Genomic DNA, 114,464 nt, shown 5'->3' on the forward strand with positions numbered 1-114,464 from the left:
GACAAGTCACCCAAGGCCACCGCGGTGGCCACATGCGCGATGTCGCGCACCTGGGTCGTGAGATTGCCCGCCATCGCGTTCACCGAGTCGGTCAGATCCGCCCACGTGCCCGATACGCCGGGAACCTCCGCCTGCCCGCCGAGGGTCCCTTCGGTGCCGACCTCGCGCGCGACCCGGGTCACCTCCGAGGTGAACAGCGACAGCTGATCGACCATGCCGTTGAACACGGTGGCGATCTCACCGAGCAGACCGTCCGCCTCGTCGGGCAGGCGCGTGCCGAAGTCCCCGTCGCGCACCGCGGTCAGCCCGTCCAGCAGCTGCCGCAGCTCGGGCTCCCCCACCTTGCCGGTTCCGCGCGACCGCGCCCGCTGCACTGGACGCGAGTTCCCGACTGTCGTCTCAGCCATGACCAATCCTCGTTGCGCTACGGGCACCCAGCGGACAAAAAAAACAGGACACCGTCACGGCCCGTCGGTGGGCCGTTCCCTCCGTGTCCCACAATTGTGATCACGGACCATTGTTGTGCGACAAAGCACGAGGAAGACTATCCCGGCACCTGGGGAAGCGGTACTGAATCCCATGCCGCCCGCCGCTCAAGAGGGCTCCCCCGATGCCGCCCTTCCCTCGCTGCGCAAGAGGCCGTCGCGGAGCGGTGCTACGAGACCGTGAGAGCGCTCGAACCGGTGGTGTCGGGATCCGGGCGAAGGGCGGTCAGGCAGAGTACGGAGCCGCCGGCTGTACGCGTTCTCCGATGGTTGTCCAGACCCTCAGTAGTTCTGCCATTCGTGGCGGGCGTATTCGAGCACCGCGGGATCCATCAGGGTGCTCGCGCGTACGTCCTGGGGGCGGCGGTCCAGGGGGAAGACGGTGGCGGCCTCAAGGACGGCATCGTCCAGGAATCGCAGAGGCGGGGCGTCCTCGGCCAGACGCAGGGGCGGCGGTGGGCCGTCGGCCCCCGGAGTGGCCAGGATGTAGCCCCAGTTGCCGAAACTGGGGACATCCACCTGGTACTCGGTGGTCGAGTAGTCGGCCCCGTCGATCGTGGCGGCGATGGACCAGTACGACTTCGGGGCGAAGAACGGAGAGCCGCCCTGCACGACGACCCGGCTTCCGGGGGTCAGGACATGGCCCAGCAAGTGGTAGAACTCGACGGAGTAGAGCTTGGCCAGCGCGGCGGTGTCCGGATCCGGGAAGTCGATGATGACCGCGTCATAACGCTGCGCGGCGTCCCGCAGCCAGTTGAACGCGTCGGCGTTGACGGCGTTGACACGCGGGTCACCGAGCGCGTGATCGTTGAGTTCGAGCAGGGGCTCGAAGGTGCGGGCGAGCCGCGTCATCGCCGGATCGAGGTCGACGAGCGTCACCTCTTCGACGTCGTCGTAGCGCAGGACCTCCCGCAGGGCCAGCGCGTCACCGCCGCCCAGGATCAGCACGGCTGAGCGCTTCCCCGACAGGGCGGGGTGGACGAGGGCCTCGTGGTAGCGGTACTCGTCGACGGAGGAGAACTGCAGGTCGCCGTCGAGGAAGAGCCGCGTGTCGGGCTTCCCGGTGAACGCGGTGGACTGGGTGACGACGACGTCCTGGTACGGCGTGGTCTCGGCGTGGATGATCGGGTCGCGGTAGAGCTGCTGCCGGGCGGTGACCTCGATGTCGTCGGCGAGCACGTACACCGTCCCGAGCAGCGCGAGGACTGCTGCCATCCCCGCCAGCAGCATGATCCGCACGCTGCGGCGGGTCTCGCGGCGGAAGATCCAAAGGACGACGACGACACCGGCCACGGCATTGACCGCGCCGACCACCAGCGCGCCCTTGAGCTGACCGAAGGAGGGCAGGAGCAGCAGAGGGAAGCACAGGCCGCCGACCAGCGCACCGACGTAGTCCACCGCGAACATGTCGGCGACCGCGCTGCCGGCCTCCTGCCGCCTGATCCGCTGAAGCAGTGTCATGAGCAACGGGATCTCGGCGCCGATGAGGAGGCCGACGGTGAACGTGACCACCACCATGGACGGCATGTAGATCCGCAGCCAGGCGAACGACACGTACAGGATGAGCACCGACAGGCCGCCGACGAGCGCGAGCAGTGTCTCCACGAGTGCGAAGGCTCCGACCGCGCGCCGTTGCAGCGGCTTGGCGGCCAGGGAACCGATTCCCATGGCGAAGACCATGACGGAGATGACCACGGAGGTCTGCATCACGGAGTTGCCGATGAGGTAACTGCCCAGCGCGGTCAGCGCCAGCTCGTAGACCAGGCCGCAGGCCGCGCAGGTGAACACAGCGAGCAGCAGCAGGAAACGCGCCCCTCGCGCGTAGGTCGTCGGCGGGCGTGCGGGAGTCAGTGCACTGTGGTGCAGGGTGCTGGTGGTCATGGTGCTTTCAGGAAATGGCGGCACCGACCATGAAGGCCGTGCCGATGTACATGGCTGCCTGGACCCAGGCGGCAGGATGGGGGCGGTCCCCCTGGTCCTCGAGCACGGCGGCACCCATGCGGCCGGGGGTCAGCAGACCCACGATGCAGGAGATGACGGTCATCAGTGCGACGCCGGCGAGGCCGTACAACAACGTGCTGAACAGACCGTAGTCGAGGCCCTGTTCCGACTCGCTGGCCCTGATGGACTGGTCGATGACGTAGCCGATGGCGATCGTCTGGCCGGCGAGGAGGACCGCGGCGCCGCGGTTGCGCTCCGTCCACACCACATGGACGAGTTTGCCGGGGGTGGTGAGGTCGAGTGCTATGAAGCCGACTGCCATCACGACGAAGCCGGCCAGGCCATAGAGCAGTGCGCCGCCTGCCGACTCGAAGATCTCTGCCACGGGGCTGCCTTTCGGGGAATGTCATCCATGAGTTCGGGTGGGCGTACTGCGGGTGTGGTCACTTGCCGGAGCCGGGGCCCCCGCCGCGGAACGCGTCGCTGTCCGGGTCCGGCCACACGGATCCGATGTGGGTCCTCCAGCGGTGGTAGCCGGTGCGGTAGTCGTCGATCTCGATCCTGCTGCCCCGCCGGTAGGGGGTGATCGCGACGATGTCGTCCCGGTAGCGGAGGAAGACCATGCCGGAGTCGCTGGCGCGATCCGTGGCCGCAGTGTGGCCGTCGATCTCCTTCGCGACCGTGGACGTCGCGTCGCTGCTGTCGACGTAGCCGGCGCTGGCGCCGCGATACTCCGAGCGGATCCAGCTGGACGGTACGTCGTTGCCGTCGTCCGAACCGCCGGAACAGGCGGCCAGCGCCGCCGTGACGAGGGATATCAGGCCGATGCGTCGGGCAGCCTTCATCGGGCCTCCAGTCGGGTGTGCGTGGACACGATCTGGCCGCTCTGCGGATAGGTGTGCCAGGTGTGCCAGGTCAGTCCGGAGCTCTGCGACTCGACGGTCAGTGCGGTGACCGCTTCCGGTGAGCCGGGAAAGATCCCGTACAGCGCCTGGGGGTGTTCGTCCGACCGGCCGCGGATCTGCGCGACCTGTCTGCCGAACTCCGCTGCGGCGAAGTGCCGCACAGTGGCGCTGAAGTGGTAGGCCCAGTTCCCGAAGTCCTGCGCCGCCGTGTCCGGGAGGCCCCCCTGGAAGCCGGGCAGGCACGCCACGGTTTCCCGGACGGGCCCCGCGAAGACCTGGTGGGAGGCGCCCAGGAGCCTGAGCTGCACATCGAGGCCGCCGACCGTCAGGTCGCGTACGGCGAGTGCCTCGCGAGCGGGATGGCCAAGCGTGAACGACAGCTGGTCGGCGTCGGTGTCCAGATACGGGATCGTGAGTGCTATGCCGCTCATGCGGCGCTGCCTGGGCAGCTGATGGACACAACCGGAACCGTGCGTACTGTCGGCGAATCCGTCCGGTCGCGGACGTCGTCGACGGCGGGGGGTGCGGAGCCGACGGCGGCTTCCTCCAGCTTGAACAATGGTCCCCCGACTCCGGAACGTGCAAAGCGCGCTGAGTATGGCACAGGGCAGGCACGCCGTTGCGAGGGGGCGCCTCCACAGACGCACGGCGCTCCCCGCCCGGCGAACCGCCACACTCGCCGGAGCTCGACGGCCGGTCACCGCCGCAGGCGGTGGGAAGCCTGTCGTGAGCCGGAAGCAGCCGACCTCTCCGGTAGATGGTTCATCGGGCAGGGACGGCCGCTGGACTCGTGATCATCGTTTGAGGCGTTGAGCGGCGACGTCGCCTCCCTGCGCTGAGCGGCAACGCCGCCTTCCTGCCTGGTGCCGCGACGCGTCAGCGCGGTTACTGCCCGCGACTGCCCGCACCTCGCGGAGCGCGACCCGTCGCACGTCGGCCGCGGGTCATCCGGTCGACTCGTCCGGGGTGGGGTGCTCCGGATGGACGCCTGCATTGCGGGCGCTGTTGCGGCCGGCCCCTGCCTCGTCCGGGTCGGAACTGTCGTCGTCGGACTCGGCGTCCGCTCGCGCGTCGACGCGTTCGGCACTCGGCGGGAGGACCACGTCGAGGTCGTCCTCACCGTCCTGGACCTGCTGGTCGGGCATGTCGGCGGGCACGGGCGGCGGGCTGCCCTTCGCCCCGGTGTAGGCGGGTCCCTCGGGCCTGCGGTCAGTCATGTCGCTTCTCCCTTCGGCGCGCCATTACGGGCTCCGGTTCCGCACCTCGCGTACCCGCTGCGTCCCGGATCACGCAAGCACATCCAATCCCCTGTGCCCCGTTCACATGATCGGCCGGTCCATGGCCCAAGGGTTGGACCGGCTGGTGCGCATCCCGCGCCGGCCGGCACCCGCGCACAAGATGTGCTGCACGGTTCACCGGCCCCGCATGACCACTCTGCTGGCGACCAGTCGGTCGTGCAGGCCCTGCCTCTTCGAGCTGAGACCGGCCGCCGTCGCGTTCGCGACCACGAATACCGGGACCGCGACCATCACGAGGTTGCTCAGGTGGCGAACCAGTGCGGCACCGTAGGAGAGCCGCCCGCCGTCGGCGTCCCGGACCACCTCCATGTGCAGGAGCCGCTTGCCCACCGTGCCACCCCACCGCGACACGCTCAGCGGGGAGTACAGCAGCAGGAATGCCGGCGCCCACATCGCTGCCGCGACCAGCCAGACGCCGTCCGCCGAGCTGTCCGGGAGGAGCCGGTCAAGGGCGATCAGCGGGCCGAGCACCACAGAGACGGCGATCACGAGATCGATGGACACAGCCACGCAGCGCCGCATGACGTCACCCGGGGAGCCGGGCAGGGATCGGGACGAGGCAACCATCCACGGCAGCGAGGAGGAGCCGAGGTCGGCAGCGAGGTCGTCGCCCGATGACAAGCGTCCGATCATGTGCAATCACTTTCGATCTTGTAGCGCCTGCGGCCAGGGACGGACGAGCAGGGTGAGCAGCGCGGAGTGTATATCGGCCCGATCCGCGCTGCTCTCCCTGGCAGGTCTCACGCACACACCGCCTGCCAGGCGGTGTGTGCGTGCGGTGCTGCGGATATGCGCTCGCACAGTCCGCTCTCACGAATCGGCCGACCGGTGTTGTGGTGCGCCGGTCAGGAACGCAGCTCGGGCACCAGCGACCGGACGGTCTCCGCCATGGCCGGCCAGGCCGCCGTGACCTGTTGTTCCGGCAGGGGGGTCAAGCTCTGCACCTGGACCTCGCACTCCAGGTTGCTGTCCCGGACCACCAGCCGGAGGTCGCTGGCGAACGCGGTGGCCTCCTTGACGTTCTCGTAGCGGAAGGCCCCGCCTCCGAGCCCCGGTACCTGCACCACCGGGCCTCCGGCCTCCTCCGGCGCCGAGGACAGCGCGTACTTGTAGTGCTTGATCGCGGTGGCCACGTCCTTCCACGCGGTGCAGTAGAGGACAGAACGGCCGTCCGCCTTCGTCCCGGCCGACCTGAAGCCCTGCAGGCAGGCGGCACCGCTGCCCGTCGCCGGATCGGATCCGGTCCGCTGCCCCTTCGGCTGACCGTCCGCCGGCGCGACGGCGGCGGTGAGGGGGCCGAAGTCGACCTTCGGGCAGAGGTCCGTCGGCGGACGGTAGTCGCCCGGCCCGTTCGTCGGTGCGGCGGCCGCCGTCGTCGTGCCTCCGCCGTCGTCGGACGCCTTTCCGTCCCCGCTGCCGCACCCGGCCAGCGAGCCAAGGACGAGCACCACTCCCGTAGCCCATCTCGCTGCGCGAATGCCTCTGCCTGTCTGGGACAACTCCACGTTCGCTCCCCTCAGTGCCGGCCCGTTCACGGCCAACGGCGTCGCCACCATCGCAGAGCGCAGCCTCGATCCCATCCGGGAAAGTACGTAATCCTCTGCGTAAGAAGTGGCGCCCCTGCGGCAGTGGTTGATGCCGGAACAGCACCGAAGCTGGTCCAAGCAGTCCTCCTCGGCCACGAGCTCGCCGAAGAGGGCTGTTCACGGGGAGGGTCGCAGGACCGTAGTCCCCGCCCTGACGCCGAAGCGCACTGCTCCGTGCCGAAACCGAGCCTGAGCGACGGCGGCCCGGGCTGCGTAGCCTTCGTTACAGGGAGAAGGAGAGGAGCCCGTCATGAAGCCGAGGCAGCCCACGACCGAGCTGGACGCCCGCTACAGCTCCGCGCTCAATCCGCGCCCGGGCGCGGAGGACGTCACCGCCACCGACTGGGCCGAGGCCGAGCGCCGCCTGCAGGCCGCCGAGGTCTTCTGGATCACCACGGTCCGGCCGGACGGCCGGCTGCACGTCACGCCGCTGATCGCCGCATGGCACGACGGGGCACTGCACTTCAGTACCGGGCGGGGCGAGCAGAAGGCGAAGAACCTGGCCGGCAACGCCCACTGCGCGCTCACCACAGGGCACAACTCGCTCTCCGAGGGCCTCGACATCGTGATCGAGGGCTCGGCGGAGCAGGTGACCGATTCAGCGCGGCAGGACGAGGTCATCGCAGCGTTCGAGGCACAGTACGGGGACCACATCGCCTCCCCGGAGGGGGTCTTTCACGGCTTCGGCGACGGCATTCGCCAGGGCGACGACCTGCTGTTCGCGGTGGCGCCCTGCACGGCGTACGGCTTCGGGCACGACGGCCAGGTGTTCAGCCACACCCGCTACACCTTCTAGGAGATTCCCTCCCACCGTGCCCCCTGTCCAGCTTCGCGAATCTTCGGGGCGCAGGCCGGCCGAGGGCGGGCCGCGAACCCCAGCGTCAAAGCTGGTTCACGTGACCTTGACGCGCAGGACGTAGCGTCGGCCGGCGCTGATCGCCTCCGCCTGCTCATGCAGATCTCTGGCTGTGAACCCGAGCAGTGCCCGGTCCGCCGCCCGCCGCAGCAACGGCACGATTTCCCCGACCGGCCGGCCGCCGTGCGTCTGTGCGAGCTCGGAGAATGCCGCTTGGTACGAGGCACCATGGGTGCGCCTGCTGTCGGCGAGCAGCCGGTCCAGGTGTTCGCCGCTCACACTGATCTCACCCATAGCTGCTCCCGGAGTCCCGAGACCTGGCTTGTCCAGGCCCATACCGACGACAGTACGAGCCGGGTCTGACAGTGAGGGCTCCGCAGATTTCATCAACCGCAGCCCGTAGCCGCGCAGGGTGTGACTGTGCCGGCGTCCGGGGGCGCACTCAGAGCCGCGGCGCCCGCGCAGACTCCAGAGCCTCGCGGGCGGCGAGGTAACCCGCGATCTTGAACGCCCGTTCATGGGAGCCGAACGGGTCGGCGCGGGCGCGCCTCAGCACCACCCGAGCGGCGATCAGGATGCCGTACTCGGGCAGGCGCAACTGTTCTTCGATCCCTGCGGCAGCCGCCGCGAAGAAGCGGGGCAGGTCCTCGGCAGGTTCGTACGCAACCGTCAGTCCCCGGGCCACCTCGAAGGCGAAGCCTTCGGCTGCCGGCTCGAAATCCACCTCTATCCCCGCGAAGTGCGGCGCGCAGTTCTGCTTCTTGTGCAGCACGCACACACCACGGATCGGATACTGCGGAAACAGGGGCGGCGTCGGCGTCATGCCGGCACGCTACCCCTGCCAGGCAACCGCGACATCAGTCGGATCAGAGTCCTGCCGACGGGTGGATCCTGCTGTCCGCAGACGGCCGGGACGGCCCTCCGCTCCCAGTACGTTCGGCCGGGGCGATGCGCGGGGAGCCCGCCCGTGGACGGCTGCCGGGCGAAGCCTGTCATCATGCTCCTGACATATCCTCGACTCTCCAGGAGCGCGACCCATCATGCGCATGACCCGTCTCACCACCACCGTCCTGGCCACCGCGCTCGGCCTCACCGGCGCGCTCGTGACCGCCCCGATCGCAGGCGCCGCAGCCACGGCCGGATGCCAGTACAAGGTCGTGTGGCCGACCGCCGGGGTGTACGAGAACCCGAATCCGTACAGTGCCGTCGTCAAGACCAAGTACGCAGGTGACATCGTCGGCGCATCGACCTGCGAGGGTGCGGGGTACAACGAGTACAGCTACGCCCTGGTCACCACCGACGCGGCCGCTGACCGTCGGGGCTGGATGCGCGTCGAGGCACTCGTCGCCCTCTGACCCGCCCTTCGCGGACTCCTCGGTAGTCCGGGCGAGGTCCTGCTCGGTCCGTGCGGCGCTCAGCGCTCGGCGCTCGGCAGGACCTCATGGCCGACGGCTCGGGGCCCCCGCAGACGCAGCCGGGCCGTCTTGCCGCGGCCGAGCGAGGAACCGGCGGGTCCGAGGCTCATCGGGACCGCCGCTCCTCCCGCACCGGGGCGAGGTGGTCAGCCCGTCGGTGACACCGACGGAATCCGGCCGCCTCGTCCGCCCTGCGCACCGGTACAGCGCCGGCCCGCCCACCTCGCGCGCCCCCGCACGGTTTCATGGACGACGCATACTGGCCCTATGGGTTCGTCCGCACACAGCGCGACCCGCCTGCGCGAGCGGCTCGGCAGCGCCGTGTTCACCAGGGTCGCCGGTCCCGCAGGCGCCGAGAACCGCGCCCGCATCCATGGAACGCCCGGTCCGCGATGGTTCGGTCCCGAGCGGCCGATCCGTACCGTCCACGGCGATGCGTCCATGTTCATCGGCGGGCTTCGAGCGCTCCTCCTCCAGTCCCTGCACCCGCTGGCCATGGCTGCCGTGGACGCCCACTCCGGCTTCCGCGGGGATCCCTGGGGGCGGCTGCAGCGCACCAGTACCTTCCTCGCCGTAACGACGTACGGAACGGCGGAGCACGCACAGGAGGCGGTCGACCGAGTGCGAGCCGTACACCATCGGGTGCGCGGAACAACCTCGTCCGGAGAGCCCTACCATGCCGCAGACCCGCACCTTCTCGGCTGGGTGCATGTGGCCGAGGTCGAGAGCTTCCTGCTCGCCCACCAGCGATTCGGAGCCGAGCCGCTCGACGCCGCCGGGTACGACGGCTACGTCCGGGACATGGCGCGAGTCGCGGAAGCACTGGGCGTCGCCGATCCTCCTCGCGACACGAAGGAGCTCAGCGCCCGGCTCGCGGCGTACCGGTGCGAACTTCGACCGACAGAAGAGGCACGCGCGGCGGCTCGGTTCATACTGCTGCACCCGCCCCTGCCCTGGGCCGCGCGCGCTCCCTACGCGGTGCTCGCCGCGAACTCCGTTGCCACACTCCCCCGGTGGGCCCGGACCTCGCTGCGACTGCCCCAGCTGCCGCGCTTCGGCGAAGCATGCGTGGCCCCCACGGGACGCGCACTGACCACCGCGATCCGCTGGGCCATGACACCGCCGCCGCGCCCCCCGGCATGATCAGGCCACGCGGGCACCCGCCCGACGAGGCAACAGGTGGGACCACCTCTACCGGTCCCCCGGCGCGCACCGGCGGCGCTTGTCGGGGAGCAGGTGGGTGATGCCCTGAGCGTCGCAGTGCTCCAGCAGGGGAACGGTGACACGTCGGGAGGTTTCCAGGGCGCGGCTCGCCGTTCCTACGGTGAACGGCTGGTCGAGTTCGCTCAGCCGGCCGGCCGCCAGCAAGAGGGCGTCCGGCAGCAGGACCACGTGCTCCGCGAGCCGCAGTACCGCTCCGAAGCGGACCGCCGCAGCGAGTTCGCGCCGCCCGAATCCGAGTTCCGCGAGCCGTTGGGCCTGGGGCGCGGCGAAGGGCCGCCCGGCGAGTTCGGCGGTGAGCCGGCGCACCGCGTCCACCACGGCGGCGGGCTGCGCCGCGGGCCCGCTGGTCACGCGTCCGCGACTCATCCGCAGGGGCGGTGTGACCAGTGCCTCCACGAGGGAGACGGCAGGCAGTCCCAGACGGTGCCGGGCGGCCTCCACCGGTATGCCCTCCTCCGTGGGCCGTTCGGAACGGTAGGCCACGACCATTTCGGCCAGGGAAGCGCGCAGGCCGTCCCAGTGGGCGGGGTCCGCAAGCCAGTCGCCCGCGACCGGGGTGGTGTGGACAGTCACCCCCATCGCGGTCAGCTCCCCGCGTCTGACCAGCAGTCGGCGCCGTAGCTCGGCCGCCTCTCCCGGGGTGCCGCCGGTGTCGGCGAGCTCGGCCGCCCGCCGTGCCGCGGCGCCGCGACGCCGCAGCTCCGGTGGCTGGGGGTCGAGCACCGTCACGCCGGCCAGTACACGCCGCAGACCGGGGTCGCGCAGCACCGCGCGGTCACCGATGCGGAGTGGCAGCGGCTCCGGCAACGTCAGCCGTACGAGGTCGGCGCCGAGCGGCCGCACGCGTACGGGCACGGCCGCCGAGCCGATGTGGGCGACGGCGGTGCGGGGCAGTTCCGCGGCCGGTGTTCCGCCCTGTACGCGCACGTCGCAGCGCAGGCTCGGGAGGAAACTTGCGGGGGTGAGCAGGGCGTCGCCGCGACCGGTCTCCTCCTTGTCGAGCCCTCGGAGGTTGACGGCGACCCGGGCGGTGGCCGTCACCTCGCCGGTTTCCTCGCCGAGGGCCTGCAGCGCCCGGACGCGCACCGGACGGCCGGAGCGGGCGGTCACGAGTGCGTCGCCCGTGCGGATCCGCCCCGCACCCAGGGTGCCGGTGACCACGAGGCCGCTGCCGCGCACGGTGAAGGACCGGTCGATCCACAACCGCACGGGTGAGTCGGCGTCCCCGTCCGGCAGGCGCGCGGCCAGTCGGCCGAGTGCGGTGCGCAGGTGCGCCATGCCCGCGCCGGTGCGGGCGCTGACGGCCACGGCCTCGACGTCGCCGAGCGTGCTGGTCCGGATGAGGTCCCGTGCCTGCGCCGTGGCGGTGCCGGGGTCGGCCAGATCGCAGCGGGTGACGGCGAGCAGTCCGTGCCGTACGCCGAGGGCGTCCACGGCGGCGAGATGCTCGGACGACTGCGGTTTCCAGCCCTCGTCTGCGGCGACGACGAACAGTACGGCGGGTACGGGCCCCACCCCTGCCAGCATGGTGGGGACGAACTTCTCGTGTCCCGGGACGTCGACGAACGCGAGGCGTTCGCCCGACGGAAGATTCGTCCACGCGAAGCCCAGGTCGATCGTCAGGCCGCGCCGCCGCTCCTCCGCCAGCCGGTCGGGGTGGGTGCCCGTCAGCGCGTGGATGAGTGTGCTCTTGCCGTGGTCGACATGTCCGGCCGTCGCGATGACCCGCATGGTCACAGCCCCGACGCGCGGAGCACCGCGGCGAGGATGTCCGCGTCGCAGGTCTGCGGTACACACCGCAGGTCCAGCAGCAGCCGGCCTCCCACCACCCGGCCGAGCACGGCCGGTTCACCGGTGCGCAACGGCGTCGCCAGGTCGTCGGGGAGGCTGAGCGCACAGGACGCCAGGGTGGTCCCAGGAGCGCCGCCTCCTCCGACCACCGCCTCACTCGGTACGACGCGCGCGTCAAGACCTCGGCCGGCGACGCCCTCGGCCAGGCGCAGCGTGCGTGCACGCAGCTGCGGCAGCGGCATGTGTACGGCTGCGTACACAGGTGGCTCCGGACCGCGCAGTGTCGCTTCCAGCGCGGCCAGGGTGAACTTGTCGACGCGCAGGGCGCGGGCCAGCGGATGGCGACGCATCCGCTCGACGACGTCGGCCCTGCCGAGGACCAGTCCCGCCTGCGGACCGCCGAGCAGCTTGTCCCCGCTGGCGGTGACGAGTGTGGCCCCGGCGCGCAGGGCCGTGGCCGCGTCCGGCTCGTCGGGCAGTACCAGATCGGGGGCGAGGAGGCCGGAGCCGATGTCGACCACCACGGGCAGGCCCAGGGAGGCCAGTTCACCGGCGTCCACTCCCTGGGTGAAGCCGCTCACGGTGAAGTTGGAGGGGTGGACCTTGAGGATGAAGCCGGTGTCCGGGCCGGCGGCGTCCGCGTAGTCGCCGAGCCGGGTCCGGTTGGTGGTGCCGACCTCGCGTATCCGGGCGCCGCAGGACGCGAGCAGTTCGGGTATGCGGAAGCCGTCTCCGATCTCCACGAACTCGCCCCGGCTGAGCAGGATGTCGCGCCCGGGGGCCAGAGTCACCGCTGCCAGGGCCAGGGCGGCTGCTCCGTTGTTGACCACGTGCACGGCCTCCGCGGCCGGCACGGCCTCCCGCAGGGCCGCCATGGCGCTGCGGCCCCTGGGCGCCCGTCTGCCAGTGCTCAGGTCGAGCTCGACGTCCGTGTATCCGCCTGCCGCCGCCATGGCGTCCAGTGCGGCCCCCGACAGCGGGGCCCGTCCCAGATTGGTGTGGAGCACCACACCGGTGGCGTTGTGTACGGGGATCAGCCCGGCCGCGTGTACGGGGAGCGCGGTGAGAGCGGCGTGGACCGCGTCGCCGGGGCCGATCCGCCCGTCGCGTACGGCTTGTTGGGCCGTGGCGATCGCGGCCTTGACGATGGCCCTGCCCAGCCGGGCGGTCGCATCGCCGAGCCGGGGATCGCCGAGCAGCACGGTGGTGCTCGGTACGTGCCGCCGGGGGTCTGCCGGCGGCTGCCGCATCTCGTCCGCCACCCGTGCCACCCCGATCGAAGTCAGCGGAGGCGGACGGGAATCGAACCCGCCTGGCCCGGATTCCGGACCACACCGATTTTGAAGATCGGGAGGGGCACCAGCCCGCCCAACGCCTCCGGACAAGATTGTGATCCCCGCACGCTACCGGGGCAAGAGTGAAATGATCGTCACATGAAGCCAGTTGGCCCCTCAGCCGGACCGACCGCGCGGGTGCGGCTGACCCAGTACGCCCGTGGCGGCGGCTGCGCCTGCAAGATCCCTCCGGGAGAGCTGGAGGCGATGGTCTCGGGGCTGCTGCCGCCCCGGAACCCCGGACACGAGCCGGGCGGCGATGAGGAACGGCTCCTGGTCGGACTCGATGACGGCGACGACGCGGCGGTGGTGCGCACCGGTGAGGGCACCGCCCTGGTGTCGACGGCCGACTTCTTCACGCCGGTCGTCGACGACGCCCGCGACTGGGGGCGGATCGCCGCGGCCAACGCACTGTCCGATGTGTACGCGATGGGCGGCCGGCCCGTCGTCGGGCTCAACCTGCTCGGATGGCCCCGTGACGTACTCCCCGCCGAGCTGGCCCGGGAGGTGCTGGCGGGAGCCCTCGACGTGGCCCGCGCAGCCGGTTGCCTCGTCGGCGGCGGCCACAGCATCGACAGCCCGGAGCCGCTCTACGGCATGGCCGTGACCGGTCTGGTGGACCCGGACCGGCTGCTGCGCAACGACGCCGGCCGGCCGGGTGTGCCGCTGACCCTCACCAAGCCGCTCGGCGTCGGGATACTCAACAACCGCCACAAGCAGACCGGCGAGGTCTTCGCGCACGCCGTCGCCTGCATGGTGGAACTCAACGACAGGTCCAGTGCCGCCGCCGTGGAGACCGGTGCGGTGTGCGCGACCGATGTGACCGGATTCGGGCTGCTCGGCCACCTGCACAAGCTGGCGCGGGCCAGCGGAGTCACGGCGGTGGTGGACGCCGCCGCCGTCCCCCTGCTCGACGGTGCCTGGGAGTCGCTGCGGGCCGGGTACGTCAGCGGCGGCACCCGGCGCAATCTCGACTGGGTGCGCCCGCACCTGGACGCGGGACGGGCGAGGGAGGACATGCTGTGCCTGCTCGCCGACGCGCAGACCTCCGGCGGGCTGCTGGTCGCCGGGGAGATACCCGGGCATCCCGTCATCGGGGAGCTGCTGCCCGCCGTGGCCGGCACCACCCTGGTGATCCGCTGAGCACTGCTGAACGGCCGTGAGGTCACCCCCCGTCCGCCGTGCCCGGCAGCCCTCGGTGGTCCGCCGAGCCGCGAACGGCCGCGGGTCCGTGGGCGAAGCCCCGTGCCCGCGGCCGGTCCCCCTACTTGTAGCGGATGTGCAGGTGGTTGTCGTGGTTCGGGTAGCTCGTGGTCAGCCCTTCCGCGATCAGCTGCGGATCGTTGAAGAAGATCAGCTGGACGTGACCGGGGGCCTTCGCCCTGATCTCCTGCACGAGCCTGCGGGTGGCCGCGCGGTCGTAGGTACTCGACTGCCACGTGATCCGGCCCGCCGTGCACTGCGCGGAGTCGGTGCGGGCCGGCCACACGTCGATATCCATCCCGACCTCGTGGCTGCCGTGGCCGGCTATGTCCCCGCCGTGCTCGAACCCCGCGTCGCCGACGGGCAGTCGGCCGTTCCCGGTGGCGGCGAAGGCCACTGCGGCAGCCTCCAACTGGGCGACCGCGCCGGCTGTGGCCCAGTGGGCCCCGGCGTTGCCGTCGGGGCTCTGGGCGCACATCGTGCCGGCGCCGAAGCCGATGTTCTCGTAGTGCCACAGCAAGTTCTGCCAGGTGGCCGGGCCGACGACGCCGTCCGCGCCGATTCCCGCGTGGGACTGGAAGGTCCGGACGGCGGAGTTGGTGGCCGGACCGAAGGCGCCGTCGGCCGTGAGGCCCGCTCCCCGCTTGGCGTTGAGCAGTGACTGCACGGCCGCCACCGCCGGCCCGTTGTCGCCCTGTCGTACGGTGATGGCGAGCGCGCCCCAGGTGGCCGGCCCGACGACGCCGTCCGCGGACAGGCCCTTGGACTGCTGGAAGCCCACCACCGCGCTGCGCGTGCCCGCGCCGAAGACGCCGTCCGCCGCCACGGAACGGCCGTGCGCGGTGAGCAGGTGTTGCAGCGCGACGACGTCGGAGCCCCGGTTGCCGTTGCTCGTCAGCGGGAACGCCGCCTGGGGGAATGCGTTCGCGGGGACGCCCAGTCCCAGGAGCAGGCCCGCCAGCGCGGTGAACAGCGTGATGATGCGTGCGAGTCGTCTCACGTTCTCTGCCTCACTTCTCTGTTCATTTCTCTGTTCACCTCTCCGCTCGCCTTCCTGCCGTCGTTCCTGCTCACCCTCACCTTGTGCACGCCCTCCCGCTCACGAGCTCACCTTCCTGCCTCACCTTCCCGACTGGAGCGCGCCCCAGGTGGCCGGGCCGACGATGCCGTCGGCGCCCAGTCCGCGCGCGGACTGGTAGTCGCGTACGGCCTGGGCGGTGCCCGAGCCGAAGTCGCCGTCGATGGAAACCGTCCGGCCGAGCGCTGCGGTCAGGGAGCGCTGCAGCCGGGTGACGGCCTCACCGGTCGAACCGTTCTGGATCGTCGGGGTGGACCCGCGGGACAGCAGCGCCGTCCAGGTCTTCGCGCCGACCGCACCGTCAGCCGAAAGCCCCCTGCTGGACTGGAAGTTCCGGGCGGCGGTGGTGGTGGCGGGCCCGAAGATCCCGTCCGGAGTGCCCGGATCGAAACCGGCTGCCTTGAGCAGGCACTGGGCAGCCTTGACCTGGTCTCCGGTCGAGCCGCTCTGGACGGTGGCGTACGCGGTGAAGTTGAGGTTCACCCCGGTGCAGGTGGGCGTGGGCGGGGTGCCGTTCCCCACGTCCAGGTAGTCGCGGTCGATGTTGATCGAGTAGCCGCCGTAGGACTCGGTGACCTCGCCCACGTACTGGTGGATCCGCTGGTGGTTGGACCAGTAGGTGGACGGCACATAGGTACCGGTGTTGGTGTCGGCGGCGCCGTTCCACCACGCGTAGAAGAGGTGGTCGACCCGTGTGTAGGCACCGTTGTTGTACTCGGCGGCTGCGTCCTTGATCCCCGAGGCGGCACTGGAGTAGAAGCCGGACAGGTAGCCGCTGCTGTGCAGCCGCTCGGTCCATCCGGAGAGGTACGACAGGACGGCCGCCTTGCAGGAGGCCGTGGAGGTGTAGGCCTCGATGTCGCTGTAGATGGCGCTGCCCGCCGGGATACCGAGGTTCGACGCGGCGGTGATGGCTCCGGCCGCCGCTGTCACGCCCTGGGACTTGGCCGTGGCCGGATCGGCGGACATCTTCAGCGAGTAGTTGGTGCACGGTGCCTGGCGGCCGACGTCGATGGGGAACAGACGCCATCCGTTGTTGGTCTGGCTGGTCACCCAGCTCGCCGTCAGATTCGGCTGGGCGCAGCCGCGGAAGGAACCACTGATGTAGACGCCTACAGCGCTGTACGGCGAGCTCGCCTGCCACGCGTTCATGGCCGCTTGCGAGGGTGCGGTGCAGGCGTCGAAGCCCTTGCCCAGGTAGCTGCCCGGTTGCGGCCCCGCCGCGGCCAGGGGGGCGGCGTCGTACCGCTGCTGGGCCGGGCGGGACAGCTCGGTGCGCTCGGCGCCCTTCGTGAGGTCGGCCGAGGCGAGAACACCACGCACCAGGCTCTCGGTCGCCGGGGTGTGGGCGGCGGTCACGAGCACGCCGGCGTCCTCGACGGCGACCTGGATGGTGCCGTTGCTGGACAGCGCGGACGGGGCGACGGCCTTGCCGCTCCGGGCCCGCGCGGTCGCCGCGGTCGCCTGGCCGGAGGAGCGTGCGGTGATGGGCTCCACGACGATCCCCGCCGTACGGCCGACGACTCCGGCGGGGCAGTCGTTCTGGTCGCCGGGCACACCCAGGTACACGGCGGGTCTGTCGAACCGGAGGCAGGCGCGGGGGTTCTCGGCCAGGTCGACCACCCGCCAGTCGGCGGGCACATCGATGCTGTAACCCTCGTAGGTGACGGTCTGCCGGCTCTCGGGCGACGAAGCCGCCACGGCGGGGCCGGGGACGGCGAGCGCGCCGATGCCGGCGAGCACCGCCAGCAGGGCCGTTCCGGCGCGGACGCGCCAGGGGGTGCGGGACGACATCAGGGCACTCCTACTCGATGCGGGGGATGGAGAGGGCACGCGACGGATCTGCTCGGTTTGTGGGGGTGCGGTGGTGTCCGCCCGGGGTTGCGGCCTGACCGGCAGTGCGCCCGTCACCGAGAACAGGCACCGCCGCCCCCCATGGCCGGAGGCCCGCCCGGGGAGGGGCGGGCCGCTGTGCACGTACGGACTCGTCCGTCAGACGCCGCAGTTGGGCGCGGACCAGGCGCGGCTCGTGCGTCCGTCCACGTGGGTGTGGTCGTCGTGTGCGGGGTAGCCGGGGCCGAAGATGCCGCCGAAGCCGTGGGAGCGGGCGCGCTGGGCGAGCTGGCAGAACGACGGGCTGCCGACCAGATCGGCGGCGTCACCGTACAGGTGCCGGCTGTTCGAAGCCCCTCCCACCGCGTTGTTGCAGGACACGGAGCGGAATCCGCTGCTCACGGAGATCGGGACATCCCCCATGACGCGCCGCATGGCCTCCAGCTTCCACATCGTGCGCAGGCCGTTGGACTTGGCCGTCGCGGCACTGACCGCACCACCGGACCAGTCGGAGTTGCACTTGTTCAGTTCGGCGTAGGTGAAGTGGATGGGAGTGCAGTCCGGGTCCTGCAGCGCGTAGATCTTGCTGAACGTCTGGGGACCCGCGACGCCGTCCGCTCCCAGCCCGTACGCCTGCTGGAACTTGGCGACCGCGGCCTTGGTCCGCGCCCCGAAGCTGCCGTCGACGGTGAGGATCTCTCCGTAGTCGACATGCCCGGCCACGCGGATCTGCAGCTGGGTCACGTCGGCGCCCGACATACCCTCGGACAGGGTGCGGCCCCAGGTGTAGCACTCGTCGGCCTGTGCCGGGGCTGCCGTGGCCAGCATTCCACCCAGAGCTACCGCCATGGTCATGACAAATGCCAGAGCGAGTCGGATCGTACGTCTCAACATCACGCCTCCGTGGTGAGTCCTTGCCAGTTCCCCACTGGGGGGCTGAGGCGAGTTTGGCCTCCACGACGGTTGCGTGTCCACACCGTCAGCATCTGCCACAGGACCAGACCTCCGGCACAACTGGCTTATGCGCAGGGGCTGTTGTGCTACCAGGCGCGTCATTCGCGGCCCGGGGCGGGAGGCCGGCGTTCGTACGGCTTCCACACCCCGTCCCGGCGTCGGGTGCCGGCGCTACCGGAAGACCGCGCAGGCGGCGACGGCGATCAGTGAGGAGCACAGGACGGTCATGCCGGTCAGCCGCCGTGCGAGCGCGTCGTCCCAGCGCTCCCCGTGCCCGGACAGCCTGCGCAGAGCCGGCGTGAGCGCCCGGCCCGCACCGAAACCGAGTCCGGCGGCCAGCGCGGGCACGTAGGAGCCCCCGGACAGCAGCACCGCGACCGCCATCGCGTACGGAGCACTCGCCGAGACGTAGGTGCGCACCCCGGTGCCGAGCTCGAAGCCGAACTGCAGGGCGCCGCGTGCCAGATGGCGCCGCAGTACGTCCTGCGGAATCTGCCGGGCGTTCTGCGGCAACCGTAGCGGCAGCCTGCCGGCGTCGCGCAGCGCGGCGAGGAGTGCGACGGCCACGATCAGCCCTTGCCGTATGCCTGCCGGGAGCGGTGTGAAGAGACCGGACAGGAGCCAGAGCACCCCGGCCGTCATCACCCCTCCGGCCAGCAGCCCGCCGGTGAACACGCCGAGGATCAGCGCCTGTCTGTACGTCGCCCGCCAACCTGGCGAGGCCAGCGCGAAAGCGCTGTTGCGCGTTCAAACGGAGCCGGAGAGCGAGTAGCCGGCCAGGCCACCGGTGATCGCCCACGTCAGCATGGGGGCGTAGAGGGCGGCGGCGATCGCCGCGATGCCCAGGGCCGCCGCGTGCAGGGCGGGGTCGGTGAGCAGCGCCCGTGAGGCGCGTATGCCGCTCCCCCGCGCCCCCGGACGGCCGGACCCGCTCATCTAGACGGTCCCGGTCAGCTTGAGCCAGGTGTTCTGGCCGACGACACCGTCGGCGGTCAGGCCGTACAGGGACTGGAACGAGAGCACGGCCTGCCTCGTGAGCGAACCGAAGTTGCCGTCCACGGTCAGCGCGGAGCCGTGCTTGTTGAGCTGCCTCTGCGCGCCGCGTACGGCGTCGTTCGCGTCGCCTTGGCGCACGGTGGCGACGAGTACCGGCCAGGTGGCCGGACCGACGCTGCCCGTGGGGCTGAGCCCGTTAGCCGACTGGAACTCCTCGACCTGTGTCTCGGTGTCGGGCCCGAAGATCCCGTCGGCGTCCGTCGGATGGCCGCGGAAGGAGAGCAGGTGCTGGACGGTGTGTACGTCGGGGCCGGTGGCGCCGCGGCCGACGGTCGGCCAGGTGACGGAGCCCGGGCAGTCGCAGTCGGTGGTCCAGCGGCAGATGGACTTCACCCAGCCGGAGCCGGTGTTGCGGTACCCGTCGTGGCAGCGCCGCTCGATACCGCAGCCGCAGCTTCCGCAGGCCGCGCTGTAACGCCACAGCCAACCGTCGTAGGTACCGGCGTAGCACTGGTTGGGCCGCAGCGTCCAGGTGACACCGTCCGTGCGGTGGAAGCCCGTGTTCGTCCCTGACGTCACGCACGCGTCGGCGTAGATGGTGCTGGGCCCGCAGCCCGGGGAGCAGTTGTGGTCCGCGGCGTAACTCGGGCACGCGCCGGTCCAGATGTCGTAGCCGTCGGCATACGCCTGCCTGGCGGCGGAGAACACGCCCAGCGCGGCGAAACCGGCTGCGGTCGCCGCCTGCAGCACGGTGCGCCTCGACGGCGCGAAGGAGGGCGGAGCCCCGCGCCCGGACCGGGACCGGCGGCCACCCCTCCCGGTACTGCGCAGCATCGGTATCTCATCCAGTGAGCTCACGACCGGCTCCTCGGCGTCGCGGGCTGGAGGTCGTCGAGCAACCGCAGCAGCGCGGTGGGTGAACCGAGCGGCTCGGAGCGCGCGATCCGGCCCTGCGGGTCGATGACCACCGCGTAGGGGGTGGCGGGGATGTCGTAGGCCGTGAACAGCTCCGGACGGTGATCCCTCACCGGGACGGCGCCTTCGTCGGACTGTGGCCCGGCGCCCGCGTAGAGCCCGAGCACCTGCGGGGCGGTGGCGTCGTCCTGGCGGACCGTCCAGGCGGCGGCCTCGTCGAGCACCTGGCCGCAGGTCCGGCATTCGGCGTCGAGGAAGAGCAGCAGCGCGGCGCGGCCCGGTGCCAGGAGGCTGCCGGGCACGGCCGGTTCGCGCCCACCGGCATCGAGCCCCGGGGCGGGGGCTCCGGGGGCGATACCCACCCGTCCGGGTCGGTGCGGCTGCGTCCGTGACAGTTGGTGCACCTGCCTGATCAGTCCCGAGACGACGAGCGCGAGCAGCGCGATCGCCGCCCACGAGGCGATCACAGCGCTGGTGGTGAAGTCCATCGCGTCGACACTCCTTCGGCAGTCCTGTGCACGGTGGTCCCGGTCGATCGGTGCGCCGTGGTTCCGGCCGGCTGGTGAGCGGACGCCGCGGGCGGCTCGCGCATCGCGGCGGGCAGGGACCACAGCAGGACGGAGCAGGCGAGAGACGCGAGCGTCAGTGTGGTCAGCTCCGCAGCGGAGAGCGGTACGGGGGCGGCCTCCGCGATGACCGCGGCTGCCGATGCGAGCACGGCGAGGGCAGCGGCCCGCCGTGTCACCCAGCGGCTCAGGGGCACGTCCTGGCCCGAGCAGCCGCACGGCCCACCGCGTCCGAGGACGAGGGCGCGCCGCGTGTAGCCGGCGTAGAGCCCGAAGAGGGCGGCACTCGCGGCGAGTACGGCCTGCAGCCCTCTCTGGTGACCCGTCAGCAGTGCGATGGCGCCGACCAGCCCCAGGGCGCACTCCAGGAGGGGCACGGCGACGGCCGCGAAGCGGCGGACCGGCGCGCCAAGCACTCCGTGGGCCCGCAGCGCCTCACCCAGAGCGGAAGGGCGGACGGCGTGGGAGCCTGCGCCCATGAGGAGGCTCAGTACGACGATGGAGGCGGTCAGCCCGCCGTAGAAGCCGATCATCGCCGGATCACCGGGTGTGCCGCAGCGTGAGCCGCCCGACGAGTTCGGGCACACGCTCGACGGCCGTGGACCCCAGCGGCACCAGGGTGGCCCAGATATCGGTGGAGGAGAGCACGAAGAACGGGCTGCCGTCGGAGAGTGTGTCGCGGAACAACTCACCGGACGCGACCGTCACTCCCTTCCAGGGCGGCAGCTGGGCAGTGTGTTCCTTCGTGCGCCGGGACAGCTCCAGCAGCCCCAGGCCGGGCACCTCCTTGATCACCGTCGCGGGCCGTGCGAAGGCGCTTCCGGCCGACGGATCCGGCTGCAGTGTGAGCCCGTACTCGCTCTCCGCGATGCGCATCGACCGGAGCAGCCCGAGCACCTCGGTCACGCTCAGGCCGTACAGCCGGGTCACCAGCGCGTGGCTCTCGCCCTGCCACACGACGAGTAACGGGCGCTCCACAAGTCCTGAGCGCGGCTCGCGCTCGGTCGACCTGAAGATGCGCAGCGTGCCTTTCCGGAAGGTGAGTTCGGAGTCGGGTGACCCGATACCGAGGGAAGCGGCGACATCGTCCCCCAGGGAGGCCGGTCCGGCGGTGAACTCGACCAGTCGGCCACCGGCCACCACCTCGACGGCCGAGGTGCACGGCTCCTGGAGGTCGACGTCGCCCTCCAGGTGATACGTCCCGCCGTCGAGGGCGCGATGCGTGACGAACGATGCGACCATGTGCATCCTCCCGGGGCGGGGGTCCAGGTGACACCGCAGCCGCAGAGCAAACTAGACAGTAGTCATGCCCCTGTCAATGAATGGCTCCGCTGCCGGACCGGCCGGCCAGGTGCCCGGCTCGCAGGCCGCGCTCCGCCGGGCGACCATGGAAGGCGGGATCTGTCCGGGACCAACGCAGTGGGAGGCACCCGTGGCGCACACCCGAACAACCGACGTGCTGATCGTGGGCGCCGGACCGGTCGGACTGAGCGCGGCCGCGGAACTCCGCCGCCACTCGGTACGCTGCCGTCTCGTCGACCGGCTGCCGGCCCGGCTCCCGTACGCCAAGGCGGTCGGCATCCAGCCACGCACCCTGGAGATCTGGGACCGCATGGGCCTGGCCCGCACCGTACTGGAAGCAGCCGTTCAGATGCGCGGCCAGCTGATCTACGTCAACGGCCGGGAGCAGGCGCGGATCGACCTCGCGCTGCCTGCCGAGGTGCCCTACGGATTCGCCGCGCTGCCCCAGTACGAGACCGAGCGCCTCCTGGAGGAGTACGTCGCGGGCCTGGGCACCGCCATCGAGCGCGAGACCGAACTGCTGTCGTTCAGCCAGGACGCGGACGGGGTCACCGCCCTGCTGAGCACCGCGTCCGGCACCGACGAGGAGGTCCGTGCCCGTTACCTGATCGGCTGCGACGGTGCGCACAGCGTCGTCCGCAAGGGGCTCGGCCTCACCTTCGAGGGCGGCGCATTCCCCGAGGAGTACATGCTGGCCGACGTCGAGGCCGACTGGGACCTGCCGCACGGATACGGCGTACGCTCCACCCACCGCACCGAGGACGGCTCCACCGACGACCTGCTGGTCGGCATTCCGCTGCCCGGATCCGGCCGCTACCGCATGTCGATGCTGGTCCCGCCCGAACTCTCCACCGTGACGTCGGGCCGGGCGCCGGGCGAGGGCGTCGCGCACGGCCTGGAGGGTGGCCGCGCCCCGGAGCTGTCCCACATCCAGGCAGTCGTCGACCGCCTGGCACCCAGGCCCGCAACCCTCTCCCGTATGCGCTGGTCCTCCGTCTTCCGCATCAGCCACCGGATGGTGGACCGCTACTCCGACGGCCGGGTCTTCGTCGCCGGGGACGCCGCCCACATCCACCCGCCCACCGGCGCACAGGGCATGAACACGGGCATCCAGGACGCCTGCAACCTGGCCTGGAAGCTCGCCCTCGTCCTCCGCGGGGAGGCAGGTCCCGCCCTGCTCGCCAGCTACGACGCCGAACGCCGCCCGGTCGGCGAGGAGGTCGTGGGCCGGACCGTCCGGCACGCCTCCCACGGCATGGAGGCCGACCCCGGCGACCCACGGTCCCTGATGCTCCGCGAGGCCCAACTGCTCGTCGGCTACCGGGGCGGACCGCTCGCAGGCAGCCCGTACGGGCCGCCCGACGCTCCCCAGCCCGGCGACCGGGCCCCGGACTGCTCCGGCCTGACCATCCCCGTCGCCCACTACCCGATGCGCCTGCTCGACATCCTGCGCGGGCGCACGGGGCACGTGCTGATCCTGTACGCCTCCGGCGCCGCCGACCTGGCCCCGGCCATCGGAGCGGCCGAAGACGCCGGGGTGGGGAACCCGTCCGGCGACAGCCGGGGTGCCGCCGGCGGCCCGGGCTCCGGGGCCGCTCCGCAGACCATCGCCGTCCTCGCCCGCGAAGCGGCGGCGGTCGCATCCGGAGCCTTGGCCGTGCCGCAATACCACGACGCTTCCGGGGAGTTCGCCCGGCTGTACCGACCCGAAGGCCCGACCGGCTTCGTCGTCCGCCCCGACGGGCAACTCGGCGCCCGCTTTCCACTCACCGGCACCGCGGCGGCGCTGTCCGGCTATCTCGCCGCCTTGTCCACACCCGGGTGAGCACAGCGAACACATGCGAAGGAGGAGATACCCGCCCGGGCCCTGAGCGGCCCTGCTCAGGGTGCCTTGGGGGCGGGCCTCTTCGTGCTCTTGGCCTTGCCTGCGCCCGTACCGCTCCGAGCGGGCCTGGCGGGCACGGTCTTTTTCTTCTCGGCTTCCTCCGGACCCGCCGCCGTTCGCGAGGGCGCTGACCGGGTCGGCGCGATGGGCCACTTGAACTCGATCTCCAGTTCGATCTCGCCGTCGCCGACCTCGACCTCCATCTCGCAGTGAAGATCTTCGGGAACCCGCAGACTCAGGCTGACGGCGCCGAGTTCCAGTTCGACATCCCCGCCTTCCCTCAGGGCATCGGCGAGAGCGGTGAGCTGGTCAGCCGCTTCCTGGCGCGACAGGGAGCGCTTCTGCTCAAGCTTGAGGTCAGACATGGAATGTCTCCAATCACCGGAACGCTGACACCGCGGATAGCGCCAATCCTGCGTCCACGCGCGGGACAGGACATCCGGAGACCAGGCGCACAAGTGCGTGTACGTCAGGACAACCCCCTGGCAGAGGCCCGTCGGCCGACCCGCACCGCGCATGTCCGGGTTCGGCCGGCCGGGCTACTTCCCGTACCGTCCCCGCCCCTCCCGCGACTCCCGCCGACAGTGGCCTGCGCACCACCGACGACGCACCTCATGCGCGAAGCCCGGATGCGCTCTAAGGTGGGGAAAATCAGTACGCTTGCGGACATTTCCTCCCCCTGTCTCAGGCGCGAGGAAGCACCCGGAGGGGGTCGCTGCGCCCCGTGGTGAGGGGCCAGGGGCCGCTGGGCCAGGCAGGAGATGCACCGATGACCCGGAACGCGACCACCGCGATGCGCGCAGCACCGTACGCCACGCCTGAGCAACGCGCGGCCCTCGGCAGGGAGGCCCGGCGGCGCTCTCCGCGATCGGGCCACGCCGCGTACACACAGTCTCCTGACAGGCCGGACCCACTGGCCATCCTCGAAGCGCAGTCTGCGGCGCGGGTGCCCGAACTCGTCCCGATCCGCTACAGCCGGATGTCGGAGTCCCCGTTCCGCTTCTACCGCGGTGCCGCCGCGATCATGGCGTCCGACCTGGCCGGCACTCCTCGATCGGGGATCACGGCCCAGCTGTGCGGAGACGCGCACATGCTGAACTTCCGTCTGCTCGCCTCCCCGGAGCGGCAGTTGCTCTTCGACATCAACGACTTCGACGAGACCCTGCCGGGCCCCTGGGAGTGGGACGTCAAGCGGCTGTCGGCGAGTTTCGTCATCGCGGGCCGGGCGAACGGCTTCGACGACGCCGTACGGGCCGGGATCGTGAGGGCGACGGTCCGCTCCTACCGCGAGGCGATGCTCGGGTTCGCAGGCATGAGCAACCTGAACGTCTGGTACGCGAAGATCGACGAGGACCGTCTGGAGGCCCTGGCAGCGGCCGGCTCCACGAAGCGGGGGCGGAAGAACCTGGCCCGCGCCCTGAACAAGGCGCGCTCCCGCGACAGCGTGCAGGCCTTCGGCAGGCTGACCACGACGGTCGACGGCCGGCCCAGGATCGCGGCGGATCCTCCGCTGGTCGTGCCGGCCGGCGACCTGATGCCGGAGGTCGAGCGCAGCGCGCTCGAGGACCAGTTCCGCGATCTGATCAAGCGCTACGGTCGCACCCTGCCTCACAACCGGCGCTTCCTGCTGGAGGACTACCGGCTGGCGGACGTCGCCCGGAAGGTGGTGGGTGTGGGAAGCGTCGGTACGCGATGCTGGATCTTCCTGCTCCTCGGCCGGGACGGCAGCGACCCGCTCTTCCTCCAGGCGAAGGAGGCCGACACCTCCGTGCTCGCCGCACACGTCGGCGCGAGCCGCTATCCCAACCAGGGCGAGCGAGTGGTCTCGGGCCAGCGGTTGATGCAGGCCACGAGCGACATCTTCCTCGGCTATGAGCGCGTGGACGGGTTCGACGGCAGGCAGCGCGACTTCTACGTGCGCCAGCTGCGCGACTGGAAGGGCATCGCCGTGCCGGAGCGGATGCGGCCGAAGGACATGACGGCGTTCGGCGAAGTGTGCGGGGCCACGCTCGCCCGGGCGCACGCACGGTCCGGGGACCGCATCGCGATGGCCGCGTACCTGGGCAGGGGCGACTCGTTCGACCGCGCGCTCACGACCTTCGCGGAGGCGTACGCGGACCAGAACGAGCGTGACTACCGGGCCCTCCTCGACGCGGTGCGCGCGGGCCGTCTGCAAGCGGAGGAGCCGCCGGCGGCCTGAGCCGTGACCGAGACCGTCCCCGGCTCAGCGGCCGGGGCCGTCCCCGGCAATCGGCATCCGACTGCCGGCCCGACGGCAACTCCCCCGCCGGGCGTCGTCATTGACCGCCGGGGCCGGGATCCGGGTGGACCGGCTCGGCCATACCGGCCCTCGCCGCCTCCAGTTGGGCCGCGAAAGCGATCCCCAGGAACAGTGCGATGCCGGTCATGTTGGCCCACAGCAGCAGTGCGACGAAGGCGGTCAACGGGCCGTAGACGGCGCCGAACGATCCGCTCTGGCCGACGTAGAAGGCGAGCAGCCAGGTGGCCGCTACCCACAGGCCGAGGTGTACGGCACTTCCCAGGACAAGCCACGTGTAGCCGGGCTGTTTACGCCGTGGTGACCAGCGGAAGATGACCGCGGACGCCAGTCCGGCGCAGACCGTTCCGACCGGTATTTCGAGGACGTCCCACCAGTCGCGCCAGGACCGGGACCAGCCGAGCGCTTCCACCACCGAGTCCCCGACGGCCTCACCGGCAACCAGCACGAGGAACCCGAGCATCAACGGCAGTCCTGCGGCGACTGCCAGCACCAGCCCGCGAGCGTACTTGGCGACGAAGGGGCGATCGCGCTCGATGCCGTAGATGCGGTTGCAGCCCCGTTCGATCTGGCCCATCGCCGAGGCGAGGTTCAGGACGGCGAAGCCGAGGCCCAGCCACATCGCGAGAGCTCCCGCCGTCGTGGAACCCGCCTCGCGGCGGGTGTCCCGCAACGCCCCCTGCACGAGCTCCGCGCTGGCTCCGGGAACGATCCTGCCCAGCGTCAGCTCGATCACGCGGGCGATGCTCTCGGTGTGGACCGTCGTGACGACGCCCACCAGCGCGATCACGAAGGGCACCATGCCCACGACCACCTGGAAACCGAGGGACCTCGCGGCACTGAAGCCGTCGGCGTATCGGAAGCGTGCGAAAGCGTCGAGGAACAGCTTGCGCCCGCCGTAGTGGTGCAACGCCCTGAGAGCTTCGTCTCCTGACAGTTCCGCTCCGATCATGTCCCGCGTCTGCGGAACACGGACGACTGTCCCCATGAGACCTCTCCACTCCATCGGCTCTGCTTCTCCGGCCCGCCCGCACAGTAGTTCGTGGGCAGGGAGCGGAGCCAGGTGGAGCAGTGCCTGGGACGCGCGCCGACGCCGGGGCGGACGCCGGAGCCGACCGGCGATCCGACGCCCGCGGCCGACGCGCCACCTGGCGCGCGTCCGGGTGCGTACGGCGCAGGGGCGCATATCAGGGGCATCGTGGGGCAGACGGCATGGCATACCGACCTGAGGAGCACCTGATGATGATTGTTGGCATCGTGACCGTCTGTGTCGTTCTTGCCGTCCTCGCGTTCCTCGTCCCGCGCCTGTCCCACCACCCCGAACGTGGAACCCAGCGCGTACTCGGGGCAGGCTCACGCACCGGAGGCAAGGCTCCCGGCGTCCTGGGCCGTCTGTTCAGCAAGCCCTTCCGCGGGAGCTCCAGGGCCGTGGGCAGGAGTGGCTCCGCCGGCCGACGGGCCCGCGGGCGTCTGCCGTTCTGACCGCGCGCTTCGGTCCGCACCCGCGGCGGGCACCGCACCGGCATGTGCCGGCCGGGACACGCATCCCGGCCGGCACTGCCCGCGTCAGAACAGGGAGACCTTGTACTTGGCGAGCGCTTCGGGCACGGGCTGGTAGAACGTCGTCCCTCCGGCGCTGCAGTTTCCGCTGCCGCCGGAGGTGATACCGAGGGCCTTCGTGCCGTCGTACAGCGCGCCGCCCGAGTCGCCCGGCTCGGCGCACACGTTGGTCTGGATCATTCCGCGGACCGTGCCGCCGCCGCTGTAGTGGACGGTGGCGTCGAGGGCGGTGACCGTGCCGCTCCTGGTGCCCGTGGTGGAGCCGCTGCGCTTGACCGGTTCGCCCACGTAGGCGTTCGCCGCCGTGTAGCCGCCCGGGTGGCTGAGCGAGGCATTGTCGTAGCGCACCAGCGCGTAGTCGTTGCCGGGGAAGCTGGAGCCGATCGTGGGGCCGATCAGCGTGGTCTGGGCGGAGTTGGTGTACCACGTCTTGGCCACGTTGCCGCAGTGGCCGGCGGTGAGGAAGTAGTACGTGCCGCCGCTGACGACGTTGAAGCCGAGCGAGCAGCGGTACCCACTGCCGTAGATGGCGTCGCCCGGGCCCAGGAGCGGGGTGAACTTCCCGGCGGTGCGCTCGATGCGCAGCGCGCCCGCGTCGGCGCCCGCCGCCTTCCTGATCTTCGCGAGGCCGGCCTCCGACACGGTGCTGTCAGCCGTCACGACGACCCTGCCGGTGGCCTCGTCCACGTGCCATGCGGTGCCACCGACATCGGCCTTGAGTACGGCCCGGTCGACCTCGGCCAGCTCGGTGGCGCCGAAGGTCCGCGGTGCGGCCGCCTCCGCGGTCGGCAGAGCGAGCGCGGTGGCCGCCAGCAGACCGGCGGCGACTGCGGCGAACCCGGAGCGTCTCGCGATGGCGGTGCGCGTGCGCGGACTGGAGTGCAGGATCCTCACGTGATCTCCTTCTGGGAGCGTCGGGCCCCGATGGGTGAGGGGCCCTGGCGTGTTCCTGACAATGCGCTGGCAGTGAGTATGGGCACGTGAAGAGGCGCGCACAAGACAGCGTCGGGAGCGGAAGCGGCACCATGGACGGCGGAGCGGCTCACGGCAGCCTTCCGTACCCTGGGGGTCATGCGTATGCGCCCCACTCTGAGCTGGGCCCCTACGGGGGACCTGCCGCCGGGCACCACGGACCTGTCGCCCGTCGCCGACGCCCTGAGCACCGGCCGTGTGGTGGTGCTCAGCGGGGCGGGCATCTCCACGGAGTCGGGTATCCCCGACTACCGGGGCGAGGGCGGGAGCCTGAGCCGGCACACCCCGATGACCTTCCAGGAGTTCACGGCCGACGCCCGGGCCAGGCGCCGGTACTGGGCGCGCAGCCACCTCGGCTGGCGCACCTTCGGCCGCGCCCGCCCCAACGACGGGCACCGGGCCGTGGCCGCGTTCGGGCGGCACGGGCTGCTCTCGGGTGTGATCACCCAGAACGTGGACGGCCTGCACCAGGCCGCCGGCAGCACGGACGTCGTGGAACTCCACGGAAGTCTTGACCGTGCCGTCTGCCTTTCCTGCGGCACCTTCACCCCGCGGCGCGAACTCGCCCGCCGGCTCGAGGAGGCCAACGCGGGCTTCGGCCCGGTGGCGGCCGCGATCAACCCGGACGGTGACGCCGACCTCACCGACGAGCAGGTCGGGGACTTCCACGTGGTGCCCTGCGGTGTCTGCGGCGGCATCCTCAAACCGGACGTGGTCTTCTTCGGCGAGACCGTGCCCCCGCAGCGCGTGGAGCACTGCCGCGAACTGGTCCGCGAGGCGGCCTCGCTGCTGGTCCTGGGATCCTCACTGACGGTGATGTCCGGTCTCCGGTTCGTCCGCCAGGCGGCGCAGGCCGGAAAGCCGGTGTTCATCGTCAACCGCGACCCGACGCGTGGCGACCGGCACTCCGTCACCCGTATCGCGCTCCCGCTGGGAACGGCCCTCACCACCCTGGCGGGCCGGCTGGGTGTCCCCCTCGACGGCGGGACGGCAGGGCCCGCGTGACACGCAGGCCCTGCTCCACCCGGCCGAGCCGCAGTTCCCGGTGGTGGGCTCCGGTCAGGACAGGCGGCGGCTCTCCGGTGGTCCGAGAAGGGTGTCCGGAAGACCCCCGGTATCGATGACGAGCCGCTGGACGACGACCGTCGGGTCGACCATCCAGAACGTCAGCCGGTGCACACCCGCGGTCAGGGTGTGCCGGGTCGAGGTACGGCTGATGTTGTCGGAGGTGTTGCGCGCCCACTGGACGTTCATACCGCCGTCGTCCGCTCCGGTGGCGGCGACGATGTCGACGGTCTGCGGGGCGTCGTCGTCGAAGGAGACCGCGTAGCGCAGTCCTGCGCCCGCGAGGGCCGGGTTGCGGGGCGACAGGTAGGCCCACAGGGTCACGGCACCACCGGTGAGCAGGCTCACCTCGTACTCCAGGCGCGGTGCGTCGCGTCCCGGAGTCCGGCTCGGCGCCGTGACGGGCACCGGCGTGAGGCCGGCGCAGTCGCGCCCGACACCCTCGACGCGCTGCCACTCGATACCGTCGACCCCCACGGCGCGGTCGGCGTGATCGGCGTCGATGGCTATGTGGCCGCCCGCCTCGACGAAGCCGCGCAGGCCACGGACGTCCGGGTTCTCGGCAACGGCGGTGACCTCGACGCGTGATCCGTCCGGACCGTGCACCGTGAGCGTCGCCCGCGTGGTGCCGCGCGGCGCCCTGTCCCAGTCGGCGCCCACCGTCAGCCGGAGCTGCTCGGTCACACGCCCGGCCGGAGCGTCCACCCGGAGCCAGGGAACGGAGCTCTCGACGCGGTACGCGAAGGGCTCCGTGCCCCGGTTGAACACCTCGACGTACAGGGCCGGGGCCGTTCCGTAACGGCTCAGCGCGGGCAGCTCGGCCGGTGCGGTCTCCTGCGGCCACCAGCGGTCCGACCCGGCGATCGCCACTCCCAGTGCGGCCGCCTCGGGGACATCGATGCGGCGCACCGCCGGGAAGATCTCGTCGGGCAGAGCCACGTTGTTCCGCTCGGGCTGCTGCCAGGGCGCGTTGGGCCCGTAGCGGGCGACGTCTCCGTAGCCGATGTGCGGCTGCGTCTGGAAGCCGTTCCATTTCCCTTGTGCCGTACGGGAGTTGAAACGCTCGGACAGCGCGAAGTCGCGGTCGAGGGCAGCTTCGGCCCGCGCGGCGCGGGCGTTGGTGGCGGCCCGTCCCTGTGCGGCGTAACGGAGGTTCGTGAACTCCGCCTCGCGAAGGGCGTACACGTTCGCGGTGGCGGCGACCTCGTAGCCGACGAGTTCGAACCAGGCGTCCTGGTCGGCGGCGGGCAGCCGGCGTCCGATCCGTTCGGCGCGGCCGGCCAGCTCCTGCCACCGGGCGGTGATCCGTTCCAGTTCGCGGAAGTGGTCGAGGGAGAACGGCGTCGCCCTGTCGTCGTAGACGACAGCGGAGGGATCGGTGACCGGGTCCTTGCCCGGGGCCAGGGTGATACGGCGGTTGAGCAGCTCCGGCTTGCGCAGCGCCTGGAGGCGTGCGTAGTCGGCCAGGACGTCGGCGATCGCCTTGTCCTGCGCCTCCCCGAAGTTCTGCCGCGCGTAGCGGCGCTCCCACGACGAGAGGTCGTCGATCCCCCAACGGCCCGGGTTCCAGGCGTAGTCGAGGAAGAACTGCGTGGGAAGTTCGTTGCCCTTCAGATCGCCCACGTTGGTCACCCAGAGACCGTGGTTGCCGTATTCGACGGCCTGCCGCAACTGGTCCCACATGTTGGGGAGCGAAGTGGTGTCCACCCACTTGTAGTTGCGTCCCACGCCCACGTAGTCGAAGTGGTAGTAGAGGCCGTATCCGCCGGAGCGCGCGGGTTCCGCGGGGTCCGGATGTTTGCGGATGTTGCCCCAGTTGTCGTCGCACAGCACCACCGTGACGTCCTCGGGCGCACGCAGGCCTCGTGCCCAGTAGCGCTGGACCTCCTTGTAGAGCGTCCACACCTGGGGGATGTCGGTGACGTCCCGGTCAGGGAAGACCTCGGCGAGGATCTCCCGCTGCGCGGCGATGATCTCCGTCATCAGTTCCACGCCGTCGCCGTCCGGAAGGCTCACGTCACCGTTGCCGCGCATCCCGAGGGTGACGACCCCCTCGAAGCCCTGGTCCTTCATCCGCCGCACGCCGTCGCGCCAGTACGCCTTCACCGCGTCGGCGTTGCGGCGGAAGGACCACTCCCCCGTGCCGCCGTAGGGGTCGTGGCCCGGTGTGACGATGTCGCCCGCGCTGTCGCGCACGGCGGCCACCGCATGCCGGTTCCACTCCTCGATGCCGCGCATCATGGGCGCCTCGTGCGAGGTGCCCATCACGATGCCGTACTCCTTGGCGCGGGCGTGGTTGGCGGGATCGTCCTCGGCGAACGCCCGCCCCCAGACCGCGGGCCAGAGGTAGTTGGCCTTGAGCCTGAGCAGGACCTCGAAGACCTTGGCGTAGAAGTCGGCGTTGAATCCGCCGGGGTAGCCCTCGGCCTTCCCGGGGCCGAAGTATCCGGGGGCCCAGGTGCCGAGCGCCGGGTTCTCGTCGTTGATGAAGATCCCGCGGTACTTCACGGCGGGGCTGCCCTGGGTGTGCCGGCCCGGCAGTGCGTAGAGCGAGGTGCGCCGCACCGGCCGTACGTCCGCCCACCAGTACCAGGGCGAGACGCCGATGCCGTAACTGACGTCGTACGCACCGAAGACGGTGCCACGCTGGTCGCTTCCCGCGATCACGAAGGCGCGGTCCACCCCGGGCATCGGCCGCTCGACCACCGTCTGCAGCGAGGTCTCCCAACGGCCCGCGACACCGCGGGTGTCGAGCTTGCCCCGGGCGACCAGCCGGTCGATGAGCGGACTGCGCCCAAGGGTCCCGATCAGGATCAGCTCCCGCCCGAAGCCCGACGTCTCGCCACCCTGGGAGCGCTTCAGCAGGGGCCGTACGCCGGTGACGCGCTCGATGTCCTCACACAGGTCGGAAGCGACCCGCAGGACGCCGGGGTGGTCGGCGCCGTCCACGACCACCGGTACGGCGGATCCCGAGCGCGCCAGGGCGAAGGCTCCCTTGCTCGGACCGAACGACATGTAGGCACCGAAGTCGGTGACGTGGAGGGGGCCGGCGTCGGCACCGGCCTCGTCCGCCTCGGCCCGGCCGGTGATTCCCGGAACATTTCCGAAAGTTGTCAGGGCCAATGCACTCACTCCGACACCCGCACTCGCCCCCAGCACGGTCCGACGGTCGGGAGGGGTCGGTTCATCTCTGCTCATAACGCTCCTCAGCGCACATCTGCCGCTCCGAAAGGCGACTGCGCAACAGATCCTGAGCGATACGGCACGCCGAAACAATGGCGCTGCCCGACCGAAACAATTTCGGTCAGGCAGGACGCGCCGAGAAGCGTGGTGAGCAGCAGGCCGGTGCGGGCAAGGAGAGCGACGAGCGGTTGGCCCGAACGGGCGAGGCGAGCGTTTTCGGGAGTGGCGCGGGCGGTACGGTGCTCATTCCTCGGTCGGCACGCAGAGCACCGGCACGGTCGACAGGTGCAGCAGCTTGTGCGGGGTGGAGCCGAGCAGTGCCCCACGCATCGGGCTCTCGCCCCAGCTGCCCACGACGATGACCCTCGCTCCGTGGCGTGCGGCGGCGTCGATCAGGGCCTGTGCCGGATTCTTGTCGATGACCTCGACGACGGCGGGGACGCCCGCCTCGTCGGCCGCCGCGACGGCGCGCTCCAGGCCCGTGCGCCCGGCCTGGCGGATGGCCTCGTAGTGCGACGTGTACTCCTCACCGGACGGGCCGGGGGGCGCCGCCCCGTACACCAGGACGAGCCGCTCGTCGAAGGCCGCGGCCACCTCGACCGCGATGCGCAGGGCGCGTGCGGCTCCTGGCGACTCGTCGTACCCGAGCACCACCGACATCTCAGGACTCCTTGCCGTGCACGAGGCCGGGATCGACCACACTCCGGCGCTCGGTCCAGAAGGCGGCCGACCGGAGCCGCCACACCACCATGAGCACCACACCGACGGCGCTGATGCAGATGGCGATGACGAGCGGAGGGCCGAGACCGAACCACGAGGTTCCGCTGTAGGAGTTCGCCGGGTCGGACATGTCCATCACCGACCGCACGAGCAGCCAGGTCAGCAGCCCGGCGCCGACCAGCGGGCCGAGGCCGATGAGGAGGAAGTTGCGGACGCTCTCGGTCAGATGGCGGCGGTAGTACACCGCACAGGCGACACCTGTGAGCGCGTAGTAGAAGGCGATGAGCAGGGACAGAGCGGTCAGCGAGTCGAACAGGGCGTTCTGGCTGATCTGGTTCACCACGAGATACCAGGCGATGGCGATGCCGGCGACCCACCACGTACTCACGTCGGGGGTCCTGAACCGCGGGTGGATGCGCGCGAAGTGCGTCGGCAGTGCGTGGCGGCGGGCCATCGACAGCGCTGTGCGCGAGGCCGGGATGATGGTGGTCTGGGTCGAGGCCAGGGCGGAGGTCGAGACCGCGAGCAGCACGATCCAGTCCCATCCACCCATCACCTCACCGGCGAGGAGGGCGAAGATGAACTCCTCCTCCTCGGCGTTGTCGGCCAGGAACGTCGTTCCGGCGAAGGCGACCACCGCGAAGCCGACGGACAGGTACGTCACCAGCAGGATCACCGTCGACCACACACCGGCCCTGCCGGGTGCGCTGGCGGAGTCCTTGACCTCTTCGGTGAGGTTGACCGCCGACTCCCAGCCCCAGTAGACGAAGACGCCGAGCAGCAGGCCGCCCGTGAGGGCCGCGCCGCCCGCGCCGAAGGGATTGAGCCACTCGGCCGACGGCTTGACGGAATCGAACGAGGTCGTACCGGCGTAGACACGGTAGAGAGCCACGATCACGAAGACGAGCAGAAACGCGACCTGCGCCAGGATGAGTACGTTCTGCACCTTGGCGGACAGCTCGGTCCCGATGACGCAGAGGCCGGTCATCACGAGGATGAGGAGCACGGCGAGAAGTTGGCGCACGAACTCGTTCTCCGCCCAGCTGTCGAGGCCGAAGGCCAGCAGGCCGAACGTGACGGCGACGTCCGCCAGAGAACCGATGACCAGAACCCCGGTCATCGCGATGGCCCAGCCGCCCAGCCACCCCGTCCAGGGACCCATGGCGCGCGTGACCCACGAGAACGTCGTGCCGCAGTCCTGATCGACCCTGTTCAGGTAGTAGAACGCGGAGGCGATCAGCAGCATCGGCACGAACGAGGCGAAGAGCACTCCGGGGGCGTAGATGCCGACGAGCGCCACGATCGGGCCGATGACGGCCGCCACGGAGTAGGCCGGGGACGTGGCGTTCAGTCCGATGACCAGCGCGTCGATGAAGCCGATCGCATTGGGCCGTAGGGTCACCGGCGGTGCCGGCCGGGCCAGGTCCTCTGCCTCTGACATGCTCCCTCGCTCCGCTCACGGGCCTGAAAAGACGAGCAGAATCTGCCTACTTCATACTATTTGGGCACTATCGGGCGCGCATGTCAGCCCGGCACCCCCGGACACCGGCCGGTCACGGTCACTGCTCGCGCATTCCCCACGGTGCGCCGTACTCCGTCAGGAGATCCAGGAACGGCCGGGGCGGCATGGCCTCGGGACCAAGCACTCCACTGCCGCTCCAGGTGCCGCACGCCATGAGTTCGAGGGCGGCGACGGGGTTGATCGCGGTCTGCCAGACCACGGCCTGGGAGCCGTACTCCCCCATGGACCACTGGTTGTCGACCACGTGGTACAGGTAGACCTCTCTGGGCCTGCCGTCCTTCACGCCCTTCACCCAGGTGCCCGCGCAGGTCTTCCCACGCATCCGTTCACCGAGTCCTGCCGGGTCGGGCAGACAAGCGGCCACCACGTCACGCGGGGAGACCGCGACCTGACCCGACCCGCCGCTCACACGGACAGGGTCGGTGCGGTCGAGGCCGAGCTTGTGGAGCGTACGGAGCACCCCGATGAACTCGTCGCCGAGACCGTACTTGAACGTGACCCGTCGGGCCTTCAGCCATCGGGGCACCAGAAGCACCTCCTCGTGCTCGACGTTGACGCACTCCACCGGCCCGATGCCTTCGGGGAAGTCGAAGACCTCCGGCTCGCTGAAGGGGGCGGTCGTGAACCAGCCCCGCTCCGCCTCGTACACGACCGGCGGGTTCAGGCACTCCTCGATCGTCGTCCAGATACTGAAGGACGGGGCGAACCCGTAGCCCTCCACGACCAGATCGGCGCCGTCGCGGATCCCGATCTCCTCGATCTCGTCGAAGAGTTCGTCGGAGGCGTACCGGGCGAACACGTCCGAGAGGCCGGGCTCCACGCCCATACCCACCAGTGCGAGGCGGCCTGCCGCCTCCCACTCCGCCGCCCGTGCGAACTGCGCGTCCCCGAGCTTGACCCCGCACTCCTCGTACGGACGGGACGGGTGCGGCCGGGAGAGGGACATCGCCATGTCGAGATAGAGCGCCCCGTGGGCCAGAGCCGCCTCGAACAGGGGCATGACGAACCGGGGATCGGTTGCGTTGAGCAGTACGTCGCAGCGGTTCTCGGCGAGTGCGGCGCGCACGGCCGCCGGGTCCGAAGCGTCCACCCGGGCGGCCGCGAACCGGTGCCCTTGCTCCCCGAGAGCCTCGACAGCGCTCCGCGCCCGCCCGAGGTCGTAGTCGGCGACCGTCATGTGCTCGAAGAACTGCCGGCGGGCGGCGATCCTGGTGATCGCCGTACCCACGCCTCCCGCTCCGACCAAGAGAACACGCATGGGTGCACCACTCCTTCGCCTGCCGCTGTGCCGGTGAGGGCCGCCGGAGCCGTCCGGTGGGCGAGGACGGTACCAGCACGAGGGCCCCGCGGCTGGCAACCGTTCAGGCGAGGTTCTCGGTCGGCCCACCTACGCCGACCGGACCGCGTCTGAGCCGGGCCAGCCACGGCGCCTGCGTCCCCATGAGTTCCGGCCCCGAGCCGGCCGGGCCCAGCACCTGTCCGCCCCGGAAGGCGCGGGGGCCGCGCCAGAAGAGTCCCGTGTAGCCCGCAGCCTCCCGGCCGTGGGTCGTGGGGCTGCCGAACCGCCCGTGCAGGGTGGCGCACGTCGAGCCTCGCCCTCCCCGTCGTCGAGGGTCCGGCATTCCTGTGGGGCCGGGCTCCGGTGGCCGGCCCGGCCCGCCTCCACCGCCTGATCGCTCCGGATGCGGGCCGGTCCGGGCGGCGTGAGGATCGGAGTGCGGCCGTGGGCGGGTGGAACCCGCTTCGCCGCGCCCGGCCCGGGTTCCGGCGCGCGCCGTCGGATGGCGTGGAGGTGGGTATGCCGAGGCAGCTGTGGAGGCGGTGCCATCGGCTTTCGCCCGGCCGCGCGCTCCACCCCCACCGAGTCCGCGGCGGACAAGACCGTCGACGGTACGACGATCTCGGCGGCGGCAAGGAGGCGACATGCCTCCTGAACGGTTGACGGCCCTCCCGCGGTTCACCCCGATGCTCGCCACACCGGGCCCGCTCCCGCCCCCCGCCCACCAGGAGTCCTTCGGCTTCGAGGTCAAGCAGGACGGCCAGCGGGCCATGGTCTACGTACCCGGCGACGGGACCGTGACCCTGCGGTCAAGGACCGGGGCGGACATCACGGCGGCGTACCCCGAACTCGCGGCCCTCGGCTCCGCCCTCGACCGGCCCGCCGTCCTCGACGGTGAGATCGTCGCCTTCGACGACCAGGGACGCAGCGATTTCGAGCTGCTGCAGTCCCGTATGGGGCTGTCCGGATCACCCTCCAAGGCCGCTCTGATGGCACAGCGGGTACCCGCTCACCTCATCCTCTTCGACGTGGTGTTCCTCGCCGCGAGACCAATCGCGAAGCTGCCTTACCACGAGCGGCGGGACGTACTCGAAGGGCTCGGCCTCACAGATGCGCACTGGTCGACCCCCGCGTCGGTCGTCGGCCACGGGACCCAGGCGCTGGAGATGACGAAAACCGCGGGCCTCGAAGGACTCGTGGCCAAACGGCTCACGTCGGTGTACGAACCCGGGGTCCGCTCCCGCGCCTGGATAAAGATCCGGCACGTCCGGACCCTGGACGTCATCGTCGGTGGATGGGTTCCGGGGCACGGCCGGCTCACCGGTCTGCCGGGCGCGCTCCTCCTCGGCGAACGGGGTGAGGACGGACTGCGGTACGCGGGGAGCGTCGGCACGGGCTGGAGCGACACCGAACGCGAGACGCTGGCCGAACTCCTCCAGGCCGCCACGATCGACCGCTGCCCGTTCACCGAGGTGCCGCCGGTGGCAGGGGCGCGGTGGGTCCTGCCACGCCTCGTCGGCGAGGTCCGGTACGCGACCCGCACCCGCGCCGGGCGCCTGCGCCAACCGTCCTGGCACCGGCTGCGCCCCGACCTCGCCCCCGAGGACATCACCTGACCCGCGCCCCGGCACTCCCGTCCGGCCCGCCCCTCATGGCCGGGGGCGGTCTGCCCCACTGGCCGGAGGTGGACAGGATGACCAATCACTCGGCCCGTCGCTCGGCCCGTCGCCATGAGGGGTGCGCGGCGTGGCAACGGTTCGGGCTTCCTCGGACCGGCGACCATCGGTCCACGGCATGAGGTGCGTGCCGCCTTCCCACCCACTTCCACACAGCGGGGACATGGTGTCCGACTTTCCTACCGACCAGACGCTCGTCATCACCACGATGCGGATCGCGCATCTGGCCGAAGTCCTCGACCTCGGACACCGCGTGTTCGACACGGCGGTGAAGCCCTACACGGGCTGGTCCCTGAGCGCTGCCGCCGCGCACATCGAGGCCACCGAACCCGCGTGCTTCGTGGCACTGATCAGCGACCGGGTGTACGGCTTCGTCCTCGGATCCATGACGTTCGAGCAGCGCAAGGACTGGGGCTATCTCGAGTGGATCGCCGTCGACCCGGCCATGAGGGGCCGCGGCGTCGCCGGCCGCCTCGTCGAGGCGTGCCGCGAGAGGCTCATCTCCTCCGGGGCAGCGGCGATCGTCACGGATGTCGAGGCCAGTAACACCGCTTCGGCGACGCTGATGGAACGCAACGGCTTCAGCGTCAAGGCAACCGTCAACCTGTACGTCCACGCCGTCCGCCCGGACGGCGCACCCGACTCAGCGGTACACCTCACGGCCACGCGCAAGAACGCGGCGCTCACCCAGGCCGAAAGGCCGGTGCGGTAGCCGCTCCCACGCCTCCACGGCTCCTTTCTCCATGGCCCCTGCATCTGTGGCCTCCCCCGGCACGGAAGAACCGAGAGGACTGTGAGGACGGGCCCGGAGGAGGAAGCGCGATGACGGACCACTGGAGGCCCGCCCCCGACCCGGGCAGCGCGGGCACCGGAACATGCGGGCACACAGACCCGGGCGTGCACGTACCGAAGCGTCCGAACGGCGCCGTGTGCGACAGTTGCCCGCCCGGTGCGGCATGGGTCAACCTGCTGCGCTGCCTCACCTGCGGACACGTCGGTTGCTGCGACAGTTCAGCCGGAAAACACGCCCATTCCCACGCCCACGGGCACGGCCACCCCCTGGCCTGCTCGCTGCGCCCCGGAGACGTGTGGGCCTGGTGCTACGAGGACGAGCTGTATCTCGTACCGGTCGGGAAAGACGGCGAGGCCTGACGTCCCAGGAGGCGGCGCGCGGCCGGGCCTCGCACCGGGCCGCGCGGTGCCCACTCGCACTCGCCGGACGGGGAGGGGCCGAACGGTCCACGTCACGCGGTTCCGAGCTGCCCCGCTCCTGCGGCCGTGTCACCATGGGCGCACACATGACCGGAGCAATGTGGCGCGGGCAGGTGAATGGTGAACGGACCCTTCATCGACTACCAGGCCGTCTTCCATGCCCTGCCCGGCGCCGTCGCGCTGCTGACACCCGACCTCGTCTTCGCGGACGTCAACGAAGCGTTCCTGTCGATATCGGGGCGCACTCGCGAGCAAGTCGTCGGGCATTACCTGTTCGACGTCTTCCCCGACAATCCCAACGACCCGGCGGCGACCGGCGTGCGCAATCTGCATGCCTCTCTGCGGCGGGTCGTAACCACCGGGGAGCGCGACAGCATGGCGCTCCAGCGCTACGACGTGGAGGACTCCTCCCGGCCCGGGGTGTGGCAGAAGAGGTACTGGAGCCCGGTGAACGCTCCGGTCCTCGCCGCGGACGGCACGCTGGCGCTGCTGCTGCACCGGGTCGAGGAGGTCACCGAACTCATCCACGCCCGCGACGAGAGCGACCGCCCGCAGGTGCTCGAAGCCGAGCTCTATGCACGCGCCCGGGAACTGCAGGAGGTGAACGAACGCCTGCGGCGGGCCCACGCCCGCGAGCGAGAGGTGGCCCTCCATCTCCAGCGGGCGATGCTTCCCGCTCCCCAGCCGCTCAGTCACCATCGTGCGGCCGTGCGCTACCAGCCCGCCATGGGAGCCCTGAACGTGTGCGGCGACTGGTACGACATCGTCGACCTGCCCCAGACGGGCCGCACCGCCGTCGCCGTGGGCGACGTCGTCGGCCACGGCCTGCGCGCGGCCGGTGTCATGGGTCAGCTGCGCAGCGCCCTTTCCGCGGCCTCCCGTGTCGCCGCCGGGCCGGCCCAGGCCCTGGAGGGCCTTGGCCTGTACGCGCGCTTCGTCGAGGGGGCGGAGTGCACCACGGCCGTCTCGGTCTTCATCGACTGGAGCGGCCACACCCTCACGTACAGCAGCGCCGGCCACCCCCCACCCGCCCTGATGGCTCCGGACGGATCCGTCACGTTCCTGGACCAGGCCACGGACCCCCCGCTCGGCGCCCGCCCGGAACACACGTCACGTCCCCAGGCACAGGCCGTGTTCACCGAGGGGTCCGTCCTCGTCCTCTACACCGACGGCCTCGTCGAGCGCCGCCGCGAGGACATCGACACCGGCCTCGAACGTCTCGCCCACTCCCTCAGCCGCAATCGCGACGCCGCCCCCGACGCCCTTGCCGACGCCCTGCTGAGCGACCTCGTCCAGCCCGCGGGGATCACCGACGACACGGCCTTGATCGTCCTGCGCATGTGACGAGCGGACAACCGAGTCGGTCATTCAAGCCGGTCGGTCGAGCGGGTCAGTCCTTCCCTGCCGACTGCCAGCTCAGCCCCCACCCGTACGCGATGTCCACAGCCTGCTGCTTGAAGACGCCCGGGGGCAGCAGCAGGTACTTGGCCTCCCGCCGGACGATCAGCTCCCCGCCCACGTTCTCGATCAGGGCGATCGCGGCGACCGGCGAGGGAACGGTGCACTCGTCCAGGAGCATCTCGATCGGCGGACCTGTCGGCGGATACAGGGTGGCGACACCGTTCAGACCGGCGAAGCTGGACGCCCCTGCGTAGATGACGACGAACACCAGGATCCGCTTGATCTCGGCCGCATGATCAAGATTGATCATGAGGTTCTCGCCGTCCTCGCTCGCCCCGGTACGGTCGTCCTGGTCCAGTCGGATGTACGGCGGCTGGTCGAACGAGCCGAACTGGTTGTTGATGGGGTGGACGATCCCCGTCGCTCCGTTCCGCAGTTCCCACAGACACGACAGGTCGAGGTCGACGTCCTCCAGCCGGACCGCGTCCTTCCCCTTCTTCATCCAGCCGCGCGGCGGCTTGTTGGCGCTCCACGAGAGGTTGACCCGCATACCTCCTGAGGTGGCTCCCTGCTTGGTCAGCGACACCGCGGGCGCTGCCTTCGTCAGCGTGATCTTCGACAGCCGCACCGGCTGGGCGGGAACAGGCGCCGGAGCCCGATGTGCGGCGCGCTGCGGGGGAAGCGGCGCAGGCGGAGAGGGCTGCGGCGCAGGAGCGCGCGGCGGAGGGACGGTTGGCGGAGAAGGCTGCCGCACGGGGTCCGCCCGCCTCACCGGCGGGGGCGCGGCCGGCTCGTCGACGGTGATGCCGAAATCGGTGGCGAGGCCTGCCAGCCCGGAGTCGTATCCCTGGCCCACCGCCCGGAACTTCCACGCACCGTTTCGCCGATAGAGCTCCCCGAGCACGAACGCCGTCTCCGTCGTGGCACCCGTGGCGTCGAACCGCGCCGTCTCGGCGCCGCTCGCCGCGTCCAGTACACGCACGAAGAGGCCGGACACCTGACCGAAGGTGCCGTCGGTGGAAGCCGCGACCACCACGGTCGCGATCTCCTGCTCCACCGCGGACAGCACCACCCCGATCGTCTCGACAGCGCCCGAGCCGTCCTGGCGCCGGCCCTCGTGACGCACGGCGCCACTGCCGTGCACAGGCTGGTTGTAGAACACGAAGTCGTCGTCCGAGCGCACCTTGCCGGCCGCCGTCAGCAACAGGGCCGACACGTCGACATCAGGGGTTCCGGGGCCTCCCCGCCACCCCATCTCCACCCGGACGCCGGTACTTTCCACCGGTACGTTGGCGCCCTTCTGCAATGACATGTGGGTCCCCCTTCCGCGACCTTCCCGACCCCCGCAGCGTACGAGGTCCCGGCATCTTCGCGTCCCGAAAAGCAGGGATTGACGCAGGGAAGACCGCGCGGAGCCGCCTGGTCCAACTCTCTCTGACACGAAGCCAGTTGGCGCCTCGTGCCGGAGCGGCTACGGGCCCGTCCCACGCTCCGGCGGCGACCGGTCCCCGAACTCGGTGGACAGTTGCTTCCGGGGTGCCGTAGCTGTCGTCGTGCGCCCGCCAGGGGGTACGGGACAGCCCTTAGGGACCCGCGTGCACCTGACAGGCCCAGAGGCTGGGGGTGAGGGGATACGTGTCGCGCAGCGCGCGCACGGTGGAGTGCAGGGCCTCCGCTGTCCGGGCGACGTCGAGAGTGCCGTCGCCCGTGCTCAGCGCCTCGTACACGCCCTGGGCGACCACTGCTCCGATGGTGTCGTCGACGTGCCACAGCGAGCCGACGACATGGGGGAAGCCGGCGATCTGGAGGGCGCTGACGATGTGGACGGCCTCGTCGGCGAGTTCGGGGCTGGTTCGCAGGGTGTCGCAGGCGGACAGGTAGGCGAGCCGGGCCGAGGGCAGCCGGAGGCGGGCCAGGTCGCGGACGGTCAGCGGGCGTTCGGTGTGATCGTGCAGGACGAGCCGGCTGCCGGAGGGGCGCTCGAGGTCACCCAGCGCGTGGCACGCGAAGTGCGCGTAGGCATGGTGGGGCAGGGCGGTGACGACCGCGGAGTGAGTGGCGGAGGTGTCCGCCAGCACCGCGGCGTCGGGCAACAGGCGGGCCAGGTGGTCCGCCTCGCGGCGCACGCCGGACAACCGGGCCTGTCCGGCGGCCTGTGCGACGCTGACGACGAGCATCCCGGTGCCCGCCGGGCGGGCGACCCGCTGCCGGGCGTGGTGCAGGGCCCGCAGGGTCGGGGTGTAGGAGGCGACCACCCGGTCCAGCGCACCGGACGCACCGTCGGCTGGGGCCGCCGCGTGCAGGGGCAGTGTGCCCAGCGCACCGCCGGGTGACCACCACATGCGCGGCAGAGGCCCGGCGGGTGCGGCCGGGATTCCCAGGTGGTCGACGACAGGGCCGGTGACCGCCTGCCACAGCCAGGCGAGCGATTTCCGGACGGCCCGCTGGGCGTGCTGCGACTGCTTGCCGGAGGTTCCGGGTGTCTCGATCCGGACCAGCGCGTCCTCGAAGACCTGCCGGCGCGCCGCCGTGGTCCGGGGGTCCAGGCCGGGGAGCGGTACGGCATCGATGGAACGCCCGGTGACGACCAGGGCGTCGCTGCCGTACGGGGAGACGTTCACGAGGACCACGGGTCCGGCCGCGGCCGTAGCCATCAGCTCGCGTTCATCCCATTCCCGCACCGGACGCAGCAAACCGAGTTCAGGGTGTTCGGCGCGTATCCGTGCCGTCAGGTCACGCCATTGCGTGGCCAGTTGCTGGCGCCGGTCCGCGTCGGCACGGGACACGTGCGAGGCACGTTCGCCGCCGGACGCCTCGCTCAGTCCGGCCCGGGTGTCGGTCGCCGTGTCGAGGGCCTCGCGTAGTTCCTCGAAGCGGTCGGCGAGGTCCGGGGCGGTCTCCCGGAGCCGGACCAGATCGCTGTCGGCGTCGAAGGCGTGGGAGAGAAGTACACCCCTGGCCTGTTCGAGGAGGCCCACGGCCAGCGCGGGCCGGCCGCAGCGCACCGCGCAGGCCGCCGCGGTGGCGCCCAGTCCGACGGTCCGGCTCAGCAGGATCTCCTGGTCGTCGCGGACGATGTGGCGGGGCGCGACGAGGTGCAGCAGGTCGACCGCCGTCACGTAGCCGTCAAGGGCGCGGTCCCAGACGCCGAGCTCCGCCCAGACGTCGCCCCAGGAGCGTGCGGCGTCCAGCCGCTCGGAGGGCGGGCACTGCTGCTCCAGAGCCGCCGCCCTGAACACGTCGGCAGCCTCGGCCGCCCCGGTGCGGCGGTGACGGCCGGTGGCCCGGGCCCGTAAAGCGTTGCCGAGGTTCGTCAGACGCAGGGTGCGCCTCGCATGGCCGGGAGGGGTGACATCGACGGCTCGGCGGAACAGCGCCACCGCCTCGTCCCTGACCGCCGATGAAAGCACGGCGCGCAGGCTCGACAGACGCGCGCCGGCCGCCACCTCAAGGGCACTGGGCAGGTCGGGCGAGTCCGAGGGCAGCGCCGCGATCACCGCGTCGGCCAGATCGCGGGCCTCCCGCGTATCACCAGGCCGTTTCGCCGTCCCCCAGCGGGTCATCAGGGCCATGGCGAGGTTGTGACGCCGGCGCGGCAGCAGGGGGTCGCCCGCCGGGGTGAGGGCGAGCGCCTCCCGGAAAAGCCGGACCGCCTCGTCGAGCTGGGCCGCCGGGTCGGCCGCTCGCCCGAGGCCGGTCATCAGGCTGAGCGCCGTCGAGCCGAGCAGCGTCGCGTGGTGCGCACGGCCGAGACCGGGCAGTTCCGCGGCCCGGCGCCGGCACTCCTGGGCCTGCCGCAGATCCTCGCCGTCCGCGATGAGCTGATGGCGCAGGCCCAGAGCCATACCGAGGTTGAGCAGCCGTACGCCGAGAATCTCGTTCCCTTCGGGGGTCAGCGCCACCGCTTCCCGACAAGCGTGGACGGCCTCGTTGATGTCCTTCGGCGCTCCGATGCTCTGGTAGCGCCTGCTCAGGACCATGCCGAGGTCGCTGAGCGCGATGGGACGCTCCGGATGTCCCTGCGGCAGGAGTGTGACGGCCGTCCGCAGAAGGCGCAGGGCCTCGGACAGGTCCGCACCGTTACCCCGCGGGTCCAGTCCGTAGCGGGAGTGCAGGGCCATCGCCGGGGCGAGCAGGCGCGTCGCCGTGCGCGTCGTCATCTCCCCGGTCGCGGTGACGACGGCGGACAGATGGGTGATCGCCGCGTCGAGATCGGCCGGATCACCGGTCAGCGTGTAGCGGGCGCGCAGCGCGTTGCCCAAGGCACTGCGGACCAGGAGGATCTGCTCCTGGTCACGGGATGCGCGCAGGGCCTGGGTCAGCACGTCGACCGCCTCGTGCAGATCCTGCTCCCGGCCGATGCGTTGGCACCGCAGGACGAGCGCGAGGCCCAGGTTGCGCCCTGCCGCCGCCGGCCCCTTGGGGTCGTCGGGAGCGGCCCGGCGGAACAGGTCCACGACCTCGTCGTGTTCCTCGGGTGTGCCGCCCTCCCGTTGGCGAAGGGCCATCAGCGCACTTCCCAGGGTGCTGAGGCAATGCGCGAGATGCGGGCTGTGCTCGGGCAGTTGGGCCAGTGCGTCGCGGGCCATGGCGACCGCTTCGCGCAGGTCATCCGGATCGTACGACTCCCGGTAGCGGTCCAGGAACTGGATGCTCAGGTTGCTGAGCGCGAGCAGCCGGTCGGTGGAGCCGGCGGGCATACGCCTGAGCGTGCGGTACGTGAGAGAGAGCGCCGCGTCGATACCTCCGTCGGCGCCGGTCGCCTCCCTGCGAGGCCCTTCCCCGCCGGGCCCTCCCCTGGCTGTCCCTTCCCTGCCGGGGAGGGACAGCGCGTGCTGCAGATCTGCGATTCTTCTCGCGTACGTGGGGTCGTGTTCCGGCGTCGCGAGGACAGCGAGGCTGCCCATGGCGATGGCGATGCCGAGCAACGCCTCACGCGTGGGGACCGTACTGCTCACTCGTACGGCCAGCTCGTACAGCCGGAGGTCGTCCTCGGAGGCACCCCGAGGCGGGCTGTGCTGTTGCCCCTCGGCCGCGATCAGGGCCGCGGCACACTCGGCGGACCACTCGTCCGCGCCGTCGGCGTCGGCCGGGTCGGGGCGGTCCGACGGGTCGGCCTGCGCATAGCCGGCCGCCAACTGCGGTGGTACGAGTCCGGGATCGGCCACCCACACCGGGAAGAGCAGCGTCCCGGCCATGGCTCCGTGAATGCTGCCCTGCAGGCCGGGGGAGGCTGCCGCGCGGGCGACGCAGAGCCAGCCGGCGACATGCCGGGCCTCCAGATCGGTTCTGGTGTCGGCGGACCGGAGCACCGCACGGAGTTCGGTATCCGCCTCGGGGGAGAACACCGTGTCCCCGGCCACGCTCCCGTCCGCGTCGATGGCCCGCGCCACGCGCGCACGGATCGCCCGCACCGCCCGATCCCGTTCGTCCCCCACCTTGTCCGCCCCTTCTCCTGTCCCGCGACGGTCGGGTACCGCCTACCCGCCTCGGACCGTGCCGCCCGTGCGGCACAATCGGACCATGACCGTATCGCCCGGCCTCCCCGAACTCAGTTACAGGACAGCCGCGTTGTGCCGACTGCTCGGAAGGCCCGCCGGCACACATCCACCTGAGGTACGGGCGGCTGCCGAGCGCGCGAAGGAGCTGCTGCGGTCGGGGGCGGGCGCTGACGAGCTCTCGGCCTCCTACGACGACCTGGACCACGCCTTGCGCAGGGCCGGGGTGGCGGGCGGACTGACCATCGAACCCCGTCACGTATCGGTCCCCGGCGTCGCGAAGCACACCAAGCTGGCCCTCTGCCCCGGGCCCGTACGCTGCAGCAGGACAGAGAGCGTGCGCTTCCGGCTTCCGCCCAAACACTGCGCCGTCAACGACGCACGGATGCACAAGGCCCGGCTGGACCCCGAGCAGTGAGAGCCTCCGGCAGCGCGACCCCATGAACCCACTTCTCGCCACCCTGGGCGGCAAGCTCACCGAACGCTGGCTGAACCTGCTGGTGCTGCCCGGCGCGCTCTTCCTCGCTGCCACAGCCGTCGGCACGACACTGGGCCACCGTCACTGGCACGATGTCGACCGCCTGCGCAGCACCTTGGACGAACTGGCCGCTCGCCCCGCCCTGGACCGCACCGGCACGGCCGCGCTCCTGGTGGCGCTCGTGCTGCTCGCCGCCGCCGCGGCCTCGCTCGCCGTCCAGTTCCTCGGCGGCTGGATCGAGCAGTACTGGCTGCGGTTCGGCAGGGACCCGCTCTCGCGTGCCCTCACCGCACGGCGCAGGCGCCGGTGGAAGGAACGGGACGCGGAGGTCGAGGACGCCATGGCGCGTGTCACGCCGACCGGGGTCGTTGCAAACGGCTCGGTGACCGTCCCGAGAAGCACGTGGACACGGATCCAAACCCTCACCGAAGCGCGCCTGCGCATCGCGTTGCGCGAACCGGTCCGCCCCACGTGGTACGGCGACCGTATGCAGGCGACCGCCGACCGCGTCGACGCCGCGTACGGTGTGGACCTCGCCGCCCTGTGGCCGCGTCTCTGGCTGATTCTGCCCGATCCCGCTGTACAGCAGGTCCGGTCCGCCCGCGACTCCTTCGGCGCCGCGGCCCGCCTCGCTGCCTGGTCCGTGGGCTATGCGCTGCTCGCCTTCTGGTGGTGGCCTGCCGCACTGGCCGCCGCCGGCTGCGCTGCGGTGTCCCGTGCACGCGCCCGCAGCGCCTTGGACGCGCTCGCGGAACTCGTCGAGGCGGCCGTCGACGTACACGGCCGGGAACTGGCCACCCGCGTCGGTCTGCTCGCTCCGGATTCGACGGGACTGCTGGACCATGACACGGGAGACGGCATGTCGGAGGTGTTCAGGAAGGCCGACTGACGCTCGCGCCGGGGTTGAGCGGTCGGTCGGACGGGTCTTCGCCGCCGGTGGTGGTGTTCGTTCAGAGAGCGATGACGGCCCACAGGCGACGGCCGTCGGGGCCGGTGTCCGTCCCGCAGCCGGTCACGGCCCGGTGCGCGGTGATGCGGCGCAGGACGTCGTCGCCGTCGCCGTCGTGGTCCGCGGGCAGCGCGGTCCTGTGGGACAGGGCGACGATGCACGCCTGCCCGTCCTGGTCGGACAGGTGCAGGCTGACGCGCGTGCCGCCGTCGGCGACCGCCGTATCGACCATCATCGTGGTCACCGCCTCGATCGTCGCACCCACCGTAGGAGCCGGCTGGTGGTCCCACTTGGCCAGCTGCTCCAGCACCGCCGTACGGGCCTTCCCTGCCGCCCATGGGGCGGATTCCAGCTTCCAGTTCATCCCGCGCCGGTTGGCCATCGTCACGCCGGTCCGCCCGGGCCGGACGATCGCGGTCTTCGCCGGCGTCGGCGGCGTGGTGTTCGGCCGCGGGGGCGATTCAGGCTTTCTCGGAGGCGGCGGCGTCCTGGGCGGGTAGTCCGGGGGCTTGCGCGCTTCCGGTGACATGTCGCCCCCCGAGAGATGCTGGACGGGATGAGGCCGTGGGCCGCCCTCAGCACAGGCTAGGCGCAATCACGCCGGTACGGGCGGGATTCGGCGGGTACGACCCGGACGGTGGACACCGGCTGACGCTCGTCCGTCCAGAGCGATCTCGGAGTTCTGATCCGAGCGTGCACACGTCGTGTCCCTGAGTGCGAGGGCCTTCGAAACGAGCAGGGTGCCGACTAGCCTCAGCGTTCTCGTAGTGGAGGCAGAGAGGATCGGCCGATCCCGTCGGTCGGCGAACGGCCCCGGGCGGCACCGGTCATGGGGGCCATAAAACGAAGCTCCGCCATCTTGAAGTGGCTGGTCAGCGAGGTGGCGTGACCTCGTTTCGGGGTACTCGTGCTGGTTGTGGGTGGCAGTCTGTGTGGTCGATCGTCCGGCGAGGTGGTTTCGCCGATGAGTTCACCGTCCGCGAACGGTCTAACCAGCGACACGACCGTTCTCGACAGGAGTGCCATGTCCACCATCCAGCCCGTGATCCTGACTGCCAACCGGGACGTTCTGTTCGGCTTTTATACGAAATTGTTCGGCGCTGAGGAGATCTTCCGGGTGCCGGAGGAAGGCGCCGCCTTCTACCTCGGCCTGCGCATCGGCGACACCGACCTCGGGCTGGTGACCAAGGCGGACCCGAGGGCCGGGGCGGCGTCGCGGATCCTGCTCAGCATCTGTGTCGACGACGTCGACGAGACGCTCGCTCGGGTGGAGTCGCTCGGCGGCTCGGTCAGCGGAAGCCCCAACGACATGCCGTGGGGACAGCGCGTCGCCCACATTAAGGACCCCGACGGCAACCCGGTGAACCTCACTCAGCCGATCCCGGCCCGGGGCACGTGTTGATCGTGGGCTACCTGCGGTAGAGGGCAATTGCCGGTAGTGACCTCGATGTTCGTCCGCATGAGCAGATCAACGCCACCGGCCGCACCCCGGTGGTCTTCGTGCATGGCCTGTGGCTGCTGCCCAGCAGCTGGGAACGGTGGACCGGCGTGTTCGAAGAGGCCGGATTCGCACCCCTGACGCCTGGCCGGCCCGACGATCCCGAAACAGTCGCCGAGGCCCATGCCCACCCTGAGGCGTTCGCGGGCAAGAGCGTCGGCCAGGTCGCCGACCACTCCGCCGGACTGATCGGCAAGCTGGACCGTAGGCCCGTCGTCGTCGGCCACTCCTTCGGTGGCCTCATCACCCAGATGATGGCGGGCAGGGGCCTCGCCGCGGCGACCGTGGCGATCGATCCGGCGCCGTTCCGCGGGGTGCTTCCCCTGCCGGTCTCCTCCCTGCGCGCCGCTCGGCCGGCACTCGGCAATCCGGCCAACTTCCACCGGGCCGTCCCTCTGACCTACGAACAGTTCCGATACTCCTTCGCCAACGCGGTCGAGGAGGAGGAGGAGGAGGAGGAGGAGGCCAGGGAGCTGTACGAGACGTACGCGGTGCCGGCCCCCGGGGAGCCTCTCTTCCAGGCGGCCGCCGCGAACATCAACCCCTGGACGGAGGTGAAGGTCGACACACTCCATGCCGGGCGCGCCCGCTTCTGATCATCTCGGGAGAGAAGGACAACACCGTCCCCTGGGCCATCGTCAGCGCCTCGTACAAGAGGCAGGCGCGCAACCGGTCCGCCGTCACCGAGATCACGGAAATGCCGGGTCGCGGCCACGCGCTGACGATCGACGGCGGATGGCGAGAGGTGGCCGACACCGCCCTTGCCTTCGTAAGGCGCTGCGCCACCTGAACGGACGCACTGCAGGCGCCCTTCGAGAGAGAAGCAACGGGGCCTCTCGCAGCGGCGTTCCTGCTGCCGGCCCGCTCACGACCAGGCAGCCGCTCCGCGTGCCATTCGACAGCACGGCCGTAGGTGGCGCGCTTCCTCGGAAGAGGCCGAGCAGAGGATCGCGCGAGCAGCTTCCGGGGTCTGCCCGGCGACGACCGTGACGCCGGGCAGACGCCGGGCAGACGCCGGCGGCCGGTCCGTACCGCCTTCGCACGGCGATCATCACGCCTCGCCCGTGCCCTCCGCACGTCGACCAACCGGATGCGCCTGCCGGTCCCCCGGGCCACCCTGGAACCATGGCAACACCACCCATCGTCATTCACGCCCCGACACCGTCCGGCGGCAGGATCGTGACCGTCCACTCCAAGGGCCGGGACGAACGGCTCGGCATCGCTCACAGCGACCACGACGTGATCGTCTTTCTCGCTGACGCAGGGCTGGCGGACCCGGAGCGACTGCTCGACAACCCGGCGGTCGTCATCTGGCAGGGCGCGGAAGCGCACGTGTACGAACCCACATGAGCACCGGGGCAGGCCGTCCCGCTGACCCGCGGGCGGTGGCTCGTGCGACAGCGGCGTCACGAAGGCGGCGAGGTCTTCACGCTCTCTGCCGAGCAGAGGCGCCGCGCTCAGCCCTCCGGCCGACCCGTGGTCGAACCGCATCCCGCGCGTCCGCCCGGACGCCGGCTCACCCGGCTTCGACGACCCCGGTCAGGGTGGCCCCGAACGCGACGTACGCACCGCGATGACCGTTCGAGGTCCCGGGTACGACAGCACCCCCCGATGGCTGCCCTCCTGAGCTGTGCGCAGAAGCCGCAGCGCGTGGCGTGAGGCTAGGAGTCGTCCCTCGCCACGCGGGCCAGCACCGCCTCGCGCAGGCCGCCGAGGTCCACACCCAGGGCCGCCAGAACGTCGAGGCCGCGGCCCTCTCCCGCGGCCAGCATGCCGAGAAGGATGTGTTCGGTGCCGAACTTCTCGTGGCCCAGTTCGCGCGCCTCGCTCAGGGTGAGTTCCAGCGCCTTCTTGGCATCCGTGGTGTAGGCGGGCCTCGGATACTGGAAGGCCCCGGGGCCGAAGGTGTTGTCGGCCCGGCGCCGGATCTCCTCGACATCGATGCCGATGGAGGACAGGGCGTCCTTGGCGGGCTGTCCGCCCGTGGCCGTGATTCCGTCGGCCTCGACAATGCGTACGGTCTCGGCCCTGGCCCGCGTGAGTTCCACGCCCTGCTCGCGCAACACGCCCGCGGCGGTGCTCCGGTCGGTGCCGATCAGGCCGAGCAGCACGTGTTCCGTGCCGATGAAGTCGTGTCCGAGGGCGATCGCCTCGTCCTGGGACAGGGTCACGGCCTGCCTCGCGCGGTCGGTGAAGAATTCAAACACGCTACTTCTCCTTGCCTTCGGATCTGCGCCTGCTCGCATGCTTCTCATGCACGGACTGTCGGCTGACGTTCAGCGACGTGGCGATGCTCTGCCACGACCAATCCTGGTCGCGAGCGCTGTCGACGTGTACGCGCTCGAGTTCTTCCAGGAGACGGCGGAGGGCGACAACTGCCTGCAGTCCCACCGATGGATCCTTGTCGGTGACCTTTCCGGCCAGTTCGGCCGGTGTGCCTTCAACTCCCATGCCTGTCAGGTTGCCCTGACAGGCATCGACTGTCAAGGAACCCTGACATGACAGCTGGCCCTGACCGGCTCGGGCGTTGGTGATGACGCCCGTTCGTACACGGCAAGAGCGTCAGCCCTCCCCGCGACAACACTCCTGGGCGTGACCGGCACCGGCCGGGCAGCTCGTCGAACCTCCCGCCCGAGGCCCACACGCCCGGGTGGCCGATCAGTTGGGTACCGCTCTCCTGGGATCGGCCGGAGCCATGTCCCGTGCGATCTCCCGCGCTGTGCTGCTGAAGAGTTCGATCGTCCGGTTGCCTCCGCCGGACCGCCACATGAGGCCGTAGCCGAGGGGCTCGCCCCCCTCCACCGGGACGTATGAGATGCCGGGACGGCCGTGGTACAGGGCTATGTGCGCTCCCGCCAGCAGCGCTCCCCTGCCACCGGCGACGAGTGTCAGCGCTTCCTGGAAGTTGGTGACGGACGGCCCTTGCCCGATCGGTCTGCCACTGGGCGTGTGCGTGGGCAGTTGATGCTCCAGCCAGTACTCCGGAATGTCTCCCTCGATGGTCAGCAACCGCACCTGGGTCAGGTCCTCAAGGGTCACCGCGTTCCGTCCGGCAAGGGGGTGGCCCGCCGCGACGGCCAGCACCCTGTCCTCGACGAGGAGCGTGGGGCTGCGGGTCAGATCGTCCTCGCGCACGGGGAAGTCCGTCAGCTGGAGGTCGAAATCGCCCTTTCGCAGCATCCCGTACGGGTCGGAGAGCGGCACCTCGCACACCTCGACGGCGAGTTCGGGATGGGTGGTGTGCAGCCTCTCGATCGTCCTCATCACCATCTCTCCGGCCAAGGGCGTGGAGAAGCCGACGTGCAGCACTCCTTCGATGCCGCGCGCCGACGCGACGGCACGCGCCAGGGCGCTCTCGATGCCGCGGTAGTGGGGTTCGAGGTCGTCACGGAGGCGGCTGCCCAGACCGGTGAGGACCACGCTGCGGCTCGTCCGCCGGAACAGCGGCGCTCCGACGCGGCGCTCCAGCTTCTGGATGAGCTGACTCACCCGGGCGCGGGAGAGGTGCAGGCGGGTCGCGGTCCGGCCGAAGTGCAGTTCATCGGCGAGTACGAGAAAGCATTCGAGCTCGTGCTGGTCCATGTACGTCTCCGCGTCGCGTGGTCCTGGATCGGTAAGCCTGGCTGACCGAACGTTGCGACCATCGCTGTTGTTCCCGGCCGGGGCCTGGCGAAAGCTTGAGGCATCACCAACACCCGACGCTCCGGAAGGAGTTCCTCGTCATGAGTGCCTTGAGTACGTCGAACGGGATGAGCGCGAGCAAGTGGGGCATCCTGCTCGTGCTGTGCGGCGCGATCTTCCTCGAAGGTATCGATGTCGCCATGCTCAATGTGGCGCTGCCTGCAATCCGTTCCGACCTCGGACTGTCCACCGGTGACCTGCAGTGGGTCATGAGTGCCTACGTCCTCGGATACGGCGGCTTCATGCTCCTGGGCGGACGGGCGGCCGACCTGTTCGGACGCCGTCAGATGTTCCTGTTCTGGCTCACCGTCTTCATGCTGTTCTCCGGTCTCGGCGGATTCGCCACCGAGGGGTGGATGCTGATCGTGGCGCGGTTCGTCACGGGCGTCGCCGCCGCTTTCATGACCCCGGCGGGGCTTTCCATCATCACCACGGGCTTCGCCGAGGGCCCGGAGCGGAACAAGGCCCTGCTCATCTACTCCGGCACCGCCGCAGGAGGCTTCACGGTCGGTCTGGTCGCCGGCGGGCTGCTCACCGCCGTGGGTTGGCGGTGGGTCTTCTTCGCTCCGGTCGCACTCTCCTTCCTCATCCTTGTCGCGGCCCTCGCGTTCGTCCCCAAGTCGGCACGCCCGGACAGATCCGGTAAGCGCGCCGACGCCGCGGGCGCGCTCACCGTCACCGCCGCCCTCGTGCTGATCGTGCTGGGTGTCGAGCGTGCCGCCCACGCCGGCATCGGTGCCGGCGCCGGACCGTTGCTGGCCGGGCTGGCGTTCCTCGCGGCCTTCCTCGTCATCGAGCGGCGCTCCGCCGAGCCCTTGGTACGCCTGGACATCTTCCGCAGCGGCTCGCTGGTGCGGGCGAACCTCTCGGCGATGCTGTTCGCCGCCGGGTTCTTCGGCTTCCAGTTCCTGGTCGTGCTGTACCTCCAGGAACTGCGCGACTGGTCGGCGCTGCAGACGAGTTTCGCGATGCTGGTCATCGGGGTCGACGCGATTCTCTCGCCGACCCTCACCCCACGGCTGGTCGACCGCTTCGGGACCGCCAAGGTGATCTTCGCCGGGCTCCTGCTCGCGGTGCTCTCGTACGGGCTGTTCCTCCCGCTGGGCGCGGACTGGAGCTACGCGGCGATGTTCCCGAGCCTGTTGATCCTCGGCCTGGCGTTCTCCCTGGCGTACGGCCCGCTCACCATCGTGGCCACGGAAGGGATCGCGGAGGAGGAGCAGGGGCTCGCGGGCGGTCTTCTCTACACCGCCTTCCAGTTCGGCGCCGCCCTCGGGCTCTCCGCGGCCACCGCCGTCAGCGTGGCCGCCACGCACGCGGAGACACCGGCCGCACTGCTGGACGGCTACCGGGCCGGCCTGCTCGTCCCGTTCGTGACCGCTGTCGCCGCCACTGCCGTCAGCGCCTTCGGCCTGCGCGCCCGGCGGGGCCGCGAACTGCCCGCGGCGACGGGCGCTGCCGGTGAACGCGTCGACGCCCCCATCCCCCGCTGATCCTCGGAAGGACAGGCTCATGGCCGACACCGTCAGTGAGTTCTCGGAGATCCAGGACTCCTTCCTCTCCTACATCCGCGACATCAAGTACGCGACCATGGTCACTGTCGACCGCCGGCACCGCCCGCGCGCCCGTGTGCTGCTGCCCGTATGGGAGATCGTCGACGGCGAGCCGGTCGGCTGGCTCGCCTCGTACCGGACCCCGGTCAAGAGCGCGCACCTCGTGGACAATCCGCACACGACGTACGCGTACTGGAATCCCCGTCAGAACGCGGTCTTCGTGGACAGTGTCTCCACCTGGGCCGATGACGAGAAGGTCAAGCGTCATGTGTGGGACCTGTACAAGCGGGGCGGGCCGCCGGGTGTGGGTTACGACCCTGTCCACCACTGGCCCGGCGGTCCCGACGATCCCGGATACCACGTGCTGCGGATCGATCCCTGGCGCATACAGCTCGTCCGCGGTTCCGATCTGCGCAGCACGCTGTGGCGGAAGCAGGGTCCGGCGCCGGCGGCCACCCCCTACGGCGCCTTGAGCGACTGTTCCCAGGCGGCCGACCACTGAAGGCCTGTGCGAAGAGGAGAAGGACGGATGCCCCCGCTCAGGCGAGGGGCATCCGCCTTCTCATCCGTATCCCTCCCCGCGTGGTGCCCCCGGGGCGGGCTTCGTTGCCCTGGTCCGCCCGGTCGCCGCAGGGGCCCAATCCTTTTTTCGGGCGCCGCTGCGGCTTCCGCGCACGCGTGCGAAGAAAAGCGCAGAACGGTTGTTACCAAGATCCGCCCCCGTCGGCACGGTGGCGCATCGGGTGGCGCGGGGGGTGGCGCACCGACGAGGACAACCGCTTTCCGTTGAGACTTCAACGGGTGGATGTAGCCGTCAGTAAATGTCAGGGTCACGCCTGAATGTTCACCGATGTGTTGTACATGTGCAGGTTGCGTAAATGTCCGCATTTGGTAACGCGGAGTCAGGCGTCCCCACGGGCCGCCGCCGGCGGTCCAAAGTTTGGGTCCTCGGCACCGACAGGGGCCGGGACCCGCACAGCACCCCGGCCTCGGTCTGGCTGGTGGCGCACACGTTTTGAGAGGACATCACCTATGTCAACTTCTTCCGCCCGCCGTCTGGCCGCTACCGTTCTCGCGGCCGGTGCGATCGTTTCCGCCGCCGCCCTGCCGGCCATGGCCCAGGACGGCGACAGGGACCGGCACCAGCGTCGCTCGGGAGTCGAGATCAGCGCCGTCCAGGCTGACAGCCCCGGCCCTGAGAGCCGCTCCAACCGGTCGCTGAACCGCGAGTGGATCGAGATCACCAACAACCACCGCCGCGCGGTGAACCTGGACGGCTGGACCCTGCGCGACAGGGACGGTAACCGTTACCGCTTCGACAACGTCCGCCTCGCGGGCCGCGCCACGGTCCGGATTCACACCGGCCACGGCCGCGACACCCGCAGCGACCTCTTCCAGGACCGCCGCGACTACATGTGGGACAACCACTCCGACACCGCGACCCTGCGCAACGAGCACCGCAGCGTCGTCGACACCGAGTCCTGGGGCCGCCACCACAACCACAACCACAACCACAACCACCGCTGATCACACCGCCCGCACCTGACCACGGGCACTGATCATCACGGGGCGGCACGCCGACGGCGAGCCGCCCCTCCCTGCCTCTCGCGCGCCCGTCAGCGTTTCTCCGCGCCGCCTGGGCGTTGGCTGGACAGGTGTCTGCCCGTAGAGTGAGCGCGGTCCTCGTGACAGCCGACAGCCCCACACAGTTCAGGTCTGTGTGGGGCTGTCGGCATGAGCAGTTCCAGGGGGAGCACCCAAGGGCGGGCTCATGGCGGTAGAGCGGGTCCGTCAGCGACATGGACCCGGGTACGGGACTCTGCGCACGCCTGCTGTTCGGCGGCGGAATCGAAAAGGCTCGTGACCTACCCAGCGGGCGCCGACACTTCGGGCTCAGGTCAGCGGGGTTCCTGAGCGCCGAGCAGGTTACGACGGGCCGAGGGCGTCGGAGCAGATCCTTCGGCGGCCTGGTGGTGTCGGGCGTTGATGCGTTGCGCTTCTTCGAGCTGGTCTTCGAGGATGACGATGCGACAGGCGGCCTCGATGGGGGTGCCTTGGTCGACCAGCTCTCGGGCGCGGGCGGCAATGCGCAGTTGATAGCGGGAGTAGCGGCGGTGTCCGCCCGCTGAACGCAGCGGGGTGATGAGGCGGGCGTCGCCGATGGCGCGGAGGAAACCGTGGGTGGTGCCGAGCATCTCGGCGGCGCGGCCCATGGTGTAGGCGGGGTAGTCGTCGTCGTCGAGACGGCCGAGAGTGTCGTCCGCTGTCACTAGCACCTCTCTGTGGAACACGCTGGAGGGGCCCTGGTGCCGAATCGCACCAGGGCCCCGAAGGAACTGCTACACCATCTGCCGGCCCTGAAACTGCGCCGGCCCTCTGTTTCCGCTGACCCGACAGGAACGCCGTCGGGGATGCGGGGATCGCGGTTGCTTGACCGGAGACCACCTCACTATCGATGTCCTGCGGTACCCGGGCTCAAGGCTTCCGCCCGGGCGATCCTGATGGCGCCTCGCTCCTCCGTTCTTCCCTCTGGGATCAACTTCGTACCTGCTTCGGCAGCCAGCCCCGTCGCCCGTCCTGCATCCATCTGGCTTGGAACCCCACCACCGAACTTCCCGGCGCGCGCGCCCGCAGCCGACGCCTTCACCGAGGTGCTGCTCACATACTTCGCTGCTGGGTACCGCGAACTTCACTTACGGATACTGCGGTCCTGCTCACGGCGGCCCCTGATCACTGCGGGCCACCCGGTCCGGTCGCCAGTCCCGTCGCCGTCCTGCAACAACCCTGGCTTCGAAACTCCGCCACCGCACCGTCCTGCCAACTGCACCTTCGGGTACTGCTGCCCGGCAGTTCGTCTCTGCCAGGGCCCTGCTGTCTTCCTGCGTTACGAGAGAAACCATAGCCAGCCCACCATTCAATGTCTACTCCAGCCGACATAGATTTTCGCGTGTTCGACGCCAAGCTAATCGACCTCGAACAGCCCCACCGCGAACCGGGGCCGGACACAGGCGGGGGCACAAGCACCGCGCAGCCAAGCGGGCCTGACGACGCAGAGGCCCGGACGCCGGCGTGGACGCGATGGTGTGGCCACCCCGTCCTCTGCTGCGGTGCAGTCGATACGGTGTCCCTCCACGGCTGGAGCACGGACTGCTGTCCTGGGTCTGGGATGTCGGTGCCACTCGCTATCGTCCGTGCCATGGCCTCCAGTGATCACCTGCTCGCCCTGATCGAGAACACTCCGGACCTCCGTGAGTTGCTCCGGTCACCGTTCGGCTTCGACATCGGGCGGAAGCGGTACGGGGACGGCTTGAGGCTCGCCTCGGGTGCGCCTCTGGAGCCGATCGCCGGGGAGAGCGCCGGTGGGGCGTACTTCCTGTGCGCCGGGAAGGCCGGCCGGCGGCCGGTGGTGTTCGCGAGTTCCGAAGGGGAGGGCGGGCTGATCGCCGATGACCTGGCGGACGCGCTCGAGATCGTCATCGGGCTCGCCTGGCAGGACTGCCTCACGTTCTCCGGACGAGGCGACGTGGAGGTCATGCAGGTCTCCGCCCAGCACCTGGAACGGTCTCTGACCAGGGGTAATCCGGAGCTCGCTGAAGAACGTGCCACGGCGGCAGCAGCCCTGTCGCTCCGTGTCGTGCCCGTCGCCGACCTCGTCGTCCGACTGCACACAGCCGCCTCAAGGACCGAGCCCGACTACGTGGTCACCACCGACGACGGGGATGCCTACGACCCACCGTTCGGCGACCTTTCGGAGCCTCGCCACGGGGGCTGGCGCTGAGCCGACCGCCGAGCGCCCTCCCAGCGCCCGAAATACCCGAGCAGGCCGGGGAGGCCGCATGGGCCGCGGCCTTGGTTGGCCCTTAGCTCACTGCCCGTTGTCCCGTCGGGGCACGCCCATCGCCAGGAGCGCGGCGTCATCGTCGAGTCCCTCGCCGAACGAGTCCAGGAGCGCGTTCAGAGCCTCGACGGCACCGGGAGCCGAGGTGGGCGCGAGGGCCCGCGCCATGTCCAGGAGTGCCTCGTCGCCGTAGCGTGCCCCTCCGTTCGGGGTACGTGCCTCGGTGAGACCGTCCGTGTAGAGCAGCAACGTGTCACCGGGTCTCAGATGCACGGTGACGGTGGTGAACTGCGCGTCCTCGACGACCCCGACCAGTTGACCGCCGGGTGTGGGCAGGTAGTCGGCGCTGCCGTCGGCCCGTAGCAGCACGGCAGGGGGGTGACCGCCACCTGCCAGTACGACGTGGAATCCCACGTCGTACTCCTCCGGTGTCAGCAGCCCGAAGACCACGGTGCAAAAGCGCGGCTCGTCGTCGTGGAACTCGTGGTTGAGCGCGGAGTTGAGGTTGGCCAGGACCGTGGCCGGTACCGGATCGGAGACCGCCGCAGCCCGCAGGGTGTACCGCGCCAGCGACGTCACCACGGCCGCGTCCGCGCCCTTCCCCCGCACGTCACCCATGAAGAAGCCCCAGCGTCCGGCGGCCAGCGGGAACAGGTCGTAGAAGTCCCCGCCCACCTCGTCGGAGGAGGCGAAGTGGAAGTGCGCGGCGACATCGAGGCCCGGAACCGGTACGAGAGCCGGCGGGATCAGGGTGCGCTGCAGGGTCGTGGCAAGGCGCTGGAGGCGGGCACGTTCGTGCTCGGCCTCCTGCCTGGCCCGCAGAAGTTCACGCTCGTACGTACGCCTGTCGCGGGCGTCCAGAAGGGTGGTGCGGATCAGCAGCGGGTCGCCGCCACCGTCCTGCTTGACCGTGGAGGTGACCAGGACGGGCAGCCGGCTGCCGTTCGCCGCCTTGAGCTCAAGGGCGACGCCGCTGACTTCGCCCTGCATCCGCAGCAGCGGGGAGAAGTGGGTCTCGTGGTACAGCCTGCCGCCGATGGTCAGCAGGTCGGAGAAGTACTTTCGCCCGACCAGTTCCTCGCGCCGGTATCCGAGCCACTTCAGCAGGGTTCCGTTGACCTTGGCGATCCGCCCGTCCATCAGCGTGGAGACGTATCCGCACGGCGCGTTCTCGTACAGGTCCTCCGCGCTGTCCTCCAGCAGGGCGGAAAAACAGAGCTGTTCCTGGTCCCGGTCCCCCGCTGCCCACGACCCGCTGTACTCGTCGCCGCCCTGGTCCGCCATCATGTCCCCTGCAGGAAAGCGATGATCGCCTCGGCCGTCTCCTCGGGTGCGCTCAGCTGGGGGCAGTGGCCCGTCGAGTCAAGAGTGACCAGTTCGCTGCCGGGGATCTGTGCGTGGACGAAGGCCCCGACCTCGCGCGGGGCGATCGTGTCGCGCGCACTCTCGGCGACGAGCGTCGGAACGGTCACCTTGGCAAGATCGGCTCGGTTGTCCGACAGAAAGGTGACTCTCGCGAACACCCGGGCGATCTCCGGATCCGTCCGGCAGAAGCTGTTGGTCAGCTCCTCGGTCAGCTCGGGACGATCGGGCGTTCCCATGATGACCGGTGCCATGGTCGCGGACCAGCCCAGGTAATTGCTGTCCAGCGATTCCAGCAGCTCCCCGATGTCCTGTTCACTGAACCCTCCCCGGTAGTCACCGTCGTCGATGTACGACGGTGAAGGGGTGAGCAGGATCAGTCTGTCGAAGAGCCCGGGCTCCTGCGCGGCGGCAAGCACGCCGATCATGGAACTGACCGAATGCCCGACGAAGGTCACAGGTCCGAGGCCGAGATCCTGGCAGATCTCGATCACGTCCCGCACATAGCCGTCCAGGGTGGAGTACCGCTCGGCACTCCAGGCGGACACATCGGACCGCCCCGCTCCCACATGATCGAAGCGGACCACCCGGAAATGTTTCTCCAGCTCCGGCGCGACAAGGCGCCACAGGTTCTGGTCGCACCCGAACCCGTGGGCGAGCATCACCACCGGGCCGTGCTCCCGGCCCGTGACCGACACCCGGTTCCTCTTCCGAACGTCCATGCAAATCATCCTGCCACTCCCGGCACCTGACGGCCCGCCCTGCCGGGAGGGGGCCTTCGACCCGCGTGGATCGCGCTGAGTGACCGCTGCGGACGGAGGGACATCTCAGGCGAGGGGGAGACTGCTGCATTCGGGGCGGTCCGGGGCGCCGGTCCCGGTTTCCGGTCACGGCACCGCCGCGCGCCACGAGAAGTCTCCGCCGTCAGGTCCGATCCGTCGACGTGGGCAGATCCGCACTCGATGTCGGGGAGCAGGGTGCCTTGGCGGGCACGCACGGGGCACCAGCAACAGCGCGAGGCCGACAGACTGTGCTCCGGCGATCGGGGCCGGGGGCCGCCGGTGGTCGACCGGGTGAGGTGCGAGGTGAACGTCCGCCCGCGCGTACGCGTAACGCCTCCCAGGAGCGTCGTCCCGGAGCGGGCCCGCTCTCCGTGGAGCCGGCGACGTTTCAACTCCCGACGACCGGTGAGCCGAGTAGAAGCGAGTTCTACCTCACACCACTGGAGGACTGATGGACAACTGGCGTGCATCCGCAGCCTGTCGGAACACCGACCCCGACCTGTTCTTCCCGGTGGGGACCGGTGCGCCCGCCCTGATCCAGACCGAGGAGGCGAAGGAACTCTGTCAACGCTGCCCCGTGCGCGAGGCGTGCCTCGCGTGGGCCATGGACGACTCCCGTCAGGTGACGGGAGTCTGGGGCGGCCTGGACGAGGACGAACGGCGCGCTCTCAAGCGGCGGTTGCGCCGTCGGGCCAGCGAGGTGACATGAGCTCGACCCGGCGACGGTCCGGTACGGCCTGCCCAGGCACGGAACGCACGGCCTCGCACAGGTGTCAGAGCGGCGACAGCGGTAAGACGAATGGGGAACGAACACACCGAAACCGGGAGAAAGGGGAACCATGAAACAGCAGTCGGGCGAGACATGGTTCCGAACGTCGGCACAACCGCGTCCACATGCGTGCCGCAGGAACGACCGGCGCGTACGCACGTGCACCCAGGCCCGTGACTTCGCCAGACAGCGCCTGGCCGAGATCCGGCCCGCCGACGAGAACCGGACCGACGATCTCCTGCTCGTCGTGTCGGAGCTGGCCACGAACGCCCAGAGGCACGCCGGCGGCATCATCGACTTCCGCCTCGACGTCGCACGCGACAGCGCGACGGTGTCCGTGACGGACGCCAGCAGTGACGTGCCGTCATGCCGGCGCAACGAGGAGCTGACCCCCGGCGGCTTCGGCTGGCCCATAGTGCTGCGGCTGTCCCGTGAGGTGACCGTCTCCGTCCACCCGGGCGGCAAGACGATCCTCGCCGTCGTGTCCCTGGCGGCGTGACCGGCCGTCGTACCCGGGCAGCAACGGCACTCGGCCCCCCGCACACGGATGTGCGTCCGGCGCCCGCGCGTACCGGAGCAGAACCGCGGCCGGTCGCGGGCGGCCGAGCGGTCACGGTGGGTGTGCGGCTCACTCTTCGAGGAGGCGACGGGCTTCCGAGAGGAGGCGCAGCAGTTCGGTGCGCGAAGGGTCGTCGGTGGTGTCCTGGGCCTCCGGACGTCGTGCGTGGGTGGTGAGGACGTTCAGGGCCACGGCGGCCTGGCGGGCGAAGAGGCACAGCAGGTCGAGCTCCGTCAGACTGGACCGCGCCTGCGGGGACGGGTCGAGCACTTCGAGGACTCCGAGGACCCGGTCCCCGTGGACGAGCGGGGCTGCCATCAGCGCGTTCGGGACATAGCCGGTGGACTGGGCGATGTCCCGGTCGAAGGAAGTGCTGTCGTGCAGGTCGTCGACCACCATCGGCTCCCCCGAAGCGGCGACCCACCCCGCGATCCCCCGGCCGGCCGGGAACCGTCTGCCCACCAGGAATTCCTGTCCCTGTCCGGAGACCGCTTCGAAGACGAGTTCCTCCGCCGCGGCCTCCAGGAGCAGGATGGAGCTCGCCTGGGCGCCGAAGATGGCGCGCGCGGTGTCCACGACCGACTGCAGCAGCTCGACCATGGCCGGATCCGGCCGGGGTGCTGCGGACACGGCGGGGACGATCGTCTGAGCCATGAGGGGTTCCCTTCCGACGCCGGACGTCACCGGCGACCGTGGACACGGACGTTGGCTGCGGACAGGTACAGGGCGTTCTTCAGCTGGAACGGCGTCAGCCGGGGGCCGCTCGACAGGATCCGCGCGCACAGCCCCGCGATGAACGGGGTGGCGAAGCTGTTGCCGGAGCTGCGGATCGACGTGCCACCGAGCCACGCCACCGGGACCCGCTGGCCGGGGGCGAAGAACTCCACCGGCGGCTCGGGGTTGTAGAGGTGGAGGTCCGGGTCGTCCTCCTGGTGACTGCCGACCGAGATCACCGAGGAGAAACGCCAGGGAAAACTCTCGACATGCGTGTTGTGCGCCGAGGCGACGATCACGGTCTGCTGGAAGTACGCCTCGTCGGCCAGTCGGCGCAGTTCGTCCACGAAACGGTCATGGCTGGTGGACAGGCTCAGGTTGATCACGTCGAACCGCTGACGCACAGCCCACCGGATCCCTTCGAGCAGCACGTCCCCACTGCCTGAGAACCGGTCGCCGAGCACTCGGATGCTGGACAGCTCGCAGTCCGGAGCGATGCGCCGGATGATCCCGGCACAGGCCGTGCCGTGACCGCAGGAGTCGCCTTCGTCCGTCTCCTCGACATGGACGGCCTCGTCTTCCTTGAAGACGCGCCACGACCGGGCGACGGCCCCGACCAAGGGGTGGTCCCGTTCGACGCCCGAGTCGACCACGCAGACGCGTATGCCACGCCCGGTGCCGCCGAGGAGACCTCCCCCGGACGGGTCCGGAGGAGCGTCGGCGTCCACGGGTACGTCGGCGGGGCCCCGTCCTCGCAGACCCCAGGTGAGTCCGGGCGCCGGTCGTGGTGCGGTGGTCATCGCGGTGCTCCCTCTCCGGCTTGGGATCCGACTTCGGCTCCGGCTCCTACTCCGGCTTCGGCTTCGGCTTCGGTCACTCGTCCGGCGGCAGGGTTGTGCACCGGCGGGCGGCTCAGGCAGCGAGAGACTGCGGCCTCGGCCTGGCGTACGGCGGGAAGGTGGCCCTTGGCCGCGAAGTGCCCGCGTGCGCGCGTCGCGGCCTCCGCCGCGTCGGCCGGGCGTCCCAGCGCGAGTGCGGTGCGGGACAGGTCGAGGGCGGCGAGACCCTGGACGATGGGTGAGTCCGTACGGGCGGCGGTGGCGACTGCCCGGCCTGCCAGGCGGGTGGCGGCCTCGGCCTGCCCTTGCGCCGCGGCCACCCGGGCGCGCAGACCGTCCAGATCGGCCGACTCGGCACGGGGCCGGTCGGGCGCCGCCCGCTCCTCCTCCAGTTCGGCGAGGGTGTCGCGGGCGGTACGCCAGTCGCCGAGGTCCAGCCGGATACGGGCGGCGTCGAGCAGCGCACCGCGCAGCAACGCCGTGGCGCCGAGCCCCCGCGCGGCGCGAGTGGCCCGCTCCAGGCTCAGGAGCGCCTCCTCCTGGCGGCCGGCAAGGTCGGCCACGGTGGCGGTGAAGATCGGCAGGAAGGCGTCCGTCTCGGCGTAGCCGAGCCTCTTCGCAAGGTGCTCCGCCTCCGCGAGGCAGGCCAGGGCCCCGTCGCGGTCGTCGTGGAGTGCCAGCAGGACCGCCAGTGGGCAGTTGAGCGTCAGCCGGACGGCCCGGCGGCCGTCTCCCTGGTCCGCGAGGAGCTCACGGCAGCGGGCCACGGCGTCCGCGACCGGTGAGGGGCCGCGCCAGAGCGAGACGCCCGTCGCGCCGAGGGCCGCGGCACGCTCGGGCTCGGCGTCGGCGCGTACCGCGTGCTCCAGCGCGCGGGCGAGCAGCCGTCCCGCGTCCCCGTGCCTGCCCTGTTCCTGTGCACGCTGGGCAAGGCGCAGACAGGCCCTGGCCTGGCCGAGCTCGTCGCCTGCCGCCGCGAAGACCGGCAGGGTCGCGCCGGCGGCCTCGGCGGGCGACTCGACCCTGCGGGGAAGTCCCGCTCCCGTGGAGGTGGACCGGTGGGCACCGGCGGCCTCTGATCCCTCGGCCGCGCCACCGGCCGGCCCTGCACCCGCATCCACCACTCCTGAACCCGCAGGCTCTGTGCCTGCGGGCTCTGGGCCCTCGGGCCCGGTGTCTGCGCACCTGCCTACCGATGCCAGGGCGAGGCGGGCGTGCGCGGCCTCCACTTCGGCCCCGTCGGCGGTTCCGGCCTCCGCCTCGGCCGACGCCTCGGCCGACGCCTCGGCCGACGCCTCGGCCGACGCCTCGGCCAGGATCGCTTCGAGCAGCACCCTTCCTTCCGTTCCGCGCCCCAGGTCCAGCAGCGTCTGCCCGAGCCGCCGCCGCGTCGCCCTGCTGCCCTGCTCGCCCGTCGCATACCGGGCCGTGGCCCTGGACAGCAGGTCGGCGGCCCATACGGGGTCGGCGTGGGCCAGTGCCAGCCGCCCGGCCTCCGAGAGTGCGTCGGCGGCGCGTCGGCGCAGACCGTCGGTGTGCGAGTCCTGGGCGCCCAGCTCGACCCGGTAGCGGTACGCCTGTTCGAGGTGCGCCCCGACCGCCGCGCTGCCCCGCCCGCGCACGGATTCCAGTCGTGCCGCCCGTTCGTGCCGGTCGGCCCGGTCCTGCTTGGACTGGCAGGCATAGACGACCTCCTGGACCAGCCCTCCGGCGAAGCGGAACGCCTCGCCGTCAGGTCTGATCAGGCGGTGCCGGACCAGCCGGTGCAGTGTGTAACGCAGTCCGGACCCGGCCCACGCCTGTCCGGGAGGTTCGGCGAGCGCAGTCATCTCCTCGGCGGTGAAGTCGCCGCCCAGGACGGACGCCAGCCCCAGGGCCAGGTGTTCGGGTGGTTCGAGCGCGTCGATCCGGGCGCCGATCAGGGCCTGGAGCGGGAGAGGGACACTGTCCTCGTCGACGGGGACGCCCGCGACGAGCAGCTGCTCCAGGTGCAGCGGATTTCCGCCCACCCGCGCCAGGACCCGGGGGCCGAGTGGCTCTTCGTGCGCCGTGCTCCCGGTCAGCTCGGCCGCGAGGAGCTGTGCCTCGGCGTCGGAGAGGCCGTCGAGCGGAACAGCGTCCAGTGCCAGTTCGGGCCGTGCGTCGAACAGTTGGGGACGGGTGAGCAGGACGATCAGGACGGCCGCGTCGGTGAGTGCGCGCAGCAGCCGGTCGAGGGCGTCGAAGAGCGGCTGCGCGGCCCAGTGGCAGTCGTCGATCACCAGCACGACGGGCCGGGTACCGGACAGCTCGGCGAGTACCTTGGCGAGCGCCGCGCACGTGTCCGCCGGCGACGGATTGGGAGTCCCGTCCAGGAGCAGGCCCTGGTGCAGCAGGTCGAGTTCGGGCGACGGTTCGGACGTGCCGCAGGTCCGCAGCAGGTGGGTCACCGCGTCCGCCAGTGGTCCGAGGCTGGGCTGTTCGCCCCGGCCCCGGCAGCGCCCGACGCCGTGCCGGGGCCCGTCGGATGTGGCGGTGGCCCGGTGGAGCCACTCGCGTACGAGTCTGGTCTTGCCCTGACCCGCCTCCCCGGCCACCACCAGCCGCCGGGCGCTGCCGGCCCCGACCACCCGGCCCAGTCCCTCGTCCAGCAGGCCGAGTTCGCGGCCACGTCCCACGAATCCGAGGTCGAAGCGGCGCAGCGCCTCGGGCCCGTCCTCCTCGTCCAGACCGAGCAGGCGGTGGGCGGCGACCCGGTCCTTCTTCCCCTTGAGCAGCAGGGGTCCCGTCTCCACCGTCCGGACGCCCGGCCCGGCGGCCGCCAGGGTGTCGGGGCCGATGAAGATGTCTCCGGCGGCGGCGTTCTGTTCGAGGCGCGCGGCGACGTTGACGACTTCCCCGGAGACCATCGCCTGCCGCAGGGTGGCCGAACCCGTCACGGCCTGACCGGTGTTGATACCTATGCGCATCTCCAGCCGGACGCCGACGGCCTCCCCGAGACGGGCGTTCAGACCCGCGAGCGCCTCGCGCATGGCCAGGGCGGCGGCGACCGCACGGCGGGCGTCGTCCTCCCGTACGGCCGGCAGCCCGAAGACTGCCATCACGGCGTCGCCGATGAACTTCTCCACGGTGCCGCCCTGCTCCTCGATCCGGAGCCGCATCAAGTGGAACCAGCGGAGCGTCACCGAGCGCAGCGTCTCCGCGTCCAGGTCCCCGGAGAGGGCCGTCGAGCCCACGAGATCGCAGAAGAGGACGGTCACCACCTTGCGGCCGGTCGGCTTGACCGTGACCGGCCCCGGAGCGCACGGGCTGCCGCATGAGGGGCAGAACCGGGCGTCGGGCGGCAGGGCGCTCCGGCACGAGGCGCAGGGCATGGGTTCCTCCGGTGGGCGCGGAACAGCGGGCGGGCCGTGGTCAGAAGAGGGCGCCGCCCGCGACGTCGGCGTGGGCCTGTACCTCGGGGGCGGCCGCGTCGAGCCGCCCCCTGATGTCGACGAGCAGCGCGAGTTCCTCCCGGGTGAGCGCGCGCAGGACCTCGTGCTGCTCCTCGCTGAGTGCGTCGACGTCGAATCCCGCGGCGACGAGTGCCTCGACGGTGGGCTCGGGCCGGGACGCGCCGAACGGGCCGTTGCCGCGCCCGGAGCCTACGTACGCGGCGCCTTCGTGCCCGGAAGTGCCGCACGCGGTGGTGTGGTCCGGGCCTGCCTCGTAAGAAGTGGAGTCGTCGGTCACGGGTGCCCTCCGGGGTCGGTGGCGAGGGAGAGGAAGAGGCGGGTCAGCAGACCGGCCGTGTGCAGCGCGCTGACGGATACGGCGGTCTGCCGGGCCGGGGTCAGGGCGAGTTCGTCGAGCACCTGGTGCAGGTCGTCGAGGTGGCCGCCGTCGAGTTCCGCGTGTTCCCGGAGGGTGCGGAAGGCGGCGTCGGGGAGCCCGGTGATCTCGGTGAGGCGGTCCGCGAGGCGGGGTCCTGGGGCGTTGCCCTCCAGGACCGCGATGTAGCCGAGCAGCGTGACCGGGTGCTCGTGCTCGATCCGGTAGTACTGCGCCCCGGCGAGTTCGACGACGACGGGGGGCGGCACGGCGGCCGGAGCGGCACCGAGGGCGGCCAGGTCGTCGAGCAGCCAGGCGTCGTGGTCGCGCTCCTCCTCGGCGTGACGGGTGTAGTACGCCGCGAGGCGCCGCGAGGGCGGGTCGTCCAGCTCGGCGCACCGCTCGGCGGCCCGTTCCAGCAGTGGCACCGATGCCTTCAGGAGCGGATACATGGCGGCCAGGTAGCGCACGTATCGCCTGCGCAGCCCGTCCGGTCGCCACAGGGCCGTGGTCGCCGCCCTCAGTACAGGGGTGGTGGGCGTGAGTTTGGTCCTGAGCGCGAGGGACGCGGGGGTGGTCATCGGCCGCTCCCCTCCCCTGCGGGAATCGGCTCATGGGTGGCGTCGGACTCGACCAGATGCGCGTAACGGGCGCAGCCCAGACGGCGTACCAGCGCGGCGGGCCCGGCGGCGAGCTGCTGTTCGGCGCCGAGCCGGTCGAGGAGTTCACCGACCCTGCCACCGGCGTCGCGCGCCGCGCCGGCGAGGACCTCCGGGCGGTCGGCGAGTGCGTGGCAGCTGCGGCAGTACCCGGCCGGGGCGGGCGAGGAGTCGTACCGGGCGTGCAGCCGCTGGGGCCCGACAGCGCGCAGCATCCGCAGCACCGGGGAGCCCAGGGAGCGTTCGCGGACGGTGGGCCAGTCGTCGTCGTCGATGTGGCCGAGCCGCAGGTGTGCGGGGACGGGCCGCCGGTCAACCGTCCACTGGTTGCAGCAGGCGGCCACGGTCCCGTCGAAGGCGACCACCGGCCAGGCCGCGAGGGCACAGGGCGTCGAGACGGAGCCGTCCGGCCCTGGCGGGGTCGTCCGGACGAGCCCCGCGGCCCTGCCGAGCGGCCGGACCTCGTTGACCAGCATGGGCACCTGGGCACCGAAGGCACGACGGACGTCCGCGACGGCCTCGGCCAGATACGGGTCGTCGGGGCCGGTGCCGGTGAGATGGACGCTGACGGGGATGCCGGCGTCCAGCACGGTCCGCAGAGAGCGCAGCACGGCCTCGCGCGGTATCTCGCGCTCGTGATGGACGTCCATGCTCGCCGAGAAGTGGTCGAGAGCCGTGATCGCTCTCATGATCCGGTCCGGAACGCGTCCGTCACGGGCGAAGAACATCCCGCTCAGGAGCGCCACCCGGGATCCCGCCGCGTGCGCGAGACCGGCCAGACGTGTGACCAGTCCGGGCAGCAGCAGCGGTTCGCCTCCGGTCAGCATGACCACCTCCGGGCGGTCCTCAGTGCCGAACGAACGGACGAAGCGCAGCAGATGCTCCGGGTCGGGCTGCTCCGAGACCGTAAGGGAGGAGCCCGTGGAGCAGTGTGCGCAGCTCATGGGGCAGCGGCGGGTGAGGGCCACGAGGAGGCCTCCGCAGGGCACCGGTCGCAGGCCGATGAGCTCTGCCAGGTCCATGTCTCCTCCTCCGTGCCCGTGCCGCGCGCGCAGCATGTTCCGGATCGTGCGCCCGAGCGGCAGGCTTCCGGTTCACGATCGCCTGGTGATCGGTTAAGTCCCAGCTCAAGGCGGGTAAGGACGCACGCCGGACGGCCGGACGCGGATGCGTGACGGGGCGTGCGCCCGGGTTTCGGAGCCGTCCCAGGTCCCGGTGGTCGCCTTATACCGGCACCGAACCGACGGCCAGGCGTTCCCATACCGCGCATCCGTACGTTTCTTCTCATCCGGCGCAGCGACGCCGCCTAACGAGGAGGACACACATGCCCGAGAACACGAACCAGCAGCCGACCCAGGACGAGGACATCGAGGTCGTCGCCCACAGCGAGGACGAAGAGGCCGAGGCCGGCTGCATCGTCAACAACTCCAGCGACCTCTCCTGACTCGAGGTCCTGCGTTCTGAGCACCGCGCGGGCCACCCGGTTCTCGGCAGATCGTGCCAGGAACCGGGGGGCCCGCGGCCACCCCGGCACCACCACCGCCCACCACACCCCGAGGGAGCGCGCACGCCGTGAAGATCCTGCTCTGCCCCCTCAGCGACGGCGGCTACCTCTACCCCGCGATCGCGGCGGGGCGGGAACTGCGGCGCCGCGGCCACCACGTCAGCGTGCTGGGCCGTGCCACCGCCGCTCCCGTCGTGGCCGAGGCCGGCCTGCCGTTCGTGCGGGCCGAGGACCTCGGGGGGCGACGGGCGTTCTCCGCCACCTGGTGGGGGAAGACCGGCCCCGCGCAGTACCGGGCGACCCTGCGCGCGGCGCGGGAGACGGGGGCCGATCTGCTGGTCACCTCCGTGCTGTGCAGCGGCGCCCTGCTCGCCGCCGAGGCACTGGACATTCCGGTGGTCGTGATCGGGCTCTCGGTCCACCTGTGGAACTACCGGACAGGGGGCTCGGACGAGCCCCACCTGGGCAGGACGCGGGAGAGCCGGACCCTTGACTGCCGGGAGATCTACACCGCCACGCGGGAGGAAGCGGGCCTGACGGGCCGTGCCCGCCGTTGGGCGGACAGCCCACTGCTGGGCGACGCGCTGCTGCTGCGCGGGGATCCGGCACTGGAGTACCCGGGCGCGGAGCTTCCCGACCGGGTGCGCCACGTGGGGCCACTGGCCTGGGAGCCGACGCCGGACCGGCAGGAGGTCGAGGCGGTCAGGGATCACCTGGCGCGGTCCGGCAAACCCGTCGTCTACGTCCACCTCGGCCGCTTCTTCGGCGGCAACAGCCTGTGGCCCCTGCTCAACGAGGCGTTCACGGGCGGTCCGTTCCAGGCCGTGGTGGAGCAGGGCCGGTCCACCGACCCCGTGCCCGGTCCGGGCGCCGACATCCTGGTCGTACGCAAGCCGTGGATGGGTCCGCTCATCGACCTGGCAGGCATGGTGCTGGCCAACGGCACCTCCGCCCCCGTTCTGGCCGCCCTGCTGCGGGGCCGACCCCTCGCGCTGTCGCCCAACGGCTCCGAACAGCCGCTGCTCACCGGTGCCTGCGTGCGCGCGGGCGTGGCCGTACGCGTATCGAACACCCCGTCCGCGGAGCTCTCGGCACTGCTGGAGTCGGCGTGGGGTGACGACGGCCTGCGGGCCCGCGCCCGCGTGCTCGGCGGCAGGCTGGCCACGCCGGACGGCGTGGCTCGCGCGGCCGACATCGTCGAGCGGGTGGCTCAGACATCCGCGATCCCGAAGGAGGACCATGAGTACGCGATCACCCGGCCTCGATGAGGCCGTGTCACGTCTGTCCGCGGGCGCGCGGCACTGGATAGGGCTGCACGCGCGGTATCTCGACTCACCGGCGGGCCACGCCGAGCTGCCGGTGACGCCGCGGGTCAAGGCCCTCCTGCAACTCGCGCTGCTCCGCCGCTACTGGGAGACGGCCGCACCCGCGGACGCCGCCCTCGGCGAGGTGACCTCGGTGGTCGGACAGGCCTTTCGGCGAGCGGACTTCCCACGCCTGCTCACGCTCGACCCGCGGTACGCCCGGCAGTTCGAGATGATGTACGCGGCACTGGCACCGGCCGGGACCGCCTCCGACGCCCCCCGCTCGGTGCTGGACCGGCTGACGGCCGACGGGTACCTCGCTCCCCGCCGCAAGCCGCCGTACCTCCACCTGGAGGCCAGGTTCTACGCGGATGTCGCGGGCGCGGAGCACCGGTTCGCCTCGTACGAGGAGCTGTACGCGTCCAGCCTCCTGGCCCGGGCCACCACGCTTCCCGTGGCCGACCTGGATGTCTGCGTGGTCACCCACACCGTCTTCTACCTGAGCGACTTCGGCTTCCGTTCCCCCGCCCTGACCGAAGGGGCGCGGGTGCGGGCGCTCCGGGTCGTGGAACGGCTCACGGACCACTGCGTGGGACTCGGCGAATGGGACCTCGTCGGAAAGCTCGTGCTCGCCCAGTACTGCCTGGGGGCCGATCCGTCGGCCACCACCTCGGGCGCGGCCGGCCTCAGGATGCTCGCCGGGGTCCAGTCGCCCGACGGCGCGATCCCCGGACGGTCCGTCATCAAGCGTGCGGCGGCTGACGCGACGCCTGTCGAGTTCTTCCGGAAGTCCTACCAGGCGACCCTGGTCACGGCGCTGGCCACCTTGATCATCACAGGCGGTCGGGCCGACGAGCTCTGCACCGCGGGAGTACCGACAGTGCGGGAGGCGCGGTGACCATCGACCAAGCAGTGAGCCCCGGACGACCGGTGAGCGCCGAACAGCCGGCGGGCGGCCCCGGACGAACGGAGAGCACGGAGGAGCGGCCGATGAGCTCGGGACGAGCCGTGGCGTCCGGTCGAGAGGACCTCCTCTCCGCCTCCGGCGCGCGTCTCCTCCAGGGCGAGCGGAACTGGTGGTTCCTCGGCCCGGGCGGGGTGGCCCGCCTCGGCAGCCGGAACGTGACCGCCGACGGAGCCCTGCGCCCGGAGGCGGAACTCCGGCTGCGCGAGAGCGGCATGTTCACCCCCGCCCGGGTCCGCGCCTACGCGCTGACCGTCCTCACCAGCACCAACTGCAACCTGGGCTGCGGATACTGCTTCCAGAACACCGCGCAGGACCAGGCGGGCGGCACCCGGCCGCCGCGGATCGCGCGGACCCGCCTCACCTCGGACACGGTCACCTCGCTCCTCGGCTTCACCGAGCGGCAGATGGCCGCCGTCGGCCTGGAGAAGCTCAGGATCCTGCTCTTCGGCGGGGAGCCGCTGCTGAACCCGCGCGGCTGCGTGGAACTGCTGGAGCGCGCGGCGGAGATCGCGCCCACATCGGCCTGGATGATCTCCAACGCCACACTGCTCACCCCGTCACTGGCGCGACGGCTCGCCGGCCTCGGACTGACGTCCGTCCAGGTCACCTTCGACGGCGACCGTGCCGATCACGACCGGATCCGGGTGGGCAGGGCGGACGGCAGCGGGACCTTCGACAAAATCGTCCGCAACATCGTCAGCGCCTCGGAGGTCTCGCCGCTCCAGTGGACGCTGCGGGTGAACGTCTCGCAGGAGACCTTCCACGGAGTCGACGCGCTGATCGACCGGCTCGCGGCAGAACTCGACCCCGCGCGGTGCACCCTGTACTTCGCCCGCATCGGCGACGTGGGCGTCGGATACGCCAACAGCCTGCTGCACACGGGCGAACTCCCGGCCGCCTTCACCCGGTGGCAGCGCCGGGCTCTCGACCTCGGCTTCACCGTGAGCCGCCCCGGCGCCCGGAAGACCTGTGTGACGTGCGGTCACGCCGACGGACGCTACGGCGCGGTGGTGAGCGCGGACGGAACCCTGGCGAGCTGCTGGGAGACGGCCGGCAAGCCCGACTGGGAGGTCGGTACGGTCACGGACGGCTACCTGCCCAGCGCGGTGACCGGTGAGCGGTGGGTGGCCTGCCAGGACCTCTACCGCTACGACGAGGACGCGCGGACGCTCGCGAGGTTCCGTGACACCGTCGACACGGCCCTGCTCGACTATCTGGACGAGACGGGGCGGCTGTAGCCATGCCCTCATCCCTTGAGCAGCTCTCCTCCGGCGCGCTCGACTGGCTGGGAAGGAACCTGGACCACTTCGACCCGTTCTCGCCGAGCGCGCGGTCGGCGACGCACGGAAAGGCGAAGGCCGCGCTGGAACTGGCGCTGCTCTGCCACTGCGCGGCACGCTCCGGAGCCGTACCGGAGGCGCTGGGCGGCGCGATCGCCCTCGTCAGGAAGCTCTGGCAGGATCCGGACTTCCCGCGGCTCTTCGAGGAGGTCCCCGACCACGCCCCCACGTACGGGCTGATCTACGCCGCGCTGGCCCCCGACGGGATCGATGACACCGAACGCCGGGCCGCGCTCGCACGGCTGTCCCCAGACCTGCTCTCACCGCACGGGAAGTCGCCCTACCGCCGCATCGAGATCCGCTACTACGCGGACAAGGCCGGCATCCGCCACGGCATGGAGCCGTACGCCGAGCTCCTGCCACGAAGCCCGCTCGTCGCACTCCCGGCCGCCGGGTCCCTCGGGTCCGATGGCCCGGCGGCACAGGACGCGGCGCCCCTGGCCACACCGGAGGCGTACGCCCTGACCCACACCGGTTTCTACCTCGGCGACTTCGGCCGGACCCCGCCCGGGCTGACCGGGAGCGCGATGGCGCACGCCCGGGCGCTGGTCTCCCGGATGCTGGACCACTGCGTCGGGCACGACCGGTGGGACCTGGCCGCGGAACTGCTCCTCACGCAGTTCATCCTGGGGAGCGACCCGCGGGGCACGGCCCCGGGAGCCGCGGCCGTGGAGTGCCTGATCCGGGCACAGCGGTCCGACGGTGCGATGCCGGGACGGTCGGCGGCGCTCGCCGCGCCGTCGTCGGCCCCGCCCGGGGAGTTCTTCCGGAAGGCGTACCACACGACCCTGGTGACCGCCCTCATGGCGCTGATCGTCTCGTCGCCGAGGCCGTCGTGACTCCCCGTCTGACGTTGATCAACCGCGAATACACCCGGCTGTGGTTCGGTCAGGCCGTCTCGTCCGTAGGGGACGCCGTCTTCAGCACCACCCTGGTGCTGTGGGTGGCCACCGTTCTGGCGAAGGACGAGACATGGGCGCCGGTGGCGGTCAGCGGCGTCCTGATGGCGTCGAGCGCCGCCGTGCTGGTCATCGGTCCACTCGCGGGCGTGTTCGTCGACCGCTGGGACAAGCGCGTCACGATGCTCCGCACCGAAGTGGTCCGCATCGGGCTGGTGGCCGTGCTGACCGCCGTCTCCTTCCTGCCGGTCGCCGCCCTTCCGGCAGGAGCCTGGCTCGCCCTCGTCTACGTGACCGTGCTCCTGCTGCACGCGGCCGGCCAGTTCTTCTCACCCGCGCGCTTCGCGATCCTCGCGGATCTCGTCACCGGGGACGCCGACCGCGCCCGGGCGGCAGGCATCGCCCAGGCGACAGGCGAGACGGCCTGGATCATCGGGCCGCCACTCGCCGCGCCGCTGCTGTTCACGGCGGGTCTGCAGTGGGCCATGCTCTTCAACGCGCTGTCCTACGCGGTCTCGTACATCGCGATCCGCTCCATCGGTGTACGCCAGGCGACCGCGGCCAAGGCGGACAAGACCGTGCCGGGCGCCGCACAGAAGCCGGCTGCCGGGCGGCAACGACCCAGCGTGCGGCGGGAGTTCGCGGACGGTGTGCGGTTCTTCGCGCGCAGCAGGTTCCTCGTCGCGCTGCTCCTGCTCGCCGTCATCGGCCAGTTCGGGATCGGCGCGCTGAGCACACTCAACGTCTTCTTCACCACCGACAACCTCCACGCGTCCGCCCATCTGTACGGGTACATCGGCATGGCCATGGGAGTGGGGGGCATCACCGGCGCACTGTGCGGCGGCCGGGTCGTGCAGTGGCTCGGGGCACGGCGGAGCACCTGGATCAGCCTGCTGGTGAGCGGGGTTCTGCTGGTCGCCTACTCCCGGCAGACCGGCTTCATCGGCGGCATCGCCCTGCTCTTCGTCTTCACCGTTCCGCTCACCGTGCTGAACACGGCGATGGCACCGCTCCTGCTCGCCGCGGCGCCCCCGGACTATCTGGGCCGGGTGATGGCCGTGTTCTATCCCGTGACGAAGCTGGCGTCGATGCTCTCCGCGGTCCTGTCCGGCTGGCTCGCCGGATCCGTACTGCAGAACGTCGCGGGCTCGGTCGGCGGTATCCGGTTCGGTCCGATCGACACGATCTTCGCGGTCTCCGGACTGATCGTGGTGCTGTCCGGCGTCTTCGCCTTCTTCGCCCTGCCCCGCAAGGGGACGGCCGAGAAGGCCGCCGAGAAGGTGCCCGAGGAAGCCGGTGTCACGACGGCCGCACCGCCAGGTCCGCGACCTGCCTGAGTCTCACCGTCCGACGGCGCGTGCCCAGCACCGCATAGCCCGGCTCCCGGCACCTCGCGCCGCCGCGAGCACGGCACCTTCCGCCCACCACGAACGAGGGAGCATCGAGTGACCCCTGACGCGCGACCGACACGGAGCAAGTACCCCCATGCGGAGCGGCAGGACGTCGTCCAGGAGCTCCACGGGGTGCGCGTCCCCGACCCGTACCGCTGGCTGGAGGACGCCGAGTCCGCATCGACGCTCCGCTGGGGTGTCGAGCAGGAGAGCCTCTACGAGGCGGAACGGGCGGCCTGGCCCGGCCTGGAGCAGTGGGAGGCGGAGGTGGCGGAGCTGAACGCCGTCGACCGCGCCAGGCCGCCCAAGGTCCGGGGCGGGAGGGTCTTCTGGCTGCGGCAGGACGCCGGTCAGGAGCATCCAGTGCTCGTGGTGGCGGATGCCGGGACGGACACGGCGGAGCGGGTGCTGCTGGACCCCAGCGCCCTCGACCCGTCCGGACGCACCGTGCTCGACGCCTGGGAACCCTCCCTGGAGGGCGATCTGCTGGCCTGCCAGATCTCCAGCGACGGCACGGAGGACTCGCTGCTCCAGGTGATCGACGTGTCCACCGGGAAGATCGTCGACGGGCCGGTGGACAGGGTTCGGAAGTCGTCGGTCGGCTGGCTGCCCGGGGGCGGGGCGTTCTACTACGTCCGGCACCTGGATCCCCGTCTGAACCCCGGCGAGGAGCGTTACCACCGGCGGGTCTACCTCCACCGGGTCGGAACGGCGCCCGAAGCGGACGCGCTGGTCTTCGGTGAGGGGCGGGACAAGACCCAGTTCTACAGCGTCTCCGTGACGGCCGACGGCCGCTGGCTGGGCATCACGGCGACGCTCGGAACCGGGCGCGGCACCGACGTCTACCTGGCGGACCTGTTCGCCGGCCCGCTGGGCCGCCCGCTGCTGCGGCCTGTCCAGGAGGGCATGGGGGCCGCGACCCGCCTGCACGCGGTGCCGGGCAGCGGTCCCCGGGACCGGGTGTGGCTGCGCACCGACCGCGACGCCCCTCGCGGGCGCGTCGTCGCGTGCCGGCCGGCCGAACTCCACCTGGGTCACGCGGCCTGGCGCGAGGTGATCCCCGAACGGCCCGACGCGGTGCTGACGCACTTCGTCGTCCTGCCCGGCACGGGGCCGGAGCAGCCGCTCGGTCTGGCCGCCTGGACCCGCGACACGGTTGCCGAGGTGACCGTGCACGACCTGGTCGAGGGCCGGCAGGTGGCCACGGTCCCGTTGCCCGGAACCGGCGCCGTCGGCGACTTCTCGGCCGGCCCGCAGGGAAGTCACGAAGCCTGGTTCGCCTACACCGACTTCGTCACGCCGCCACGCGTGCTCCGCTTCGAAGGGCGAACCCGTCGTGCGACGCGCTGGGAGCGCGACGCCCCGGGCGACCTGGTGGTCGCCGGCGCGGTCACCCGCCAGGTGGCCTTTCCGTCACGTGACGGGACGACGGTACGCATGTTCGTCATCTCGCCGACGGGACGCCCGGACGTGCCGCGCCCGGCGCTTCTCACGGGGTACGGCGGTTTCGGGCGCACGATGTCCCCCCGGTACCGCGCCCAGGTCCTCGCCTGGGTGCGGGCCGGCGGGGTGTTCGCCTGGGCCGGGCTGCGCGGCGGCGGCGAGGAGGGCGAGTCCTGGCACCGGGCGGGCAGCGGGGAGCACAAGCAGAACAGCTTCGACGACTTCGCCGCCGCCGGCGACCGGCTCATCGCCGCGGGCTGGACGGAGCCGGGCAGGCTCGCCGTCATGGGCGGTTCCAACGGCGGACTGCTGGTCGGCGCGGCCCTCACCCAGCAGCCGGAGAAGTACGCCGCAGTGGTCTGCATGTCCCCCCTCCTGGACATGGTCCGCTACGAGCTGTCCGGGCTCGGCCCAAGCTGGACACCCGAGTACGGCAGCGCGCGGGACCCCGCACGCCTGCCGACGCTGCTCGGCTACTCCCCCTATCACCGGGTCACGCCCGCAACGGCGTACCCGGCGGTGCTACTGACCGCCGCGGACGGCGACACCCGGACCGATCCGCTGCACGCCCGCAAGATGTGCGCCGCGCTCCAGCACGCCTCGTCCGGCGCCGGACCGGTTCTGCTGCGGCTGGAGCGCGGCGTCGGCCACGGCGACCGTGCCGCGTCCCGTGCGGCGGCGCTGCAGGCCGAGTGCCTCGCCTTCCTCGCGCGACACGTGGGGCTGCCCGCCCCTCGACGTCCCGGTCCGGCGACCCCTTGATGCCCAGGGTCCCTCCGGCCGCCTGAGGGGGCGACCCGACCGGAGGACCGTACCGGCGCCAATGTTTCCCGGCAGTGTTTCCCGGCAGCTGCGCCACGCGGGCATTCCGGCGCCGTCCACGGGCGGGCGTGCCGGATGCCGCTCGGCGGCGGTTGTCGACGGCAGGCGCCGGGGCCGGCGGGGCCGGTCCGCCCGGCCTCGCCGGCTCCGCTCACCCCGAGACCGGCACGGGGGTCCCTTGCCGCTCGGCGCCGAGCGCGTACAGGCGGACCAGGTGCGGCAGTTCGTACTGCGCCGCGTGTGCGGTGACCTCGCCGCCGGGTGAGGTGACCATCCCGGCGTCGATGAGCCCCTCCACGACGCGTACCGCGTGCCGCTCGTCGCATCCGAGGGCCTCGGCCGCCTCACTCAGGCCGAACGGGCCGTCCCCCGTGCCCGCGGCCAGCCGTCCCGCGTCCCTGCCGCACTCCTGCGGCAGCGCCTCCCAGCCACGGGCCAGCCTGCGCCGTACGGACACGTCCCCCGAGGTCAGTTCGTCCAGCGTCCCCGCGGGGTCGGCGATCCGGTCCGCGAACTCCCGCAGCGGTACGTGGCGGAGCACCGCGAGACGCATCCCGCTCACCCGGACCGCCAGCGGCGACCCGCCGCAGGCGCGCACGATGCGCAGCGCCGCCTCCCGGTCGGCCCGCACCCTGCTCCGGCCGACGAGCCCGGCGAGCAGTTGCACCGCCTCGGCGGTGCCGAGCGGCGGGACGGAGATCCTGCGCACGGGCGCCAGGCCCCCCAGCTGGCCGCGCGCGGTGAGCACCACCCTGCCCTTCCCGCCGCTCGGAAGCAGCGGCCGTACGGCGCGTTCCTCGGGCACGTCGTCCAGCACCACCAGCACCCGGTGTGCCGCCAGCCACTCGCGCCATGCCTCGGGCCCCGAAAATCCCGCCTGGCCCGTCCGCGCTCCGATCTCCGCGAGCACGGCGGTCAGCGGACGGGTACCGCCGTCCGCGTCCCGCAGGGAGACGCAGATCCGCCCGTCCGGGAACCGGTCGCCGAGCAGGTGGGCGGCGCGCACCGCGAGGGCGGTCTTTCCTGCCCCCGCCGGGCCGGACAGCAGTACGACCTCACCGGCTCCCTCGTCCTCCAACAGGTCGAGGAGATACCGCAGTTCCTCGCCGAGTCCGGTGAAGTCGGCGAGGTCGGACGGCAGAGCCGCCGTCGCCCCGACACGACCGGAGGCTGTCCCCGTGCCCGGCCGCGCCGCCGCCACCTCCGTCCCGGCCCGGTCGTCTCCCGCGAGGATCGCCCGGTAGCGGGCCACCATGGCGGCACTGGGTTCGAGGCCCAGTTCCCGGGCCAGCAGCTGCCGGTAGTCGTCGTAGACCGCGAGCGCCTCGGCCTGCCGTCCGGTCCCCCTCAGGGCGCGCATCCACGCGCACCGGAGCCGCTCCCGCAAGGGGTGCAGCTCCACCAGGTCGCGCAGCCCTTCGACCACGGCCGCGGCGCCGCCCAGTTCCAGCTCCATCTCCGCCCAGCTCTCGTACGCCGTGAGCCGTCGGAGTTCCAGCCGCTCGGTCTCCTCCGCCAGTCGGGGCGAGTGCCGCAGGTCGTCGCCCAGCGGGGAGCCCTTCCACAGGTCGAGGGCCTGACGCAGCAGTTGGGCGGCCGGACGGACCGGCTGCCCCTCGGCCGCCCGCACCAGGGAGCGGAACCGCAGGAGGTCGAACTCGTCCTCCGCGACGCCCAGCACGTACCCGCCGTGCGTGTGGGTGAGCCTCGGGCGGTCCCGGTCGTCCTCCGCGAGCAGCGTGCGCAGGGCGCTGACGTACACCTGAATGTTCTTGCGCGCGGTGCGTGGGGGTTCCTCCGGCCAGACGGCGTCAGTCAGCGCGTCCACGGACACCGGGCTGTTGGCGGAGCCGAGCAGGGTCGCCAGGACGACGCGCTGCTTCAACGGGCCGAGGGGCAGTTCCCGGTCGTCCCGGTGGACCGCTAGCGGCCCGAGGACGGAGAACCGGAGCGTGCCGGGTAACGCTGCGGGCTGCGCGGAAAAACGCGGCATCGAGCGAACCTCCGAGGGGGCGGGAGTTGATCGGTCCTTCCGATGATCCGCCGCCCGGATCCCCCACACATCGGTGCCGGGCCCGCAGAGTCGCGCACCCGGCCGTCACCTCATGGGGGTCCGCACCCCATGGAGTGCGAAGCGTCCCCTATCCCGGGGGACGCCGGGGCGCACGGGGGCGCGGTCCTGCGGTGGCTCGTACCGGGTACCTCGCCGCGCACCGGCGTCCAGGTCCGACCCGTGCTGCTGCCCGGCCCCGGCCGGCCGTCCGGATCAGGCCGGTGCCACCCGTGAAGCGGCGCCGGCCCCTTCCTCGTACTCCGCCCGCTCCGCCGACAGCGCGCACAGCGCCGAGCGGGCGACGCAGCCGGTCTTGGTCATCAGGCTCGCCATGTGCTTTTCCACGGTCCGGGGCGAGATGCACAGGTGCTGGGCGATCTGCTGGTTGCCTGGCCGCTCGGCGAGCAGCACGAACACCTCGTACTCGCGCGGCGTGACGCCCGCGCTGCGCAGCTCCGCCGGAATCCGCTCCCGGCCGCCCCGGCGCTGACGGACGCTGACCCCGGCCTGCCGCAGCAGGGCCCGGCAGGCCCCGGCCACCGGCTGCACTCCCGCCTCGTGGAAGTACTCCTCGGCGGTACGCAGCCACGCGACCGGCTCACCCCAGGAGTCGCGGAGCGCCGCCTCGGCGGTCAGGCGCAGGGCGAGGTGCCACGCCTGTGGGAACACCACCGCCGCGCGGCCGGCCTCCTCCACGGCGCGCCGTGCGCCGTCCGCGTCGCCGTCCCGGCCGAGCAGCACCGCGTCCGCCATACCGAGGAACATCCGGTTCCAGGCCAGCTGTCCGCCCGGTGAGGCCAGTGCTTCCCGGTAGGCCTCCCGGCCGCCGACATCGCCGTCGCCGTTGCCCTCTCCGTCACCGTCGCCGTCGCCGTCGAGAATCCGCAGCAGGGGGCGGAGCCCGTACCGGCCGCTGAGATAGAAGAAGCTCGGGTGCTCCCGCTCCCACACCAACGCCGCGTCCAGGGCGGCCGTCGCCCGTGGCCGGTCCTCCCCCATCAGGGCCCCCACGGCCTGGCACAGTCCGCGCTGCAGGGGGACGAGCATCGACTCCTCTCCCCCGGCCCGGCGGAACCGTGCGAGCGCCCGTTCCTGTTCCCGGGCCTTCCCCTGGTGGGCGGCCAGGACGGCGTCGACGAGAAGCAGATAGCGGTGCGCCGACAGGTTCTGGAGGCGGGCGCTGGCCTCGACGGACCGCTCGACGATCCCGCGGGCGCGGTCCCACCGCCCACCCAGCGCGCTCTGCATGGCGAGCAGCCCGTCGACGGTCTGGAGCAGGACCAGCGAACCGAGTTCGTGAGCCGCCGCGCGGGCCGTCTCCAGCTGGGTCGCCTCCCCGGTCCGCATGAAGGCGTTGGTGCCGAGCCGCACCAGAGCCTCGGCCCGGCATCCGGCGAGACGGTGCTTCTCGGCGACCGCGAGCATCCGGACGAGACAGGCGTCGGCCTCGTCGAACCCGTTTTCCCTGGAGAGCAGGGCGAGCAACTGCCATGCCTGGCACGCCACGACGGGCCGGCCGCGTTGCTCCGCAGTGAGCGCGGCGCTTCTGGCGGAACGTTCCGCCTCCTTCAGCCGCTCGCGGCCGTCCTGGTCGGCCCGGCCACCCGGGCCGGGCCCCTCGCCCCGGCCGTCGCGCTCCGGTAACAGCGCGAGGTGGCCCTCGATCACCACGAGCGCCGCCTCCTGCTCCGGGCGCGGCGCCACCCCGAACAGGGCGCGGGCCGCCTGGATGCGACGGCGCGCCTCCTCCTGCTGCTCCGCCATGGTCGCGACCCAGGCGACCTGTGTGTGCGCGTGGGCGCGCTCCTCCGCCCTGGGCGACCCGGCGGGCGCCGGCGGCAGATCGTCGAGCAGCGCGGAGGCCGCGTCGAGTCGCCCGGACTCGGCCTGGGCGATGGCCAGTTGCACGGTGACCTCGTCCCGCTCCTCGTCGGCCGCGAGTCCTCGGGCGCGCTCCAGCAGCACGGCCGCCGAGCCCGACGCTCCGGCGTCCAGCATCTGCCGCCCGACCTCCGCGAACTGCCGTGACGCCACCGCCCTGTCGCCCGCCGCGAGCCGCAGGGTGGCCACCAACTGGCGTTCCTCGCCGGAGAGCAGGCCCACGGACTCCTCGATGGCCGAGGCCGCGCGCCGGGCGAGCGCCGCCTGCTCGGCAGGGGGTAACGAGGCCCTCAGAGCGTCCGCCGTCAGGACGTGACGGAAGGTGTAGTGGTCGTGGGCGGCACCGTCCGGGGCGATGATCCCCGCTTCCGATGCCGCCCGGAGGTGCGCGAACAGCGCCCGGTCGTCCAGCCCGGTCACCGCCCTGAGCGCCCCGACGGAGAACCGGCCGCCGAGCGTCGCCGCGATGAGCACCAGCTCGCGGACCGGTTCGTCCAGCCGTTCCAGCCGGCGTGCCCAGCTGCGGACCGCGCCCGTCGGCACCGTCGCCTCGCCGCAGTCGGCGAGTTGCCACTGGCCGTCGGCCCTGCTCAGCCGCTTGGTGTCCAGCAGGTCCGCCAGAAGCACTTCCACCAGGTACGGGTTCCCGCCCGCGCGCTCCGAGAGCTGGCGATGCGCCGTGGGCGGCACCTCACCCGGCCCGGCGTCCAGACACGCGTCCACCATGTCCCGTACGGCCGACACGTCCAGCGGCCTCAGCTCCCTGAGGGAGGCGGTGTTGCGGAGCTCCGCGGCGAGCGCGAGGTCCAGTGCCGGTCCTGGGTCGGGGCGGAGTGTGCCGACCAGCATGACCGGCAGATCCGCCACGTTGTCGGCGAGGTACTCGACGACCGCGATCGTCTCCGTGTCGGAGTCGTGCAGGTCCTCCAGCAGGATGACGCAGCCCTGCTCGCGGCCCAGTACCGCCAGCAGTCTGAGCAGTGCCTCGGCCAGTTCGACCAGCGAGATCGCGTATCCGGGCGCCACCGCGTCGGACCGCCACTCCGGCACGAGCCCGGCCAACGCCGGGCGGTAGGGGACGAGTTCCGGGTCGTCCGGCGCACCGGCTGCCCGGAACCGCGAGGACAGCGCCTCGGTCAGCGGGCGGAAGGGCACGACCAGCCCGGTGGAGGTGGCACGCCCCCGCAGCACGGGCATGTCCAGGTCGTACGCGCGAAGGGCACACTCGCCGGCCAGCCGGGACTTGCCGATGCCCGCCTCCCCGACGAGGAACACCGCTCGTCCCGCACCCCTCCTGACGCTCTCCAGGGCCTCGTCCATCAGCCCGATCTCGGCTTCCCGCCCCACGATGACCGACGACGTCGCGCGCATGGGCGCAGGTTACTTGGTCCCCTTCACTCACGGCAGAGGGCCGGGTTCGCACCCGGCCCTCGCCCGCTCTGTCCGGACGTCATCCACCCCCCGTCACCGGGCGACGCGTCCGTCTCACTTTCAGCCCAGCGGGACGGTGGCGGTGGTGAAAGGCGTGTCCAGGAAGCCGGCAGAGCGGAACTCCGCCGTCCCGAGCAGCCGGCTGCGCAGGCCCAGCGCCCCGCTCGTCCCGAGTGTCACCTCTCCCACCGGGTGGTCCTGGGCCGAGGTCTCCGTGCCGGCGCCGCCGTTGACGTATCTCACCGAGTCACTGATCTGCATGGGTGCTCACTCGTCCTTCATCCGCGGGAGTGGTGGGTCGTGCCGAACTGTGCCGAGATGCGGTACTGCCCTGATGCAGTGGTGCGGACGTGCGGTCGTGCGGACGTGCGGTCGTGCGGTCGTGCGGTCGTGCTGACGCAAGGTGGTGCGGTACTGCCCTGATGCAGCCGTGCCGTCGTGCGGTGGTGCGGTACTGCCCTGATGCAGCCGTGCGGTCGTGCAGTCGCGAGGTGATGCGGTGGTGCCGTGATGCGGTGGTGCAGCCGTGCGGCAGAGGGGGTGCGGTCGTGCGGTCGGGACGCTTCGTGGAGTCGTACCGGCGCCGAACGGCCGTCCTTGGCGGGGGCGCGCGGGGGGGGCGGTGCGATGGCGGTTACGGCCTAGGGCCCGTCTTTCAGGTCGGCCCCCGGTCCGGACGTCCGCATGAGGAGTACGGACGGAACACGCTCCGGGAACCCCGCCCGCAGGAGACCGTGCCCGATCCCCGCCAGCCCGGTCAGCAGGCCGGGGTGCGGTACGCCGTCCGGCGCGCCGCTCCGTGCCCCGTTCTCCTCGACGGATGCGAGGAGCGCTCCGGCCCGGCGGATCCAGTGCGGGCGTGCCTCCGGCAGCGCGCTGTGGCCCAGGAGTTCGCAGACTCCCGCCTCTCCGTGGCAGAGGCTGTCGTCGGGAGCCGGGCGGCCCGTCCCCAGCCCCTCCACGGTCCCACGGGCCCAGGCCGCGAGGTGCGGGTCGTCCATGGCTCCCGGCGCGTCGAGCACCGCGAGCGCGATGCCTGCCCGCCCCCGGCACCAGGCCGATGCCCGAACACCACCCTCGGGCCCATCGGCCGATGCGGAGGCGGAGCCTTCCCGGTGACCCACGCCCGGACTTCCGCGCCGACCGGCCTCCAGGCCGCCGTACGGTCCCGGGCTTCCGCCCGGCTCCCCGGCGACCGCCGCGCGAAGGGCGGACAGGCCCGCCACCCTGTACCGCTCACCGCCGTCGCCACCGCCCGGTGACGCGGATTCGAGACCGGCGGCTGTTTCGGTGTCGAACTCGACCTCGACCGAGGCATCGCCCTCCCCCGAGGCATCGGCCTCGGCCTCGGCGAAGCGGAGCAGGGCCCATCCGATCCCCGCCGCCCCCGTCATGAAGCCCCGCCCGCCGATCGTGGGATCCGCTGCGGCGAGCCGGTCGGCGCAGTCCCGCGCGGCTCGCCGGGTCTCCTGACCCCCTGCGCCGAATCCGGCAGCACCACGCTGGTCCGCCAGCAGGGCGACGAGCCCCCCGGCGACTCCCGCGCCCACCCCGCGTTCCCGCTCGGCGATCGCAGCGGCGCCGGCCAGCCCACGCGTGGTGGACGCCCACGAGCCGATGTCCGGGTCGTCCAGCAGACGCGCTGTCTCGGCGAGCGCGTACGCGATGCCTCCGAGGCCGGAGAAGGCACCCGAGCCCACCGCGCCGAGGTCCACGGGCCGGGCGCTCAGCGCGTCGAGCAGGGCGGGCACCGGTGCCAGGGCGGTACGGGCCGCCTCCGCGTAATGTCCGGCCCCGGTGAGCGCCGCCAACTGGGCCAGGAACAGCGCGGGTCCGGTGTACCCCCCGGCCAGGTCGGCCGGCATCGGGCCGATCCGCCAGTAGCGGTCGTCCAGGAGCTCCAGGCCGATCCAGTTGCTGCGCGGTCCTTCGCGGTAGGCGAGGGACACCAGCTGGTCCCCCACGGACCGGGCCGCCGACAGCAGCCTCTCCGGCTCCGGGGCGCGGTCCGCCGTACGGGTGCGCCGGCCCACGGCCGGCCGGTGCGCGGGCGTGCGGGAGGTCGTCGCCATCGCGGCCCGTACGATCCATTCCTGGTCCTGCCGGTCGACGGCGTCCAGGGCGTCGAGCTTCGTGACGACTCGGGCGAGCCCGGCGCGGTCGGTGCGGCCGGCCGGCGGCCGCTCCGCCGCACCCCACAGCCGGTCACTGCCGGGGCGGGCGGTGAACAGCGGTACGTCTCCCGACCAGAGCTGGGCGATCTCCTCGTCGACCAGGCCGGGCGCGAGGGCGGTACCGAACAGATCGGTTCGCAGACTCTCCAGGACCCGCTGCCGTGCGTCGGCGTCCTTCAGCAGATCGGGGTGTGTCGACTCGTCCTGCAGCGTGCCGTACACCCAGGTGGGGCGCAGCACCACTCGCACCTCGTCCGCGGCGAACGCGTTCAACGGGCCCCATTCGTGGAGCAGTTCCTCCCTGGCCGCGCTGATCGCCGTGTAACCGGCGCGGAAACCTGCACAGAGCGCCTCGATGTGCGCCCCGGGCTCGATGGGTTCACCGTCCGCCAGGCGCGGCCGGTTCGCCGACTCGCCGAACCTTCCGGCCCTGCGCACCAGGCGCATCCGGTCGGTGCCTGCGTCGGCCCAGTCCGCCCGGGCCACGGGCGACACCGCATCGTGCCCGCCACCGACGGCGGACACGTCCAGGGCGCTGTGGTCGCCCACGAGCAGTTGGGGCAGCAACCCGACGCGGTACACCGAGTCGTGGAGCGCCCGGGCGGCGGGGTCCTCCGTCGCGGCGCCCGCCAGCGGCGGGTGGAACAGGGTCTCCACGTCGACCAGCACCGGGTGGGCTCCGACGGCGATCAGGTTCTCGTGGTGCAGATCGGTCCCGTCGAGGAGGTGCACGAGGGCGAGCAGCGCGCCTTGGCGGCGGTAGAACGTCTCGACCTCCCCCGCGGACACGCAAGGGCGTGCGACGACGAACTCCACCCATCCGTAGTCGCCCCTGTCGAGCAGACGCAGGGTGCGGAGATCCACGGAGCCGTGCAGTCCGTTGAACCAGGCGACGAGCTCGTTGAAGTGGCGGTGCGCGGCGAGGGGCCGGGGCTTGTACACCAGCCGGGCGCCACCGGCGAAGCGCAGCAGCATCACGCTCCGTCCGCCCCGGTGCCCGTCACCGGCGCCGGGCTCGACGCCCACGAGCAGCCCCGGATCCCCGCCGGAACTCTTCAGAAGACCGGTGGTCAGACGGGCGTGGTCGTCCGCCAGCCGCTCCAGTGTCTCCGCCACCGCGTCCGCCGCGTCGATCGTCGCCCGCCCCAGGATCCGCGCGAGCACCGGCCTCCCGGCCAGCAGGGCCGTCAATCCGCGCCGGGACGCGGTTCGCCCGAGGAAGTCACGGAAGCGGGTCCGCGTGTCGTCCCCGTCGAGGCGCTCGGCGGTCCGGGCCTCGTACAGCTCCAGCACCAGCGTCCGCGCCGCCGCCCGTGCGAGCCTGCCGCTGAGCTGCCGCTCCAGGTCACTCCGCACGGCCGTCATGTCCACGAGCTTCCGCGCCCGCCCCGACAGGCCGCGCTCCAGCCGGTCCCCCGCACAGACGGTGAACGGCCGCAGCACCCACTCGAAGCCGCTCAGTCCCGGATACTCCCCCTCGGGCGCCACGGCCTCCTCGGGTGCGTCGGCCGACACCTCTTCGGCCAGTACGGCCCAGTCGGGACGCACCCCATCCGCGTCACCGGAGACCAGCCCGGCCTCCCACCACCGTGTGATCGCCCCCGGAGAAGCCCCGGCCCGCTCCGTTCCCGCCTTCGCCACCATCGCCCCTCCTCCACAACTCGGCCGACCGCTCGGTGTCATGGCCGATCCTGGTACGGGAGGGGGTTCCGCTGCATGGGGAATCACCCCCCATGTTTTCGGCCTCACCGCGAGACCACGAGAAGGTGGGTACGTCCGGTGCGACGCGTGACGCGCAGGCACTCAGCGCCGGCCCGAAGGACACGCTCCGCCCGGGCCGCACACGTGCCCAGGGCAGGGCCGCCGCCCGCGCCGCCTCATGGCAACGAGCGCGTGAGCCATGCCACCTCGCCGCTGTCCTCCGTGGAGACGCGATCCCGCTCGAACCCGAGCTTCTCAAGGACACGCAGCGACGGAGTGTTCCACGTGCCGACGGTCGACCAGAGCCGCTTCCGCCCGGTCGCACCAGCGGCGCCGAGCACCGCGCCGGCCGCCTCGGTGGCGTACCCCCGCCCGTGCGCGCGCCGGAACAGCTCGTACGCGATCTCGGGCTCCTCCAGGGTGGAACGGCCGATGATCAACCCGCAATATCCGATGAAGTCGCCTTCGTCACGGCGCTGGATGGGCAGCAGGGCGATCCCCGTGGTCGCCGTCGCGGTGAGCAGCTTCGTGATGGCCGTCCGGGTGTACTCGACAGTGGGCGTCCCGTTGCCGCGTTCGGAGAGGAGGGCGCGAAACTCAGCCGCGTCCGACTCGGCCCACGGGCGCAGTATCAGCCGCTGGGTCTCCAGGTGGAACGACATCGTCTCGTACGTAGCCATGGGCCTACTCTGCCCCACGGATCGTCACGAACCACAGCTGGAGTGTCAGCCGTTCTGACCGCCGTAGCGCGACCTGCACCAGGCCACCTGGACGCCGCCACCGTGACGTTCGCGGCCGCCCGCGATCCCGCTGAGGCGTTGAACGCCACGCCCAGCGCGACGGAGGCGACCATGGCAACCGGATGGCCGAAGCCGCGTGTGAGAGGCCGGGGAGCCGGTCACCCTCCTCCCATGACACCTCCTCCGCAGTCCTCGTCCCCCTCGTCGTCATCGTCCGACGAGGAGGTGACCAGGCGCCTCGTGCCCATGTGGCTGGACGAGGCGGCGGGAAACGACTCGCCCTCGGCCGCCGAAGCGCGACGGGACTGGGAGCAGCACCGGCTGTCTCCCGACGCTGCTCGTGAGCTCTCCGACTGGGTCACCGCACGGGTCACCGACACCGCGTTCAACGAGGACGAGGGGCCCGACACCGGCGGGGCGATGCGCATCAGCGTCGCCGACAAGGCGGCGGTCCACCGGTGGCTCGCGGGCCAGGGATACGCTGTGTGACGCCGAGGATTCCGGAGGCGCGCGTACGGCCTCAGGAGCGTCCGCAGAGGCCGGGGAGTCCATCGCCAGGGACAACGGGAGGCGTGTCCCGGCCCGCTCCTCCTCAGCGGAATACCGCTGGTGACCTTACGGCTCGGCCCGGCCGCAGGACGCGGCAGAGATCCGCTTCCCGTGGGCGGCGTATGTGACCGACCGTCACCACAGCTCGGGAGCCTGCGAGTATGAGGCGTCACCGCTTCCTCGCCCCTCGGAGTACGGCCATGAACCCGTCGCCACCTCACGCCCCTGACCGGAGAGCCGCCGGTCCTGTGCGGCGGGGGGTGCCGGTGCAGCGCCGGGCGGTTCGGCATGGTGTACCTCCCCGTGCCGAGGGCCGGATCGCGGCGGCCGGCCGCCGGGGCCCCTCAGGCGGGCCGGTCGCCGCGGTCCCGGCCGCTGTGCCGGGGCACCCGGCGGCGCGCGGCCGACCGGTAGCGATCGGTAGCGCGCAGGCGCATCAGGGACGCGGTCACCCCGTCTTCCGGTTCTGTCACCGCCGCCAGGTCGCCGACCTCCACGACTCCCCTTCCCTCAACATCCGAGACACCGGAGACACCGCCATGCCACGCGTCCTCCTCGTCGAAGACGACCCCGCCGTCCGCGAGGGCGTCGAACTCGGGCTGCGCCGGCTCGGGCACACGGTTCTCGCCGCCGCGACCGGCGAGGCCGGCCTGGAGGCGCTGGGCGCCTTCCGTCCCGACCTCCTGCTGCTCGACCTGATGCTGCCCGCCATGAGCGGTGTCCAGGTCTGCTTCCGGGTGCGCGAGACCAGCCAGTTGCCGATCATCATGCTGACCGCGCGCGGCGACGACTGCGACATCGTCGTCGGGCTGGAGGCGGGTGCGGACGACTACATCGTCAAGCCCGCCCGCGCCGAGGTCATCGAGGCCCGCATACGTGCCGTACTGCGCCGCATCGAAAGCCCGGCCGGCGCGAGGCCCGCCGTGGAGCGCCACGGTGAACTCGACATCGACCGCGCGGGTCACACCGTCCTCAGGGCGGGCGAACAGGTCGCCCTCGCGCCCTCCGAACTGAAGCTGTTACTGCACCTGTCCGCCGTGCCCGAACAGGTCTTCAGCCGTCAGCGGCTCCTTGCGGAAGTGTGGGAGCACAGTTACTACAGTGACGTGCGCCTGGTGGACGCCTGTGTACGCCGGCTGCGCATCAAGATCGAGGATCCGTCCCGTAGCCCTCGATACATACAGACCCTGCGAAGCCTCGGCTACCGCTTCGGGCCGCTGTGAAGATACCCGGAGCGACCGCCGCGTTCGGGCTGCGCACACGCCTGGTGATCGCCTTCCTGCTGGTGGCCGCGGTCAGTGCCGTCACCACCGCCACGTTGACCTATCGGGAGGCCCGCAGCGCGGTCCTCGTGCGTGCGCAGGACACAGCCGTCGCCTCCTTCCGTGAGGAGGCCGAGCGGTTCGTCCCCAGCCTGCCCCTGGATCCGGAAGCGCTGCGGTGGGACCTCTACGACATCGCGGAGCGCGCCAAACCCCATCCGTGGATCGTCTTCGCCGAGTACGGCTCGTTGCGGGTCTCCTCAGGCGACCGGCCGGTCTCCGGTGTTCTGACCGCGGAGCTGCGCCGCGCCGCGCTCACTTCGCCGCACGGCAGCTTCGAGAGGGTCGTCAAGGACGGGAACGCGTATCTGACGATCGGGATGCCGGTGATGACACGGGTGATCGCCGGGGGCGGAGCTATGCCGAGTGGCCTGGTGCTCTTCGCCGTGATGCCCATGACGAACGAGGAGGTGGACATCGACGCCCTGGTGACCGCCGCGCGCGACGGCGCGCTGCCGGGGCTGGCCGTGTCCCTCGTGCCCGCCCTGCTCGCCGCGCGCAGCGTGCTGCGCCCTGTCCGTGAACTGAGGCGTGCCGCACACTCCATGGGTGGCGGCCGGCTCGACACGCGTATCCCCGTGCACGGCCGGGACGAACTGGCCGACCTCGCGCGGACGTTCAACGAGTCGGCAGCCCGCCTCGAACGCACCGTTCGGGAACTGCGGGACGCCGAGGCACGGGCCCGGCGCTTCGCCGCCGACGTCTCGCACGAGTTGCGCACCCCACTCGCCGGGATGGTCGCCGTCACGGGCGTGGTGGACGAGGACGCCGCGGCCCTCGCCCCGGACACCGCTCGGGCGGTACGACTGATCAGCACCGAGACCGGCAAGCTGGTCGTACTGGTGGAGGACCTGATGGAGATCTCCCGCTTCGACGCCCGCGCCGCTGAACTCACCACCGACGAGGTGGATGCGGCGGAGGCGGTACGCGGCACCCTGTCCGGCAGGCAATGGCTCGGCAGCGTCCGCGCGGAGCTGCCTGACGGCATCCGCATCCGCCTCGACCCGCGCCGCTTCGACGTCATCATGGCGAACCTGGTCGGCAACGCCCTGCACCACGGAGCCGAACCGGTCACGGTGCGGCTGTCGGCACGTGGCGATGCGCTGATCGCGGAGGTGCGCGACAGCGGCCCCGGAATACCTCCGGAGGCGCTGCCGCACGTCTTCGACCGGTTCTACAAGGCGGACGCCGCACGTTCCCGCTCATCGGGCAGCGGTCTCGGGCTCGCGATCACCCAGGAGAACATACAGCTGCACGGCGGCACGATCCGGGCGGAGAACCCGCCGGGCGGCGGCGCACTCTTCACTGTGGAGCTGCCGTTCGACGGGCCCGCGTCCAGGAGCGGCGCACCCGACGGTCCCCCGCCTGCGCACGGTGGCACAGGACCCGACGGTCCGCCGCCCGCGCATCGCGGAGAGGGACCGGCGGACACCCACGACCGAACGGAGGCCACCGCGTGAGGACATCGGCGTTCCATGCGCGTCGAGCGGCCCGGCTCGCCGCGCTGCTGATCCTCACAGGGGGCACGCTCGGCGGCTGCGGCATCCAGGAGACGGACGTGATCGAGGCGGGCAGCCCGGCGGTCGGCGATCTGCTTCCTCCGCGCGAGGGGCGTCTGCTGTTGTTCTTCTTCTCCCCCGACGACGAACTGCTGCCCGTGCCCCGGACTGTGGCATCACCGTGGCTTGACGGCACCGCGGGCTCCGTCCGCCCGGACGGCTCGACGGCTCGCCCGGAGGGGTCGCGCGGCCGGGACGGCCTCGCGGGCACGCCCGATACGTACGACGGGACGAGCGAGGCCCTCTCGCCGCTCGCGGCCGTCACCGCCCTGCTCGCCGGGCCGGACAGGGCCGAGCGGCGGGCCGGGTTCCGCAACGCTCCCTCGCTGGCCCGTGCGGCATCCACCGCGGACCGGGTCGTGACGGGTGGCCTCACCGTCGAGGTCGAGCTGCGCCTGCGGGTGACGCGGCTGACCTCCCCCGCCCGCGACCAGCTCGTCTGCACGGCCGCGTACGCGGCTGACGCGCAGGGGGCGGTCTCCGTACGCCTGGTCGGGCAGGACGCACACCTCGCCCCGGCCCGCTGCCCCGTCCGGCCGGTCCCCGCGCCGGCACGCTGAGCCGTGCTCCGGGGCTTCCTGGTGCACTCCTCACGGCACGGAGCGGCCCGCCGGAACCTCCGTTCCGGCGGGCCGCTCCCCCCCAACTCACCTGCCAGGCCCGCACCTTCGAGTCCCACCCGATCGTGCGGCACCGGCGTTTTCGGCCAGGCGCCCGCCTACTTGCCGAAGAAGGCGTTGTGGATCGTGACCGCCGACCGGTTGCCGTCCTTGCCGGTGACGACGGCCTTCAGCGAGATCGCCTTGTCCTTCTCCGGGGCGCGCACCGTGATCCTGTTCGCGCTGACCGGGACCTGCAGCCAGTTCTCGTCGTCGTACGAGACCAGGACTCGCAGCGCCTTCAGGTTGGCGCCGGCCGCCGCGCCCTGCACCTGGACGGGGACGGTCTGCCTGCTGCCCGCCGGAACGGTGGAGTCCAGCGCGAGCTGCGGCAGGAAGCGGACCATGGAGGCCGGGAGCGTGGTCGGGCTCTCCGTGCGGGCCGAGTTGAAGGTCCACGAGGCGTCGATCCGGGTTCCGGTGCGGTTGAACCTCGGGTTCCGGTGGATCGTGGTCGACACCTTGTACGCGGCGGAGTCCGACGGCAGCGTGAAGGGCTCCTGGTCGATGGCGACGTCCTTCTGCGCGTACAGCTGTCCGTTGCGGTGGACGGTGGTGCTCGCACCCGAGTACTCGACGAACCCGGAATGGCCCGCCCCGTCACTGACCAGCGGCAACGCGCCGTAGATGTCGTCGCCGTCGCGCACGATCCCGTCGTTCGCCGTCATGCGCGGCCCGAGGACACCGACGTTGTAGCTCTCGGTGTACGTCACCCCCGCCGCGAACCGCTGCGGCCCGCCGAGGTCGTACGCCGCGTCGAAGCTCCGGTATCCGGCCGGGTCCGTCTCGCCCAGTACACCAGCGGCGATGTTCCAGGCGGCCCCGTCGGCCGTGGACAGGTAGACGTTGCGCGTACCCGGTGCCGCCTGCACGGCGAAGGGGGCGTCGTAGCCGCCTCCGTAGTCCAGTACGCCGTGCGCCGCGAGTGCGCCCTGGAGGCCGGGAGCGGACGACCCGATCCTGGCCTTCACGAGGGCCATGTCCTTGAGCGTGTAGGTCTTGCTGTAGCCGGTGGCCAGCTCCTGGACCGGGCCGCCGGTGAGGACGTTGTACTCGCTGGTGCCCCGCTCCCAGTGAGCGGACCACTGCTGGGTGAGGGCACCGTCGTCCATCTTGGGACCCTGGTTCGCGGTCCGCAGGTTGTCGAAGCCGCTGAACTCACCCCCCTCCATGATGAAGTACTCGGGTGTGCTCAGCGTGTACATCATTCCGGCACGCGTGGGGCGTGCGGCCGCGTCCGGTACCTCGAAGTTCACGGGCCGGGTGGTCCGGGCGTCGAGGGTGACCGTGGTGGGACCGTTCACCGAGAGCTGCGGATTGTTGATCAGATCGGCACCCTTGCCCGGGGCCGCGGGGTCGACCAGCATGTCAGCGGCGAGGCTGTAGGTACCGCGCGGCAGCCGGACCGTCGCGGACCCCGACGAGAGGTCGGGGAAGAACCGCTGGCCCGCGGCGGAGTCGCGGTAGCCCTTCAGGTCCGCGTGCCAGGTGGTGCTTGCCGCACCGTCGCGGCCGATGGTGTTGAAGGTGACGTCGTACGACTCGCTCTCGCGCTCCACCGCGGCCGCGGTGCGCACGGTCTGGCCGCTTCCGGACGCGACAACCGTGGTGGAGTACGAACCGTCGACCGTACCGCCGATCCGGGTGTCGGCCGTGAGGTCCACGGTGGCACTGCCGCCCGCGGGGACCGTGATCCGCTGCGCGTCGAGGGTGAAGAACCCCTCCGGGGCAGGCTGCCCGTCTCCGCCGGTGGGCTCCGCCAGCGACAGATCCAGCGTCACGTCGGCGGTGCCGTTGTTCCGGTAGCTCACCTGCTCGGTGACGGGGGTGTCGTCGGTGTGGGGCCACTGCTGGATACCCAGGCTGACCGAGCCCGGTTCGGAGACGAGCGTCTGATCGATCGCCTTGTCGACTGCGAGCCGACCCGCACCCTGCTGGAAGACGGAGTGGGGGCCGCCCTTGGCCGAGCCCATCAGGACGGCCTTGATCTGGGCACCCGTCCACGTGGGGTTCTTCTGCTTGAGGATCGCCGCGGCGCCCGCGACGTGCGGGGTCGCCATCGACGTGCCGTCCAGACTGACGTACCCGGGAGGGTCCTGCCCCGGCATACCGGAAGCCGCGGCCGCCGTGATCGCGACGCCCGGCGCGGTGACGTCGGGCTTGACGGCACCGTCCCCGGTGCGGGGCCCGACGCCGGAGAAGTCGGCGATCCGGTCGTCGTCGTCGACGGCGCCCACCGTCAGCGCCGCGTCCGCGCTGCCCGGCGACGCGACCGTGCCCCGCCCCGGCCCACTGTTGCCCGCGGCTATCGCGAACAGGACGCCCTTCTCCGTCGAGAGCTTGTTGACCTGGGCTTCCAGCGGGTCGATCCCAAGGGTGTCGGGGCCGCCCAGGCTCATGTTGATGACGTCGGCACCCTGGGCCACGGCCCAGTCGACACCCGCGAGAACGGCGGAGTCCTCACCGACGCCCCGGTCGTCGAGCACCTTGGCGTTGATCAACTGGGCTGCGGGCGCCACGCCTTTGAACCGGGCGTCCTCAGCCCCCGTACCCGCCGCCACAGAGGCCACGTGCGTGCCGTGTCCGACCCTGTCGCGGGCGTCCGGGGAGCCGCTGAAGTTACGCTCCGCCACCACCCGGCCCGTCAGGTCGGGGTGGGTCGCGTCGATCCCCGTGTCCACGACGGCGATCTTCACACCTGCCCCGTCGTACGAGCGGGCCCAGGCCGCCGGTGCCCCGATCTGGCCGGTGCTGCGGTCGAGCGATGCCTTGCGTACGCCGTCCAGCCAGATCTGCGCGATGCCGGAGGTCGCCGCTGCCGAACCGTTGTCCTTCTCACGGGTCAAGGCGTTCCACAGTGAACTCGTGCCGGCGGTGGCGCCGGTGACGGCATCCGCGTCGAGGGCAGACAGGGTCCGGCGGACGGTGGTGCCGTCGGAGGACCGCACGTCGGCGCGGGCGGAGCCGGCGGCCGAACCCCGGTAGCCGACGATCACCTTGAGCCCGGCCCTGTGTGACTTGCGGCTCTCGGCCTTGGCGAGTCCGGTGATGTCGAACAGCCGCTCGTCCAGCGTGCCGTCGGCGATCAGCCGTCGGGCGTCACGCGGCACCACATAGGTACGGCCGTTCTGGGTCCGGGTGAAGAACGGTACGTCCTCCCGGCCCTTCGCCCGCTGGATTCCACCGACCCGGCCACGGGAGTCCACGACGACCCGGTCGCCGGTGATCAGGGTGACGGTGTGCATCGTCCTGCCGGATGCCCCCAAGTCCCTGGCGGAGAACGGAGACGCCGTCTCCTGGCCGCTGGTTCTCGCCGAGGCCGGGCCGGTCACGCCGGCCGTCAGTGCGACGGCGGCCGCAGCCACGACGGCGTACACCTGCTTTGATCGTTTGCGCAAGATTGCCCCTGGTCAGGAGTGAATCGGGCGGGCGAAGGCCCAGCCCGCACGGGGCGTATTCGGATACGTGTACGACCCCGGGGCGCTTAATGATGCCGGGGCCGCTCGGACGCACTCAATGATCGTTGTGTAACAGCCGTGCCGAACGGCCAGGCTCGCGGGGGCGGTTGTGCGGCGCCCGGGCCCTCACCCCTTTGCCCGCCTTATCGGCCCCACAACCCACCCGCCTTCCCATTCACTTGCCGGACCAGGTATCTTGCATCGCATGGAACCAGGTGATTCGACCAAGCAGGCCCGGGCAGCCGCCCAGCTGCGCAAGGGTGTCCTGGAGTACTGCGTACTCGCCCTGATGCGGGACCGCCCCCGCTACGGCGTGGAACTCCTCCACGCCCTGGAGGACTCCGGCGCCCTGGCCACCAGCCAGGGCACGGTCTACCCGCTGCTCTCCCGGCTCCGCCGCGACGACCTGGTCACCACCACCTGGCAGGAGTCCGCCTCCGGCCCGCCCCGCCGCTACTACGCACTCACGGACAGCGGCCGCGCCGCACTCGACGAGTTCACCCGGATCTGGCCCGGCTTCCGCGACGCCGTCGATGCCTTCCTGACGCACCCGAACCCCACGACCGGAGACCCCGCATGAAGACCTCTGCAGACCCCGTACGCGACTACCTCTCCGCCGTCGAGCGCGAGGCCTCCGCACTCCCCGCCGACCGCCGCCAGGAACTCCTCGCCGACCTCGCCGAACACATCGAGGTGACGCGCGCCGAACGCCCCGACGTACCGATAGGCGAGGTCCTGGCTGAACTCGGGGACCCCCGCACGATCGCGGCCACCGCCCTGGCCGAAGCGGGACACGGTCCCGCCGGGGCCTCGGACCAGGGCGGCGCCTTCGCACCCGCCAGGCGCGGCAAGGTGCACCCGCTGGTCCCGCTCCTCCTGCTCACCCTCCCGTTCCTCGTCGCGGCGGTCCTCCCCGACGTCCCCGCCGCACAGTTCTGCAGCACCTTGTTCCGCGTCATCGGCGCGGTCCTGCTCTGCACGTCCGTGCACTGGACCTCGGCCCAGAAGACCACCGGCGTCCTGCTCACCGCCGTCCTGCCGACCGCCGCCATCAGCATCTGGATCTCGTCCAGCGCCGCCCAGGCGAGCGACAGCACACCTCACCTGGCCAACCTCGCGACGCTCGTCCTGCTGGCCGGTACGGCAACATGGCTCTGGCGGATCCGCCGAGCCTGAGACGTTGCTCCCGGGCCCGCTCGGGCAAACACCTGCTGAAGACTGGCTGGGGGCTGACAGATCGCGCGGACGCCGGGACGGCGACACGTCAACAGACGTACGAGGAACCGTCGCCTTCCGGACGGGCAACGCGGCACTGAACTCCCCCTCCAGGAAGAGAAGTTCGCGGCATCGGATCGGATGAGCCGACCGCGACCCGTCGCGGAGCGGCCGCCGACGGTTCCTAGCGGGTCAGCGTCTCGAAGCCCACGTCCGCGCAGTACTGGACGACGCGCCCCTCCGCATCGGAGTCACCGTTCTTCATCGCTGCCGCCGTCGCCTCGGACAGGGTGCGGCCTGCGCCGACGGGTTCGTCCCGGAGCGGTCGCATCGCGAGGAAGGCGTCCTGGGCGACCGCCCCGGCCTTGTCGTACTCTGCCGCCTCCGGCGTTTCCGTTCGCGCCGCGTCCCGCGCCTTCTGCCACGCGCCCAGCTGCGCGCAGTAGTTCTCCCGATGCGCGGCCAGCCGCTGTTCGTCTCTGCCCTCGGACGAGGAACAGCCGGCCGCCACTGCCGCCAGGGCGAGGATCGGGACCATTGCCTTGAATACGCGCACCACTTTGCCCCCGCTGAAACTTTCCGCTCGCCACAGTCCCCCGCAACTCCCGCCGCAGAATACGCGGGTGACATCTCGTGGCCGCAGCGGTTGCCTGACCCGGCTCCTCCGTCCACGCCCGTTCCACCCGTCGGCGACCAGCCGCGCGGGGCTCGGTTCTTGGTATGGACCTGACATTACATCGCCGCTAACGTGACTTCCGGCTCTTTGTTGAGAGCGCTCTCAACGCGTTCGTCCCCCACCTATGGAGGCCTCGTGAAACGCTCGACTTCCCTGCGTGCCGCCGCAGCGGCCCTGTTACTCACTGTCGGACTCGGCGGCGCCCACGCCGGTACCGCCCAGGCCACCCCCGCCGCCGCCCCACCCATGGCTTCGGCCGGACTCTTCGAAGCCATGGGTCAGGACCTCGGACTGACCGCTGCGCAGGCGAAGGAGCGGCTCCGCGCCGAGAAGGCCGCCGCAGCCGTCGAGCAGAAGGCCCGGAAGACCGCCGGCGGGGCGTACGGCGGATCCTGGTTCGAACCGGCCACGGGCCGACTCGTCGTCGCCCTCACCGACCGCTCCGAGGAGGCCGACGTCCGCGCTCTGGGTGCGGACACCCGGATCGTCCGCCACAGTGCCGTCGCGCTGGACCGTGCCAAGGCCCGGCTGGACAGGCTCTCCGCGCCCGCAGGCGTGGCCGGCTGGCACGTCGACCCCGAGGCCAACAGCGTCGTGGTCACGGTCGTACGTGCCGAGCGGGACGCGACCGCCGTTCGCTCCTTCGTCGAGGAGGCTCGCGGAAACGGACCCGTCACCGTCGCGGAAGCGGCCACGGCTCCCCGTACGTACGCTGCGGGCACCGTCGGCGGCGACCCGTACTACACGGGTAACGTCCGCTGCTCGATCGGCTTCTCCGTGCACGGCGGGTTCGTGACGGCCGGTCACTGCGGGAGGGCCGGGGCGGCGGTGCGCGGCTGGGACGGGTCGGCCATGGGCACCTTCCAGGGCTCTTCGTTCCCCGGGGACGACTACGCGTACGTGAGCATCCACAGCGGCTGGTGGACCGTACCGGTCGTCCTCGGCTGGGGCGCGACCCCGGACCGGCTGGTTCGCGGCTCGGGCGAGGCCCCGGTCGGCGCCTCGATCTGCCGCTCGGGTTCCACGACGCGCTGGCACTGCGGCACCGTGCTGGCCAAGAACGAGACCGTCAACTACAGCCAGGGCGCAGTCCACCAGATGACGAAGACCAGCGTCTGCGCGGAGGGTGGCGACTCCGGTGGTGCCTTCATCAGCGGTGACCAGGCGCAGGGTGTCACCTCCGGTGGCTGGGGCAACTGCTCCTCGGGCGGCGAGACGTGGTTCCAACCGATCAACGAGATCCTCGGCAGGTACGGCCTGACCCTCCACACGGCCTGACCTCCACACGGCCTGGCTGATCACCGGTGCACGGCCGCGGTCCACGGCCGTGCACCGCGTGGACAACCGGCTCTCGCCGGGCGGGGCCGGGCGAAAGGTGACCCGGGTACCTCGGTGAATACACCACCCAGACGTATGACATGAACGGGTGTTCGGGCTGGATGTACGAGAGCGCCTCCTGACCCGTCCGCCCGCCGGCCGTGTCGAGCGCCGGCTGCCGGTACCTGTCACCGGCAGCCGGTCGCGGTCCGCACCGTCACAAGGTGCTGTCCACCAGCGGGGCTGGGCCGAACCAGGCAGCGATCAGCTCGCCCTGCGGCAGTCCCGCCAGGCCAGGAAGGCAGGTGCCGCGATGCGGCTTGAGCGCGATGGGGGCCCGTTCCTCCGTGCCCGCTACCCGCACCGCACGAGCGTCCGAACCGCCCCGGCCACCACTCGGACGTAGTCCGGTTGGCCACAACGCTCTCTGTCGAACCGCACTCAGTCGAGACCACGATGAGCGGCCCACAGCGCCGCGCCACGGTCGGCGGCATCGGCGACCAGGGCCGCCAGTCCGGGGTCGTCGGGGACAGGGAACGAGACGTACGCGCCCCGGCCACCGGCGACCGGTCGCCCGTATGCCTTCACGGCGAGCCGACCGTCCGGGAGGAGCCGGACGTTGAGCGTGGTCAGTGTGAACGCCTCACCGCGTCGAGTGTCCGTCCACCGGAGCGCCTGCGGGATCGTCACATTGATCGCCAGAGCACTGACTTCCAGTTCGCCACTCATGGACGAACGATCTCACGTGAGCAGCCGTCAGCCGTCAGCCCGGGATGACACCGCCGGGACGCCCGCTCCACCGCACCGTCTCCCACGCGGGCCGCACACCTGTGGACTTGACGCGCTCCCTGGTGGAAGCCCACGGGCAACCCGTACGCATGGAACCGGCCCTTGCGGGTGCCTGTCATAACTTGCGAAAGCCGACCGGAAAGGTGACCGAACACGACCACTCACCCGTAGGGCCTCCACGCGCAGGGGCCGCTCACACACCTGAGCTCGGAAGAAACGCCCAGGTGATGAATACGCCTGAGCTGACGCAATCGACTTGCGGTTCTTGCGTTATCCTTGCGCTCATGACGCGACGACTTGCTCAGGTGGCCAAGAAGGTGGGGGTCAGCGAGGCTACGGTCAGCCGGGTACTCAACGGCAAACCGGGTGTCTCGGACGCGACGCGCCGTTCCGTCCTGACGGCCCTGGATGTGCTCGGGTACGAGCGTCCCACCCAGCTGCGCGGGGAGCGGGCGAGGCTGGTCGGTCTGGTGCTCCCGGAGCTTCAGAACCCCATTTTCCCCGCGTTCGCCGAGGTCATCGGAGGAGCCCTGGCGCAGCAAGGGCTCACGCCCGTGCTGTGCACCCAGACGAAGGGCGGCGTCTCCGAGGCCGACTACGTGAACCTTCTGCTGGAGCAGCAGGTCTCCGGGGTCGTCTTCGCGGGCGGGCTCTTCGCCCAGGCCGACGCGCGCCATGACCACTACCGGCACCTGGCCGAGCGGAAGATCCCGGTCGTGCTGATCAACGCCCCCATAGACGGCCTCGATTTCCCCTGCGTGTCGTGCGACGACGCCGTCGCCGTGGAGCAGGCGTGGCGCCACCTGGCCTCGCTCGGGCACGAGAAGATCGGTCTGGTCCTCGGTCCTTCCGATCACATCCCGTCCCGGCGCAAGATGGAGGCGGCGCGTGCAACGGCCCGTGCGGCCGGACATGTACTGCCCGAGGAGTTCATCGAGCAGTCGATGTTCTCCCTGGAGGGGGGACAGGCCGCTGCCGCACGACTGCTGGAGCGGGGGGTGACGGGCATCGTGTGCGCGAGCGACCCTCTCGCCCTGGGGGCGATCAGGGCTGCTCGCCGGCGCGGACTCGGAGTGCCTTCCGACGTTTCGGTGGTCGGATTCGACGACTCCGCGTTCATGAACTGCACCGAACCCCCGCTGTCGACCGTCCGGCAGCCCATCGAAGCCATGGGGCGGGCGGCCGTCGAGCTGTTGTGTGCCCAGATCCAGGGCGCCCAGATGCATCCCGGCGAGCTGCTCTTCGAGCCCGAACTGGTTGTACGCGGCTCCACGGCACGGCCCCCGGCGGCCTGACTCCTTCACGTACGTGCGCGCAGCCGCGTCCTGCGCCCGTCATGCCGCCCGGCACACGGGCGCAGGACACCGCTCAGGCCATGCGCTGACGCGAGCGACTGCCCGGCGGCAGCCGGAGCGCGCTGCGGGAGCGGGGAACCCGCCCGCTCGGCGCCGGGTACTCCCCGCCGCTGTCCCCCCTGACGTACGCGCCCGCGTCGGCCCCACGAACCCCCCGGACGGCCCGCGGGTATCCGCGTCGGCGCGCCGACGTATCGCCGGGTTCCCCACAGGGAGAGCCCGCGCGCACCCGACGCCTCCCCGGCCCGACGGCCGGCGCCCGTAGACGCGTGGATGCGCGGCCGTCGCTGACCGCCGCGCGCCGGGCTGCCGTACGGCGACGCCGATGCCTCCTACAGCCGGGATCCGTCGCATCCCGCTGACCTGGCGAGACCTCGGGCGACAACTCCCATGTGTGTCAGCCCCGTTGACAAACCAGCAGCCTAAGAGAAACCTGTCACCTCGTCGACGCAAAATTTCGACGGATTCACTCAAAAGTTCCATGCAACCTCCGACAACCCCCACCAGAGCAGTGTCAGGTTCATGGCGAAAGCCGTGGTCATCGCCCGCGGCGCACAGATCTGTACGCACGTCACCCCACCAGGCACCCAGGTGTACCCGGTGGGCACGGAGCTGCGCCCGGACGCCGGACAAGGAATCAGAGGACTTCATGAGCATGAGACACCAGCGCTGGCGCATGGCCGCCGGCTCGGTGCTGGCAGGCGCCATAGCCTTCGGTCTGCTGCCCACCCCCGCCCACGCCGCCGGCGCCGCCGAAGGGCCGAACCTGGCGCTGGGCAAGACCGCCCGCGCAGGCGGGAGCCACGGCGGCTATCCGGCCGGCAACGTCACGGACGGCAGCCAGGCCTCGTACTGGGAAGGTCCCACGGGCACGCTGCCCGAGTGGGTCCAGGTGGACCTCGGCGCCGAGGCCGACGTCAACCGGGTGGCCCTGAAACTCCCTTCCGCCTGGGAAGCCCGTAGCCAGACCCTCAGCGTGTTGGGGAGCGACGACGGGACGTCGTTCACCCCCCTGTCCGGAGCAGGCGCGCGCGCCTTCGACCCGTCGAATGCGAACACCGTCAGCATCCCCGTCACGGCGACCGGCGTCCGGTTCGTGCGCGTGCAGGTCTCCACCAACAGCGGTTGGAACGCCGCCCAGTTGTCGGAGCTGGAGGTCTTCGGCGAGGACCCGGGCCCGGTCGACCCACCCCCGGTGAACGGCTCCAACCTGGCACGTAACAAGCCGATCGAGGCATCGTCCTCGACGCAGACCTACCACGCACCGAACGCCAACGACGACAGCACGGCCACTTACTGGGAGTCCGCGGGCTTCCCGTCGACGCTCACGGTGAAGCTCGGATCCAACGCCGAGGTCGAGGGCGTCGTGGTCAAGCTCAACCCTGACCAGGTGTGGGGCGCGCGTACCCAGTCCATCGAGGTGCTCGGACGCGAACAGTCCGCCGCCGGCTTCTCCTCGCTCAAGGCGCGCGCCGACTACGCCTTCAGCCCCTCCTCGGGCGGGAACACCGTCACCATCCCGGTGACCGGCCGCTACGCCGATGTGCAGCTCAAGTTCTACGCCAACTCCGGAGCGCCCGGCGCCCAGGTCGCGGAGTTCCAGGTCGTGGGAGCCGCCGCGCCCAATCCTGACCTCACGATCACCGATCTGACCTGGTCCCCCTCGTCGCCCTCCGAGACGGACACGGTCGAGGTCGGCGCGACGGTTCGCAACGCCGGCACCTCCGCGTCCGCGGCGACGGCCGTGAACGTCAGCCTGGAAGGCGCCGTGGCGGGCTCGGCCCAGGTCGGCGCACTCGCGGCGGGAGCCTCGGCGACCGTCAAGGTCCCGGTCGGCAAGCGCGCGATGGGCAGTTACACCGTGTCCGCCGCCGTCGATCCGGCGAATACGGTCGTCGAGCAGGACGACACCAACAACAGCAGGACCGCGGCCTCGAAGCTGGTCGTCGGCCAGAGCCCCGGCCCGGACCTCGTCGTCACCGGCATCACGTCCAGCCCTGCCGCCCCGGCCGTGGGTGCCCAGGTCTCCTTCGCCGTACAGGTCCAGAACCGCGGCACGAGCGCGGTAGCCGCCGGCAGCGTCACCCGCCTGGCCGCCGGGAGCACCACACTGAACGGCGCCACAGGATCGATCGCCGCGGGCGCGAGTGCCACGGTGCCGATCAGCGGAACCTGGACGGCCGTCAGCGGTGGCGTCACACTCACCGCCACGGCGGACGCGACCGGAGTCGTCGCCGAGACGAACGAGAACAACAACGTCCTGTCCCGGTCGCTGGTCGTCGGACGAGGTGCGGCCGTCCCGTACACCGAGTACGAGGCCGAGGACGCCCGTTACGAAGGCACTCTGCTCACCTCGGACACCAAGCGCACGTTCGGGCACACCAACTTCGCCACGGAGTCCTCCGGCCGCAAGTCGGTGCGTCTCTCCTCCACTGGTCAGTTCGTGGAGTTCACCTCCACCAACGCGGCGAACTCCATCGTCGTGCGCAATTCGATTCCGGACGCCCCCTCGGGCGGCGGCGCCGAGGCGACGATCAGTCTCTATGCCGACGGACAGTTCGTCCGCAAGCTCAACCTGTCCTCCAAGCACAGCTGGCTGTACGGGAAGACCGACGACCCCGAAGGGCTGACCAACACCCCGCAGGCCGACGCGCGGCGCCTGTTCGACGAATCGAACGCCCTGCTGGCGCAGAGCTACCCGGCCGGTACGAAGTTCCGCCTCCAGCGGGACGCCGGTGACACCGCCTCGTTCTACGTCATCGACCTGATCGACCTGGAACAGGTTGCGGCGCCCTCGGCCAAACCGTCCAGCTGCGTCTCGATCACCGAGTACGGAGCCGTGCCGAACGACGGTCTGGAGGACACCGACGCCATCCAGCGCGCGGTGACGGCGGACCAGAAGGGGGACATCGAGTGTGTGTGGATCCCGGCGGGGCAGTGGCGCCAGGAGAAGAAGATCCTCACCGACGACCCGCTGAACCGGGGCACCCACAACCAGGTCGGCATCCGGGACGTGACGATTCGCGGTGCGGGCATGTGGCACTCCCAGCTCTACACGCTCACCCCGCCGCACCTGGCGAGTGGCATCAACCACCCGCACGAGGGCAACTTCGGCTTCGACATCGACGACAACACGAAGATCTCCGACATCGCCGTCTTCGGCTCGGGCACCATCCGGGGCGGTGACGGCAACCAGGAGGGCGGAGTCGGCCTGAACGGCAGGTTCGGGAAGGGCACCAAGATCACCAACGTGTGGATCGAGCACGCCAACGTCGGTGTCTGGGCGGGCCGTGACTACTCGAACATCCCCGAGCTGTGGGGACCGGGCGACGGCGTCGAGTTCAGCGGGATGCGCGTGCGCAACACGTACGCCGACGGCATCAACTTCGCCAACGGCACCCGCAATTCGACGGTCTACAACTCGTCCTTCCGCAACAACGGTGACGACGCGCTGGCGGTGTGGGCCAGCAAGTACGTCAAGGACACCTCCGTCGACGTGGGCCACGACAACCACTTCCGCAACAACACGATCCAGCTGCCCTGGCGGGCCAACGGGATCGCCGTCTACGGCGGCTACGGGAACACGATCGAGAACAACATCATCGCCGACACGATGAACTACCCGGGCATCATGCTCGCCACCGACCACGACCCGCTGCCCTTCTCCGGGCAGACCCTCATCGCCAACAACGCCCTCCACCGGACAGGCGGCGCGTTCTGGAACGAGGACCAGGAGTTCGGAGCGATCACCCTGTTCGCCCAGGGGCAGGGCATCCCCGGGGTCACGATCCGGGACACCGACATCCACGACTCCACGTACGACGGCATCCAGTTCAAGACGGGTGGCGGTGAGATGTCGAACGTCAAGATCACCAACGTGAGGATCGACAAGTCCAACAACGGCTCCGGCATCCTCGCCATGAGCGGCGCCAGGGGCAGCGCGACGCTGACGAACGTGACCATCACCGGTTCGGCCGAGGGCAACGTCCTCGTGGAGCCCGGTTCGCAGTTCGTCATCAGCGGGAACGGCTGACCCTTCCCCCGCCCGGTGATGCCTCACCGGGCGCGCCTCCGGTGCCGGCCGCGACGGCGGCACCGGAGGCGGCGGGCGGCACCGGTCGCGGACCAGGCATGTCACTCCGCGGCCTCCCCCGCCCCCGCATTCCTGTGAACGAATCCGACTGAGCCGTGCGTTGTCGCCGACGGCGACGAGGCCGGGAACGAGGGCAGATGAGAATCCGGAACTGGAGATCGCGGAGCCTGAGCGCCGTGATCGTGACGAGCCTCCTGACGCTGGGAGGTCCGCTGATATCCGCTCAAGCGGCGGGAGGCCCCAACATCGCGCTCGGCGATCCTGCCGCCGCGAGCAGCGCACTCGCCGAGTTCGGCGCCAGGAACATCACCGACGGCGACCAGGGCTCCTACTGGCAGAGCTCCGGCAGCGCCCTGCCGCAGTGGGTCCAGACCGACCTCGGCAGCGCCGCACGGGTGGACCAGGTCGTGCTCAGGCTTCCCGCGAGCTGGGAGAGCCGCAACCAGACCCTGTCCGTCCAGGGCAGCGCCGACGGCACGAGCTTCACCACCCTGAAGACCTCGGCCTCCTACGCCTTCAGCCCCGGTTCGGCCAACACCGTCACCGTCACCTTCCCTGCCGTGCAGACGCGCTTCGTACGCGTCGACATCACGGCGAACACCGGGTGGCAGGCGGCCCAGCTGTCGGAGCTGCAGGTGCACGCCGCCGAAGGGTCCTCGGGGAACCTGGCCGCCGGACGCACTCTGACGGCGAGCAGCCACACCGAGACCTATGTGGCCGGCAACGCGAACGACGGCAACAAGGCCAGCTACTGGGAAAGCCGCAACAACGAGCTGCCCCAGTGGCTGCGCGCCGACCTCGGCTCGGCCGTACCCGTGGACCGCGTGGTCCTGCGACTGCCCGACGGCTGGGGCACACGTACCCAGACCCTGAAGATCCAGAGCAGCGACAACGGGACCGACTACACGGACCTGACCGCGGCCAAGGCATACGAGTTCGCCGCAGCCGGCCAGAACTCCGTCACGATTCCCTTCGGCGCGACCACCGCCCGCTACGTCCGGGTACTGGTGAGCGCGAACAGTCAGCAACCAGCCGCTCAGGTATCCGAGTTGGAGGTCTACGGACCGGTGACCGGCGACGTGCAGGCGCCGGCCGCACCCTCGGGTCTGGCCCTCACCGAGCCGGGTTCCGGCCAGATCCGGCTGGTGTGGAACGCGGCGACCGACAACGTCGGCGTCACCGGTTACGACATCTACGCCGACGGCAGGCTCCTGACCAGCGTCGCCGGCAACGTCACGACGCACACCGACAACAGGCCGGCCGGCCAGACGGTGTCCTACTACGTGCGCGCCAAGGACGCCGCGGGCAACCAGTCGGGCAACAGCAACACCGTCACCCGCACCGGTGACACCGGTGACACGCAGGCGCCCACAGCTCCGGCCGGTCTGGGGTTCACCGAACCGTCGGCCGGACAGATCAGACTGACCTGGACCGCCTCCACCGACAACAAGGGGGTGACGGGGTACGACGTCTACGCCGACAACGTCCTCCGCAGGAGCGTCGGCGGTGACGTCACCACCTGGACCGACAGTCAGCCCACGTCGGCAACCGTCACCTACCTCGTACGGGCCAAGGACGCGGCCGGCAACGTCTCGGGGGACAGCAACGCCGTCACCCGCACCGCGTCGACCGGGCAGGGTTCCGACCTGGCCGTCGGCAAGCCGGTCAGCGCCTCCTCATTCGTCCACGCGTTCACTGCGGAGAACGCGAACGACAACAACCCGGCGACGTACTGGGAGGGCGCGGCCGGCAGCTACCCGGCCACCCTGACGGTCAAGCTCGGCACCGACGCGGACGTCACCGCCCTCGTCCTCAAGCTCAACCCGGACTCCGCCTGGTCCACCCGCGACCAGACCGTCCAGGTGCTCACCCGCGAGCAGGGCGCGTCCGGGTTCACCTCCGTGGTCGCGGCGAAGGCGTACACCTTCAATCCCTCCGGCGGCAACAGCGTGACCATTCCGATGGGCGTGCGTGCCGCGGAGGTCCAGCTCCGCTTCACGTCCAACAGCGGAGCGCCGTCGGGCCAGCTCGCGGAGTTCCAGGTCATCGGCGTCCCGGCGCCCAACCCCGACCTGGAGGTGTCCGCTCTGGCGGTCTCCCCGTCCGCACCGGTGGAGTCCGACGCCGTGACCGTCTCCGCCACCGTCCGCAACAGCGGCCGCCAGGCCGCACCGGCCAGCGCCGTGGCCTTGCGCCTCGGCGGGACGAAGGTGGCCACCGCTCAGGTGGGAGCGCTGGCGGCCGGCGCCTCGGCCACGGTCGGTGCCTCTATCGGCCGGTGGCCCGCGGGCAGCTACCAGCTCAGCGCGGTCGCGGACGAAGCAGGCGCCGTCGCCGAGCAGAACGAGACCAACAACACCTACACCCACCCCACGGCTCTCGTGGTCAAGCCGGTGGCGAGTTCCGACCTGATCGCCACCGCGGTCACCACGTCGCCGTCGAGTCCGGCGGCCGGTGACGACGTCACCTTCAAGGTCGCTGTGAAGAACCAGGGCACGGAGCCCTCGGCCGCCGGCAGCCACGGGGTGACGCTGGCCGTCGTCGACGCCAAGGGCGCCACCGTGAAGACGCTGAGTGGCGCGCACGCGGGCACGATCGCCGCGGGTGCGACCACCGCGGCGGTGAGCCTGGGCACCTGGAAGGCCGTGAACGGCTCCTACTCGCTCAAGGTCACCGTCGCGGACGACGCCAACGAACTGCCGGTCAAGCGGGAGAACAACACCTCCGCCCAGCCACTGTTCGTCGGACGGGGCGCGAACATGCCGTACGACATGTACGAGGCGGAGGACGGCACGGCCGGCGGCGGGGCGCGGGTGGTCGGCCCCAACCGGACGGTGGGTGACATCGCCGGTGAGGCGTCGGGCCGCGAGGCCGTGAACCTCGACGCGACGGGAGAGTACGTCGAGTTCACCACCCGAGCGAGCGCCAACACCCTGGTGACCCGGTTCTCGATCCCGGACGCGCCGGGCGGCGGCGGTATCGACTCGACCATCAACGTCTACGTCGACGGCGTCATGAAGAAGGCGCTGCCCCTGACATCGAAGTACGCCTGGCTGTACGGGGCCGAGACCGAGCCGGAGAACTCCCCGGGTCTCGGCGGACCACGTCACATCTATGACGAGGCACACATCATGCTCGGCGAGACCGTCCCGGCCGGATCGAAGATCAGGCTGCAGAAGGACGCGGCCAACACGTCCACGTACGCGATCGACTTCGTCAACCTCGAACAGGTCGCCCCGGTCGCCAACCCGGATCCGGCGACGTACGCGGTGCCGGCCGGCTTCACACAGCAGGACGTGCAGAACGCTCTCGACAAGGTCCGCATGGACCCCACCGGCACGTTGGTGGGTGTGTACCTGCCGGCAGGCGACTACCGGACGTCGAGCAAGTTCCAGGTGTACGGCAAGGCCGTCCAGGTCGTCGGCGCGGGGCCCTGGTACACCAAGTTCCACGCACCCTCGACGCAGGACAACACCGACATCGGATTCCGGGCGGACGGGACGGCGAAGGGCTCCGCCTTCCGGAACTTCGCGTACTTCGGCAACTACACCTCACGCATCAACGGACCGGGGAAGGTGTTCGACTTCGCCAACGTGTCGGACATCGAGATCGACAACATCTGGAACGAGCACATGGTGTGCCTCTACTGGGGCGCCAACACCGACGGTGTGACCATCAAGAACTCCCGGATCCGCAACATGTTCGCCGACGGTGTCAACATGACGAACGGGTCGACGGACAACCTCGTCTCCAACAACGACGCCCGGGCGACCGGCGACGACAGCTTCGCACTGTTCTCCGCGATCGACGCCGGAGGCGCGGACATGAAGGGCAACCTGTACGAGAACCTCACCTCGACCCTGACCTGGCGGGCTGCGGGCGTCGCCGTCTACGGCGGCTACGACAACGCCTTCCGCAACATCCACATCGCCGACACGCTCGTCTACTCCGGCATCACCATCTCCTCGCTCGACTTCGGCTACCCGATGAACGGCTTCGGGACCGAGCCCACCACCTTCGAGAACATCTCGATCGTGCGGTCCGGCGGACACTTCTGGGGCTCGCAGACCTTCCCGGGGATCTGGGTGTTCTCCGCCTCGAAGGTCTTCCAGGGGATCCGGGTGAGCGACGTCGACATCGTCGACCCGACGTACAGCGGCATCATGTTCCAGACGAACTACGTCGGCGGCAGGCCCCAGTTCCCGGTCAAGGACACCGTTTTCACCGACGTCTCGATCACGGGGGCCGGCAGGAGCGGGGACGCCTACGAAGCCAAATCGGGCTTCGGTGTCTGGGCCAACGAGATGCCTGAGGCGGGGCAGGGGCCGGCGGTCGGTGAAGTCACCTTCAACGGTCTGAAGCTGGACGGCAACGCGGTGGACATCAGGAACACCACATCCACCTTCAAGATCAACATCAATCCGTAAGGGCGCCTTCCCGGTCAGCCGGGAGCACGAGGGCTGGTGCAAGTCTTTTGCGGGGCTTGCGCCAGTCTTTGCGTTCAGTCCATCACCCCTCGTGCCACAGACGCGCCAGAAGGGGTCCTGCTGGACCCTGCGTCCCGACACGCGACTCGACACCCCTTCCGCTTGCGATCAGCGGCATCAGGGGCCCGGGTAAGCCGTAGCCCGCGTACGGGAAGCGCATCACCCGGACTCCCCGAACACGACTCAACCTCACGCCTCTGTCACAGATTTACGAAATGAACGCGAGATATTGCGTTCACTTGTTCGTGGTGGTTGAGTGTGCCGCGCCCCACAACGCACCGGCGGTGGGGCGACTCCGACGTACATGCCCGAAGGGGACCACTCATGAGAACTGCTCGGTTCCGCCGTACCCGCCGCGCCAGCACGGCCGTTCTTGTCTCCGCGCTCACACTCTCAGCGCTCGCCGCCTGCGGAACGAGCAGCAGCGACGACAGCGACGGGTCCGAGCCCGTCGGCTCCTCCGACCCGGCCACGCCGCTGGACCCCAAGGCCAAGGTGACGCTCACCATCGACTGCATGCCTCCCGCGGCGAAGCAGGCCGAGCTCAAGGAGTGGAAGGAGGACGTCGCCGAGTTCAACAAGACGTACCCGAACGTCAGGATCGAGGGACGCTCCACCCCCGGGCAGTGCCTGGAGCCGCCGCGCTTCACCGCGATGCTGAAGGCCAAGTCCCAGCCGGACGTCTTCTACACCTACTTCACCGACCTGCCGCAGGTGCTCGACAACGACGGGGCCTCCGACATCACCGCCTACGTCAACGACAAGTCCGTGCCCGCCCTGTCGGACATCGACCCCGACGTCCTGAACTCGCTCAAGGCGGACGGCAAGCTCTACGGGCTGCCGACCAGCAACTACACCATGGGGCTGCTGATCAACCGCAAGCTCTTCAAGGACGCCGGACTCGACCCCGACAGCCCGCCGCGCACGTGGGCAGAGGTCCGCACCGCCGCCAAGAAGATCGCCGGGCTCGGCAAGGGCGTTTCCGGCTTCGGGGAGTACAGCGCCAAGAACACCGGCGGCTGGCACTTCACCGCCCAGATGTACAGCCTCGGCGGGGACGTGGTCGACGCGAGCGGCAAGAAGGCCGCGTTCAACAACGAGGTGGGCAAGCAGGTCGTCGAGAACCTCCGCGCGATGCGCTGGGAGGACGACAGCATGGGCAAGACCCAACTGCTGGCCTGGGGCGACCTGCAGAAGCAGATAGCCACCGACAAGCTGGGCATGTTCCTGGCAGCGCCCGACGACATCGCGTACATGGTCCAGCAACTGGGCGCGAAGTACGAGAACTTCGGGATGGGCCCGATCCCGGGCGAGAAGAGCACCCTCGCCGGCGGCAACAACTACATGGTCAAGAAGGGGATCTCCGGCGACAAGATCAAGGCCGCGGTCGCCTGGCTCAACTTCAAGAACCTCACTGTCGGCAAGGGCCAGTTCGACTGGGAGCGCACCAAGGCCGACGGCCTGCCGGTCGGCATCCCGCAGCCCAACTTCTGGCTGAACGACTCCAAGGCGAAGGACGACGCGGCCCGGATCGAGCACGCCACGATGCCGGTCGAGAACTTCAAGTCCTTCATGGACAACCCGGTCGGCGGCAAGGCCGAGCCCCCGAAGGCCCAGGAGGTCTACAAGGTCCTGGACAACGTGATGTCCGGAGTCCTGACCAACGAGGACGCCGACGTGGACAAGCTGCTCGCCGCCGCCGAGGCGCAGGTCAACCAGGTCCTGGCGAACCAGTAGCGGTACCGGCGGGGGCGGGCCCGGCCGCCCGCCCCCGCCATGAGCGCCCTCTCCCCGGCAGACGGCGCACACAGCCCTCGGCCGGCACCGCGGACCGAAACCCGGCAGACCAGTACCAAGGAGCGACGATGTCGGCCCCCAGCCTGATCCCGAGCAAGGCGGACACCAGCCGTCACGCACCGCCTCGCGCGGCCGGCTCAGGGCCGCCCGGCGGCCACTTCACCAGGAGCCTGCGACGCAATCTCACCGCTCACGGCTTCCTGATCGGCGCGGTCATCTGCTTCGCGCTGTTCTCCTGGTATCCGATGATCAGAGAGTTCTTCCTGGCGTTCCAGAAGACCGACGACGGACAGACCACCTGGGTCGGCCTCGACAACCTCACCACCGTGTTCAACGACCCGGCCTTCTGGCAGGCCTGGCGCAACACCCTGCTGTTCACCCTTCTGGCACTGGTCTTCGGGTTCGCCGTCCCCTTCGTCGTCGCCGTCGTCATCAACGAGTTCCACCATGCCCAGGGCTACCTCCGGCTCCTGGTCTACCTCCCGGTGATGCTGCCGCCGGTCGCATCGGTCCTGCTCTTCAAATACCTCTACGACCCCGGCTACGGCCTCCTCAACGAGCTGTTCCGCTTCGTCGGCCTGCCGGAACAGCAATGGCTCCAGGACCCCGACATCTCGATGCTCTCGGTCGTCATCGCCTCCACCTGGATGAACATGGGAGGCGCCACGCTGATCTATCTGGCGGCGCTGCAGGGGATACCCGGCGAGCTGTACGAGGCCGCCGAGCTGGACGGCGCAGGACTGTTCCGCAAGATCTGGCACATCACCGTCCCGCAGACCAGGCTCATCCTGTCGCTGATGCTGCTCATGCAGATCATCGCGACCATGCAGGTCTTCGTGGAGCCCTTCCTGCTCACCGGGGGCGCCGGCCCCGAGGGCTCGACCACCACGGTCGTCTACCTGATCTACCAGTACGCCTTCAACTTCAACAACTACGGTGCCGCGGCGGCACTCGGCCTGCTCCTGCTCGTGATCCTGGCCGGGTTCTCGGCCGCGTACGCGAAGCTCAGCCGCGCCGACGACGAGTAGGACCGGGGAGACCAACGATGTCCACACGCACGCTCATTTCGCCGGCGCAACTGGCCAGGCCGCGCGGCAAGGCCCTCTACTGGGTGACGTTCGCCGTCGTCGTCGGCGGCTTCACGCTGATGTTCCTCGGTCCGCTGTACTGGCTGATCTCCAGCGGGTTCAAGGACGCCCAGGAGGTCATCCAGACCCCTCCGACGCTCGTCCCGGGTTCGTTCGAGCCGGACAACTACACCCGGGCGTGGGAGGTCATGGACCTGGCGACCCTGCTGTTCAACACCCTGTACTACGCCTTCGGCGCCCTCGCCTTCCAGCTGATCTTCGACGTCGCCGCGGCCTACTCCCTTTCCAAGCTCCGGCCCGTGCTGGGCAAGGCCATCCTCGGCATGATGCTGGCGACGCTCATGATCCCGGCGACGGTGCTCGTCGTGCCGCAGTACCTGACGGTCCTCGACGTACCGTTCATCGAGCGCAACCTGCTGAACACACCCTGGGCGATCTGGCTGCCGTCGGTGACCAACGCATTCAACATCTTCCTGCTGAAGCGGTTCTTCGACTCGATACCCAAGGAACTGCTGGACGCCGCGTCGATGGACGGTGCCAGTCCCCTGCGCACCCTGTGGTCCATCGTGCTGCCGGTCTCCCGCCCCATCCTCGGTGTGGTGTCGATCTTCGCGGTCGTCGGCGTGTGGAAGGACTTCCTCTGGCCCATGCTCACCCTGCCCGACCCCTCGATGCAGACCTTGAACGTCGGCATCTACTCACTCTCCAACGGGGTTCCGGTGAACGTGCTGATCGCGGCGCTCACGATCGCCTCGGTTCCCACCCTCCTCATCTTCCTGATCTTCCAGCGCAACATCATGAGCGGTCTCACCGCCGGTGGGCTGAAGGGCTGAGTCCCTGCGGGCCCGGCCCGCACCCGTCCGGCCACCGCGCTCACCCACGTCCTCGCCGCAGGTCCGGCCGACTCCCCGTCGGCCGTGCCGCGGTGAAGACCCACCCTGCCCGAAAGGACGCTCACGTGGCAGCCCCGCATTCGATTCCCACCGAAGACTGGTGGCGCGACGCCGTCATCTACCAGGTGTACCCACGCAGCTTTGCCGACGGTGACGGCGACGGCACCGGGGACCTCGCCGGCGTCCGGGCGAGACTGCCCTACCTAGCGGAACTGGGCGTCGACGCGGTCTGGTTCACCCCCTGGTACGTCTCCCCGCTCGTCGACGGCGGTTACGACGTGGCCGACTACCGCACCATCGACCCCGCCTTCGGCACCCTGGGCGACGCCGAGAAGCTGATCGCCGAGGCCCGCGAACTCGGCATCCGCACCATCGTCGACATCGTGCCCAACCACGTGTCCGACCAGCACGCCTGGTTCCGGGCGGCACTGGCCGCCGCCCCCGGCAGCCCCGAACGCGAGTTGTTCCACTTCCGTCCCGGTCGCGGCCGGAACGGCGAGCTGCCGCCCAACGACTGGCCGTCGCAGTTCTCCGGGGCGACCTGGACCCGTGTCCCCGACGGGGAGTGGTACCTGCACCTGTTCACCCCCGAGCAGCCCGACCTCAACTGGGCCCACCCCCTGGTCCGCCAGGAGCACGAGGACGTGCTGCGCTTCTGGTTCGAACGCGGGGTGTCAGGCGTGCGCATCGACTCCGCCGCGCTACTCGCCAAGGACCCGGCGCTGCCGGACTTCGTGGAAGGCGTCGACCCGCACCCCTACATCGACCTCGACGAGCTCCACGACGTCTACCGGTCGTGGCGGGCCGTCGCCGACGAGTACGAGGGTGTGTTCGTGGGCGAGGTGTGGCTCCCCGACGCCGAACGCTTCGCCCGCTACCTGCGACCGGACGAGCTCCACACGGCGTTCAACTTCAGCTTCCTGGCGTGCCCGTGGGACGCTGGGCGGCTGCGCCGGTCCATCGACGGCACCCTCGCCGAACACGCACCCGTAGGCGCGCCGGCCACCTGGGTGCTGTGCAACCACGACGTGACCCGCACCGTGACCCGTTACGGCCGCCAGGACACCGGCTTCGACTTCGCCACCAAGGCGTTCGGTACGCCCACGGACCTGGCCGTCGGCACCCGCCGGGCACGGGCCGCCGCCCTGCTGAGCCTCGCGCTGCCCGGTTCGGCGTACATCTATCAGGGTGAGGAGCTCGGCCTCCCCGAGGCGGACATCCCCCTCGACCGGATCCAGGACCCGATGCACTTCCGGTCCGAGGGTGCGGACCCCGGCCGCGACGGCTGCCGGGTGCCCATGCCCTGGAGCGCCGACGCCCCCTACAGCGGCTTCGGCTCGTCCCAGGAACCGTGGCTCCCGCAGCCCGTCGGCTGGGCCTCGTACGCCGCCGACCTGCAGGCAGCCGACCCTGGCTCCATGCTCACCCTGTACCGCCGGGCGCTGCGGCTGCGCCGGGAGACGCCGGGGCTGGGCGACGGCCCCCTGACCTGGCTCGCCGCCCCCGACGGTGTCCTCGCCTTCGCCCGCGCCGAGGGCGTGGTGTGTCTGACCAACCTCTCGGAGACGGCCGTGGAGCTGCCCGCCCACACCGCTGTCCTGCTGGCCAGCGGCCCTCTGACCGCGGACGGCGAGCTGCCCGTGGACACCGCGGTGTGGCTGCGCACCTGACATCGCGGCCGCACCACGGGAGCGGAGCCCCCGTGTCCGGACCGAACTCCTGGTCCGTACACGGGGGCTCCGTCTGTCCTGGTCCACCCGGATCGGTTCGATCAGGCTCCCAGGTGGGGGAAGCGCAGTTCGGTACGGCTGCGGGCGGTGCGGCCGGGGCGCAGTACGGTGCTGGGGAGCTCGGGGCGGTTGGGTGAATCGGGCAGGTGCTGGGTCTCCAGGCAGACCGATCCGTGCCGTTCGTGGCGGCGGCCGGTGGCGTCGGTGAAGGAGCCGTCGAGCTGGTTGGCGGTGTAGACCTGGATGCCCGGTTCCGTCGTCCACACCTCCAGGACGCGGGCCTCGCCCGGGGCGGTGAGCCGGGCGGCGCGGCGCAGGCCGCCGGTGTCCCGGAGTACCCAGCTGTGGTCGAACCCGCCGGCGGCGCGCAGCTGTTCGTCGTTCTGAACGAGCTGGACCCGCAGGACGCGGGGCACGGTGAGGT

94 protein-coding genes, 1 tRNA gene and 2 pseudogenes (1 of these 97 cut by a window edge) are annotated in these 114,464 nt (G+C 71.0%); 43 read left to right on the top strand and 54 right to left on the bottom strand.

What is annotated here, in order from left to right:
* The 8 genes from AB0C82_RS24445 to AB0C82_RS24480 form a co-directional block, all read right to left on the bottom strand.
* Positions 1 to 407: HAMP domain-containing protein (locus AB0C82_RS24445; RefSeq protein WP_362845661.1), on the bottom strand; the 407-nt coding region annotated here is incomplete at its 3' end.
* 360 nt (positions 408 to 767) lie between these two features.
* Positions 768 to 2,366: a polyamine aminopropyltransferase gene (locus tag AB0C82_RS24450; protein ID WP_362845663.1), complete on the bottom strand. Its 1,599-nt coding sequence runs from the start codon at positions 2,364 to 2,366 to the stop codon at positions 768 to 770.
* Positions 2,367 to 2,373: 7 nt separating this feature from the next.
* Complete coding sequence (locus tag AB0C82_RS24455; RefSeq protein ID WP_362845665.1) at positions 2,374 to 2,811, bottom strand: DUF350 domain-containing protein; 438 nt, start codon at positions 2,809 to 2,811, stop codon at positions 2,374 to 2,376.
* Positions 2,812 to 2,869: 58 nt separating this feature from the next.
* On the bottom strand, positions 2,870 to 3,271 hold the full coding sequence (locus tag AB0C82_RS24460; protein ID WP_362845666.1) for a DUF4247 domain-containing protein: 402 nt from the start codon (positions 3,269 to 3,271) through the stop codon (positions 2,870 to 2,872).
* Positions 3,268 to 3,762, bottom strand: coding sequence for a DUF2617 family protein (locus tag AB0C82_RS24465; RefSeq protein ID WP_362845668.1), 495 nt, complete (start codon positions 3,760 to 3,762; stop codon positions 3,268 to 3,270). Before AB0C82_RS24465 ends, AB0C82_RS24460 begins: the two co-directional genes overlap by 4 nt.
* Before the next feature lie 513 nt (positions 3,763 to 4,275).
* A complete protein-coding gene (locus AB0C82_RS24470) occupies positions 4,276 to 4,548 on the bottom strand; it encodes a hypothetical protein (protein ID WP_362845670.1) in 273 nt (90 codons plus the stop codon).
* A 195-nt stretch (positions 4,549 to 4,743) separates the two neighbouring features.
* Positions 4,744 to 5,262, bottom strand: a complete 519-nt coding sequence (locus tag AB0C82_RS24475) for an RDD family protein (RefSeq protein WP_362845672.1) — start codon at positions 5,260 to 5,262, stop codon at positions 4,744 to 4,746.
* Between the two features lie 212 nt (positions 5,263 to 5,474).
* A complete protein-coding gene (locus tag AB0C82_RS24480) occupies positions 5,475 to 6,080 on the bottom strand; it encodes a hypothetical protein (protein WP_362845673.1) in 606 nt (201 codons plus the stop codon).
* A 385-nt stretch (positions 6,081 to 6,465) separates the two neighbouring features.
* On the opposite strand from AB0C82_RS24480, the gene AB0C82_RS24485 reads away from it, so the two are divergent.
* On the top strand, positions 6,466 to 7,011 hold the full coding sequence (locus AB0C82_RS24485; protein WP_362845675.1) for a pyridoxamine 5'-phosphate oxidase family protein: 546 nt from the start codon (positions 6,466 to 6,468) through the stop codon (positions 7,009 to 7,011).
* A 96-nt stretch (positions 7,012 to 7,107) separates the two neighbouring features.
* Here AB0C82_RS24485 and AB0C82_RS24490 read toward each other — a convergent pair whose 3' ends face one another.
* Together AB0C82_RS24490 and AB0C82_RS24495 are read right to left on the bottom strand one after the other, a co-directional pair.
* Positions 7,108 to 7,365, bottom strand: coding sequence for a hypothetical protein (locus AB0C82_RS24490; protein ID WP_362845677.1), 258 nt, complete (start codon positions 7,363 to 7,365; stop codon positions 7,108 to 7,110).
* 148 nt (positions 7,366 to 7,513) lie between these two features.
* On the bottom strand, positions 7,514 to 7,894 hold the full coding sequence (locus AB0C82_RS24495; protein ID WP_362845679.1) for a hypothetical protein: 381 nt from the start codon (positions 7,892 to 7,894) through the stop codon (positions 7,514 to 7,516).
* Between the two features lie 217 nt (positions 7,895 to 8,111).
* Between AB0C82_RS24495 and AB0C82_RS24500 the strand changes: the two genes are divergently transcribed.
* Both AB0C82_RS24500 and AB0C82_RS24505 read left to right on the top strand, forming a co-directional pair.
* Positions 8,112 to 8,426, top strand: a complete 315-nt coding sequence (locus tag AB0C82_RS24500) for a glycosyltransferase (protein WP_362845681.1) — start codon at positions 8,112 to 8,114, stop codon at positions 8,424 to 8,426.
* 327 nt (positions 8,427 to 8,753) lie between these two features.
* The gene (locus AB0C82_RS24505; RefSeq protein WP_362845683.1) at positions 8,754 to 9,629 is read left to right on the top strand and encodes an oxygenase MpaB family protein; all 876 of its coding nucleotides are present in this window, start codon (positions 8,754 to 8,756) and stop codon (positions 9,627 to 9,629) included.
* A 48-nt stretch (positions 9,630 to 9,677) separates the two neighbouring features.
* On the opposite strand, the gene selB is transcribed toward AB0C82_RS24505, so the two are convergent.
* From selB to AB0C82_RS24520, 3 genes are all read right to left on the bottom strand, one after another.
* A complete protein-coding gene (gene selB, locus AB0C82_RS24510; protein WP_362845957.1) occupies positions 9,678 to 11,441 on the bottom strand; it encodes a selenocysteine-specific translation elongation factor in 1,764 nt (587 codons plus the stop codon).
* A gap of 2 nt (positions 11,442 to 11,443) precedes the next feature.
* A complete protein-coding gene (selA, locus tag AB0C82_RS24515; protein ID WP_362845959.1) occupies positions 11,444 to 12,751 on the bottom strand; it encodes an L-seryl-tRNA(Sec) selenium transferase in 1,308 nt (435 codons plus the stop codon).
* A gap of 35 nt (positions 12,752 to 12,786) precedes the next feature.
* Positions 12,787 to 12,880, bottom strand: a tRNA-Sec gene (locus AB0C82_RS24520).
* A 54-nt stretch (positions 12,881 to 12,934) separates the two neighbouring features.
* On the opposite strand from AB0C82_RS24520, the gene selD reads away from it, so the two are divergent.
* Positions 12,935 to 13,978, top strand: a complete 1,044-nt coding sequence (gene selD / locus AB0C82_RS24525; protein ID WP_362845685.1) for a selenide, water dikinase SelD — start codon at positions 12,935 to 12,937, stop codon at positions 13,976 to 13,978.
* 121 nt (positions 13,979 to 14,099) lie between these two features.
* On the opposite strand, the gene AB0C82_RS24530 is transcribed toward selD, so the two are convergent.
* The 9 genes from AB0C82_RS24530 to AB0C82_RS24570 form a co-directional block, all read right to left on the bottom strand.
* Entirely contained in the window at positions 14,100 to 15,038 is a 939-nt protein-coding gene (locus AB0C82_RS24530; protein ID WP_362845687.1) for a penicillin-insensitive murein endopeptidase, read from the bottom strand.
* A gap of 120 nt (positions 15,039 to 15,158) precedes the next feature.
* Entirely contained in the window at positions 15,159 to 16,910 is a 1,752-nt protein-coding gene (locus tag AB0C82_RS24535; RefSeq protein WP_362845689.1) for a glycoside hydrolase domain-containing protein, read from the bottom strand.
* Positions 16,911 to 17,108: 198 nt separating this feature from the next.
* On the bottom strand, positions 17,109 to 17,843 hold the full coding sequence (locus tag AB0C82_RS24540; RefSeq protein ID WP_362845691.1) for a D-Ala-D-Ala carboxypeptidase family metallohydrolase: 735 nt from the start codon (positions 17,841 to 17,843) through the stop codon (positions 17,109 to 17,111).
* A gap of 231 nt (positions 17,844 to 18,074) precedes the next feature.
* Positions 18,075 to 18,578, bottom strand: coding sequence for a hypothetical protein (locus AB0C82_RS24545; RefSeq protein WP_362845693.1), 504 nt, complete (start codon positions 18,576 to 18,578; stop codon positions 18,075 to 18,077).
* Positions 18,579 to 18,650: 72 nt separating this feature from the next.
* Positions 18,651 to 18,839, bottom strand: coding sequence for a hypothetical protein (locus AB0C82_RS24550; protein WP_362845695.1), 189 nt, complete (start codon positions 18,837 to 18,839; stop codon positions 18,651 to 18,653).
* Positions 18,840 to 19,757: a peptidoglycan-binding protein gene (locus AB0C82_RS24555; RefSeq protein ID WP_362845697.1), complete on the bottom strand. Its 918-nt coding sequence runs from the start codon at positions 19,755 to 19,757 to the stop codon at positions 18,840 to 18,842.
* Complete coding sequence (locus AB0C82_RS24560; RefSeq protein WP_362845699.1) at positions 19,754 to 20,302, bottom strand: hypothetical protein; 549 nt, start codon at positions 20,300 to 20,302, stop codon at positions 19,754 to 19,756. Before AB0C82_RS24560 ends, AB0C82_RS24555 begins: the two co-directional genes overlap by 4 nt.
* Entirely contained in the window at positions 20,278 to 20,913 is a 636-nt protein-coding gene (locus AB0C82_RS24565; protein WP_362845701.1) for a MauE/DoxX family redox-associated membrane protein, read from the bottom strand. The genes AB0C82_RS24560 and AB0C82_RS24565 overlap by 25 nt, the downstream gene beginning before the upstream one ends.
* A gap of 7 nt (positions 20,914 to 20,920) precedes the next feature.
* Complete coding sequence (locus AB0C82_RS24570) at positions 20,921 to 21,622, bottom strand: hypothetical protein (RefSeq protein ID WP_362845703.1); 702 nt, start codon at positions 21,620 to 21,622, stop codon at positions 20,921 to 20,923.
* Between the two features lie 190 nt (positions 21,623 to 21,812).
* Between AB0C82_RS24570 and AB0C82_RS24575 the strand changes: the two genes are divergently transcribed.
* On the top strand, positions 21,813 to 23,507 hold the full coding sequence (locus AB0C82_RS24575) for an FAD-dependent monooxygenase (protein ID WP_362845705.1): 1,695 nt from the start codon (positions 21,813 to 21,815) through the stop codon (positions 23,505 to 23,507).
* 56 nt (positions 23,508 to 23,563) lie between these two features.
* Here AB0C82_RS24575 and AB0C82_RS24580 read toward each other — a convergent pair whose 3' ends face one another.
* Positions 23,564 to 23,932, bottom strand: a complete 369-nt coding sequence (locus AB0C82_RS24580; protein ID WP_362845707.1) for an amphi-Trp domain-containing protein — start codon at positions 23,930 to 23,932, stop codon at positions 23,564 to 23,566.
* A gap of 404 nt (positions 23,933 to 24,336) precedes the next feature.
* Between AB0C82_RS24580 and AB0C82_RS24585 the strand changes: the two genes are divergently transcribed.
* Positions 24,337 to 25,767 (top strand): DUF2252 domain-containing protein, encoded by a 1,431-nt coding sequence (locus AB0C82_RS24585; RefSeq protein ID WP_362845709.1) that lies wholly within the window; start codon positions 24,337 to 24,339, stop codon positions 25,765 to 25,767.
* 97 nt (positions 25,768 to 25,864) lie between these two features.
* On the opposite strand, the gene AB0C82_RS24590 is transcribed toward AB0C82_RS24585, so the two are convergent.
* Entirely contained in the window at positions 25,865 to 26,833 is a 969-nt protein-coding gene (locus tag AB0C82_RS24590; protein WP_362845711.1) for a YihY/virulence factor BrkB family protein, read from the bottom strand.
* 251 nt (positions 26,834 to 27,084) lie between these two features.
* Here AB0C82_RS24590 and AB0C82_RS24595 point away from each other — a divergent pair, with 251 nt between their 5' ends.
* Positions 27,085 to 27,327 (top strand): DUF6411 family protein, encoded by a 243-nt coding sequence (locus tag AB0C82_RS24595; protein ID WP_362845713.1) that lies wholly within the window; start codon positions 27,085 to 27,087, stop codon positions 27,325 to 27,327.
* A gap of 84 nt (positions 27,328 to 27,411) precedes the next feature.
* Here AB0C82_RS24595 and AB0C82_RS24600 read toward each other — a convergent pair whose 3' ends face one another.
* A complete protein-coding gene (locus AB0C82_RS24600) occupies positions 27,412 to 28,299 on the bottom strand; it encodes a S1 family peptidase (protein WP_362845715.1) in 888 nt (295 codons plus the stop codon).
* Between the two features lie 177 nt (positions 28,300 to 28,476).
* On the opposite strand from AB0C82_RS24600, the gene AB0C82_RS24605 reads away from it, so the two are divergent.
* Entirely contained in the window at positions 28,477 to 29,382 is a 906-nt protein-coding gene (locus AB0C82_RS24605; protein WP_362845717.1) for an NAD-dependent protein deacetylase, read from the top strand.
* Between the two features lie 54 nt (positions 29,383 to 29,436).
* Here the strand turns inward: AB0C82_RS24605 and AB0C82_RS24610 are convergent, their stop codons facing one another.
* The 5 genes and pseudogenes from AB0C82_RS24610 to AB0C82_RS24630 all read right to left on the bottom strand — a co-directional run.
* Positions 29,437 to 32,640 carry a glycosyl hydrolase 115 family protein gene (locus AB0C82_RS24610; protein ID WP_362845719.1) on the bottom strand — a complete coding sequence of 1,068 codons (3,204 nt, stop codon included), beginning with the start codon at positions 32,638 to 32,640 and terminating at the stop codon, positions 29,437 to 29,439.
* Between the two features lie 228 nt (positions 32,641 to 32,868).
* Positions 32,869 to 33,285, bottom strand: coding sequence for a universal stress protein (locus AB0C82_RS24615; protein WP_362845721.1), 417 nt, complete (start codon positions 33,283 to 33,285; stop codon positions 32,869 to 32,871).
* Position 33,286: 1 nt separating this feature from the next.
* The gene (locus tag AB0C82_RS24620; RefSeq protein ID WP_362845723.1) at positions 33,287 to 34,786 is read right to left on the bottom strand and encodes an APC family permease; all 1,500 of its coding nucleotides are present in this window, start codon (positions 34,784 to 34,786) and stop codon (positions 33,287 to 33,289) included.
* A gap of 118 nt (positions 34,787 to 34,904) precedes the next feature.
* On the bottom strand, positions 34,905 to 36,125 hold the full coding sequence (locus AB0C82_RS24625; protein WP_362845725.1) for a saccharopine dehydrogenase C-terminal domain-containing protein: 1,221 nt from the start codon (positions 36,123 to 36,125) through the stop codon (positions 34,905 to 34,907).
* Positions 36,126 to 36,282: 157 nt separating this feature from the next.
* Positions 36,283 to 36,429, bottom strand: a pseudogene (locus AB0C82_RS24630) (DUF6807 family protein); the annotation flags it as partial.
* A gap of 361 nt (positions 36,430 to 36,790) precedes the next feature.
* On the opposite strand from AB0C82_RS24630, the gene AB0C82_RS24635 reads away from it, so the two are divergent.
* The 4 genes from AB0C82_RS24635 to AB0C82_RS24650 all read left to right on the top strand — a co-directional run bounded on the left by AB0C82_RS24635 (position 36,791) and on the right by AB0C82_RS24650 (position 40,378).
* A complete protein-coding gene (locus AB0C82_RS24635) occupies positions 36,791 to 37,762 on the top strand; it encodes an ATP-dependent DNA ligase (RefSeq protein ID WP_362845727.1) in 972 nt (323 codons plus the stop codon).
* A 223-nt stretch (positions 37,763 to 37,985) separates the two neighbouring features.
* Positions 37,986 to 38,534 carry a GNAT family N-acetyltransferase gene (locus AB0C82_RS24640; RefSeq protein WP_362845729.1) on the top strand — a complete coding sequence of 183 codons (549 nt, stop codon included), beginning with the start codon at positions 37,986 to 37,988 and terminating at the stop codon, positions 38,532 to 38,534.
* A 110-nt stretch (positions 38,535 to 38,644) separates the two neighbouring features.
* Positions 38,645 to 38,974 (top strand): UBP-type zinc finger domain-containing protein, encoded by a 330-nt coding sequence (locus tag AB0C82_RS24645; protein ID WP_362845731.1) that lies wholly within the window; start codon positions 38,645 to 38,647, stop codon positions 38,972 to 38,974.
* A 177-nt stretch (positions 38,975 to 39,151) separates the two neighbouring features.
* Positions 39,152 to 40,378, top strand: coding sequence for a SpoIIE family protein phosphatase (locus tag AB0C82_RS24650; RefSeq protein WP_362845733.1), 1,227 nt, complete (start codon positions 39,152 to 39,154; stop codon positions 40,376 to 40,378).
* 46 nt (positions 40,379 to 40,424) lie between these two features.
* Here the strand turns inward: AB0C82_RS24650 and AB0C82_RS24655 are convergent, their stop codons facing one another.
* Together AB0C82_RS24655 and AB0C82_RS24660 are read right to left on the bottom strand one after the other, a co-directional pair.
* A complete protein-coding gene (locus tag AB0C82_RS24655; protein WP_362845735.1) occupies positions 40,425 to 41,747 on the bottom strand; it encodes a TerD family protein in 1,323 nt (440 codons plus the stop codon).
* Positions 41,748 to 42,018: 271 nt separating this feature from the next.
* Positions 42,019 to 45,873, bottom strand: a complete 3,855-nt coding sequence (locus AB0C82_RS24660; protein ID WP_362845737.1) for a CHAT domain-containing protein — start codon at positions 45,871 to 45,873, stop codon at positions 42,019 to 42,021.
* Positions 45,874 to 45,958: 85 nt separating this feature from the next.
* Between AB0C82_RS24660 and AB0C82_RS24665 the strand changes: the two genes are divergently transcribed.
* Both AB0C82_RS24665 and AB0C82_RS24670 read left to right on the top strand, forming a co-directional pair.
* Positions 45,959 to 46,351, top strand: coding sequence for a hypothetical protein (locus AB0C82_RS24665; protein ID WP_362845739.1), 393 nt, complete (start codon positions 45,959 to 45,961; stop codon positions 46,349 to 46,351).
* Positions 46,352 to 46,373: 22 nt separating this feature from the next.
* Positions 46,374 to 47,300, top strand: a complete 927-nt coding sequence (locus AB0C82_RS24670) for a hypothetical protein (protein ID WP_362845741.1) — start codon at positions 46,374 to 46,376, stop codon at positions 47,298 to 47,300.
* A gap of 61 nt (positions 47,301 to 47,361) precedes the next feature.
* On the opposite strand, the gene AB0C82_RS24675 is transcribed toward AB0C82_RS24670, so the two are convergent.
* Positions 47,362 to 47,748 carry a hypothetical protein gene (locus AB0C82_RS24675; protein WP_362845743.1) on the bottom strand — a complete coding sequence of 129 codons (387 nt, stop codon included), beginning with the start codon at positions 47,746 to 47,748 and terminating at the stop codon, positions 47,362 to 47,364.
* A gap of 636 nt (positions 47,749 to 48,384) precedes the next feature.
* Between AB0C82_RS24675 and AB0C82_RS24680 the strand changes: the two genes are divergently transcribed.
* The 3 genes from AB0C82_RS24680 (at position 48,385) to AB0C82_RS24690 (ending at position 50,208) form a co-directional block, all read left to right on the top strand.
* Complete coding sequence (locus tag AB0C82_RS24680; RefSeq protein WP_362845745.1) at positions 48,385 to 48,762, top strand: VOC family protein; 378 nt, start codon at positions 48,385 to 48,387, stop codon at positions 48,760 to 48,762.
* A gap of 98 nt (positions 48,763 to 48,860) precedes the next feature.
* Positions 48,861 to 49,454: an alpha/beta fold hydrolase gene (locus AB0C82_RS24685; RefSeq protein WP_362845747.1), complete on the top strand. Its 594-nt coding sequence runs from the start codon at positions 48,861 to 48,863 to the stop codon at positions 49,452 to 49,454.
* A gap of 529 nt (positions 49,455 to 49,983) precedes the next feature.
* The gene (locus AB0C82_RS24690; RefSeq protein ID WP_362845749.1) at positions 49,984 to 50,208 is read left to right on the top strand and encodes a hypothetical protein; all 225 of its coding nucleotides are present in this window, start codon (positions 49,984 to 49,986) and stop codon (positions 50,206 to 50,208) included.
* A 311-nt stretch (positions 50,209 to 50,519) separates the two neighbouring features.
* On the opposite strand, the gene AB0C82_RS24695 is transcribed toward AB0C82_RS24690, so the two are convergent.
* The 3 genes from AB0C82_RS24695 to AB0C82_RS24705 form a co-directional block, all read right to left on the bottom strand.
* Positions 50,520 to 51,065, bottom strand: coding sequence for a Clp protease N-terminal domain-containing protein (locus AB0C82_RS24695; RefSeq protein WP_362845751.1), 546 nt, complete (start codon positions 51,063 to 51,065; stop codon positions 50,520 to 50,522).
* 1 nt (position 51,066) lies between these two features.
* Positions 51,067 to 51,309: a hypothetical protein gene (locus AB0C82_RS24700; RefSeq protein WP_362845753.1), complete on the bottom strand. Its 243-nt coding sequence runs from the start codon at positions 51,307 to 51,309 to the stop codon at positions 51,067 to 51,069.
* Between the two features lie 207 nt (positions 51,310 to 51,516).
* A complete protein-coding gene (locus tag AB0C82_RS24705; RefSeq protein WP_362845755.1) occupies positions 51,517 to 52,440 on the bottom strand; it encodes a LysR family transcriptional regulator in 924 nt (307 codons plus the stop codon).
* 167 nt (positions 52,441 to 52,607) lie between these two features.
* Between AB0C82_RS24705 and AB0C82_RS24710 the strand changes: the two genes are divergently transcribed.
* The 3 genes from AB0C82_RS24710 (at position 52,608) to AB0C82_RS24720 (ending at position 55,619) form a co-directional block, all read left to right on the top strand.
* A complete protein-coding gene (locus tag AB0C82_RS24710; RefSeq protein WP_362845961.1) occupies positions 52,608 to 54,032 on the top strand; it encodes an MFS transporter in 1,425 nt (474 codons plus the stop codon).
* A 19-nt stretch (positions 54,033 to 54,051) separates the two neighbouring features.
* The gene (locus AB0C82_RS24715) at positions 54,052 to 54,594 is read left to right on the top strand and encodes a pyridoxamine 5'-phosphate oxidase family protein (RefSeq protein ID WP_362845757.1); all 543 of its coding nucleotides are present in this window, start codon (positions 54,052 to 54,054) and stop codon (positions 54,592 to 54,594) included.
* A 530-nt stretch (positions 54,595 to 55,124) separates the two neighbouring features.
* The gene (locus tag AB0C82_RS24720; protein ID WP_362845759.1) at positions 55,125 to 55,619 is read left to right on the top strand and encodes a lamin tail domain-containing protein; all 495 of its coding nucleotides are present in this window, start codon (positions 55,125 to 55,127) and stop codon (positions 55,617 to 55,619) included.
* 371 nt (positions 55,620 to 55,990) lie between these two features.
* Here the strand turns inward: AB0C82_RS24720 and AB0C82_RS24725 are convergent, their stop codons facing one another.
* Positions 55,991 to 56,362 (bottom strand): MerR family transcriptional regulator, encoded by a 372-nt coding sequence (locus AB0C82_RS24725; protein ID WP_362845761.1) that lies wholly within the window; start codon positions 56,360 to 56,362, stop codon positions 55,991 to 55,993.
* A gap of 926 nt (positions 56,363 to 57,288) precedes the next feature.
* Here AB0C82_RS24725 and AB0C82_RS24730 point away from each other — a divergent pair.
* Positions 57,289 to 57,870 (top strand): hypothetical protein, encoded by a 582-nt coding sequence (locus tag AB0C82_RS24730; RefSeq protein WP_362845763.1) that lies wholly within the window; start codon positions 57,289 to 57,291, stop codon positions 57,868 to 57,870.
* An 87-nt stretch (positions 57,871 to 57,957) separates the two neighbouring features.
* On the opposite strand, the gene AB0C82_RS24735 is transcribed toward AB0C82_RS24730, so the two are convergent.
* The gene (locus AB0C82_RS24735; RefSeq protein WP_362845963.1) at positions 57,958 to 59,214 is read right to left on the bottom strand and encodes a SpoIIE family protein phosphatase; all 1,257 of its coding nucleotides are present in this window, start codon (positions 59,212 to 59,214) and stop codon (positions 57,958 to 57,960) included.
* Complete coding sequence (locus tag AB0C82_RS24740) at positions 59,214 to 60,014, bottom strand: alpha/beta hydrolase (protein WP_362845765.1); 801 nt, start codon at positions 60,012 to 60,014, stop codon at positions 59,214 to 59,216. The genes AB0C82_RS24735 and AB0C82_RS24740 overlap by 1 nt, the downstream gene beginning before the upstream one ends.
* Positions 60,015 to 60,525: 511 nt before the next feature.
* Between AB0C82_RS24740 and AB0C82_RS24745 the strand changes: the two genes are divergently transcribed.
* Together AB0C82_RS24745 and AB0C82_RS24750 are read left to right on the top strand one after the other, a co-directional pair.
* The gene (locus AB0C82_RS24745; RefSeq protein ID WP_362845767.1) at positions 60,526 to 60,783 is read left to right on the top strand and encodes a WhiB family transcriptional regulator; all 258 of its coding nucleotides are present in this window, start codon (positions 60,526 to 60,528) and stop codon (positions 60,781 to 60,783) included.
* Between the two features lie 130 nt (positions 60,784 to 60,913).
* The gene (locus AB0C82_RS24750) at positions 60,914 to 61,342 is read left to right on the top strand and encodes an ATP-binding protein (RefSeq protein WP_362845769.1); all 429 of its coding nucleotides are present in this window, start codon (positions 60,914 to 60,916) and stop codon (positions 61,340 to 61,342) included.
* A 129-nt stretch (positions 61,343 to 61,471) separates the two neighbouring features.
* Here the strand turns inward: AB0C82_RS24750 and AB0C82_RS24755 are convergent, their stop codons facing one another.
* The 6 genes and pseudogenes from AB0C82_RS24755 to AB0C82_RS24780 form a co-directional block, all read right to left on the bottom strand.
* On the bottom strand, positions 61,472 to 62,056 hold the full coding sequence (locus AB0C82_RS24755) for a GAF domain-containing protein (protein ID WP_362845771.1): 585 nt from the start codon (positions 62,054 to 62,056) through the stop codon (positions 61,472 to 61,474).
* Between the two features lie 26 nt (positions 62,057 to 62,082).
* Positions 62,083 to 62,916, bottom strand: a complete 834-nt coding sequence (locus AB0C82_RS24760) for a S8 family serine peptidase (protein ID WP_362845773.1) — start codon at positions 62,914 to 62,916, stop codon at positions 62,083 to 62,085.
* Positions 62,913 to 66,308 carry an adenylate/guanylate cyclase domain-containing protein gene (locus AB0C82_RS24765; RefSeq protein WP_362845775.1) on the bottom strand — a complete coding sequence of 1,132 codons (3,396 nt, stop codon included), beginning with the start codon at positions 66,306 to 66,308 and terminating at the stop codon, positions 62,913 to 62,915. The genes AB0C82_RS24760 and AB0C82_RS24765 overlap by 4 nt, the downstream gene beginning before the upstream one ends.
* Positions 66,309 to 66,348: 40 nt before the next feature.
* Positions 66,349 to 66,522 (bottom strand): annotated as a pseudogene (locus AB0C82_RS24770) (aroma-sacti cluster domain-containing protein); the annotation flags it as partial.
* 140 nt (positions 66,523 to 66,662) lie between these two features.
* A complete protein-coding gene (locus tag AB0C82_RS24775; RefSeq protein WP_362845777.1) occupies positions 66,663 to 67,325 on the bottom strand; it encodes an iron-containing redox enzyme family protein in 663 nt (220 codons plus the stop codon).
* Positions 67,322 to 68,425 carry a radical SAM protein gene (locus AB0C82_RS24780; protein ID WP_362845779.1) on the bottom strand — a complete coding sequence of 368 codons (1,104 nt, stop codon included), beginning with the start codon at positions 68,423 to 68,425 and terminating at the stop codon, positions 67,322 to 67,324. Before AB0C82_RS24780 ends, AB0C82_RS24775 begins: the two co-directional genes overlap by 4 nt.
* A gap of 550 nt (positions 68,426 to 68,975) precedes the next feature.
* On the opposite strand from AB0C82_RS24780, the gene AB0C82_RS24785 reads away from it, so the two are divergent.
* From AB0C82_RS24785 to AB0C82_RS24810, 6 genes are all read left to right on the top strand, one after another.
* The gene (locus tag AB0C82_RS24785; protein WP_362845781.1) at positions 68,976 to 70,175 is read left to right on the top strand and encodes a glycosyltransferase; all 1,200 of its coding nucleotides are present in this window, start codon (positions 68,976 to 68,978) and stop codon (positions 70,173 to 70,175) included.
* Positions 70,147 to 71,109, top strand: coding sequence for a hypothetical protein (locus AB0C82_RS24790; protein ID WP_362845783.1), 963 nt, complete (start codon positions 70,147 to 70,149; stop codon positions 71,107 to 71,109). Before AB0C82_RS24785 ends, AB0C82_RS24790 begins: the two co-directional genes overlap by 29 nt.
* Positions 71,110 to 71,201: 92 nt before the next feature.
* Complete coding sequence (locus tag AB0C82_RS24795) at positions 71,202 to 72,416, top strand: radical SAM protein (protein ID WP_362845785.1); 1,215 nt, start codon at positions 71,202 to 71,204, stop codon at positions 72,414 to 72,416.
* Between the two features lie 2 nt (positions 72,417 to 72,418).
* Positions 72,419 to 73,357 (top strand): hypothetical protein, encoded by a 939-nt coding sequence (locus AB0C82_RS24800; RefSeq protein ID WP_362845787.1) that lies wholly within the window; start codon positions 72,419 to 72,421, stop codon positions 73,355 to 73,357.
* On the top strand, positions 73,354 to 74,754 hold the full coding sequence (locus tag AB0C82_RS24805; protein ID WP_362845789.1) for an MFS transporter: 1,401 nt from the start codon (positions 73,354 to 73,356) through the stop codon (positions 74,752 to 74,754). The genes AB0C82_RS24800 and AB0C82_RS24805 overlap by 4 nt, the downstream gene beginning before the upstream one ends.
* A 108-nt stretch (positions 74,755 to 74,862) precedes the next feature.
* Positions 74,863 to 77,013, top strand: coding sequence for a prolyl oligopeptidase family serine peptidase (locus AB0C82_RS24810; RefSeq protein ID WP_362845791.1), 2,151 nt, complete (start codon positions 74,863 to 74,865; stop codon positions 77,011 to 77,013).
* Between the two features lie 211 nt (positions 77,014 to 77,224).
* Here the strand turns inward: AB0C82_RS24810 and AB0C82_RS24815 are convergent, their stop codons facing one another.
* The 5 genes from AB0C82_RS24815 to AB0C82_RS24835 all read right to left on the bottom strand — a co-directional run bounded on the left by AB0C82_RS24815 (position 77,225) and on the right by AB0C82_RS24835 (position 86,993).
* On the bottom strand, positions 77,225 to 79,066 hold the full coding sequence (locus AB0C82_RS24815; protein WP_362845793.1) for a BTAD domain-containing putative transcriptional regulator: 1,842 nt from the start codon (positions 79,064 to 79,066) through the stop codon (positions 77,225 to 77,227).
* Between the two features lie 273 nt (positions 79,067 to 79,339).
* Positions 79,340 to 82,378, bottom strand: coding sequence for an AAA family ATPase (locus AB0C82_RS24820; protein ID WP_362845795.1), 3,039 nt, complete (start codon positions 82,376 to 82,378; stop codon positions 79,340 to 79,342).
* A gap of 120 nt (positions 82,379 to 82,498) precedes the next feature.
* Positions 82,499 to 82,699, bottom strand: a complete 201-nt coding sequence (locus AB0C82_RS24825; RefSeq protein ID WP_362845797.1) for a hypothetical protein — start codon at positions 82,697 to 82,699, stop codon at positions 82,499 to 82,501.
* 380 nt (positions 82,700 to 83,079) lie between these two features.
* Positions 83,080 to 86,256: a type 2 lanthipeptide synthetase LanM family protein gene (locus tag AB0C82_RS24830; protein WP_362845799.1), complete on the bottom strand. Its 3,177-nt coding sequence runs from the start codon at positions 86,254 to 86,256 to the stop codon at positions 83,080 to 83,082.
* Positions 86,257 to 86,489: 233 nt separating this feature from the next.
* Entirely contained in the window at positions 86,490 to 86,993 is a 504-nt protein-coding gene (locus tag AB0C82_RS24835; RefSeq protein ID WP_362845800.1) for a GNAT family N-acetyltransferase, read from the bottom strand.
* A gap of 231 nt (positions 86,994 to 87,224) precedes the next feature.
* Between AB0C82_RS24835 and AB0C82_RS24840 the strand changes: the two genes are divergently transcribed.
* From AB0C82_RS24840 to AB0C82_RS24855, 4 genes are all read left to right on the top strand, one after another.
* On the top strand, positions 87,225 to 87,542 hold the full coding sequence (locus AB0C82_RS24840) for a hypothetical protein (protein WP_362845801.1): 318 nt from the start codon (positions 87,225 to 87,227) through the stop codon (positions 87,540 to 87,542).
* A 599-nt stretch (positions 87,543 to 88,141) separates the two neighbouring features.
* Positions 88,142 to 88,825: a response regulator transcription factor gene (locus tag AB0C82_RS24845; protein WP_362845803.1), complete on the top strand. Its 684-nt coding sequence runs from the start codon at positions 88,142 to 88,144 to the stop codon at positions 88,823 to 88,825.
* Positions 88,822 to 90,384, top strand: coding sequence for an ATP-binding protein (locus tag AB0C82_RS24850; protein ID WP_362845805.1), 1,563 nt, complete (start codon positions 88,822 to 88,824; stop codon positions 90,382 to 90,384). The genes AB0C82_RS24845 and AB0C82_RS24850 overlap by 4 nt, the downstream gene beginning before the upstream one ends.
* The gene (locus AB0C82_RS24855) at positions 90,381 to 91,043 is read left to right on the top strand and encodes a hypothetical protein (protein WP_362845807.1); all 663 of its coding nucleotides are present in this window, start codon (positions 90,381 to 90,383) and stop codon (positions 91,041 to 91,043) included. Before AB0C82_RS24850 ends, AB0C82_RS24855 begins: the two co-directional genes overlap by 4 nt.
* Before the next feature lie 158 nt (positions 91,044 to 91,201).
* Here AB0C82_RS24855 and AB0C82_RS24860 read toward each other — a convergent pair whose 3' ends face one another.
* On the bottom strand, positions 91,202 to 94,540 hold the full coding sequence (locus AB0C82_RS24860; protein ID WP_362845809.1) for a S8 family peptidase: 3,339 nt from the start codon (positions 94,538 to 94,540) through the stop codon (positions 91,202 to 91,204).
* 265 nt (positions 94,541 to 94,805) lie between these two features.
* Between AB0C82_RS24860 and AB0C82_RS24865 the strand changes: the two genes are divergently transcribed.
* A complete protein-coding gene (locus tag AB0C82_RS24865) occupies positions 94,806 to 95,180 on the top strand; it encodes a PadR family transcriptional regulator (protein ID WP_362845811.1) in 375 nt (124 codons plus the stop codon).
* Positions 95,177 to 95,776: a hypothetical protein gene (locus tag AB0C82_RS24870; protein ID WP_362845813.1), complete on the top strand. Its 600-nt coding sequence runs from the start codon at positions 95,177 to 95,179 to the stop codon at positions 95,774 to 95,776. The genes AB0C82_RS24865 and AB0C82_RS24870 overlap by 4 nt, the downstream gene beginning before the upstream one ends.
* Before the next feature lie 223 nt (positions 95,777 to 95,999).
* Here AB0C82_RS24870 and AB0C82_RS24875 read toward each other — a convergent pair whose 3' ends face one another.
* Positions 96,000 to 96,374, bottom strand: coding sequence for a hypothetical protein (locus AB0C82_RS24875; protein WP_362845815.1), 375 nt, complete (start codon positions 96,372 to 96,374; stop codon positions 96,000 to 96,002).
* A gap of 252 nt (positions 96,375 to 96,626) precedes the next feature.
* On the opposite strand from AB0C82_RS24875, the gene AB0C82_RS24880 reads away from it, so the two are divergent.
* On the top strand, positions 96,627 to 97,769 hold the full coding sequence (locus AB0C82_RS24880) for a S1 family peptidase (protein ID WP_362845817.1): 1,143 nt from the start codon (positions 96,627 to 96,629) through the stop codon (positions 97,767 to 97,769).
* A 480-nt stretch (positions 97,770 to 98,249) separates the two neighbouring features.
* Here AB0C82_RS24880 and AB0C82_RS24885 read toward each other — a convergent pair whose 3' ends face one another.
* The gene (locus AB0C82_RS24885) at positions 98,250 to 98,537 is read right to left on the bottom strand and encodes a hypothetical protein (RefSeq protein WP_362845819.1); all 288 of its coding nucleotides are present in this window, start codon (positions 98,535 to 98,537) and stop codon (positions 98,250 to 98,252) included.
* Positions 98,538 to 98,881: 344 nt separating this feature from the next.
* Between AB0C82_RS24885 and AB0C82_RS24890 the strand changes: the two genes are divergently transcribed.
* The 7 genes from AB0C82_RS24890 (at position 98,882) to AB0C82_RS24920 (ending at position 113,980) form a co-directional block, all read left to right on the top strand.
* Complete coding sequence (locus AB0C82_RS24890) at positions 98,882 to 99,892, top strand: LacI family DNA-binding transcriptional regulator (protein ID WP_362845821.1); 1,011 nt, start codon at positions 98,882 to 98,884, stop codon at positions 99,890 to 99,892.
* A gap of 715 nt (positions 99,893 to 100,607) precedes the next feature.
* Positions 100,608 to 103,985 carry a CARDB domain-containing protein gene (locus AB0C82_RS24895; protein ID WP_362845965.1) on the top strand — a complete coding sequence of 1,126 codons (3,378 nt, stop codon included), beginning with the start codon at positions 100,608 to 100,610 and terminating at the stop codon, positions 103,983 to 103,985.
* Positions 103,986 to 104,182: 197 nt separating this feature from the next.
* Positions 104,183 to 108,472, top strand: a complete 4,290-nt coding sequence (locus AB0C82_RS24900) for a discoidin domain-containing protein (RefSeq protein WP_362845823.1) — start codon at positions 104,183 to 104,185, stop codon at positions 108,470 to 108,472.
* Between the two features lie 384 nt (positions 108,473 to 108,856).
* A complete protein-coding gene (locus AB0C82_RS24905) occupies positions 108,857 to 110,269 on the top strand; it encodes an extracellular solute-binding protein (protein ID WP_362845825.1) in 1,413 nt (470 codons plus the stop codon).
* 128 nt (positions 110,270 to 110,397) lie between these two features.
* Positions 110,398 to 111,357 carry a sugar ABC transporter permease gene (locus AB0C82_RS24910; RefSeq protein WP_362845827.1) on the top strand — a complete coding sequence of 320 codons (960 nt, stop codon included), beginning with the start codon at positions 110,398 to 110,400 and terminating at the stop codon, positions 111,355 to 111,357.
* A gap of 17 nt (positions 111,358 to 111,374) precedes the next feature.
* Positions 111,375 to 112,250 (top strand): carbohydrate ABC transporter permease, encoded by an 876-nt coding sequence (locus AB0C82_RS24915; protein WP_362845829.1) that lies wholly within the window; start codon positions 111,375 to 111,377, stop codon positions 112,248 to 112,250.
* Between the two features lie 125 nt (positions 112,251 to 112,375).
* Positions 112,376 to 113,980 (top strand): glycoside hydrolase family 13 protein, encoded by a 1,605-nt coding sequence (locus AB0C82_RS24920; protein WP_362845831.1) that lies wholly within the window; start codon positions 112,376 to 112,378, stop codon positions 113,978 to 113,980.
* 101 nt (positions 113,981 to 114,081) lie between these two features.
* On the opposite strand, the gene AB0C82_RS24925 is transcribed toward AB0C82_RS24920, so the two are convergent.
* On the bottom strand, positions 114,082 to 114,464 hold the 3' end of the coding sequence (locus tag AB0C82_RS24925) for an aldose epimerase family protein (RefSeq protein ID WP_362845833.1). The gene runs 679 nt beyond the window's last position; the window shows 383 of its 1,062 coding nt (coding positions 680-1,062); its start codon lies beyond the right edge, outside the window; its stop codon occupies positions 114,082 to 114,084.

Origin of the sequence: Streptomyces sp. NPDC048560, assembly GCF_040650955.1 — a bacterium.
In the GTDB taxonomy this organism is placed as follows: domain Bacteria; phylum Actinomycetota; class Actinomycetes; order Streptomycetales; family Streptomycetaceae; genus Streptomyces.

Excerpts from the sequence above, each read along its gene's own strand:
- AB0C82_RS24450 (WP_362845663.1), bottom strand. The coding sequence starts at position 2,366 with ATGACCACCAGCACCCTGCACCACAGTGCACTGACTCCCGCACGCCCG.
- AB0C82_RS24460 (WP_362845666.1), bottom strand. The coding sequence starts at position 3,271 with ATGAAGGCTGCCCGACGCATCGGCCTGATATCCCTCGTCACGGCGGCG.
- AB0C82_RS24465 (WP_362845668.1), bottom strand. The coding sequence starts at position 3,762 with ATGAGCGGCATAGCACTCACGATCCCGTATCTGGACACCGACGCCGAC.
- AB0C82_RS24470 (WP_362845670.1), bottom strand. The coding sequence starts at position 4,548 with ATGACTGACCGCAGGCCCGAGGGACCCGCCTACACCGGGGCGAAGGGC.
- AB0C82_RS24475 (WP_362845672.1), bottom strand. The coding sequence starts at position 5,262 with ATGATCGGACGCTTGTCATCGGGCGACGACCTCGCTGCCGACCTCGGC.
- AB0C82_RS24485 (WP_362845675.1), top strand. The coding sequence starts at position 6,466 with ATGAAGCCGAGGCAGCCCACGACCGAGCTGGACGCCCGCTACAGCTCC.
- AB0C82_RS24490 (WP_362845677.1), bottom strand. The coding sequence starts at position 7,365 with ATGGGTGAGATCAGTGTGAGCGGCGAACACCTGGACCGGCTGCTCGCC.
- AB0C82_RS24495 (WP_362845679.1), bottom strand. The coding sequence starts at position 7,894 with ATGACGCCGACGCCGCCCCTGTTTCCGCAGTATCCGATCCGTGGTGTG.
- AB0C82_RS24500 (WP_362845681.1), top strand. The coding sequence starts at position 8,112 with ATGCGCATGACCCGTCTCACCACCACCGTCCTGGCCACCGCGCTCGGC.
- AB0C82_RS24505 (WP_362845683.1), top strand. The coding sequence starts at position 8,754 with ATGGGTTCGTCCGCACACAGCGCGACCCGCCTGCGCGAGCGGCTCGGC.
- selB (WP_362845957.1), bottom strand. The coding sequence starts at position 11,441 with ATGCGGGTCATCGCGACGGCCGGACATGTCGACCACGGCAAGAGCACA.
- selA (WP_362845959.1), bottom strand. The coding sequence starts at position 12,751 with ATGCGGCAGCCGCCGGCAGACCCCCGGCGGCACGTACCGAGCACCACC.
- selD (WP_362845685.1), top strand. The coding sequence starts at position 12,935 with ATGAAGCCAGTTGGCCCCTCAGCCGGACCGACCGCGCGGGTGCGGCTG.
- AB0C82_RS24535 (WP_362845689.1), bottom strand. The coding sequence starts at position 16,910 with ATGTCGTCCCGCACCCCCTGGCGCGTCCGCGCCGGAACGGCCCTGCTG.
- AB0C82_RS24540 (WP_362845691.1), bottom strand. The coding sequence starts at position 17,843 with ATGTTGAGACGTACGATCCGACTCGCTCTGGCATTTGTCATGACCATG.
- AB0C82_RS24550 (WP_362845695.1), bottom strand. The coding sequence starts at position 18,839 with ATGAGCGGGTCCGGCCGTCCGGGGGCGCGGGGGAGCGGCATACGCGCC.
- AB0C82_RS24560 (WP_362845699.1), bottom strand. The coding sequence starts at position 20,302 with ATGGACTTCACCACCAGCGCTGTGATCGCCTCGTGGGCGGCGATCGCG.
- AB0C82_RS24565 (WP_362845701.1), bottom strand. The coding sequence starts at position 20,913 with ATGATCGGCTTCTACGGCGGGCTGACCGCCTCCATCGTCGTACTGAGC.
- AB0C82_RS24570 (WP_362845703.1), bottom strand. The coding sequence starts at position 21,622 with ATGGTCGCATCGTTCGTCACGCATCGCGCCCTCGACGGCGGGACGTAT.
- AB0C82_RS24580 (WP_362845707.1), bottom strand. The coding sequence starts at position 23,932 with ATGTCTGACCTCAAGCTTGAGCAGAAGCGCTCCCTGTCGCGCCAGGAA.
- AB0C82_RS24585 (WP_362845709.1), top strand. The coding sequence starts at position 24,337 with ATGACCCGGAACGCGACCACCGCGATGCGCGCAGCACCGTACGCCACG.
- AB0C82_RS24590 (WP_362845711.1), bottom strand. The coding sequence starts at position 26,833 with ATGGGGACAGTCGTCCGTGTTCCGCAGACGCGGGACATGATCGGAGCG.
- AB0C82_RS24595 (WP_362845713.1), top strand. The coding sequence starts at position 27,085 with ATGATGATTGTTGGCATCGTGACCGTCTGTGTCGTTCTTGCCGTCCTC.
- AB0C82_RS24605 (WP_362845717.1), top strand. The coding sequence starts at position 28,477 with ATGCGTATGCGCCCCACTCTGAGCTGGGCCCCTACGGGGGACCTGCCG.
- AB0C82_RS24610 (WP_362845719.1), bottom strand. The coding sequence starts at position 32,640 with ATGAGCAGAGATGAACCGACCCCTCCCGACCGTCGGACCGTGCTGGGG.
- AB0C82_RS24615 (WP_362845721.1), bottom strand. The coding sequence starts at position 33,285 with ATGTCGGTGGTGCTCGGGTACGACGAGTCGCCAGGAGCCGCACGCGCC.
- AB0C82_RS24620 (WP_362845723.1), bottom strand. The coding sequence starts at position 34,786 with ATGTCAGAGGCAGAGGACCTGGCCCGGCCGGCACCGCCGGTGACCCTA.
- AB0C82_RS24625 (WP_362845725.1), bottom strand. The coding sequence starts at position 36,125 with ATGCGTGTTCTCTTGGTCGGAGCGGGAGGCGTGGGTACGGCGATCACC.
- AB0C82_RS24635 (WP_362845727.1), top strand. The coding sequence starts at position 36,791 with ATGCCTCCTGAACGGTTGACGGCCCTCCCGCGGTTCACCCCGATGCTC.
- AB0C82_RS24640 (WP_362845729.1), top strand. The coding sequence starts at position 37,986 with ATGGTGTCCGACTTTCCTACCGACCAGACGCTCGTCATCACCACGATG.
- AB0C82_RS24645 (WP_362845731.1), top strand. The coding sequence starts at position 38,645 with ATGACGGACCACTGGAGGCCCGCCCCCGACCCGGGCAGCGCGGGCACC.
- AB0C82_RS24650 (WP_362845733.1), top strand. The coding sequence starts at position 39,152 with ATGGTGAACGGACCCTTCATCGACTACCAGGCCGTCTTCCATGCCCTG.
- AB0C82_RS24655 (WP_362845735.1), bottom strand. The coding sequence starts at position 41,747 with ATGTCATTGCAGAAGGGCGCCAACGTACCGGTGGAAAGTACCGGCGTC.
- AB0C82_RS24665 (WP_362845739.1), top strand. The coding sequence starts at position 45,959 with ATGACCGTATCGCCCGGCCTCCCCGAACTCAGTTACAGGACAGCCGCG.
- AB0C82_RS24670 (WP_362845741.1), top strand. The coding sequence starts at position 46,374 with ATGAACCCACTTCTCGCCACCCTGGGCGGCAAGCTCACCGAACGCTGG.
- AB0C82_RS24680 (WP_362845745.1), top strand. The coding sequence starts at position 48,385 with ATGTCCACCATCCAGCCCGTGATCCTGACTGCCAACCGGGACGTTCTG.
- AB0C82_RS24690 (WP_362845749.1), top strand. The coding sequence starts at position 49,984 with ATGGCAACACCACCCATCGTCATTCACGCCCCGACACCGTCCGGCGGC.
- AB0C82_RS24700 (WP_362845753.1), bottom strand. The coding sequence starts at position 51,309 with ATGGGAGTTGAAGGCACACCGGCCGAACTGGCCGGAAAGGTCACCGAC.
- AB0C82_RS24705 (WP_362845755.1), bottom strand. The coding sequence starts at position 52,440 with ATGGACCAGCACGAGCTCGAATGCTTTCTCGTACTCGCCGATGAACTG.
- AB0C82_RS24710 (WP_362845961.1), top strand. The coding sequence starts at position 52,608 with ATGAGCGCGAGCAAGTGGGGCATCCTGCTCGTGCTGTGCGGCGCGATC.
- AB0C82_RS24715 (WP_362845757.1), top strand. The coding sequence starts at position 54,052 with ATGGCCGACACCGTCAGTGAGTTCTCGGAGATCCAGGACTCCTTCCTC.
- AB0C82_RS24720 (WP_362845759.1), top strand. The coding sequence starts at position 55,125 with ATGTCAACTTCTTCCGCCCGCCGTCTGGCCGCTACCGTTCTCGCGGCC.
- AB0C82_RS24730 (WP_362845763.1), top strand. The coding sequence starts at position 57,289 with ATGGCCTCCAGTGATCACCTGCTCGCCCTGATCGAGAACACTCCGGAC.
- AB0C82_RS24735 (WP_362845963.1), bottom strand. The coding sequence starts at position 59,214 with ATGGCGGACCAGGGCGGCGACGAGTACAGCGGGTCGTGGGCAGCGGGG.
- AB0C82_RS24740 (WP_362845765.1), bottom strand. The coding sequence starts at position 60,014 with ATGGACGTTCGGAAGAGGAACCGGGTGTCGGTCACGGGCCGGGAGCAC.
- AB0C82_RS24745 (WP_362845767.1), top strand. The coding sequence starts at position 60,526 with ATGGACAACTGGCGTGCATCCGCAGCCTGTCGGAACACCGACCCCGAC.
- AB0C82_RS24750 (WP_362845769.1), top strand. The coding sequence starts at position 60,914 with ATGAAACAGCAGTCGGGCGAGACATGGTTCCGAACGTCGGCACAACCG.
- AB0C82_RS24755 (WP_362845771.1), bottom strand. The coding sequence starts at position 62,056 with ATGGCTCAGACGATCGTCCCCGCCGTGTCCGCAGCACCCCGGCCGGAT.
- AB0C82_RS24760 (WP_362845773.1), bottom strand. The coding sequence starts at position 62,916 with ATGACCACCGCACCACGACCGGCGCCCGGACTCACCTGGGGTCTGCGA.
- AB0C82_RS24765 (WP_362845775.1), bottom strand. The coding sequence starts at position 66,308 with ATGCCCTGCGCCTCGTGCCGGAGCGCCCTGCCGCCCGACGCCCGGTTC.
- AB0C82_RS24775 (WP_362845777.1), bottom strand. The coding sequence starts at position 67,325 with ATGACCACCCCCGCGTCCCTCGCGCTCAGGACCAAACTCACGCCCACC.
- AB0C82_RS24780 (WP_362845779.1), bottom strand. The coding sequence starts at position 68,425 with ATGGACCTGGCAGAGCTCATCGGCCTGCGACCGGTGCCCTGCGGAGGC.
- AB0C82_RS24790 (WP_362845783.1), top strand. The coding sequence starts at position 70,147 with ATGAGTACGCGATCACCCGGCCTCGATGAGGCCGTGTCACGTCTGTCC.
- AB0C82_RS24795 (WP_362845785.1), top strand. The coding sequence starts at position 71,202 with ATGAGCTCGGGACGAGCCGTGGCGTCCGGTCGAGAGGACCTCCTCTCC.
- AB0C82_RS24800 (WP_362845787.1), top strand. The coding sequence starts at position 72,419 with ATGCCCTCATCCCTTGAGCAGCTCTCCTCCGGCGCGCTCGACTGGCTG.
- AB0C82_RS24815 (WP_362845793.1), bottom strand. The coding sequence starts at position 79,066 with ATGCCGCGTTTTTCCGCGCAGCCCGCAGCGTTACCCGGCACGCTCCGG.
- AB0C82_RS24820 (WP_362845795.1), bottom strand. The coding sequence starts at position 82,378 with ATGCGCGCGACGTCGTCGGTCATCGTGGGGCGGGAAGCCGAGATCGGG.
- AB0C82_RS24825 (WP_362845797.1), bottom strand. The coding sequence starts at position 82,699 with ATGCAGATCAGTGACTCGGTGAGATACGTCAACGGCGGCGCCGGCACG.
- AB0C82_RS24830 (WP_362845799.1), bottom strand. The coding sequence starts at position 86,256 with ATGGTGGCGAAGGCGGGAACGGAGCGGGCCGGGGCTTCTCCGGGGGCG.
- AB0C82_RS24835 (WP_362845800.1), bottom strand. The coding sequence starts at position 86,993 with ATGGCTACGTACGAGACGATGTCGTTCCACCTGGAGACCCAGCGGCTG.
- AB0C82_RS24840 (WP_362845801.1), top strand. The coding sequence starts at position 87,225 with ATGACACCTCCTCCGCAGTCCTCGTCCCCCTCGTCGTCATCGTCCGAC.
- AB0C82_RS24845 (WP_362845803.1), top strand. The coding sequence starts at position 88,142 with ATGCCACGCGTCCTCCTCGTCGAAGACGACCCCGCCGTCCGCGAGGGC.
- AB0C82_RS24865 (WP_362845811.1), top strand. The coding sequence starts at position 94,806 with ATGGAACCAGGTGATTCGACCAAGCAGGCCCGGGCAGCCGCCCAGCTG.
- AB0C82_RS24870 (WP_362845813.1), top strand. The coding sequence starts at position 95,177 with ATGAAGACCTCTGCAGACCCCGTACGCGACTACCTCTCCGCCGTCGAG.
- AB0C82_RS24885 (WP_362845819.1), bottom strand. The coding sequence starts at position 98,537 with ATGAGTGGCGAACTGGAAGTCAGTGCTCTGGCGATCAATGTGACGATC.
- AB0C82_RS24890 (WP_362845821.1), top strand. The coding sequence starts at position 98,882 with ATGACGCGACGACTTGCTCAGGTGGCCAAGAAGGTGGGGGTCAGCGAG.
- AB0C82_RS24895 (WP_362845965.1), top strand. The coding sequence starts at position 100,608 with ATGAGACACCAGCGCTGGCGCATGGCCGCCGGCTCGGTGCTGGCAGGC.
- AB0C82_RS24900 (WP_362845823.1), top strand. The coding sequence starts at position 104,183 with ATGAGAATCCGGAACTGGAGATCGCGGAGCCTGAGCGCCGTGATCGTG.
- AB0C82_RS24905 (WP_362845825.1), top strand. The coding sequence starts at position 108,857 with ATGAGAACTGCTCGGTTCCGCCGTACCCGCCGCGCCAGCACGGCCGTT.
- AB0C82_RS24910 (WP_362845827.1), top strand. The coding sequence starts at position 110,398 with ATGTCGGCCCCCAGCCTGATCCCGAGCAAGGCGGACACCAGCCGTCAC.
- AB0C82_RS24915 (WP_362845829.1), top strand. The coding sequence starts at position 111,375 with ATGTCCACACGCACGCTCATTTCGCCGGCGCAACTGGCCAGGCCGCGC.